110 protein-coding genes, 1 tRNA gene and 1 riboswitch (2 of these 112 running past the window's edge) are annotated in these 113,628 nt (G+C 55.0%); of the genes, 70 read left to right on the forward strand and 41 right to left on the reverse strand.

Going from position 1 to position 113,628, the window contains the following annotated elements; all coding sequences use genetic code 11:
• The 9 genes from ACFX4U_RS10830 to ACFX4U_RS10870 all read left to right on the forward strand — a co-directional run.
• A protein-coding gene (locus ACFX4U_RS10830) for an alanine--glyoxylate aminotransferase family protein (protein ID WP_313506363.1) crosses the window boundary here: on the forward strand, positions 1-96 show its 3' portion. The gene continues 1,143 nt to the left of window position 1, outside the view; 96 of the gene's 1,239 nt are visible here — the last part of the coding sequence; its start codon lies off the left edge, out of view; the stop codon is at positions 94-96.
• Positions 96-1,346, forward strand: coding sequence for an allantoate amidohydrolase (hpxK, locus tag ACFX4U_RS10835; RefSeq protein WP_313506364.1), 1,251 nt, complete (start codon positions 96-98; stop codon positions 1,344-1,346). The genes ACFX4U_RS10830 and hpxK overlap by 1 nt, the downstream gene beginning before the upstream one ends.
• A 503-nt stretch (positions 1,347-1,849) precedes the next feature.
• Positions 1,850-2,566: a FadR/GntR family transcriptional regulator gene (locus ACFX4U_RS10840; protein WP_305737019.1), complete on the forward strand. Its 717-nt coding sequence runs from the start codon at positions 1,850-1,852 to the stop codon at positions 2,564-2,566.
• On the forward strand, positions 2,563-3,576 hold the full coding sequence (locus tag ACFX4U_RS10845; RefSeq protein WP_313506365.1) for an ABC transporter ATP-binding protein: 1,014 nt from the start codon (positions 2,563-2,565) through the stop codon (positions 3,574-3,576). Before ACFX4U_RS10840 ends, ACFX4U_RS10845 begins: the two co-directional genes overlap by 4 nt.
• Complete coding sequence (locus ACFX4U_RS10850; RefSeq protein ID WP_313506366.1) at positions 3,573-4,640, forward strand: oligopeptide/dipeptide ABC transporter ATP-binding protein; 1,068 nt, start codon at positions 3,573-3,575, stop codon at positions 4,638-4,640. The genes ACFX4U_RS10845 and ACFX4U_RS10850 overlap by 4 nt, the downstream gene beginning before the upstream one ends.
• An 11-nt stretch (positions 4,641-4,651) precedes the next feature.
• The gene (locus tag ACFX4U_RS10855; protein WP_313506367.1) at positions 4,652-6,166 is read left to right on the forward strand and encodes an ABC transporter substrate-binding protein; all 1,515 of its coding nucleotides are present in this window, start codon (positions 4,652-4,654) and stop codon (positions 6,164-6,166) included.
• A 21-nt stretch (positions 6,167-6,187) separates the two neighbouring features.
• A complete protein-coding gene (locus tag ACFX4U_RS10860) occupies positions 6,188-7,132 on the forward strand; it encodes an ABC transporter permease (RefSeq protein WP_305737015.1) in 945 nt (314 codons plus the stop codon).
• The gene (locus ACFX4U_RS10865; RefSeq protein WP_020456681.1) at positions 7,132-8,007 is read left to right on the forward strand and encodes an ABC transporter permease; all 876 of its coding nucleotides are present in this window, start codon (positions 7,132-7,134) and stop codon (positions 8,005-8,007) included. The genes ACFX4U_RS10860 and ACFX4U_RS10865 overlap by 1 nt, the downstream gene beginning before the upstream one ends.
• A 9-nt stretch (positions 8,008-8,016) precedes the next feature.
• Complete coding sequence (locus ACFX4U_RS10870) at positions 8,017-9,618, forward strand: gamma-glutamyltransferase family protein (RefSeq protein WP_313506370.1); 1,602 nt, start codon at positions 8,017-8,019, stop codon at positions 9,616-9,618.
• Between the two features lie 35 nt (positions 9,619-9,653).
• Here the strand turns inward: ACFX4U_RS10870 and ACFX4U_RS10875 are convergent, their stop codons facing one another.
• Both ACFX4U_RS10875 and fadE read right to left on the reverse strand, forming a co-directional pair.
• The gene (locus tag ACFX4U_RS10875) at positions 9,654-10,424 is read right to left on the reverse strand and encodes an amidohydrolase (protein WP_313506371.1); all 771 of its coding nucleotides are present in this window, start codon (positions 10,422-10,424) and stop codon (positions 9,654-9,656) included.
• 113 nt (positions 10,425-10,537) lie between these two features.
• Positions 10,538-12,985: an acyl-CoA dehydrogenase FadE gene (gene fadE / locus ACFX4U_RS10880; protein ID WP_313506372.1), complete on the reverse strand. Its 2,448-nt coding sequence runs from the start codon at positions 12,983-12,985 to the stop codon at positions 10,538-10,540.
• A gap of 236 nt (positions 12,986-13,221) precedes the next feature.
• Between fadE and lpcA the strand changes: the two genes are divergently transcribed.
• Together lpcA and ACFX4U_RS10890 are read left to right on the forward strand one after the other, a co-directional pair.
• Complete coding sequence (gene lpcA, locus ACFX4U_RS10885; protein WP_017458774.1) at positions 13,222-13,803, forward strand: D-sedoheptulose 7-phosphate isomerase; 582 nt, start codon at positions 13,222-13,224, stop codon at positions 13,801-13,803.
• Positions 13,804-13,940: 137 nt separating this feature from the next.
• Positions 13,941-14,708, forward strand: coding sequence for a class II glutamine amidotransferase (locus ACFX4U_RS10890; RefSeq protein WP_045513248.1), 768 nt, complete (start codon positions 13,941-13,943; stop codon positions 14,706-14,708).
• On the opposite strand, the gene dpaA is transcribed toward ACFX4U_RS10890, so the two are convergent.
• Positions 14,679-15,416 carry a peptidoglycan meso-diaminopimelic acid protein amidase gene (gene dpaA, locus ACFX4U_RS10895; protein WP_313506373.1) on the reverse strand — a complete coding sequence of 246 codons (738 nt, stop codon included), beginning with the start codon at positions 15,414-15,416 and terminating at the stop codon, positions 14,679-14,681. The two genes, ACFX4U_RS10890 and dpaA, sit on opposite strands and share 30 nt — an antisense overlap.
• 349 nt (positions 15,417-15,765) lie before the next feature.
• Here dpaA and dinB point away from each other — a divergent pair, with 349 nt between their 5' ends.
• The gene (gene dinB / locus ACFX4U_RS10900; protein ID WP_313506374.1) at positions 15,766-16,821 is read left to right on the forward strand and encodes a DNA polymerase IV; all 1,056 of its coding nucleotides are present in this window, start codon (positions 15,766-15,768) and stop codon (positions 16,819-16,821) included.
• Positions 16,822-17,224: 403 nt separating this feature from the next.
• Here the strand turns inward: dinB and pepD are convergent, their stop codons facing one another.
• Positions 17,225-18,682: a cytosol nonspecific dipeptidase gene (gene pepD, locus ACFX4U_RS10905; RefSeq protein WP_313506375.1), complete on the reverse strand. Its 1,458-nt coding sequence runs from the start codon at positions 18,680-18,682 to the stop codon at positions 17,225-17,227.
• 262 nt (positions 18,683-18,944) lie between these two features.
• On the opposite strand from pepD, the gene gpt reads away from it, so the two are divergent.
• The 3 genes from gpt to crl all read left to right on the forward strand — a co-directional run bounded on the left by gpt (position 18,945) and on the right by crl (position 21,212).
• Positions 18,945-19,403: a xanthine phosphoribosyltransferase gene (gene gpt / locus ACFX4U_RS10910; RefSeq protein WP_010427903.1), complete on the forward strand. Its 459-nt coding sequence runs from the start codon at positions 18,945-18,947 to the stop codon at positions 19,401-19,403.
• A gap of 108 nt (positions 19,404-19,511) precedes the next feature.
• A complete protein-coding gene (gene frsA / locus ACFX4U_RS10915) occupies positions 19,512-20,756 on the forward strand; it encodes an esterase FrsA (protein ID WP_313506376.1) in 1,245 nt (414 codons plus the stop codon).
• Between the two features lie 57 nt (positions 20,757-20,813).
• A complete protein-coding gene (crl, locus tag ACFX4U_RS10920) occupies positions 20,814-21,212 on the forward strand; it encodes a sigma factor-binding protein Crl (RefSeq protein WP_380218057.1) in 399 nt (132 codons plus the stop codon).
• Positions 21,213-21,352: 140 nt separating this feature from the next.
• Here the strand turns inward: crl and phoE are convergent, their stop codons facing one another.
• Positions 21,353-22,453 carry a phosphoporin PhoE gene (gene phoE, locus ACFX4U_RS10925; protein WP_305737008.1) on the reverse strand — a complete coding sequence of 367 codons (1,101 nt, stop codon included), beginning with the start codon at positions 22,451-22,453 and terminating at the stop codon, positions 21,353-21,355.
• Between the two features lie 296 nt (positions 22,454-22,749).
• On the opposite strand from phoE, the gene proB reads away from it, so the two are divergent.
• From proB to ACFX4U_RS10940, 3 genes are all read left to right on the forward strand, one after another.
• Positions 22,750-23,853 (forward strand): glutamate 5-kinase, encoded by a 1,104-nt coding sequence (gene proB, locus ACFX4U_RS10930; protein WP_313506377.1) that lies wholly within the window; start codon positions 22,750-22,752, stop codon positions 23,851-23,853.
• 11 nt (positions 23,854-23,864) lie between these two features.
• Complete coding sequence (gene proA / locus ACFX4U_RS10935; RefSeq protein WP_313506378.1) at positions 23,865-25,118, forward strand: glutamate-5-semialdehyde dehydrogenase; 1,254 nt, start codon at positions 23,865-23,867, stop codon at positions 25,116-25,118.
• Between the two features lie 111 nt (positions 25,119-25,229).
• Positions 25,230-25,305: transfer RNA gene (locus ACFX4U_RS10940), tRNA-Thr, on the forward strand.
• A 312-nt stretch (positions 25,306-25,617) separates the two neighbouring features.
• On the opposite strand, the gene ACFX4U_RS10945 is transcribed toward ACFX4U_RS10940, so the two are convergent.
• Both ACFX4U_RS10945 and bhsA read right to left on the reverse strand, forming a co-directional pair.
• A complete protein-coding gene (locus ACFX4U_RS10945) occupies positions 25,618-25,827 on the reverse strand; it encodes a DUF1471 domain-containing protein (protein WP_017458785.1) in 210 nt (69 codons plus the stop codon).
• 86 nt (positions 25,828-25,913) lie between these two features.
• Positions 25,914-26,171, reverse strand: coding sequence for a multiple stress resistance protein BhsA (gene bhsA, locus ACFX4U_RS10950; protein WP_017458786.1), 258 nt, complete (start codon positions 26,169-26,171; stop codon positions 25,914-25,916).
• Positions 26,172-26,421: 250 nt separating this feature from the next.
• On the opposite strand from bhsA, the gene ACFX4U_RS10955 reads away from it, so the two are divergent.
• Positions 26,422-27,075: a TetR/AcrR family transcriptional regulator gene (locus tag ACFX4U_RS10955; protein WP_305736994.1), complete on the forward strand. Its 654-nt coding sequence runs from the start codon at positions 26,422-26,424 to the stop codon at positions 27,073-27,075.
• A gap of 72 nt (positions 27,076-27,147) precedes the next feature.
• On the opposite strand, the gene zinT is transcribed toward ACFX4U_RS10955, so the two are convergent.
• Positions 27,148-27,792 (reverse strand): metal-binding protein ZinT, encoded by a 645-nt coding sequence (gene zinT, locus ACFX4U_RS10960; protein WP_313506380.1) that lies wholly within the window; start codon positions 27,790-27,792, stop codon positions 27,148-27,150.
• A 257-nt stretch (positions 27,793-28,049) separates the two neighbouring features.
• Here zinT and mntP point away from each other — a divergent pair, with 257 nt between their 5' ends.
• A complete protein-coding gene (mntP, locus tag ACFX4U_RS10965; protein ID WP_313506381.1) occupies positions 28,050-28,619 on the forward strand; it encodes a manganese efflux pump MntP in 570 nt (189 codons plus the stop codon).
• Between the two features lie 30 nt (positions 28,620-28,649).
• Positions 28,650-28,719, forward strand: a riboswitch (Fluoride riboswitch).
• A 73-nt stretch (positions 28,720-28,792) separates the two neighbouring features.
• A complete protein-coding gene (gene crcB / locus ACFX4U_RS10970; protein WP_305736991.1) occupies positions 28,793-29,170 on the forward strand; it encodes a fluoride efflux transporter CrcB in 378 nt (125 codons plus the stop codon).
• Positions 29,171-29,216: 46 nt separating this feature from the next.
• On the opposite strand, the gene ACFX4U_RS10975 is transcribed toward crcB, so the two are convergent.
• On the reverse strand, positions 29,217-29,543 hold the full coding sequence (locus ACFX4U_RS10975) for a four-helix bundle copper-binding protein (RefSeq protein WP_305736990.1): 327 nt from the start codon (positions 29,541-29,543) through the stop codon (positions 29,217-29,219).
• 322 nt (positions 29,544-29,865) lie between these two features.
• On the opposite strand from ACFX4U_RS10975, the gene ACFX4U_RS10980 reads away from it, so the two are divergent.
• Complete coding sequence (locus ACFX4U_RS10980; protein WP_200553044.1) at positions 29,866-30,039, forward strand: general stress protein; 174 nt, start codon at positions 29,866-29,868, stop codon at positions 30,037-30,039.
• A gap of 820 nt (positions 30,040-30,859) precedes the next feature.
• A complete protein-coding gene (locus ACFX4U_RS10985) occupies positions 30,860-30,937 on the forward strand; it encodes a hypothetical protein (RefSeq protein ID WP_249882697.1) in 78 nt (25 codons plus the stop codon).
• Positions 30,938-31,139: 202 nt separating this feature from the next.
• Here ACFX4U_RS10985 and ACFX4U_RS10990 read toward each other — a convergent pair whose 3' ends face one another.
• Entirely contained in the window at positions 31,140-31,424 is a 285-nt protein-coding gene (locus ACFX4U_RS10990; protein WP_305736989.1) for a SelT/SelW/SelH family protein, read from the reverse strand.
• A 227-nt stretch (positions 31,425-31,651) separates the two neighbouring features.
• Between ACFX4U_RS10990 and ACFX4U_RS10995 the strand changes: the two genes are divergently transcribed.
• From ACFX4U_RS10995 to ACFX4U_RS11020, 6 genes are all read left to right on the forward strand, one after another.
• Positions 31,652-34,024, forward strand: a complete 2,373-nt coding sequence (locus ACFX4U_RS10995; RefSeq protein ID WP_313506382.1) for a TonB-dependent receptor domain-containing protein — start codon at positions 31,652-31,654, stop codon at positions 34,022-34,024.
• A gap of 137 nt (positions 34,025-34,161) precedes the next feature.
• Positions 34,162-35,214, forward strand: coding sequence for a ChuX/HutX family heme-like substrate-binding protein (locus ACFX4U_RS11000; RefSeq protein WP_313506383.1), 1,053 nt, complete (start codon positions 34,162-34,164; stop codon positions 35,212-35,214).
• A complete protein-coding gene (locus ACFX4U_RS11005) occupies positions 35,211-36,029 on the forward strand; it encodes a hemin ABC transporter substrate-binding protein (RefSeq protein WP_305736986.1) in 819 nt (272 codons plus the stop codon). The genes ACFX4U_RS11000 and ACFX4U_RS11005 overlap by 4 nt, the downstream gene beginning before the upstream one ends.
• Positions 36,029-37,021 carry an iron ABC transporter permease gene (locus ACFX4U_RS11010; RefSeq protein ID WP_305736985.1) on the forward strand — a complete coding sequence of 331 codons (993 nt, stop codon included), beginning with the start codon at positions 36,029-36,031 and terminating at the stop codon, positions 37,019-37,021. Before ACFX4U_RS11005 ends, ACFX4U_RS11010 begins: the two co-directional genes overlap by 1 nt.
• A complete protein-coding gene (locus ACFX4U_RS11015; protein WP_313506384.1) occupies positions 37,018-37,797 on the forward strand; it encodes a heme ABC transporter ATP-binding protein in 780 nt (259 codons plus the stop codon). The genes ACFX4U_RS11010 and ACFX4U_RS11015 overlap by 4 nt, the downstream gene beginning before the upstream one ends.
• 75 nt (positions 37,798-37,872) lie before the next feature.
• Complete coding sequence (locus tag ACFX4U_RS11020) at positions 37,873-38,466, forward strand: LysR family transcriptional regulator (protein ID WP_313506385.1); 594 nt, start codon at positions 37,873-37,875, stop codon at positions 38,464-38,466.
• Positions 38,467-38,518: 52 nt separating this feature from the next.
• On the opposite strand, the gene ACFX4U_RS11025 is transcribed toward ACFX4U_RS11020, so the two are convergent.
• The 8 genes from ACFX4U_RS11025 to eat form a co-directional block, all read right to left on the reverse strand.
• Positions 38,519-39,346, reverse strand: a complete 828-nt coding sequence (locus ACFX4U_RS11025) for a glycosyltransferase family 8 protein (RefSeq protein ID WP_313506386.1) — start codon at positions 39,344-39,346, stop codon at positions 38,519-38,521.
• Positions 39,343-40,725, reverse strand: a complete 1,383-nt coding sequence (locus ACFX4U_RS11030; protein WP_313506387.1) for a D-arabinono-1,4-lactone oxidase — start codon at positions 40,723-40,725, stop codon at positions 39,343-39,345. Before ACFX4U_RS11030 ends, ACFX4U_RS11025 begins: the two co-directional genes overlap by 4 nt.
• A 295-nt stretch (positions 40,726-41,020) precedes the next feature.
• Complete coding sequence (locus ACFX4U_RS11035; RefSeq protein WP_380218049.1) at positions 41,021-41,551, reverse strand: 2-oxo-tetronate isomerase; 531 nt, start codon at positions 41,549-41,551, stop codon at positions 41,021-41,023.
• Positions 41,552-41,609: 58 nt separating this feature from the next.
• On the reverse strand, positions 41,610-42,059 hold the full coding sequence (locus tag ACFX4U_RS11040; protein WP_017458803.1) for a DUF421 domain-containing protein: 450 nt from the start codon (positions 42,057-42,059) through the stop codon (positions 41,610-41,612).
• A gap of 10 nt (positions 42,060-42,069) precedes the next feature.
• Positions 42,070-42,585, reverse strand: coding sequence for a hypothetical protein (locus ACFX4U_RS11045; protein WP_305736980.1), 516 nt, complete (start codon positions 42,583-42,585; stop codon positions 42,070-42,072).
• A gap of 92 nt (positions 42,586-42,677) precedes the next feature.
• Entirely contained in the window at positions 42,678-43,451 is a 774-nt protein-coding gene (gene eutC, locus ACFX4U_RS11050; RefSeq protein ID WP_313506388.1) for an ethanolamine ammonia-lyase subunit EutC, read from the reverse strand.
• Positions 43,448-44,836, reverse strand: coding sequence for an ethanolamine ammonia-lyase subunit EutB (locus ACFX4U_RS11055; RefSeq protein WP_313506389.1), 1,389 nt, complete (start codon positions 44,834-44,836; stop codon positions 43,448-43,450). The genes eutC and ACFX4U_RS11055 overlap by 4 nt, the downstream gene beginning before the upstream one ends.
• A gap of 9 nt (positions 44,837-44,845) precedes the next feature.
• The gene (eat, locus tag ACFX4U_RS11060; protein WP_020456708.1) at positions 44,846-46,222 is read right to left on the reverse strand and encodes an ethanolamine permease; all 1,377 of its coding nucleotides are present in this window, start codon (positions 46,220-46,222) and stop codon (positions 44,846-44,848) included.
• Positions 46,223-46,328: 106 nt separating this feature from the next.
• Between eat and ACFX4U_RS11065 the strand changes: the two genes are divergently transcribed.
• Positions 46,329-46,538 carry a hypothetical protein gene (locus ACFX4U_RS11065; protein WP_305736977.1) on the forward strand — a complete coding sequence of 70 codons (210 nt, stop codon included), beginning with the start codon at positions 46,329-46,331 and terminating at the stop codon, positions 46,536-46,538.
• Between the two features lie 382 nt (positions 46,539-46,920).
• On the opposite strand, the gene ACFX4U_RS11070 is transcribed toward ACFX4U_RS11065, so the two are convergent.
• The 3 genes from ACFX4U_RS11070 to ampH all read right to left on the reverse strand — a co-directional run bounded on the left by ACFX4U_RS11070 (position 46,921) and on the right by ampH (position 51,036).
• Entirely contained in the window at positions 46,921-48,645 is a 1,725-nt protein-coding gene (locus tag ACFX4U_RS11070; protein ID WP_313506390.1) for a GNAT family N-acyltransferase, read from the reverse strand.
• A 141-nt stretch (positions 48,646-48,786) separates the two neighbouring features.
• On the reverse strand, positions 48,787-49,758 hold the full coding sequence (gene hemB / locus ACFX4U_RS11075; protein ID WP_313506391.1) for a porphobilinogen synthase: 972 nt from the start codon (positions 49,756-49,758) through the stop codon (positions 48,787-48,789).
• A 120-nt stretch (positions 49,759-49,878) separates the two neighbouring features.
• On the reverse strand, positions 49,879-51,036 hold the full coding sequence (ampH, locus tag ACFX4U_RS11080) for a D-alanyl-D-alanine-carboxypeptidase/endopeptidase AmpH (RefSeq protein WP_313506392.1): 1,158 nt from the start codon (positions 51,034-51,036) through the stop codon (positions 49,879-49,881).
• Between the two features lie 192 nt (positions 51,037-51,228).
• On the opposite strand from ampH, the gene ACFX4U_RS11085 reads away from it, so the two are divergent.
• The 3 genes from ACFX4U_RS11085 to ACFX4U_RS11095 all read left to right on the forward strand — a co-directional run bounded on the left by ACFX4U_RS11085 (position 51,229) and on the right by ACFX4U_RS11095 (position 54,261).
• On the forward strand, positions 51,229-51,762 hold the full coding sequence (locus tag ACFX4U_RS11085; protein WP_313506393.1) for an isochorismatase family protein: 534 nt from the start codon (positions 51,229-51,231) through the stop codon (positions 51,760-51,762).
• A gap of 137 nt (positions 51,763-51,899) precedes the next feature.
• Positions 51,900-53,120 (forward strand): peptide antibiotic transporter SbmA, encoded by a 1,221-nt coding sequence (gene sbmA / locus ACFX4U_RS11090; protein WP_313506394.1) that lies wholly within the window; start codon positions 51,900-51,902, stop codon positions 53,118-53,120.
• A gap of 13 nt (positions 53,121-53,133) precedes the next feature.
• Positions 53,134-54,261 carry a DUF1615 domain-containing protein gene (locus tag ACFX4U_RS11095; protein WP_313506395.1) on the forward strand — a complete coding sequence of 376 codons (1,128 nt, stop codon included), beginning with the start codon at positions 53,134-53,136 and terminating at the stop codon, positions 54,259-54,261.
• On the opposite strand, the gene ACFX4U_RS11100 is transcribed toward ACFX4U_RS11095, so the two are convergent.
• Positions 54,258-54,566: a DUF2755 family protein gene (locus ACFX4U_RS11100; protein WP_017458815.1), complete on the reverse strand. Its 309-nt coding sequence runs from the start codon at positions 54,564-54,566 to the stop codon at positions 54,258-54,260. The two genes, ACFX4U_RS11095 and ACFX4U_RS11100, sit on opposite strands and share 4 nt — an antisense overlap.
• A 266-nt stretch (positions 54,567-54,832) precedes the next feature.
• Between ACFX4U_RS11100 and ACFX4U_RS11105 the strand changes: the two genes are divergently transcribed.
• Entirely contained in the window at positions 54,833-55,054 is a 222-nt protein-coding gene (locus tag ACFX4U_RS11105; protein WP_017458816.1) for a DUF2754 domain-containing protein, read from the forward strand.
• On the opposite strand, the gene ddlA is transcribed toward ACFX4U_RS11105, so the two are convergent.
• The gene (gene ddlA, locus ACFX4U_RS11110; protein WP_313506396.1) at positions 55,055-56,155 is read right to left on the reverse strand and encodes a D-alanine--D-alanine ligase; all 1,101 of its coding nucleotides are present in this window, start codon (positions 56,153-56,155) and stop codon (positions 55,055-55,057) included.
• Positions 56,156-56,263: 108 nt separating this feature from the next.
• On the opposite strand from ddlA, the gene ACFX4U_RS11115 reads away from it, so the two are divergent.
• From ACFX4U_RS11115 to ACFX4U_RS11140, 6 genes are all read left to right on the forward strand, one after another.
• Positions 56,264-56,947: an extensin family protein gene (locus tag ACFX4U_RS11115; protein ID WP_313506397.1), complete on the forward strand. Its 684-nt coding sequence runs from the start codon at positions 56,264-56,266 to the stop codon at positions 56,945-56,947.
• 169 nt (positions 56,948-57,116) lie between these two features.
• On the forward strand, positions 57,117-58,307 hold the full coding sequence (locus tag ACFX4U_RS11120; protein WP_045509319.1) for a multidrug efflux MFS transporter: 1,191 nt from the start codon (positions 57,117-57,119) through the stop codon (positions 58,305-58,307).
• Between the two features lie 261 nt (positions 58,308-58,568).
• Complete coding sequence (gene iraP / locus ACFX4U_RS11125; protein ID WP_313506398.1) at positions 58,569-58,829, forward strand: anti-adapter protein IraP; 261 nt, start codon at positions 58,569-58,571, stop codon at positions 58,827-58,829.
• A gap of 87 nt (positions 58,830-58,916) precedes the next feature.
• Positions 58,917-60,347 carry an alkaline phosphatase gene (gene phoA, locus ACFX4U_RS11130; RefSeq protein ID WP_313506399.1) on the forward strand — a complete coding sequence of 477 codons (1,431 nt, stop codon included), beginning with the start codon at positions 58,917-58,919 and terminating at the stop codon, positions 60,345-60,347.
• 90 nt (positions 60,348-60,437) lie between these two features.
• Positions 60,438-60,758, forward strand: coding sequence for a phosphate starvation-inducible protein PsiF (gene psiF, locus ACFX4U_RS11135; RefSeq protein WP_020456720.1), 321 nt, complete (start codon positions 60,438-60,440; stop codon positions 60,756-60,758).
• 180 nt (positions 60,759-60,938) lie between these two features.
• Positions 60,939-62,462: an FAD-dependent oxidoreductase gene (locus tag ACFX4U_RS11140; protein ID WP_305736971.1), complete on the forward strand. Its 1,524-nt coding sequence runs from the start codon at positions 60,939-60,941 to the stop codon at positions 62,460-62,462.
• A gap of 36 nt (positions 62,463-62,498) precedes the next feature.
• Here ACFX4U_RS11140 and proC read toward each other — a convergent pair whose 3' ends face one another.
• The gene (proC, locus tag ACFX4U_RS11145) at positions 62,499-63,305 is read right to left on the reverse strand and encodes a pyrroline-5-carboxylate reductase (protein ID WP_313506400.1); all 807 of its coding nucleotides are present in this window, start codon (positions 63,303-63,305) and stop codon (positions 62,499-62,501) included.
• Between the two features lie 133 nt (positions 63,306-63,438).
• Here proC and ACFX4U_RS11150 point away from each other — a divergent pair, with 133 nt between their 5' ends.
• From ACFX4U_RS11150 to ppnP, 5 genes are all read left to right on the forward strand, one after another.
• The gene (locus ACFX4U_RS11150) at positions 63,439-63,900 is read left to right on the forward strand and encodes a YaiI/YqxD family protein (RefSeq protein WP_305736970.1); all 462 of its coding nucleotides are present in this window, start codon (positions 63,439-63,441) and stop codon (positions 63,898-63,900) included.
• A 270-nt stretch (positions 63,901-64,170) separates the two neighbouring features.
• Positions 64,171-64,695: a shikimate kinase AroL gene (aroL, locus tag ACFX4U_RS11155; RefSeq protein WP_313506401.1), complete on the forward strand. Its 525-nt coding sequence runs from the start codon at positions 64,171-64,173 to the stop codon at positions 64,693-64,695.
• Positions 64,696-64,745: 50 nt separating this feature from the next.
• On the forward strand, positions 64,746-64,937 hold the full coding sequence (locus ACFX4U_RS11160; protein ID WP_313506402.1) for a YaiA family protein: 192 nt from the start codon (positions 64,746-64,748) through the stop codon (positions 64,935-64,937).
• Between the two features lie 217 nt (positions 64,938-65,154).
• Positions 65,155-65,832, forward strand: a complete 678-nt coding sequence (locus ACFX4U_RS11165) for an AroM family protein (RefSeq protein ID WP_313506403.1) — start codon at positions 65,155-65,157, stop codon at positions 65,830-65,832.
• Between the two features lie 89 nt (positions 65,833-65,921).
• A complete protein-coding gene (gene ppnP, locus ACFX4U_RS11170) occupies positions 65,922-66,206 on the forward strand; it encodes a pyrimidine/purine nucleoside phosphorylase (protein WP_017458829.1) in 285 nt (94 codons plus the stop codon).
• 45 nt (positions 66,207-66,251) lie between these two features.
• On the opposite strand, the gene rdgC is transcribed toward ppnP, so the two are convergent.
• Positions 66,252-67,163 carry a recombination-associated protein RdgC gene (rdgC, locus tag ACFX4U_RS11175; protein ID WP_044489799.1) on the reverse strand — a complete coding sequence of 304 codons (912 nt, stop codon included), beginning with the start codon at positions 67,161-67,163 and terminating at the stop codon, positions 66,252-66,254.
• A 99-nt stretch (positions 67,164-67,262) separates the two neighbouring features.
• Between rdgC and mak the strand changes: the two genes are divergently transcribed.
• Complete coding sequence (gene mak / locus ACFX4U_RS11180) at positions 67,263-68,171, forward strand: fructokinase (protein WP_313506404.1); 909 nt, start codon at positions 67,263-67,265, stop codon at positions 68,169-68,171.
• 33 nt (positions 68,172-68,204) lie between these two features.
• Here mak and sbcC read toward each other — a convergent pair whose 3' ends face one another.
• Positions 68,205-71,345, reverse strand: a complete 3,141-nt coding sequence (gene sbcC, locus ACFX4U_RS11185) for an exonuclease subunit SbcC (RefSeq protein WP_313506405.1) — start codon at positions 71,343-71,345, stop codon at positions 68,205-68,207.
• Entirely contained in the window at positions 71,342-72,544 is a 1,203-nt protein-coding gene (sbcD, locus tag ACFX4U_RS11190) for an exonuclease subunit SbcD (protein WP_313506406.1), read from the reverse strand. Before sbcD ends, sbcC begins: the two co-directional genes overlap by 4 nt.
• Positions 72,545-72,742: 198 nt before the next feature.
• Between sbcD and phoB the strand changes: the two genes are divergently transcribed.
• The 4 genes from phoB (at position 72,743) to proY (ending at position 77,914) form a co-directional block, all read left to right on the forward strand.
• Entirely contained in the window at positions 72,743-73,432 is a 690-nt protein-coding gene (phoB, locus tag ACFX4U_RS11195) for a phosphate response regulator transcription factor PhoB (protein ID WP_007373472.1), read from the forward strand.
• Between the two features lie 21 nt (positions 73,433-73,453).
• Positions 73,454-74,752, forward strand: a complete 1,299-nt coding sequence (phoR, locus tag ACFX4U_RS11200) for a phosphate regulon sensor histidine kinase PhoR (RefSeq protein WP_065369195.1) — start codon at positions 73,454-73,456, stop codon at positions 74,750-74,752.
• A 406-nt stretch (positions 74,753-75,158) separates the two neighbouring features.
• On the forward strand, positions 75,159-76,478 hold the full coding sequence (gene brnQ, locus ACFX4U_RS11205; protein WP_065369194.1) for a branched-chain amino acid transporter carrier protein BrnQ: 1,320 nt from the start codon (positions 75,159-75,161) through the stop codon (positions 76,476-76,478).
• 83 nt (positions 76,479-76,561) lie between these two features.
• Complete coding sequence (gene proY, locus ACFX4U_RS11210; protein WP_020456732.1) at positions 76,562-77,914, forward strand: proline-specific permease ProY; 1,353 nt, start codon at positions 76,562-76,564, stop codon at positions 77,912-77,914.
• A 54-nt stretch (positions 77,915-77,968) separates the two neighbouring features.
• On the opposite strand, the gene ACFX4U_RS11215 is transcribed toward proY, so the two are convergent.
• Positions 77,969-78,910, reverse strand: a complete 942-nt coding sequence (locus ACFX4U_RS11215; RefSeq protein WP_313506407.1) for a 2-hydroxyacid dehydrogenase — start codon at positions 78,908-78,910, stop codon at positions 77,969-77,971.
• Positions 78,911-79,142: 232 nt separating this feature from the next.
• On the opposite strand from ACFX4U_RS11215, the gene malZ reads away from it, so the two are divergent.
• From malZ to ACFX4U_RS11230, 3 genes are read left to right on the forward strand one after another with little or no spacing between them, the layout of a single operon-like run.
• Entirely contained in the window at positions 79,143-80,960 is a 1,818-nt protein-coding gene (gene malZ / locus ACFX4U_RS11220) for a maltodextrin glucosidase (RefSeq protein WP_313506408.1), read from the forward strand.
• Between the two features lie 57 nt (positions 80,961-81,017).
• Entirely contained in the window at positions 81,018-83,726 is a 2,709-nt protein-coding gene (locus tag ACFX4U_RS11225; protein WP_313506409.1) for a DUF2339 domain-containing protein, read from the forward strand.
• Positions 83,723-85,102, forward strand: a complete 1,380-nt coding sequence (locus ACFX4U_RS11230) for a DUF3999 family protein (RefSeq protein ID WP_313506410.1) — start codon at positions 83,723-83,725, stop codon at positions 85,100-85,102. The genes ACFX4U_RS11225 and ACFX4U_RS11230 overlap by 4 nt, the downstream gene beginning before the upstream one ends.
• A 204-nt stretch (positions 85,103-85,306) precedes the next feature.
• Here the strand turns inward: ACFX4U_RS11230 and ACFX4U_RS11235 are convergent, their stop codons facing one another.
• Positions 85,307-85,909 (reverse strand): peroxiredoxin C, encoded by a 603-nt coding sequence (locus ACFX4U_RS11235; RefSeq protein WP_017458841.1) that lies wholly within the window; start codon positions 85,907-85,909, stop codon positions 85,307-85,309.
• A 168-nt stretch (positions 85,910-86,077) separates the two neighbouring features.
• Positions 86,078-86,659 carry an ACP phosphodiesterase gene (acpH, locus tag ACFX4U_RS11240; protein WP_305736960.1) on the reverse strand — a complete coding sequence of 194 codons (582 nt, stop codon included), beginning with the start codon at positions 86,657-86,659 and terminating at the stop codon, positions 86,078-86,080.
• Between the two features lie 92 nt (positions 86,660-86,751).
• Between acpH and queA the strand changes: the two genes are divergently transcribed.
• From queA to ACFX4U_RS11280, 8 genes are all read left to right on the forward strand, one after another.
• On the forward strand, positions 86,752-87,822 hold the full coding sequence (queA, locus tag ACFX4U_RS11245; protein WP_313506411.1) for a tRNA preQ1(34) S-adenosylmethionine ribosyltransferase-isomerase QueA: 1,071 nt from the start codon (positions 86,752-86,754) through the stop codon (positions 87,820-87,822).
• 51 nt (positions 87,823-87,873) lie between these two features.
• Positions 87,874-89,001, forward strand: coding sequence for a tRNA guanosine(34) transglycosylase Tgt (tgt, locus tag ACFX4U_RS11250; RefSeq protein WP_020456739.1), 1,128 nt, complete (start codon positions 87,874-87,876; stop codon positions 88,999-89,001).
• Between the two features lie 21 nt (positions 89,002-89,022).
• The gene (yajC, locus tag ACFX4U_RS11255) at positions 89,023-89,355 is read left to right on the forward strand and encodes a preprotein translocase subunit YajC (protein WP_313506412.1); all 333 of its coding nucleotides are present in this window, start codon (positions 89,023-89,025) and stop codon (positions 89,353-89,355) included.
• A 27-nt stretch (positions 89,356-89,382) separates the two neighbouring features.
• Positions 89,383-91,230, forward strand: coding sequence for a protein translocase subunit SecD (secD, locus tag ACFX4U_RS11260; protein ID WP_200553003.1), 1,848 nt, complete (start codon positions 89,383-89,385; stop codon positions 91,228-91,230).
• Positions 91,231-91,240: 10 nt separating this feature from the next.
• Complete coding sequence (gene secF / locus ACFX4U_RS11265; protein ID WP_305736959.1) at positions 91,241-92,212, forward strand: protein translocase subunit SecF; 972 nt, start codon at positions 91,241-91,243, stop codon at positions 92,210-92,212.
• 232 nt (positions 92,213-92,444) lie between these two features.
• Positions 92,445-93,077, forward strand: coding sequence for a response regulator transcription factor (locus tag ACFX4U_RS11270; protein WP_313506413.1), 633 nt, complete (start codon positions 92,445-92,447; stop codon positions 93,075-93,077).
• 16 nt (positions 93,078-93,093) lie between these two features.
• Positions 93,094-93,819: an Hpt domain-containing protein gene (locus ACFX4U_RS11275; protein ID WP_313506414.1), complete on the forward strand. Its 726-nt coding sequence runs from the start codon at positions 93,094-93,096 to the stop codon at positions 93,817-93,819.
• An 84-nt stretch (positions 93,820-93,903) separates the two neighbouring features.
• Positions 93,904-95,799, forward strand: coding sequence for an ATP-binding protein (locus ACFX4U_RS11280; RefSeq protein ID WP_313506415.1), 1,896 nt, complete (start codon positions 93,904-93,906; stop codon positions 95,797-95,799).
• 97 nt (positions 95,800-95,896) lie between these two features.
• Here ACFX4U_RS11280 and ACFX4U_RS11285 read toward each other — a convergent pair whose 3' ends face one another.
• From ACFX4U_RS11285 to ACFX4U_RS11305, 5 genes are all read right to left on the reverse strand, one after another.
• Positions 95,897-96,580, reverse strand: coding sequence for a response regulator transcription factor (locus ACFX4U_RS11285; RefSeq protein WP_200552999.1), 684 nt, complete (start codon positions 96,578-96,580; stop codon positions 95,897-95,899).
• A 279-nt stretch (positions 96,581-96,859) separates the two neighbouring features.
• Positions 96,860-98,134: a hypothetical protein gene (locus ACFX4U_RS11290; RefSeq protein WP_380218033.1), complete on the reverse strand. Its 1,275-nt coding sequence runs from the start codon at positions 98,132-98,134 to the stop codon at positions 96,860-96,862.
• Complete coding sequence (locus ACFX4U_RS11295; protein ID WP_249879664.1) at positions 98,131-98,922, reverse strand: outer membrane lipoprotein-sorting protein; 792 nt, start codon at positions 98,920-98,922, stop codon at positions 98,131-98,133. The genes ACFX4U_RS11290 and ACFX4U_RS11295 overlap by 4 nt, the downstream gene beginning before the upstream one ends.
• Positions 98,923-98,956: 34 nt before the next feature.
• Positions 98,957-100,354, reverse strand: coding sequence for an FtsX-like permease family protein (locus ACFX4U_RS11300; RefSeq protein WP_313506417.1), 1,398 nt, complete (start codon positions 100,352-100,354; stop codon positions 98,957-98,959).
• Between the two features lie 9 nt (positions 100,355-100,363).
• Entirely contained in the window at positions 100,364-101,047 is a 684-nt protein-coding gene (locus ACFX4U_RS11305) for an ABC transporter ATP-binding protein (RefSeq protein WP_305736952.1), read from the reverse strand.
• A gap of 247 nt (positions 101,048-101,294) precedes the next feature.
• Here ACFX4U_RS11305 and ACFX4U_RS11310 point away from each other — a divergent pair, with 247 nt between their 5' ends.
• Together ACFX4U_RS11310 and ACFX4U_RS11315 are read left to right on the forward strand one after the other, a co-directional pair.
• Positions 101,295-101,660 carry a VOC family protein gene (locus ACFX4U_RS11310; protein WP_131410064.1) on the forward strand — a complete coding sequence of 122 codons (366 nt, stop codon included), beginning with the start codon at positions 101,295-101,297 and terminating at the stop codon, positions 101,658-101,660.
• Positions 101,661-101,710: 50 nt separating this feature from the next.
• Positions 101,711-102,400 carry a YafY family protein gene (locus tag ACFX4U_RS11315; RefSeq protein ID WP_175274088.1) on the forward strand — a complete coding sequence of 230 codons (690 nt, stop codon included), beginning with the start codon at positions 101,711-101,713 and terminating at the stop codon, positions 102,398-102,400.
• Positions 102,401-102,442: 42 nt separating this feature from the next.
• Here the strand turns inward: ACFX4U_RS11315 and ACFX4U_RS11320 are convergent, their stop codons facing one another.
• On the reverse strand, positions 102,443-103,324 hold the full coding sequence (locus tag ACFX4U_RS11320) for a nucleoside-specific channel-forming protein Tsx (RefSeq protein WP_313506418.1): 882 nt from the start codon (positions 103,322-103,324) through the stop codon (positions 102,443-102,445).
• A gap of 294 nt (positions 103,325-103,618) precedes the next feature.
• Positions 103,619-104,161, reverse strand: coding sequence for a DUF3251 domain-containing protein (locus tag ACFX4U_RS11325; RefSeq protein ID WP_017458859.1), 543 nt, complete (start codon positions 104,159-104,161; stop codon positions 103,619-103,621).
• Positions 104,162-104,314: 153 nt separating this feature from the next.
• Here ACFX4U_RS11325 and nrdR point away from each other — a divergent pair, with 153 nt between their 5' ends.
• From nrdR to pgpA, 6 genes are all read left to right on the forward strand, one after another.
• The gene (gene nrdR / locus ACFX4U_RS11330; protein WP_017458860.1) at positions 104,315-104,764 is read left to right on the forward strand and encodes a transcriptional regulator NrdR; all 450 of its coding nucleotides are present in this window, start codon (positions 104,315-104,317) and stop codon (positions 104,762-104,764) included.
• Positions 104,765-104,766: 2 nt separating this feature from the next.
• Entirely contained in the window at positions 104,767-105,870 is a 1,104-nt protein-coding gene (gene ribD / locus ACFX4U_RS11335) for a bifunctional diaminohydroxyphosphoribosylaminopyrimidine deaminase/5-amino-6-(5-phosphoribosylamino)uracil reductase RibD (RefSeq protein WP_313506419.1), read from the forward strand.
• 89 nt (positions 105,871-105,959) lie between these two features.
• On the forward strand, positions 105,960-106,430 hold the full coding sequence (ribE, locus tag ACFX4U_RS11340) for a 6,7-dimethyl-8-ribityllumazine synthase (RefSeq protein ID WP_065369181.1): 471 nt from the start codon (positions 105,960-105,962) through the stop codon (positions 106,428-106,430).
• A 19-nt stretch (positions 106,431-106,449) separates the two neighbouring features.
• Positions 106,450-106,869, forward strand: a complete 420-nt coding sequence (gene nusB / locus ACFX4U_RS11345; RefSeq protein WP_017458863.1) for a transcription antitermination factor NusB — start codon at positions 106,450-106,452, stop codon at positions 106,867-106,869.
• 75 nt (positions 106,870-106,944) lie between these two features.
• A complete protein-coding gene (gene thiL / locus ACFX4U_RS11350) occupies positions 106,945-107,922 on the forward strand; it encodes a thiamine-phosphate kinase (RefSeq protein ID WP_249879659.1) in 978 nt (325 codons plus the stop codon).
• A complete protein-coding gene (gene pgpA, locus ACFX4U_RS11355) occupies positions 107,900-108,415 on the forward strand; it encodes a phosphatidylglycerophosphatase A (protein WP_305736948.1) in 516 nt (171 codons plus the stop codon). Before thiL ends, pgpA begins: the two co-directional genes overlap by 23 nt.
• 37 nt (positions 108,416-108,452) lie before the next feature.
• Here pgpA and ACFX4U_RS11360 read toward each other — a convergent pair whose 3' ends face one another.
• The 4 genes from ACFX4U_RS11360 to xseB are packed head-to-tail and all read right to left on the reverse strand — an operon-like array spanning position 108,453 to position 112,516.
• Positions 108,453-109,427 carry an aldo/keto reductase gene (locus ACFX4U_RS11360; protein WP_313506421.1) on the reverse strand — a complete coding sequence of 325 codons (975 nt, stop codon included), beginning with the start codon at positions 109,425-109,427 and terminating at the stop codon, positions 108,453-108,455.
• Between the two features lie 59 nt (positions 109,428-109,486).
• Complete coding sequence (gene dxs, locus ACFX4U_RS11365; RefSeq protein WP_313506422.1) at positions 109,487-111,349, reverse strand: 1-deoxy-D-xylulose-5-phosphate synthase; 1,863 nt, start codon at positions 111,347-111,349, stop codon at positions 109,487-109,489.
• Positions 111,350-111,373: 24 nt separating this feature from the next.
• Positions 111,374-112,273, reverse strand: coding sequence for a (2E,6E)-farnesyl diphosphate synthase (gene ispA, locus ACFX4U_RS11370; RefSeq protein ID WP_313506423.1), 900 nt, complete (start codon positions 112,271-112,273; stop codon positions 111,374-111,376).
• Positions 112,274-112,516 carry an exodeoxyribonuclease VII small subunit gene (gene xseB, locus ACFX4U_RS11375; RefSeq protein ID WP_305736944.1) on the reverse strand — a complete coding sequence of 81 codons (243 nt, stop codon included), beginning with the start codon at positions 112,514-112,516 and terminating at the stop codon, positions 112,274-112,276.
• A gap of 213 nt (positions 112,517-112,729) precedes the next feature.
• On the opposite strand from xseB, the gene thiI reads away from it, so the two are divergent.
• Positions 112,730-113,628, forward strand: partial view of a tRNA uracil 4-sulfurtransferase ThiI gene (gene thiI, locus ACFX4U_RS11380; protein WP_313506424.1) — the 5' portion only. The gene runs 550 nt beyond the window's last position; the window shows 899 of its 1,449 coding nt (coding positions 1-899); its start codon is at positions 112,730-112,732; the stop codon falls past the right edge of the window.

Genomic DNA, 113,628 nt, shown 5'->3' on the forward strand with positions numbered 1-113,628 from the left:
ACCGCGCTGGAAGCGGTGTTGAACCGACTGGGTTTTCGCACCGTTCAGGGCGCGGGCATGCAGGCGGCATGGGACATTTACGAAGGAGTCAGTTAATGATGACGTCTTTCGATGCCGCGCAAGCCGCCAGCCGGGTTATGCAGCGCTGTGATGCGCTGGCGCAAATCAGCGAAACGCCGGGCCAACTCACCCGTGTTTATCTCTCGCCCCAGCATTTGCAGGCAAATGCGCTGGTTGCCGGGTGGATGCAGCAGGCGGGGATGCGCACCTGGCAGGATGCGGTCGGCAATATTTTTGGCCGTTACGAAGGTATCGAAGCGGGAGGCCAGGCGCTGCTGCTCGGTTCGCATCTTGATACCGTGCGCGATGCCGGGCGCTACGACGGTATGCTTGGTGTGCTGGCGGCGATTGAAGTTGTTGATGGCCTGAATCGGGCCAACCTGCGCGGCAGGCAGGCGATCGAGATTGTCGGTTTTGCTGACGAAGAGGGCACAAGATTTAACATCGCGCTGCTGGGTAGCCGTGGGCTAACCGGCAGCTGGCCGCAAGCGTGGCTGGCCTGTGAAGATGCGCAGGGCGTTAGCGTAGCACAGGCGCTGGAACAGGCCGGGTTGGATCCCACGCAGATTGCCACTGCGCAGCGCCCGGTCGGGGATTTTTCCGCCTATCTGGAGCTGCATATTGAACAGGGGCCGGTGCTGGAAGACGCGGATCTGGCGCTCGGCGTGGTCACGGCAATCAATGGTGCGCGGCGGCTTAGTTGCCGTTTTACCGGTGAGGCCGGGCACGCCGGTACGGTGCCGATGCCTCATCGCCGTGATGCGCTGACCGCTGCCGCCGAATGGATACAGATTATCGAACAGGCAACGATCGATGCCGGCCCGGAGATGGTTGCCACCGTTGGCACATTGCAATGCGAACCCGGTGCGGTGAATGTGATCCCCGGCGCGGTTGGGCTTACGCTCGATATCCGTAGCCCGCACGATGATAAGCGCGAAGCGTTGCTCAACCACTTGCTGGACGAAGCCAACCGCATCGCCCGGCAACGCAGGCTTGAGTTCCGCCACGACATTTTTTACACCATTGCCGCCACGCCGTGCGATATGCCACTGCGTGAAGAGCTGGCTGATGCGGTACACACCGTGCAGGGGAAGGTTTTATCTCTGCCGAGTGGCGCAGGGCATGATGCTATCGCCATTGCTGAACGCTGGCCTTCCGCCATGCTGTTTGTGCGTTGTTATAAAGGCATCAGCCATCATCCGGCGGAAAGCGTGTCCTGTAGCGATGTCGCCCATGCGCTGCGCGCTCTGAGCCTTGCGGTAGGAAGGCTTATTCACGCGGCGTAGCGTCAAGCTGTTACCACCGTGTCAGCGTGCGGTTATCGAGGATCACGGTAAAAATATCAGCCTGCCATTCTGTTCGGGCACACCTGAACCGTGGCTGCTTTGATAGTGAATTCGCCATGCTGAGAACAGGCCGGGTTTGCAGGCGCGGCAGGTTGTGTTGGTTTCTGTCTTCGACGTAGTGATTGAGAACGGGTCATTTCGCCTCCTCATCACTACGTCCCTGTCGTGTTCAGGTCGTTCCCTCTTAGGTTCCTTTCTTCCCTTTTAGTGCATTGTTTGCACGCTAACTGTGCATTTCATCGCCAGCATTCGCAGGTATCTGTGACGTCCTCTGTATTAGCCAAAAAATAAACATTAATAAATCAAAGTATTAACAAAAATTTATCGAACCAATGCCGTATTGGTTCGCGAATTGCTTTGTAAACAACGAGGCATACAGACGGCATAAGCATTAACTGTCTGTAATTAAATAGAAAGATAACGCGAAATGCGGATGAACCAATATGGAAAAACCGTCACGCTATCTGGCAAATTCCAGTACGGCGCTTGAACAACTTCGTGGGCTGATCCACCAGCATGAGTCAACACCAGGGACTCCTCTGCCCACGGAACGTGAACTGGCGGAAAGCTTAGGCGTCGGGCGACGAGAAGTGCGTCGCGCGCTGGACGTGCTGGAAGAGGAGGGGCGGATCTGGCGCAAACAGGGCAAAGGCACCTTTATTGGCCCTGCGGCACCGGTTGCTTCTCTTGCACTACAGGGACTGGTGCAACAAACCAATATGCTGGAAGTGATGGAAGCCCGTCTGCAAATTGAGCCCGGTCTTGCGCGGCTGGCGGCACTTCGCGCCAGCCCGGAAAATCTGGCGCTGATGCAGCGCATGCTGGAACGCATCGACAACGTTAACCCGGATGATCCGGATCTGAATGAGCTGTGGGACAGCGCTTTTCACCGGGCTATCGCCGAGGCGGCAGGAAACCGTCTGATGCTCGGTCTTTTTGACACGCTTGACGCGGTGCGGCGCGAACCGGCCTGGCACCATCTGCGTGAACTGGCGCGAACGCCAGCGAAAGTGGATCGCTACAACGATCACCATCACCGCATCATGATCGCTATTCGCCAGCGCCAGCCGCATGAGGCGGCGACGGCGATGCGCGAACACTTGCTCGACCTGCAACATGCGCTGATCCAGGCCATTCATCTTGAGGACGATACCCCATGACGACGATCCCGTTTAAAGAGGCTGTGCCGGTGCTGCGTCTGCATAACCTGGAAGTGCAGTTTGCTGGCAGCCCGGTGAGCGTACTGGACAGGATTTCGCTCTCTGTCAAAAGCGGAGAAACGCTGGCGCTGGTCGGTGAATCCGGCTGCGGTAAAAGCATCACCTCGCTGGCGTTGATGGGGCTGCTGCCCACCAGCGCGCAGATCCTTAGCGGCGAAATGCAGTTTCGCGAGCGTAACTTACGCCAACTCTCCCCACGCGAATATGCCGACCTGCGCGGCAATGAACTGGCAATGATTTTTCAGGAACCGATGACCTCGCTCAACCCGGCATTTACGCTCGGCGACCAGCTCAGTGAAGCGGTGATTCGCCACCAAAATGTGTCGGCGAACGCAGCGCGTGAGGCGGCGCTCCACATCCTGGAAAAAGTGCAGATCCCGGCAGCGGAGATGCGCCTGAAAGCGTATCCGCACCAGCTTTCCGGCGGTATGCGCCAGCGGGTGATGATCGCGATGGCACTCATCAACAAGCCGCGCCTGTTAATTGCCGACGAACCGACAACCGCACTGGATGTAACAATTCAGGCGCAGATCCTCACGCTGCTCAATACCCTGAAAGCCGAAACCGGCACCGCCGTATTGATGATCACCCACGATCTCGGTGTGGTGGCGGAAGTGGCGCAGCAGGTGGCGGTGATGTACGCCGGACAAGTGGTGGAGCAGGGCAGTGTGGAGGTGATTTTTGCCGATCCGCAGCACCCGTACACCATTGGTCTTATGGGATCTATCCCTTCGCTGGGGGCGCGCAAAGGGCAACTGTCGACCATTCCCGGCGCGGTGCCGTTGCCGGAAGCGATGCCGCAAGGCTGCCGTTTCGCCACCCGTTGCCCGTTTGCGCAGACGCGCTGCCGGGAGCAAAAACCCCCACTGACACCGCAAGGGAAGGGCCATCTGGTGGCCTGTTTCCGTGTGCCACTTGAACAGCACATCGCGCTGGGAGAAACTGCATGAGCACGCCGATCCTCGAAGCTTTTGATCTGAGCAAACGCTTTGCCGGGCCAACCCGCTTGTTCGCGCCAAAACGTTATGTCACCGCCGTAGATCGTATTTCTCTGGCGGTTTACCCCGGCGAAACGCTGGCGATTGTGGGAGAGTCTGGTTCAGGAAAATCGACGCTTGGTCGCCTGCTATTGCGGTTGCTGGCGGCGTCCGAAGGGCGCGTTTACTACCAGGGGGAAGAGATCACCCATGCCAGCGGTGCGCGATTAAACCAGCTTCGGCGCGAACTGCAAATTATCTTTCAGGATCCGTTTGCTTCGCTCAACCCGCGTATGACCGTGGAGCAAATTGTCGGCGAGCCGCTGTGGTTGCACCAGAAAATGGGCAAAGCGGAGCGCCAGGCACGCGTTTCGGAACTGCTTGGCACCGTGGGCCTGCCTGCGGCGTGGGCCAGACGCTACCCGCATGAGTTTTCCGGCGGCCAGCGCCAGCGTATTGGCATTGCCCGCGCGCTGGCTTCCGGGCCGAAATTGCTGCTTGGCGATGAACCGGTTTCCGCACTGGATGTGTCGGTGCAAGCGCAGGTAGTCAACCTGCTGGAGACGCTGAAACAGCAGCTTGGTTTAACCATGATCATTGTCGCGCACGGGCTGGCGGTGATCCGCCATATGAGCGACCGCGTGGCGGTGATGTACCTTGGGCAAATCGTGGAAATGGCAACGGTGGATGAGATCTTCGATGCGCCGCTGCACCCTTACACCCAGGCGCTGATTGCGTCCGCACCGCAGCCGCAACCCGGCATTGTGCGCGAAACGCCGCTATTGCAGGGCGATTTACCTAATCCCGCAAGCCCGCCGCAGGGCTGTCGTTTTCATACCCGCTGCCCGTTTGCGACAGACGAGTGCCAGCAACGTGAGCCCATCACACAGGTACTCGAAGGCGGTCGCCAGGTCTCTTGTCATCGCTGGCAAGAGATTAACCGCGACCGCAGCGTGATTCAGATTGCTCCCCCCTCAGCCGCGTTCTTGCGCCGTCGTGCGCTGTTTGAACACGCGGCCTCTCACTCCTCCCTTTAAAGGAAACAATAATGATGATGCGAAATTCGCTTTTGACCGTTCTGGGAAGTGTCATGTTGCTGGGTGCGGCACTGCCTGCCCAGGCGGAAAGTGTGCTGCGCGTGGGTCTTGGCGCGGATCCGGATATGCTCGATCCGCACCTGGCGCGTACTTACTATGGCCGCTTTGTCTTCGCTTCACTGTGCGACAGGCTGGTGGACGTCGATGAAAACCTGAAAGTGGTGCCAGGGCTGGCGAAGGCCTGGTCGTGGAGCGAGGATGGCAAAACCCTGACCGTGGATCTGCGTGAGGGCGTGACCTTCCATGATGGCGAGAAGTTTGACGCCACAGCGGCGAAATTCAGTCTCGATCGTGCGCTGACGCTGCCGGGTTCGCTGCGTAAAAGTGAAATCTCCTCTATCGAGTCCGTGGAGGTCAGCGGACCGCTGCAAATCAAGCTGCATTTGAAAACGCCGGACTCGGCGTTGCTGATGCAATTAACCGATCGCGCTGGCGCGATGCTGGCGCCGAATGCGGCGAAGAAAGCGGATTTCGCCGCCCACCCGGTGTGTTCCGGCCCGTATAAATTCGACAGCCGTGTTTCACAAGACCGTATTGTGTTGTCGCGTTTTGATAACTACTGGAACAAAGGTGCGTACCACTTCGACAAAGTTATCTACCTGCCAATCCCGGATGCCTCCGTGCGACTGGCGAACCTGCGTGCGGGCGATCTCGATCTGACCGAAGGGATTGCCGCCAGCGATGTGAAAACCGTAGAGGCCGATAGCAAACTGCAACTGGCGAAAGTAACAGGGCTGGGGTATCAGGGCATCACGTTTAATATCAATAACGGCAAGGTCCCCGCCAACGATCCGTTCAAAGATGCGCGCGTGCGCGAGGCGTTCTCGCTGGCGATTGATCGCGAGGCGCTCAACCAGGTGGTCTTCGAAGGGTTATACGCCCCGGCGAACCAGGCGTTCTCTCCGGTCAGCCCGTATCACGTCAAACTGCCGGTGCCCGCGCGCGATGTGGAAAAAGCCAAAGCGCTGCTGCAAGCGGTGGGGGTGAAGACGCCGCTCACCGTCTCACTGCTGGTGCCGAACAACCCGACGTCACAGCAGGTGGGCCAGGTGTTGCAGGCGATGACCGCCGAAGCCGGTTTCAATGTCAATCTGCAAATGACCGAATTCGCTACCCTGCTGGACAGGCAGCAAAGCGGCGATTTTCAACTGAGCTACTCCGGCTGGTCTGGTCGTCCCGATCCTGATGGCAGCATCTTCGGCTTCATTAATAGCAAAGGGACGCTCAACGATGGTCGCTACAGCAACCCGCAGGTGGATGAGTGGCTGACGCAGGCGCGTTTGCACAACGATCCGGCAACCCGCCAGGCGTTGTATGAAAAGGTGGTGAAGCAGTTGCAAACGGATATGCCGATTGCCTACCTCTACTTTGAACCGCGCCTGTTTGGGCTGAACAAAAAAGTGCAGGGCTTTAAACCTTACCCGGACGGCATTGTGCGTCTGGCGGGTCTGTCGCTCGCCAACTAAACGGCATCGCCTGGAGAAACCATGCTGGAATTGATTTGCAAACGCCTGCTGCTCGCCGTTCCGACCTTGCTGCTGGTCAGCATGATGGTGTTCGGTTTGCAAAAGTTGCTACCCGGCGATCCGCTCACTGCGATGCTGGGCGAGGAGCGCGATCCGGCGGTCATCGCCCAGTTGCGTGCGGAGTTGAACCTGGATGCGCCGATTCCGGTGCAATATTTTCACTGGCTGACCCGCGCACTGCAGGGCGATCTTGGCGTCTCGTTGCGCACGCAGGAGCCGGTAACGCACCTGATTGCCACCAAGCTGCCGGTGACGCTTGAGATGTCGCTGCTCGCGATGGTTATTGCGCTGCTGTTCGGCATCAGCATGGGCATTCTGGCGGCGGTGAACAAGAATAGCTGGATTGATCACGGCGCTAATTTTGTGGCGATATCCGGCATTTCGGTGCCGCACTTCTGGCTGGGGATCCTGCTGATCCTCATCTTTTCCGTCAACCTGCAATGGCTGCCGGCGTCTGGTTTTGTGCCATTTAGTGAAGATCCATTGCAGAACTTGCGCACGCTGTTGTTGCCCGCGCTGGTGCTGGGAACGGGGCTGGCGGCAACGTTAATGCGCCATACTCGCGCGTCGATGATTGCGGTGCTGAAAGCGGATTATATTCGCACTGCGCGCGCCAAGGGGTTGCTGCCAAAAGCGGTGATCATGAAGCATGCGTTCCGTAATGCGCTGGTGCCGGTGATCACCCTGACCACGCTGCTATTCGGCGAACTGCTGGGTGGCGCGGTGCTGACTGAGCAGGTGTTTACCATTCCCGGTTTCGGCAAGATGATTGTCGATTCGGTGTTCAACCGTGACTATGCGGTGGTGCAGGGTGTCGTGCTGGTGGTGGCAATGGGTTTTCTTGCGCTGAACCTGCTGGCGGATGTGCTGTATGTGTTAATCAACCCGAAAATGCGGAGCGAATAATGGCCGAACTGTCCACCACCGGCGTGGCGGCATCGCTGCCGCGTACGGAAAACCGGGTGCTGAAGAAGTTCCTCGCTAACCGTAGTGCGGTGATTGGCGCGGTGATTGTCGGTGTGTTTGTGCTGATTGCGCTGTTCGCGCCATGGATCGCGCCGTTTGATCCGGTCAAAGCGAACTTCCTGGCAGTACGCAAACCCCCGTCGGAGCTTTACTGGTTCGGCACTGATGAGTTGGGGCGCGATATTCTCTCGCGCATGATTTGGGGGGCGCGCACGTCGCTGCTGGCGGGGTGCGTGTCGGTGGTGATCGCCGTGGTGATTGGCGTACCACTCGGTTTGCTGGCGGGTTACTTCCAGGGCGTCTGGGACGGGGTGATTTCCCGCGTTATCGAAGCGCTGCTCGCCTGTCCGTTTCTGATTATGGCCATCGCACTGGGGGCGTTTCTTGGCCCCAGCCTGACCAATGCGATGATCGCTATTGGCTTGTCGGCGATGCCCATCTTTGCCCGCCTGACGCGCGGCCAGGTGATCGCGATTCGTAACGAAGAGTATATCGACGGCGCGCGGGCGATTGGTCTGCCGGATCGCTGGATCATCCTGCGTTATGTGCTGCCGAATGTGATGTCGCCGATCCTCGTGCAGGCCACGCTGGCGATTGCTTCGGCGATCATTACCGAAGCGAGCCTGTCGTTTCTCGGCCTTGGCCAGCAGCCGCCCTATCCGTCTTGGGGCGCAATGCTGAACACCGCGAAGGGCTTTCTGGAACAGGCTCCCTGGATGTCTATTTTCCCCGGCGTAACCATCTTTCTGACCGTGCAGGGATTTAATTTACTCGGTGACGGGCTGCGCGATGCGCTCGATCCGCGCCACGACTAAGGAGTTCTGATGACAAAAGCGATTGATTTCAATGTAAATTACGCCTCACATCGCGCACCGATGATTGGCCGTAACGCGGTAGCCACCTCACAGCCGCTGGCGGCACAGGCCGGGATGCGTATGCTTGCACTCGGTGGTAACGCGGTGGATGCGGCGATTGCGACCGCGATGGCGCTCACCGTTGTCGAACCGACCGGCTGCGGGATTGGCAGCGATGCCTTCGCCATTGTCTGGGATGGCTCACAATTACATGGATTGAATGCTTCCGGGCGTTCGCCCGCGAGCTGGCATGCGGATATGTTCGCCGGGAAAACGGCAGTGCCGGAACTGGGCTGGGATGCCGTCACTGTGCCGGGCGCGGTATCCGGTTGGGTGGCGCTGGCGGAACGTTTTGCCACACTGCCGCTGACCACGCTGGCGCAGCCGGCCATTGAGTATGCGCGCCACGGTTTTCCCGTCTCGCCGTTGATTGGTCATTTGTGGCAGCGCGGCTATAACAAACTCAAAGATCAGCCGGGCTTTAGCGCCTGCTTCGCACCCGAAGGGCGCGCACCGAAGATCGGTGAAATTTTCCGTAATCCGGCGCAGGCACGCACGCTGGAGTTGATTGCTCAAACCAATGGCGAGGCGTTTTATCGCGGCGAACTGGCGCAGAAGATTGCCGCATTCGCCAAAGCACACGGTGCGCACCTGAGCGAGGCTGACCTGGCGAATCACAAAGCCGATTGGGTCACGTTGCTGTCGCGTGAGTTTGCCGGTGGCTCCGTGCAGGAGTTACCGCCGAATGGGCAGGGGATCGCCACGCTGATTGCGCTCGGCATTCTTGAGCAGTGCGATATGGGTCGTTATCACCCGGACTCGGTGCAGTCGCTGCATCTTGCCATTGAAGCGATGAAGCTGGCACTGGCCGACCTTGACCGTTATGTTGCCGATGACGCACACCTGGAGTTTGCTGCAGAACTGCTCCTCAGTGACGATTATCTGAAGTCGCGTGCGGCGCTAATAGATCCCGATAACGCATCTGATTTTGTCTATGGCGCACCGACGCAAAGCGGCACGGTTTATCTCTCTACCGCTGATGCCAGCGGCATGATGGTGTCGTTTATTCAGTCCAACTTTATGGGGTTTGGCTCCGGCGTTGTGGTGCCGGACACCGGTATCAGCCTGCAAAATCGGGGCTGCGGTTTTGTGCTTGATCCAAAACACCCGAATGCGCTGGCGGGCAGCAAGCGCCCGTTTCACACCATTATTCCCGGTTTTGCGATGGGAGCCGACGGTAAACCGCTCATGTCGTTTGGCGTGATGGGCGGGCCGATGCAGGCGCAGGGACATTTGCAGATGGCGTTGCGCATTATGTTGCATGGGCAAAATCCGCAAGCGGCGATAGATGCGCCGCGCTGGCGAGTGATTCAGGGACGCGAAGTGGCGCTGGAATCAAGCTTCGATCGCAACGTGATTGCGGCGCTGCGCGAGCGCGGGCATGTGATAACGGTGGAAGATCCGCTGGCTGGCTATAACTTTGGTGGTGCGCAGGTCATTTACCGGATGCCGGAAGGTCACTATGTCGCGGCGACAGAGAGCCGCAAAGACGGGCAGGCGTTAGTGAGTTGATTAGCCCCCTCTCCCGGCAGGGAGAGGGGATCGCCTTACTCCAGCGTAAAGGGATCGGCATCCTGCCAGGCCGGAAACTTCTCGCGATACTCCTGTAACGCACTGAGTGACAACTCGGCGTCAATGCGCGTCGCCTGGTGCGGTTCGGCGGTGGCGATGATTTCGCCCTGCGGGCTGATAACCCGGCTGTCACCACGATAGTGGTGGCCGTTGCCATCGGTGCCGACGCGGTTGCAGCCCGCCACCCAGGCGAGATTTTCAATGGCGCGGGCAACCAGCAGCGATTGCCAGTGCAGCGAGCGCGGCGCTGGCCAGTTGGCAACATAAAGCAGCAGATCGTAATCATTGCGGTTGCGCGACCACACCGGAAAACGCAGGTCGTAACAGACCAGCGGCAGAATGCGCCAGCCGCGCCACTCAAACACCACGCGCTCATTACCCGCTTCGTAGTGATGGTGCTCATCGGCCATGCGGAACAGATGGCGTTTATCGTAGAAGTGCACCTTGCCTTGCGGTTCGACCAGCAAAAAGCGGTTCACCGGGCCGCGTTCGGTTTGCAGCGCGGCGCTACCGGCGACCAGCGCATCGGTCTGGCGCGCTTTGTTCTGCATCCAGGCAATGACCTCATCTTGCGGCATGGATTGTTTCGCCGCCTCCATGGCAAAACCGGTGGTGAACATTTCCGGCAGCACAATCACATCACGCCCGGTGACGTCTTCTAACTGGATATCGAAATGGCGCAGGTTTGCGGGGCCATCCATCCAGACTAACGGTTGTTGTAACAGCGTAATTTTTAAACCAGGCACAATAGCAACTCCCCCGTAAGACAGCATTTGCACACTGTAGCATGAGGATAAATAAAAAAACCCGCGTGATGCGGGTTTCGATAAGAGGAGAGCGTTTTCAGCCGCTTACTTCGTCAGGCAGCTTCCGGTTTACGCACTTTCTCCGGTGTTTTTACCACCGGCTGAGTCGCCAGTGCCTCCGGTTCAAAGTCGTCAACGTTAATACTGCGCAGGCGGCTGACTTCGGCTTTGTTCAACAGCGCGGCCTCTTCCTGATTAATCAGCCCGCTTGCCAGCGCCTGCTGAGCCAGCACGTCCAGACGGGTAAAGGGCAGGTTTTTGCCTAACTCTTTGCAGATGCGCTGATGGATCGGATCCGCTGCCATCACATCAACCAGCGCCTCTTCCAGCAGACCGACCGGGTTATGCTCGCTTGGCGTCAGGTACTGACCGCGGCCAATACGTGAACGCGTTGCGCTCGGGGTTTGCAGGATCTTCGCGACTTTGTGATCCAGTTTGTCGGACGGTGCGCGGTAATGACGACCGGTCGGGAAAATCACCAGGTTCAGGGCGCCTGCCACAAAGCGGTTCGGGAAGTTCTCCAGCAAATCATGCATCGCCTGTTCCGCCTGGTAGAGCGCATCCTGCACGCCCCAGTGTACCAGCGGCAGATCCGCTTCCTGACGGCCTTCATCGTCATAGCGTTTCAGCACCGCCGAAGCGAGATAGAGCTGGCTTAACACATCGCCGAGACGTGCCGAGATGCGTTCGCGGCGTTTCAGGCTGCCGCCAAGTACCGCCATGGACACATCCGAGAGCAGCGCCAGGTTGGCACTCACACGGTTCAGATGCTGGTAGTAACGTTTAGTCGCGTCACGGGTCGGCGTGGCGCTGGTTAAGCCGCGCGTCAGGCCGAGCCAGAGGCTGCGCATTTCGTTGCTGCCGACGTGGCCGATATGTTTGAACAACAGTTTATCGAAGGCGTCCACGTCGTTATTCTGCGCGGCAGCCATCTCTTCCAGCACATACGGATGACAGCGGATGGCACCCTGGCCGAAGATCATCATGGTACGGGTGAGGATATTCGCGCCTTCTACGGTAATGGCGATCGGCGCGCCCTGGTAGCTACGCGCCAGGAAGTTACCCTCGCCGAGCATGATGCCTTTACCACCGGCAATATCCATCGCATCAATAATTGACTGCTGACCGCGGTGGGTACAGTGATACTTAACGATTGCCGAAAGCACCGCCGGTTTTTCACCCAGCATAATGCCGTAGGTCACCAGTGAGGCGGCTGCATCCATGGCGTAGGCATTACCGCCAATACGCGCCAGCGGCTCTTCGATGCCTTCCATTTTACCAATCGATACTTTGAACTGGCGGCGGATATGAGCGTAGGCACCAATTCCCATCGCGACAGATTTGACGCCGCCGGTGGAGTTGGACGGCAGCGTAATACCGCGACCTACCGACAGACATTCCACCAGCATACGCCAGCCCTGACCGGCCATTTTCGGCCCGCCAATAATGTAATCGATCGGTACAAAGATATCGTCGCCGCGGGTCGGGCCGTTCTGGAACGGCACGTTCAGCGGGAAGTGACGGCGGCCAATTTCCACGCCCGGCGTAGAGGTGGGGATCAACGCACAGGTAATGCCTAATTCTTCGTCGCCACCCAGCAGCTTATCCGGGTCAGAGAGTTTGAACGCCAGGCCCAGCACGGTAGCGATTGGTGCCAGCGTAATGTAGCGTTTGTTCCAGGTCAGGCGCATACCGAGCACCTGCTCGCCCTGCCAGTCACCCATGCAGACGATACCGGTATCCGGAATGGCGCCCGCATCGGAGCCAGCTTCCGGGCTGGTCAGCGCGAAGCAGGGGATTTCTACACCGCGCGCCAGACGCGGCAGATAGTGATCTTTTTGTTCCTCGGTGCCGTAGTGTTGCAGCAGTTCACCAGGGCCTAAGGAGTTCGGTACGCCGACGGTGATCGCCAGAATACCGGAGACACCCGCGAGTTTTTGCAGCACACGAGACTGGGCATAAGCCGAGAATTCCAGCCCGCCGTACTCTTTTTTGATGATCATTGCAAAGAAGCGGTGCTCTTTTAAGAACGCCCACAGTTCCGGCGGCAGATCGGCCATTTCGTGGGTGATCTGGAAGTCATTCGCCATGCGACAGGCTTCTTCCACCGGGCCGTCGATAAACGCCTGCTCTTCAGCGGTCAGGCGCGGCTGCGGGTAGTTATGCAGTTTTTTCCAGTCCGGGTTACCGCGAAACAGATCGCCTTCCCACCAGGTTGTCCCGGCGTCGATGGCCTCTTTTTCGGTGCGCGACATTGGCGGCATCACTTTACGGAAACCACGGAATGCCGGTGCGGAAATCAACGCTTTACGCATCGGCGGCAAGTTAAACGGCACCAGAATAATCGCGAGCGGCAGCAGCACCCAGATAGACCACAGGCCAGCAACGCCCAGCGCGGCGGTCCACGCCAGCAGGATCACGCTGCTGAGCAGCAGATTAACGCGGTGGTAAAACAGCGCGCCGAGCAGAACAACCGTTGCGATAATGCTCAAAATCATCATAAAGAAAAGCTCCCTTGCTTGTAGGAGGTCTGACCACTTGTGATGTATTGGTTGTAGTGGATGTGATTTCTTTTAGCAATGTGTTTACAAAATAATTACAACCTGGTTCACATTGTTGAGGGCTTTTTGCGCACGGAAAATGAAAACCACAGGGCGCTACGGCTTTGACTTCTCGCCTGGAATAGTATCCGGTACACTGCGCAATGTTATTTACATTTATGCTGAAGGATATCCTCATGTACCAGGATCTTATTCGTAACGAACTGAACGAAGCGGCCGAAACGCTGGCGAACTTCTTGAAAGACGATGCCAATATTCACGCGATTCAGCGCGCGGCGGTATTGCTGGCCGACAGCTTTAAAGCCGGCGGCAAAGTGTTGTCCTGTGGTAACGGCGGCTCGCATTGTGATGCGATGCATTTCGCAGAAGAGTTAACCGGGCGCTACCGCGAAAACCGTCCGGGTTACCCGGCGATCGCCATCTCTGACGTGAGCCATCTCTCCTGCGTCAGCAACGACTTCGGTTACGACTATGTTTTCTCCCGTTATGTGGAAGCCGTTGGTCGCGAAGGCGACGTGCTGCTGGGTATCTCCACTTCCGGTAACTCCGGCAACGTGATCAAAGCGGTTGCGGCGGCGCGTGAGAAGGGAATGAAAGTGATCACCCTGACCGGTAAAGACGGCGGCAAAATGGCAGGCAGCGCAGATGTTGAAATTCGTGTGCCGCATTTTGGTTATGCTGACCGTATTCAGGAAATTCACATTAAGGTGATTCATATCCTGATTCAGTTGATTGAAAAAGAGATGGTTAAGGCTTAAGGAAGGCTATTTTTGCCTTTTTGACTCCGGCAGTGCGCGAAACCCTGTTTAGGTACAGTTAATCGACGCACTGTCCGTATGCCAACTGGCTGCACCAATTACGCCTTCTCTGATAAGGGCGCTGTGTGGGGGTGTGTATGTGCGAACTGCTCGGTATGAGCGCAAATGTGCCAACCGATATCTGCTTTAGTTTTACCGGTCTCGTCCAGCGTGGCGGCGGAACCGGGCCGCATAAAGATGGCTGGGGCATTACCTTTTACGAAGGCAAAGGCTGTCGCACGTTCAAAGATCCGCAACCGAGTTTTAATTCCCCCATTGCGAAATTAGTGCAGGACTATCCGATCAAATCCCGTTCGGTGATTGCCCATATTCGTCAGGCTAACCGTGGCGAAGTGGCGCTGGAAAATACCCATCCGTTTACCCGCGAACTGTGGGGACGTAACTGGACCTATGCGCACAACGGGCAGCTTACGGGTTATAAATCGCTTGAGACCGGTAATTTCCGCCCAATTGGCGAAACCGACAGCGAGAAAGCCTTTTGCTGGCTGTTGCACAAGCTGACCGAACGCTACCCGCGCACACCCGGCAATATGGCAGCGGTGTTTAAATACATTGCGGCGCTGGCAACGGAACTGCGCGAGAAGGGCGTTTTTAATATGCTGTTGTCGGACGGGCGTTATGTGATGGCGTTTTGTTCGACCAATCTGTTCTGGATCACCCGCCGTGCGCCGTTTGGCGTGGCGAAGCTGCTGGATCAGGATGTGGAAATTGATTTTCAGCGGGAAACCACACCAAACGATGTGGTTACCGTGATTGCCACCCAGCCGTTAACCGGCAATGAAACCTGGCAAAAGATTATGCCAGGCGAATGGGCATTATTTTGCCTGGGGGAGCGTGTAGTTTGACGCCAGTTGCGGCTGAACAGCGGTGTTCAGCGGCTTGCTAACCACATAGCGGCCATCCACTACCGAGACAACCGGCGGCTGGTGGGTGGTGGCGAAGTAGTCATAACCCGGCTTCAATTGCTTCCAGAAATCCGCATAGGTTGAATATTTATGGCGCTGCATATTGGCGTCGGTCATGCGGAACGGATAGATACTCACCTGCACGTTCGGCTGTCCGAAAACCAGCGCCGCGGTAACAAACTGGAAGATCTCATCAATACCGGAATCCGTCATCGCATAGCAGCCAATCGACACGCAAGCGCCGTGGATCATCAGGTATTTGCCTTCATAGCCGTGGGCGCGATCGTAGTTATTCGGAAACCCAATATTAATGGCTTTATAGAAACGGCTATCCGGCTTCAACTGACTGCGCTGCACGGAGTAGAAACCCTCCGGGCTTTTAAAATCACCCTGGCGCTGCTTGGGGCCTAACCCGCCGGAGTAATTACAAATCTTGTAGCTGTCGAGCAACTGATACTGCTCGCCCATCTTGACGTAAAGATCAAGGGTGCGCTCTTCTTTGAAGATCTGGATATAAATCGGCGACCCCATCAACTGCTGCTTATATTCTTTGCTGACCGGCGTTGCTGAACCGTTGCTGCTCACCAGGCCAGCAAAAGAGACGCACGGAAGCAGAAGCATCGCAATAAATAATGCGATTTTGCGCATACTACTTGTTTCCTTGATAAAGCTAATACCACATTGCCAGGACGGCAAAAGAAGCCCAAAATTCAGACTATTCTGTTTTGGAGCGCCCACATTAGCATTACGGCATTTTTTCGCAAGCCCCAATCTACATCGTCTTTCACGCTGCCTTATCATTGGCTTCGCTTTTGTCTCGCGTGAATAAGTTTGAGGATTACGTATCAAACGCTTGGCCGAAAGCTGGCGACTATTATGCGAGTAAAAAGCCTGAATTGCCGCTTATATTCCTCTCTTTTCGCCGGATTTACGTGCTGGCTTCTCAATTGCTGCAAGTGTGCTGTATACTTATCCAGTGTTCTGTGAGGGCGTACGCATGCGCAAAATCATACATGTTGATATGGACTGCTTTTTCGCGGCGGTAGAAATGCGCGATAACCCGGCCCTGCGCGATATTCCCATCGCTATCGGCGGTAGCCGGGTACAACGCGGCGTGATCAGCACAGCGAACTATCCGGCGCGCAAGTTTGGCGTACGCAGCGCAATGCCAACAGCGATGGCGCTTAAACTCTGCCCGCACCTCACGCTTTTGCCCGGCCGCTTTGACGCTTATAAAGAAGCCTCCAACCAGATCCGCGACATCTTCTCCCGCTACACCTCGCTTATTGAACCGCTCTCGCTGGATGAAGCCTACCTTGATGTTACCGAAAGCCCGTACTGCCACGGTTCGGCGACGCTGATGGCGCAGGAAATTCGCCAGACCATTTTTAATGAAACCCAACTGACTGCTTCGGCGGGCGTTGCGCCGGTGAAGTTTCTCGCCAAAATCGCCTCCGATCTCAACAAACCCAACGGGCAATATGTGATTACACCGGCTGATGTACCGGCATTTTTGCGCACGCTGCCGCTCGGCAAAATCCCCGGTGTGGGGAAGGTGTCAGCGGCAAAGCTGGAAACGCTCGGGCTGCGCACTTGTGAAGATGTGCAAAAGAGCGACCTGGCCATGCTGCTTAAACGCTTTGGTAAATTTGGCCGTGTTTTATGGGAGCGCAGCCAGGGCATTGACGAGCGGGAAATTAACAGCGAACGGCTGCGTAAATCCGTGGGCGTGGAGCGGACGCTGGCGGAAGATATTCACAGCTGGGAAGAGTGCGAAGCGATTATTGAACATCTCTACCCTGAGCTTGAGCGGCGGCTGGCAAAAGTGAAACCGGATCTGTTAATTGCTCGCCAGGGAGTGAAACTGAAATTTAATGATTTCCAGCTCACGACTCAGGAGCATGTCTGGCCGCGTTTAAATAAAGAGGATTTACTGGCAACGGCGCAAAAAACCTGGAACGACCGCCGTAGCGGGCGCGGTGTCCGGCTGGTCGGGCTGCATGTCACGCTGCTTGATCCTCAACTGGAACGGCAACTAGTGTTAGGGCTATAAAAATTACGCTACGGATCTATTTCAAACTTCTTTATCCCCGACGTTTATTTCTCGTTACTGCAAAAGCATTTCACCATCCCCTGAAGTCTCTTTGTATTTCATATAGCCCCGGATTTCGTCTGACGATCCCTTTTATTTGCTCAGATATAAAAGGAGATTCGAGCAATTCTCTTTGCCATCTCGCTTCGGAAAACATTTCTGATAAACGGCTGGCAACCTTGCTGATTGCTCATCGTCTGGAACAAATCAAAGAAGATGAACGCGCGACGTTGAAACCGGAACGTCGATTGTTTCACCAGCAGATTGAACGGGGAGCAACCCGCTGCGCGCGTTTAAAGGGATGGCATTTAAGGCAGTGTAGAGTCGGGGAAAATGTCCGCGCCGGGCGGCGCGGACTACAGGCTTATTTCGCCGGAATGGCTTTCAGCAGCTCGGTCAGCAGAGTCCAGTAATGGCCCACGCTTTCGATATGCACTTGCTCATCCGGTGAGTGCGGGCCGGTGATGGTCGGCCCAATTGATACCATGTCCATATCCGGGTACGGTTTTTTGAACAGACCGCACTCCAGACCTGCGTGGATCACCTGAATGTTCGGGGTTTTGTTGAACAGACGCTGGTAAGTTTCACGCACCAGCGCCATCACCGGAGAATGCGCGTCCGGCTGCCAGCCAGGGTAGCCGCCTTTCGGTGCGGTTTTCGCTCCCGCCAGCGCACCCAGTGACTCCAGCATGCTCACGACATAATCTTTGCCGCTATCTACCAGTGAGCGGATCAGGCAGATAATCTCGGCGTTGTCGTCTTGCAGCGTTACCACGCCCACGTTCAGCGAGGTTTCCACCACGCCTTTAGCGACGTCAGAGTTGCGAATAACCCCGTTCGGCGTCGCGTTCAGCAGGCGCACAAACGTATCGCGCGAGGCGGTGGTCAGCGCGGCTTTATCGCTGCTTGCGCTGTCCAGCAGCACCACCAGATTCTTCTCTTTGGCTTCCAGCTCGTTTTTCAGGATTGCCTGATATTCGCTGGCCAGCGTTTTCAGCTGTGCGGCTTTATCTGCCGGAACGGCGATAACAGCAATCGCTTCGCGCGGAATCGCGTTACGCAGCGTACCGCCGGTGAAATCGAGCAGACACAGATCCAGCTCCGCCGCGTGGCCGGCCAGGAAGCGCGCCAGCAGTTTGTTGGCGTTACCTAAACCGACATGAATTTCGGCACCAGAGTGACCGCCTTTCAACCCTTTCAGCGTCAGCTTAAAGGTTTCATACCCGGCGGGTACGGCTTCGCGGGAGAGCGGCAGGGTGGTGATAAAATCGATACCGCCTGCGCAACCCATGTAGATTTCACCCTCTTCTTCAGAGTCGGTGTTAATCAGAATGTCCGCCTGCAGCCAGTTCGCTTGCAGACCAAACGCGCCGTCCATACCAGCTTCTTCGGTCATGGTCAGCAGCACTTCCAGCGGGCCGTGTTCAACGCTGTCATCTGCCAGCACCGCCAGCGCGGAAGCCATGCCAATGCCGTTATCCGCGCCGAGCGTGGTACCGCGCGCTTTAACCCATTCTCCGTCTACATACGGGCGAATCGGATCGGTGGTGAAATCGTGTACTGTGTCGTTATTTTTCTGCGGCACCATATCAAGGTGTGCTTGCAGAACTACCGGCTTGCGGTTTTCCATGCCAGCGGTGGCTGGTTTACGGATCAGAATGTTGCCAACCTGGTCGCGCTCCGCATGCAACCCCTTTTCTTTCGCCCAGCTCATAATGTGCCCGGCGAGTTGTTCTTCATGGTAGGACGGGTGCGGAATAGAACAAATTTTGGCAAAAATATCCCACAGCGGCTGTGGTGATAGGTGAGACAGTTCAGACACGATGAGTCTCCTTACGAAGAGCCTGCGCAACGTACCTTGCAGGTCACAGGGTTAAATAAACGAACATCGCAAGCAGTCAGCTTGCGAGATGGCGTTGAGAATACCACTTTATTGCCGCGCTGCGAGCACCAGTGCGCGGAAAAAGCGCCGGTAATGCCGGGTAATACTGGTTTTTAGCGCTTCAGATCTCTATAATCTCGCGCAACCTATTTCCCCCTCGAATAATTTTTAAGCCGTTAAAACACAGGCTGGGACACTTCACATGAGCGAAAAATACGTCGTCACCTGGGACATGTTGCAGATTCACGCACGCAAACTGGCCGCCCGATTGATGCCTTCAGAACAATGGAAAGGCATTATTGCCGTAAGCCGTGGTGGTCTGGTGCCAGGCGCACTGTTGGCGCGTGAGCTGGGCATTCGTCATGTTGATACCGTATGTATCTCCAGCTACGACCACGACAACCAGCGTGAGCTGACCGTGCTGAAACGCGCAGAAGGTGACGGTGAAGGTTTTATCGTGATCGACGATCTGGTGGACACCGGCGGCACCGCTGTCGCGATTCGTGAAATGTATCCCAAAGCGCATTTCGTCACTATTTTCGCCAAACCGGCAGGTCGCCCGCTGGTGGACGATTACGTGATTGATATCCCGCAGGACACCTGGATTGAGCAGCCGTGGGATATGGGCGTGGTGTTTGTGCCGCCAATCAGCGGCCGTTAATTCTGCTTTGAAACATTTGCTCACGCCCGGTTTTGCCGGGCGTTGTTCTTTTTAGCGCGCAACAGGTTACAATAACCGCCGGTGATAGATACATGGAGCCTGCGCGCAATGTCACAGCCCAATCTTAGCGAAACGTTATTCAAACCCCGCTTCAAGCACCCTGAAACTTCCACGCTGGTACGCCGGTTTAATCGTGGCGCGCAATCGCCGATCCTGTCGACTCTTGATGGCAAAAATGTGCCGCACTGGTATCGCATGCTCAACCGGCTGATGTGGGTCTGGCGCGGCGTGGATCCGCGAGAGATCCTCGAAGTGCAGGCGCGCATTGTGATGTGTCAGGCCGAACGCACCGACCCGGAGCTGTATGACACGGTGGTGGGTTACCGTAACGGCAACTGGATCTATGAATGGTCCGTGCAGGCTATGTCGTGGCAGCAAAAAGCGATGCAGGAACCCGCGCCACAGATCAGTGGCAAACACTGGTTGCATGCGTCCAGTTTGTTCAGCATTGCCGCTTATCCTCATATTAAAGGTGATTCGCTCGCTGAGCAGGCGCAAGCGCTGGCGAACCGCGCGTATGAAGAGGCGGTGCAGCGTCTGCCGGGTGAGATCAAAGAGCTGCAGTTCGCCATTCCCGGCGGCACGCCGGTCACCGGATTTCTGCACATGCCGCCTGGCAATGGCCCTTTCCCGACGGTATTAATGTGCGGCGGGTTGGATAGCCTGCAAAGCGACTATTACACCCTGTTTGAACGTTATTTCGCGCCGCAAGGCATAGCGATGCTGACGCTGGATATGCCGTCGGTTGGCTTCTCTTCGAAGTGGAAACTGACACAGGACTCCAGCTTGCTGCACCAGCACGCACTGCAAGCGCTGCCGAACATTCCCTGGGTCGATCACACGCGGGTGGCGGCGTTTGGCTTTCGCTTTGGCGCGAATGTGGCGGTGCGCCTGGCGTACCTTGAATCTTCGCGCCTGAAAGCAGTGGCTTGCCTTGGGCCAGTGGTGCATGCATTGCTGAGCGACCCGCAACGCCAGGGACGCGTGCCGGAGATGTATCTGGATGTGCTCGCCAGTCGCCTGGGGATGCACGACGCTTCCGACGAGGCGCTGCGCGTGGAGCTGAATCGCTACTCGCTGAAAACGCAAGGTTTACTCGGCAGACGTTGCCCCACGCCGATGCTTTCTGGTTTCTGGCAAAACGATCCCTTCAGCCCGGAGGAGGAGTCGCGTTTAATCACCTCGTCATCTGGCAACGGCAAACTGCTGGAGATCCCGTTTAACCCGGTTTATCGAAATTTTGATAAGGCGTTGCAACAAATAACCGGATGGATCAACCATCATTTCCGTTAATAGATTGATAAATTCTATCGGTTTGGTAAAACAGTTGCTTCACAAAAGGAGATCGCAATGACGTTACCGAGTGGACATCCGAGAAGCAGGTTGATTAAAAAGTTTACTGCGCTGGGGCCTTATATCCGCGAAGAGCAATGCGAAGAGAACCGTTTTTTCTTTGATTGCCTGGCAGTTTGCGTGAATGTTAAGCCCGCGCCGGAAAAACGAGAGTTCTGGGGCTGGTGGATGGAAATGGAAGCGCAGGAGACGCGTTTTACCTACCGTTATCAGTTCGGCCTTTTTGATAAAGAAGGGCAATGGAAACCCACGGCGATAAAAGATCAGGAAGTTACCGATCGATTAGAGCACACGCTGCGCGATTTTCACGAACGTGTGAAAACCCTGCTGGCTTCACTTGAGCTGAAGCTGGAACCTGCCGAAAACTTCAAAGAACAATTGAAGCTCACCGCGTAACTCCCCGCATAAAAAACGCCCGATAGCTTGCGCTTATCGGGCCTGGCCGCAGTTTCCCGGCCTTTCACCTGAATCAGGTTAAATAAATGCCCTCTTGCGAGGGCATTCGATATAACGAGGGGTATTACAGTTACTGCAACTTAGAACTGGTAAGTCACGCCAACGGCAACAACGTCGTCGTCAGCCAGACCCAGTTTGTTGTCGTCTTTGAGCTGGTTGATTTTGTAGTCAACCATCGCAGAGAAGTTCTTGTTGAAGTAGTAAGTTGCGCCAACGTCGATGTAGTTAACCAGATCTTCGTCGCCAACGCCTTTTTCCAGGTCTTTGCCTTTAGTCAGGACATAGCCCAGAGACGGACGCAGACCGAAGTCGAACTGGTACTGGACAACTGCTTCAAAGTTCTCGGTTTTGTTAGCAAAGCCTGAACCCAGCCCGGTGCTCGCTGCGGCAGATACAGGTGTCATGTTGTAAGCGACGCCGTACATGGTGGCGATGTACAGGTTGTTAGCGTCGTATTTCGCGCCGGTTGCCCAGGCTTCGGCTTTCTCGCCGCGACCAAACGCTGCGGTGTTCTGCGCGTTGGTGCGGTCAGAGTTCGCATATGCGCCAATCAGGCTGAATGCGCTACCGCCGAAGTTATAGGAGAGAGAAGTACCCCAGCCGTCACCGTTCTGTTTGCTAACCGCACGGTTGCTTTCGTTTTTACCCTGGTACTGCAGGGTCATATTCAGTCCGTCGATCATGCCAAAGAAGTCGGTATTGCGATAAGTTGCAACGCCAGTAGTACGTTTGGTCATGAAGTCATCGGTACGGGTCATGCCGTCGCCGCCGAATTCCGGGAACATATCCGTTACGGAAGCCACGTCGTACAGCACGCCCAGGTTACGACCGTAGTCGATAGAACCAAAATCTTTGATTTTCAAACCAGCAAACGCCAGACGGGTTTTCTGGCTGGTCGCTGAGTTGTTGTTGTTGGTTTCGTCGTTGTTACCAGCAAATTCAGCTTCCCAACGGCCGAAACCGGTCAGCTGATCGTTAATCTGTGTTTCGCCTTTGAAGCCGAAACGCACGTAAGTTTTGTCACCGTCGTTGGTGGTATCGTCACTGAAGTAGTGCATGGCTTTCACTTTGCCGTACACATCCAGTTTGTTGCCGTTCTTGTTATAAACTTCCGCTGCGTGAACAGAAGAAGCAGAAGCGACAACGCTCATCACCATTAATGCCAGAGTGCTCTTTTTCATTTTGATTCCTGATTTGACTAACGCGCTAATATTCGCTGGGCATACGCCCCGTGAAAAACAGGAAGGGTTTTAACGCTGCGAAATTAAAGATTTATGACAAATTAAGAATATTTTTAAAAAGTTGTGTTTTTTTGTTTTTGCCATAAAAGTGTCAAATCCTGCCGCTACGCTTGCTGATCCTGCGCAACAAAAAAGTGAGCTGACAGCTCTGGCAGTTGGCAATCGCTCTGACTCCTGTTACAACGTCTGACGACGATTTACTTTCCTTATATTTCCTTAAAAAACGGCAGAGAATCATGAGTGACAGCCAGACGCTGGTGGTAAAACTCGGTACCAGTGTTTTAACGGGCGGTTCCCGTCGCCTGAACCGCGCCCATATTGTTGAACTGGTGCGCCAGTGCGCGCAGCAACACGCCGCCGGGCACCGAATTGTAATTGTGACGTCTGGCGCGATTGCCGCCGGGCGCGAGCATCTGGGCTACCCGGAACTGCCCGCGACTATCGCGTCAAAACAATTGCTGGCGGCAGTAGGGCAGAGCCGTTTGATTCAACTGTGGGAACAACTGTTTTCCATTTACGGGATTCATATTGGGCAGATGCTGCTGACGCGCGCCGATATGGAAGATCGTGAGCGTTTCCTCAATGCGCGCGATACGCTGCGTGCGCTGCTCGATAACAATATCGTGCCGGTAATTAACGAAAACGACGCCGTTGCCACCGCGGAAATCAAAGTCGGCGATAACGATAACCTCTCGGCGCTGGCGGCGATCCTTGCCGGCGCCGACAAACTGCTGCTGCTGACCGATCAGCAGGGTCTGTTTACCGCCGATCCGCGTAGCAACCCGGATGCGGAACTGATTAAAGACGTTTACGACATTGACGATGCGCTGCGCGCAGTAGCCGGAGACAGCGTTTCCGGCCTCGGTACGGGCGGTATGGGCACCAAGCTGCAAGCCGCCGATGTTGCCTGCCGTGCGGGGATCGACACCATTATCGCCGCTGGCAGCAAGCCAGGCGTGATTGGCGATGTCGTGGAAGGTATTTCCGTCGGCACGCGCTTTCACGCCCAGGAGTCGCCGCTGGAGAGCCGTAAACGCTGGATCTTTGGCGCGCCGCCTGCCGGTGAAATCACCGTTGATGAAGGCGCAACTGCCGCCATTCTGGAACGCGGCAGCTCCTTGTTGCCCAAAGGGATTAAAAGCGTGACAGGCAACTTTTCCCGTGGTGAAGTGGTCCGCATTCGCAATCTGCAAGGCCGCGATATCGCCCACGGCGTAAGCCGTTATAACAGCGATGCGCTGCGTCGCATTGCCGGGCAACATTCACAGCAGATTGACGCCATTCTGGGCTACGAATATGGCCCTGTCGCGGTGCACCGCGACGATATGATTACCCGTTAAGGAGCAGAAGTATGCTGGAACAAATGGGCATCGCTGCCAAAGCAGCGTCATACAAACTGGCATTGCTCTCCAGTCGCGAGAAAAACCGCGTGCTGGAAAAAATCGCTGATTATCTCGAAGCGCAGGCGGAAGCGATCCTGCTCGCGAACGAACAAGATCTGCTGGAAGCTCGCCGCAACGGGTTGAGCGATGCGATGCTTGACCGTCTGGCGCTCAATCCGGCGCGCTTAACCGCGATCGCCAACGATGTGCGCCAGGTTTGCAAACTGGCGGATCCGGTAGGCCAGGTGATTGACGGTGGGCTGCTTGACAGTGGCCTGCGCATTGAGCGCCGTCGCGTGCCGCTGGGCGTGATTGGTGTGATTTATGAAGCGCGTCCTAACGTCACGGTGGATGTCGCCTCTTTGTGCCTGAAAACCGGTAACGCCGCGATCCTGCGCGGTGGCAAAGAGACCTGGCGCACCAATGCCGCCACGGTAAAAGTTATTCAGCAGGCGCTGGAAGAGTGCGGCTTACCGGCCGGTGCGGTGCAGGCTATCGAAAGCCCGGATCGCGCGCTGGTGAATGAAATGCTGCGCATGGATAAATACATCGACATGCTGATCCCGCGCGGCGGCGCTGGTTTACATAAGTTGTGCCGCGAGCAGTCGACCATCCCGGTGATCACTGGTGGTATCGGCGTGTGTCACATTCTGGTTGATGATTCTGCGGAAATCGATCCGGCGTTAAAAATCATCGTTAACGCGAAAACCCAACGACCCAGTACCTGCAACACGGTGGAAACACTGCTGGTGCATCAAGGTATTGCGCAGCAATTCCTGCCCGCGCTAAGTAAGCAGATGGCGGAAAGTGGCGTGACATTGCATGCGGATGAGCAGGCGATGGCGCTGCTGCAAAATGGCCCGGCGAAAGTGGAAGCAGTGAAAGCGGAGCAGTATGACGACGAGTTTTTATCGCTGGATCTGAATGTGAAAATCGTGGCGGGTCTGGATGACGCCATCGATCATATTCGCCAGCATGGCACTCAGCACTCTGATGCCATCCTCACGCGTACGCTGCGCAATGCAGACCGCTTTATCAACGAAGTGGATTCCTCTGCGGTGTATGTAAATGCGTCTACGCGTTTTACCGATGGTGGGCAGTTTGGCCTGGGGGCGGAGGTTGCCGTTAGCACGCAGAAGCTGCACGCGCGTGGCCCGATGGGGCTGGAAGCGTTGACGACTTACAAGTGGATTGGTTTCGGCGACGACACGATTCGTGCTTAATTGAAAAAGGGTGATGCAAAAGTAGCCGTTTGATTCCCAAGGGCATTGACGCATCACCCGCTTAGTTTTAACCTTCTACTCCGTGATTCACGCCCGTGAACATATCGCAGGGCCGATATAGCTCAGTTGGTAGAGCAGCGCATTCGTAATGCGAAGGTCGTAGGTTCGACTCCTATTATCGGCACCACCTCAACTTCCTCAAACGTCCGTAACCATCCATAACATCTCTGATTTATAAAGTTTTTACTGCTTCTTTAATCCGTGTTAGTCCATAACCATCCAGTAGAATCCGGTACTGAATGTGTATAGGGTTGTGTATATGTTCCTGTTCGGTCCTGGATCTCTGTACCCATGCCTTAATGCCTTCCCATGTTTTATTTCCACAATATTTATTCGCGCCAGTATTCCCTTCCTGATATTCCCGCTACGGGAAATAGCGTTTTCCCCATAAAAAAAGCGCCCGCAGGCGCTTAGAGAGTGTTGTTCGACAACGGCATACTTATTTGGTCAGTTCAGCCGTCATATGAACATTATTATTGGTGTTGGCTTCAATGATTTTATATGAAGCGCCAGCCTGCTGTGCTTTGGCGGCAATTAATGATTCCGCTTCGTCAAGCGTAGAAGCAGTGGCGGTTACGCTCTGAGCGAAAGCACCAAATGACAGGACAGAAAGCACAGTAGCGACAGCAAGTGAATTGATGGTTTTCATAATGGTATTCCTTAAATTTTTATTTGTGCTGGGCGATAACGCCCGATTCAACATCTGTTATGGATGCCGGTTTTATACGGCAGAGCTTATTTGTAAATCACCGCGGTGCCGTGCAGGGTGTTCGGGCCGGTCACGGAAGTAATGCGGAATGATTTCGCACCCATTTCATCGGCTTTCTGCGCCAGTTCGCTTTGCAATGAGGAGAGATTGGTGCCGGCATTGGCAGAAATCACGCCCACTTTTTGTTGGTCAGCCGGAGTGGACTGCACTTCAACGGCGGCTACGCTTGCGAAAGAGAGGGAACTAAGTACAGCGACTGCGATCAGGGATTTGATGGTTTTCATAATTTTTGCCTTCTGAATCTGGATTTGTATGAGGTCGTAAGTATTAACTTAACGATCGATAGGTAAATGATAAATGTGATCTGTGTCACTCGTCAATACTATTTTTATAATGATCATTTAAATAATTAAAAATCGCTTTTTATTCATGAGGATAAAGCGTGTATTTTTTCGAAAAATTTCCGCTGGTCAGCCGCTTTGTAATGTTTTTATAATGATTATTAACTAAATTGACGTGAACGAGGGAGGAACAATGGCAACCGACGTCACATGCTGTACGCGGAAAGGTCGCGGACGGCCAAAAGTTTTTGACCGGGACGCAATGCTGGATAAAGCGATGATGCTGTTCTGGCAACATGGCTATGAAGCCACATCGCTGGCAGACCTGGTTGAAGCCACCGGCGCAAAAGCACCGACGCTGTATGCGGAATTTAACAATAAAGAAGGGTTATTCAGAGCCGCGCTTGATCGTTATATGGCACGGTTTTCCGCCAAACACCGGGCAGCGCTTTTCTGTGAAGAGAAAACCGTTGAGCAGGCGCTGCGCGATTATCTGCAAGCGTTAGCCAGCTGCTTTGCCGGGAGCGATACCCCGGCAGGCTGCTTTTTGATCAATACCTCTGCCACGGTTTCTGCTTCGTCGGAGCCGATAGCCGATACCATCCGGGAGCGGCAAACGGCGCAGGAGCAAACGCTGCTGACCTTTTTATTGCAACGTCAGTTACGTGGTGAGATCCCGGCGCAAACAGATGTGCAAACCAGCGCGCTTTTTTTAAGCTGCATTATCCATGGAATGTCGGTCAGCGCGCGAGAAGGCGCCAGTTTGGATAAACTGCAGCAGATTATCGACACGACGATGCAGTTGTGGCCGGTGTTAATCAGCCAGAGCGAACGGATTGGCGGTTAAGAGAATGGCATAAAAATGCGCGTGATGATTGCTACCCGCGGGCGAGAGGGTAGTTCGCCCGCGGTGAAACCATCAGTGATGCAGCATCTCGTCGACAATCTGCGCTTTGGTCATATTGTACGGATAATATGTCGGCCAGTTATCCATCTCTTTTAGCAGCGCTTCTTGCGATTCGTTGCCCATAAAAATATGGAAATGTTTTGACTGGCGCGGGCCGATAATATGGTCGCTGAACTGCACATATTTCGGCGCTTTTGATTGCGCGTCTTTGCATTCAAACAGATAACGCACGCCTTTTTTCCCCGAGGTATAAGTCAGGATTTTATAGCCCGCATAATCATAACGGCAGGAATTGACCGTTTTGCCAACGTGAAACTCCATCACATTGTTTTCTATGCCAATCATTTCTACATCCGTGGCGTAACCTTTTTGGTAATAAGCGCGGTACTCTTCAACGCTTTTACCTCCCTGTTTTGCTTTTTTTTCCAGCACCGGATCAAGCGCGCCGCTGAGCAGATAAGGGTTCACGGATTGCCAGATCCCGTCCCAATCGGACAATGCCCGGTCATTCACATCCTTATCGTCAAAAATGCCTTCGCTGGCTTTACGCTCCACTTCTGTAAGCGGTTTACCGTGGTGGTGGTCATGCGCTAACGTCTGCGCGCTCATTAGCAGCACACCCATGCCAAGTACAAAGGCCGATTTCTTCATGATCATATTGCGCTCCCTGGTTATCATTTGTTACGAAATGAAATGTTATAATATAACAATTACAAATACCACATCGCTTCCAATTCGCCAGCCAAATGAGAGGAGCGCCGTCTGACATAGCCAGCGCTATAAAACATAGCATTATCTATATGCTTATGATTAATAACTGATTTTTGCATTTTTGATTTGGCTGTGGCATCCTTGCCGCTCTTTTCGCAGCGTCTGCGTTTTTGCCCTCCTGTCAGGGCATTTAAGGGTCAGCAATGAGTTTTTACGCAATTACGATTCTTGCCTTCGGCATGTCGATGGATGCTTTTGCCGCCGCTATTGGTAAAGGGGCGATGTTAAAACGCCCACCGATAAGCGAAGCGCTACGCACCGGGTTGATTTTTGGTGTTGTTGAAGCCATCACCCCGATTATCGGTTGGGCCGCAGGCTTAGCCGCCAGCCAGTACATTATGCAGTGGGATCACTGGATAGCCTTTGTACTGCTGTTTGTGCTTGGCGTGCGCATGATGAAAGAAGGCCTGAGTAAAACCACGGATGAAGAAGTCGAAGCGCCGCGTCGCCACGGTTTCTGGTTGCTGGTCACCACCGCTATCGCAACCAGCCTTGATGCGATGGCCGTTGGTGTCGGTCTGGCATTTCTCAACGTGAACATTGTGGCGACGGCGCTGATGATTGGCCTTGCGACCACCATCATGGCCACCAGCGGTATGCTGCTGGGGCGTTTTCTTGGCGCGGCGATAGGTAAATGGGCGGAAGTGCTCGGCGGTGTTGTGCTTATCTGTATTAGCAGCTCAATTCTGGTGGAACACTTAGGCTTACTGTAACTTGCCCGAAGGTGCGAAATCGTCAACAATGCGTGCTCAGGTGATGGCGTTCCACCTGACCCAACCGCTTCCCTGAGAAGCTGATGACGCCTGGTATGTCTCTGTCATGAGGCATGTCGGGCGTTTTTCTTTTGTTCCCTGCATGCCTCGCACATTTGTTGATGAGGAAAAACATGCTGAAGTCTTTATTTGCCGTAATCATCGGGGGTTCTGCAGGCTGCGTGATCCGCTGGCTACTCGCGATTCGTTTAAATACCCTGTTTCCCAATCTGCCACCCGGCACGCTGCTGGTAAATTTACTCGGTGGGCTGATTATTGGCGGCGCGCTGGCATTTTTTACCCGCCAGCCGCATCTGGATCCCACATGGCGGCTGCTGATCACCACCGGGTTATGCGGCGGTATGACCACCTTTTCCACTTTCTCTCTGGAGATTTTTGCCCAGTTGCAAACGGGCAACTACGCGTGGGCGCTGGCTTCCGTGCTGGTGCATGTGGTGGGAGCAATTTTAATGACGGCGCTGGGGTTTGCGCTGATAAACGCCTGGTATTGATAAAACCGGAAGGGGAGCAATGCTGCTCCCCTTTTCTCAGCGTATTTCACGCTGCCATTTGCAGGCAGGCTTGTGCGCACGCCCGGCAACGTTTAGCGCACTGCTGACAGTGTTGATGTTGATGCCTGCTGCACTCTTCCGCGCAGGCTTTGCACACATCGACGCAAATCCGGCACAGCGAGGGTAAATGTTTGCTTTCCAGCGCCATAAATTGGCCGGCAAGCCGACACAGGGCGGCGCATTGTACGTCCAGTTTGATGCATTCACGCATCATGTCGATATTCTCTTCCTGCAGGCAAGAAAGTGCGCAGTGTTCGCAAGCCGCAGCGCATTGATAACAGGCTTCTGCGCATCGTTGGTGTTCTGTATGCATGATTTATCTCCACAATATTTATGTGTCATGAGATAAGTGTGCACAGAATATTTATCCCGACCATTTTATTTACACATTTCATCACACCAGAATTTTTTGAGATGAGCGGGTTTTTAGTAACTCGCTTATAACTATCAAGATTTATTTTTAATGCAACATGTGTGTTTAAATATTTCTTTCGGAGTTTTTATTTTTAGAGTGATATATTTTTGGATGATTAATTGACTAATTGAGATAAATAGCCAGACTTAAGGTTCCAACGCGATCGATATGGATTATTAACCGTATCGATTATATCGAAAACGAGATGTGGAGATATAACATGGCCGAACATAGAGGCGGTTCCGGTAATTTCGCAGAAGATCGTGAGAAAGCTTCAGAAGCGGGGCGTAAAGGTGGTCAGCACAGCGGCGGTAATTTTAAAAATGACCCTGAACGTGCATCCGAAGCCGGTAAGAAAGGCGGTGAAAATAGCCACAGCGGTGGAAAAAAATAACCACTTTTTATGGTCATTATTTTCTGAACGCTAGCGAGCCGGGGACGGCTCGTTTATTTTTTAATTAACAATGTTTTAAAGATAAAAATGCAGAGGTATTAATGGAATCAAAAAATAATGATGAGGGTGAGAGGATATGCACATTACCTGAAGGTTTACCCACCTGCTTATCTACTCATTTAATTGAACATTCTCACCATCCTGCCGAGATAATTGCTATTAATTTTACTGATATAGTCGATTTACGTCTCCCGCCTTATAAGAAACGTCTCGTGCACAAAATGGCCAATCGCAAACAACCCCCAAAAGAAAATAATCAGTAAACCCTTTTCACTTCTCTATCGACGCTGTGCTTCTTAAATGGTGTTAATTCCCCGTTTAATGTTGTTCCGCTAAAAGCCGCGTGGAGTCTTCAGCCATTCGTCATTACGAATACGAGTAGAACACTCTTTAGCGCATTGAAAATGCATAAAAAATAACCTTCAGGCCCAGTAAATCCGCGTTGCGCCTGAAGGCATGCAATTGCATCTTTGTTACTAACAATAAGCGTGCTAATTATTAGCAAATTTCAACCAGAAAAGCGCTATAAAACAGCGAGTTATGATGAAATAAACCGATCTTTTAGAATAATTTTTTTTATCGTTAACGCATTGATGTTATTGATGATTTGTCTAAATTTCATCCATCCTGACGTTTTTAACAAAACCGTTGTCGCAGCGGCAACCGCATTTGATGGGCTGTTTTTTTTCGCCTGCCGCTTGGCCTCTAAGGCTGCGGAGGATCTATAGTGAGTGAACTGAAGGCAACAAGAGGAGGTTTTGTGCTCTACATTGAAAAAGATGATCCTCGTGAAGCGCCGGAATCGGGTGATAAAAAACCCCAGCCGGTGAAGAAATAAATAAAAAGGTCGCTACGGCGGCCTTTTTATCGATTATTCAGTCCATTAACGGAAAAACCAGTAAGCAACTCGCGTCTATCTTCGCGGCCAGGTTGTTTTATCGAACGCAATTTGACGCCTGCCGGTTCGGCTTTGCTGCTTATCCATGCCTCTGAAGCGCGCATCTGTCGTTACGCACCGCAAGCCATGCGGGCGCAGAGATTTACTCCGCTTTCTTTTCCACATGCCCGAGCGGTTTTTCCGGGAAGCAGTAGTCGCGCACGCGGCGCTTTAACTCGGCCGCATCGGGGAAACCGCCGTCCAGCTTGCGATCCCAAATCACTTTGCCATCAACATCGATGACAAAAATCCCGCCAGTGCCCGGTATCAGCGTGACGGAACCGAGATCCGTACTAAACGTGTGCAGCAATTCTTGCGCCATCCAGGTGGCGCGCAACATCCAGTTGCATTGTGAGCAATAGTGCAAAGTGATGGCCGGTTTATTCATTTTTCGTTGACTCCTGGCGCGGATGGAAAAGGTTTGTATAAGCCTCATGCTGCTGAAAATCTGGCGGCATAACAAATTTATTGCAAATGATAACTGTTATCATTATCTTCGGTGTCGATAACATAACAATAACCTGCAACTCTTTTGCGCTGACTGCAATCTTGTGCGGTCTCCTGGAAGTCATACGTGAGCCTGATACTAATAAATTCTAAGGCTTACAAGACAATATGTGTAAATCGCACCTTTCCCTGCTGCGCTTTGACAAGCGTGTGCTGGTCACTTCATTACTCGCAGCGTTGTATCAAACCTCCGCATTTGCGGTAGATAACGGCACCTCATCGACAGCTTCCACCGGGGCTCAGCAAGATAACGCTGAGGAGATGCTCGTCACGGCACCCGCACCGGTATTAAAAGCCGGAAGCGCGCATTCCGTCAGCGCCCAGGATCTGCAAAACAAAGGCGCGAAAGACTTTGGCTCTATTATGCGTTATGAACCACTCATCAGCGCCACGGGCGCAAGCGGCGGTTCCGGCAACGGCAAAAGCGGTTTTGATCGCGGCGGTTATACTGGCTACAACATTCGCGGACTGGAAAGTAACCGCGTCGGCATCGATGTCGACGGCATCCCGCAACCGGACGCCACCGGGCGCAGCTACGTAAGTCGCGCAGGCCTTAACACTTTCGGCATTGGCCGCGATTATATCGATCCGTACATGTACGGCAGCGTTGATATTCAGTCCGGCGCTACCCGTACCGAGCAAGCTAACACCTCCATTGGCGGCAACGTCTCTTTCCGCCCGAAATCGGCAGATGATTATTTGCGCCCTGGCAAAGAGACCTACTTTGGTTACCAGAGCGATTATGACTCCGCGGATCGCAGCTGGCACAACGGCGTGACGGGAGCCGCAGGCGACGAAACCCTGCGCGGCATCATGGTTTACAGCCGTCGCGACGGTCAGCAAACCCGCAATAACAGCGGTACGGTTGACGCCTATCCGGCGAACTGGCACTCGGATGCGATGATGGCTTCCGGCATCTGGCAACCGAATGACGCGCACAAATTCACCGGTACGCTGGATTACTACCACAAAACCAACCATACCCATTACGATGCGTGGAACAATGCCGGCAGCGCCATTCTTGGCGACGCACAGCAAACCAGTCAGACGCGCCGCTGGGGCGTTAGCCTGAAAGATGACTGGACGCCGATGAACGACTGGCTGGACAGCATGTCCAGCAAAGTCTATTACCAGCACACCGAAGCGCATGACCGCACTTACATGCCGGACAGCGTCACGGCGACCATGGAAACGGTCTACTCCAATTACGACACCGATACCTGGGGCATTCAGAATGCGCTGGCGAAAACAGTGGGCCGTCACGATCTAAGCGCCGGTTTTAACGCCAGCACCAGTAAAACCGAGCGTCCGTTTAACCAGTCACCGGTGCCGAGCGCCTTTAGCGAGATCATGCAGCCGGAAGCCGACAGCCGCAGCTATACGTTAGGCGTATTCCTGCAGGATCAGATTAATTTCGCTGTCGATGGCCACCACTTCGCCATCATTCCCGGCATGCGCGTGGTTCATCAGTCGACAAAACCGGATAACCTCTCCAGCCTGACCGCCAATAGCAGCGTGCTGGACGAATCCGATGTGTCCTCCCTGTACGGTAAAAATTCCGACACCCAACTGCTGCCGTCACTGACCTTCCAGTACGACATCACGCCGCGTCTGATGACATACCTGCAATACAAACGCGGCGCGCAGTTCCCCAACGCCAGCCAGCTGTATGGCTCCTGGAACCTGGGTTCCAGCTATGCGGGGCGCGGGCAATATGCGCTTATCGGGAATACGGATTTGGACACCGAAACCAGCGATAACCTTGAATGGGGCATGAAAGGCGAGGTGACCGAGGGCGTAACGCTGCGCACGGCGTTGTTCTACAACAGTTATAAAAACTTTATCGCGTATACCCGTTACACCCGCTCCGGTAATCCGGATAAATTCACCAACGTGCCATCTAACATCTACACCACCTATCAGGCGGAAAACCGCGATAAAGCCTTTATCTACGGCGGCGAAATTAGCGCGAAATTCAACTTTGGCACCTGGTTTGAACAGGTCGATGGTCTGAGCGCAACGCTGGCGTATGGCTACAGCGAAGGGAAAGCGAAATCGCGCTATCTGGGCGACAAATACATCGATCTCGATAGCGTCGCGCCAATGAAAGCAATTGTCGGTGTCGCCTGGGATGATCCGGCCAAACGCTACGGTACGGCGCTGACCGCCACCTTCGTCAAAGGTAAGCAAGCTACCGCCACCAATCGTCAGACCTATACCAACACCGGCGGGTCGCTGGGCGATTCCGGCACGGAATATATGCGGGTGCCGGGCTATGGGCTGCTCGACTGGACGGCGTACTGGCAGGTGGCGAAAAACGTCAAAATTAACGGAGGCGTTTACAACATCACCGATCGTAAATATTGGGATTACCTGAACAGCCGTACGCAGGAAGAGACCACCAACCAGAATGCGTATGACAAAGCGCTGGCGGTAATGCCGGGGCGGACATGGCAACTGGGCGTCAATGTTGATTTCTAAGGCGATGTCATTTCACGTTGCCGGTACTACCGCTTTGCCGTCGCGATGCAGCGTGAATGATTTCTCTGCCAATCGGTAAGTTTTCTCCCTCCCCGGTATCGCTGTCGGGGATTAAAACAGTTAAGGAAGTGAACAATATGCCTGCAACATCACGTGATTTCACCGCAATCTGGCAGCACTATCAGGCCATTAAAGCGCAACAACCGGCGAAATACGCCCGCGACATCGCGACCGAGATGGCGATAAGCGAAGCCGAATTAACCTATGCCCGTGTCGGCCACGACGCCGTGCGCCTGCAAGGGGAAATGCGCGACATCCTCGCTGCGCTGGAAGCTGTCGGCGACACCAAATGCCTCTGTCGCAACGACTACGCGGTTCATGAACAGATTGGCCGTTTCACCAATCTGCATATCAGCGAGCGCGCCGGGCTGGTGCTTAACCCGCGTGCGCTCGATCTGCGTTTGTTTATCAACCAGTGGGCCAGCGCCTTTCATTTGCATGAACAGAGCCCGCGCGGCGAACGTCAGAGCATTCAATTTTTCGATCGGCAAGGCGATGCGATACTGAAGGTCTACCTGACGGAACACACCGATATTGCCGAGTGGAACGCCGTTATCGCCCGTTTCACCGCGCCGGAGAACCCGCCGTTAACACTCACTCAAGCTGCCAGCGAACAACACGCAGAACACGCAGACGGCGCTGCGCTGGACAGCGAATGGCGCGCCATGACGGATGTGCATCAATTCTTTGGTTTGCTGAAAAAGTACAACCTCTCGCGCCAGCAGGCGTTCCGGCTGGTGGGCGACGATCTTGCCTGCCTGGTCAGCAATGACGCGCTGCCAAACTTGCTGGAAACGGTGCAACAGAAGGGGAACGAAATCATGATTTTCGTCGGCAACCGTGGCTGTGTGCAGATCTTTACTGGCGTGTTGGAAAAACTGACGCCGATGAAAGGCTGGATAAACATCTTCAATGAAAACTTCACCCTGCATCTGCGTGATACCGGGATCGCCGAAAGTTGGGTCACGCGCAAACCTACCGCCGACGGCCATGTCACCAGCCTTGAGTTGTTCGCCAAAGACGGTACGCAAATCGCTCAACTTTACGGTCAGCGTAGCGAAGGCCAGCCGGAGCAAAGCCACTGGCGCGCGCAGATTGATGCATTAACCAACCCGGAAAAAGCCGCATGAAAAAATTATTGATGCTGCTGGCGGCGCTGCCGCTGATGGCAAGCGCCGCCGGGCAAAAAATTGTCTCCCTGGGCGGCGATGTCACCGAAATTGTCTACGGGTTAAATGCGCAGACGCAGCTGGTTGGGCGTGACAGTACCAGCACCTGGCCCGCCAGCGCACAAAAACTGCCGGATGTCGGTTATGTCCGCCAGCTCAACACCGAAGGCATCCTCTCTCTGCGTCCGACGCTGGTGCTGGCCAGCGACCAGGCGCAACCTTCGCAGGTGTTGCAAAAAGTGCAGGACAACCACGTCAGGGTGGTTGCGGTACCGGGCGGTTACACGCTGGCGGCGATTGATAAAAAAATCGCGGTCATTGCGGATGCGATCGGCAAAACAGATGCAGGCGCGCAGTTGCGTAAAACGCTGGCGAACGATATTGCCGCACTACCGAAACAGCCGCTGAACAAGCGCGTGCTGTTTATCCTCAGCCACGGCGGGATGGGGACAATGGTGGCCGGCCAGAAAACTGCTGCCGACGGCGCGTTGCGTGAAGCGGGGTTACAAAATGCGATGCAGGGCTTTGACCATTACCGTTCGATGTCGCAAGAAGGGGTGATCGCCAGCCAGCCGGATCTGGTGGTAATTTCCGCCGACGGCGTAAAAGCGATGGGTGGCGAACAGAACCTGTGGCGGTTGCCTGGTCTAGCGCAGACGCCCGCCGGGCGCAATAAACAGGTGTTGCTGGTAGATGATGTGGCGCTGCTCGGTTTTGGTTTGCGCACGCCGCAGGCGCTGCTGGCGCTGCGTAATAAAGCGGAACAACTGCCCTGATGAATCGCCACGCTTCCCGTACGCTCTGGGGGCTTGTGTTGCTGCTGCTTGGGTTGACGGGGCTGGCAAGCACGCAGGGCGCGATGCAATTGCCACTCGCCAGTTTATGGCAGGTCGGTGACGAGGCGCTGCGTCAAATCTGGCTGACGGTGCGTTTGCCGCGCGTGGTGTTGGCGCTGCTGGTTGGCGCGGCGCTGGCGCTTTCCGGCTGCGTGATGCAGGGGCTGTTTCGCAACCCGCTTGCCGATCCCGGATTGCTGGGCATCAGCGGCGGCGCGTCGTTAACGGTCGCCTGCTGGCTGGTGCTGCCGATTACCGTTTCACCGCTGGTGGCGTTGTATGCGCCGATGCTGGCGGCGTTTATCGGTAGCCTGGCGGTAATGATAGTGATTTATCTGCTCAGTAAAGCGGGCGAGGCCGGTTTATCCCGGTTGCTGCTGGTGGGGATCGCCATTAATGCGCTTTGCGGTGCGGGCGTTGGCGTCCTTTCGTGGATCAGCAACGACGCGCAATTGCGCCAGCTTTCACAGTGGGGAATGGGCAGCCTCGGGCAGATCGAATGGTCGACGTTAATGGTCGCCGCCAGCCTGATCCTGCCCGCATCGCTGGTGATTTGGCGCGTCGCCAGCGCGCTTAATCTGCTGCAACTGGGCGATGAAGAGGCGCACTATCTGGGCGTCAATGTGCCACGGCTGCAGCGCATATTGTTGGTGTGCAGTGCGCTGCTGGTGGCAACGGCAGTCGCGGTGAGCGGCATTATCAGCTTTGTTGGCCTGGTGGTGCCGCATTTGATGCGCATGTGGCTGGGGCCGGATCACCGTGCGCTGGTGCCCGGCGCGTTGCTGGCGGGGGCAATGTTGCTGCTGGCCGCGGATACCGTGGCGCGCACCGTTGTCGCGCCCGCCGAAATGCCGGTTGGCCTGCTGACCAGCATGGCTGGCGCACCGTGGTTTTTATGGCTGATCTTTCGCCAGTCGAAGGCGGTGACATGAACAGACTTTTAACCGCCGCGCATTTGCGGCTCAACGCCGGTTCACGGCGGCTGATTGACGATGTTTCCCTGACGCTGACCGGCGGCGAAAGGGTGGCGCTGATTGGCCCGAATGGCGCAGGGAAATCGACGTTACTGCGTCTGTTAACCGGTTTTCTGCCCGCGGCGGCAGGGGAGTGCCATCTGGAAGGCAAACCGCTACAGGCGTGGACGGCGCAAGCGCTTTCGCGCCGCCGGGCGGTAATGTTGCAACAGACCACACCTGGTTTTGACTGGTCGGTGGAGGCCATTATCGCCATGGGACGTGCGCCCTGGGGACCGCAACACGAACGCGAAATTGTGCAGCAGGTGGTGATGCTGACCGGCTGTGACGCACTGTCTGGGCGGCGCTACGTCACGTTATCAGGCGGCGAAAAGCAGCGGGTACAACTGGCGCGCTGCCTCGCGCAACTGTGGCATCATGACGGCCCGGAAGGCTGGCTGTTTCTGGATGAACCGACGTCGGCACTCGATCTCTATCATCAGCAGCAGGTGCTGCGCCTGCTAAAGCGGCTGACGCTGGGCGGCAAACTGCATGTCTGCGCGATACTTCACGATCTCAACCTTGCTGCGTTGTGGGCGGACAGGATTTTGCTGTTACACCAGGGAAAACTGGTGGCACAAGGCACGCCGGAACAGGTGATTCAGGCACCGCTTATCGCGCAGTGGTACGGTGCCGAAGTCGAGGTGAGCCAGCATCCGGGTGGGAATACGCCGCAGGTTTTTCTCTCGGTCTGATAAACGCCACGGTTGGCTGATGAAGCCGTATTTTTGCTAAAGTTTAGTGTGACTTAACTGATGCGGAGATCGGCAATGACCTTACCGCCTTTGCAGGCGCTCATCTGTTTTAATGCTGTCGCACAACACGGCAGTATGAAAGCGGCGGCAGCAGCGTTGTCTATCAGCGCCAGCGCAGTGAGCCAGCAGATTGCCAAACTGGAAGCCTGGGTGAATGTGCGGCTGTTTATGCGCGGCTCGCGCGTGCTCACGCTGACACCGGAAGGGAAAATTTACCTGCGGGCCATTCAGCCTGCCTTTCATCAGATTTCACAAGCCACCCACCGGTTAATTGACGCGGCGGCGCACCACCGCGTGAGCGTCAGTTGTTCAACGGAGTTTGCCATGCACTGGTTGCTGCCAAGGCTTGGCGGCTTTGAACGTTATTACCCGCATGCCGAGGTGCTTATCACTACCGCTACGCGGGACGTTGATTTGAAAACGGAAGGGATCGATTTTGCTTTTCGCCGCGCGGTGCAGGCCGGGAGTGAATACATTTTGCACCCGCTGGAGAACAGCGGCGGGATGCAGCTGATCTACGACAAGTCGGCGCTGTTAGAACCGCTTTGCCACGCCTTTCGTGACTGGCTGCTGGCTGTCGCACAGGAACATCACTGGCCGGAATGGTAAATGCAAAAGTGGCGGCATGTTCGCGTTCCGGTAATTGTATATTTATCGGCGGTTACGCATATTGCCACCACAATCGATGCAGTTCATCTCCATTGTCACCAGATTCGGGCCGCGTTTCCCACGGTTTATCGATAATAAAGTGCAGGTTTTTCACCTGCGCTAAATCCCACATTTGCGGATGCTGAAGCGGCAACGTTTTTAGAGCGTTATAGCCATAATGCAGCGGCAGCCAACGGTCGCGGAACACCTCGTTAAGAAAATCCTGCTCGGCAAAAACATAGCCCGAAATATCCGCTTTCTCCGCCAGCTTCGCCATCATCTGCTGATAAAGGGCGTTATCCGGCGTGAGCAGCAGAAAACCGCCGTTCAGGTAGTTATCCAGTGACGCCGGTGGGGTGGCATGCATTTGCGCGTCCGTACACCAGCTGTAATAGCAGTTTTCCGGCCGCCAGCTTACCGGGTAGCTTTCGATATGGTTAGGGTTACAGCGACAGGCATGGCAGGCGGCGATGGTGCCTGCGGCCAGCGGCAGTTCAAAGAGATGATCCATATTTTGCAGCACCAGCATGTCGGCATCGAGAAACGCCACCCGCTGATATTCGGTGAGCGTCCACACCGCCAGTTTGCTCCACACGTCGGCAAAGCGGGCGTTTGCATAGCGGCTTTCAAGCGCGGGATCGGGGCCGATAACCGGCACTTCCCGCACTTTGCAGCCCTGTGCGCCCAAGTGCTGACGCGTGCTGTCATCAATGGTGTCGGTCACCATCACCACCAGCGGCCACGGTGAGCCACTGGCGCGCAGCGAACGGTGTAGCGTTTCTACGCCCGGCAGGTAATCCGGCTGTGTCAGGAGGGTGACCCAGGCGAATGCGGCACTCATGACAACAGCTCCGTCATAAACGTATTGAGGAATTTGCCCTGCGGATCAAAACGCTGGCGTACGGCCTGAAACGCCGTCCATTGCGGGTAAAGCGCTGGCCAGTCGTATAAAGTCGGGTCGAAGTATTTCCCCCAGTGCGGCTTCCCGCCTTCTTCTGCCAGCAACTGTTCGGCGGCGCGCAGAAACGCCAGCCCCTCTTCAGAGAGCGAGCCGTCTTCGGCGTAATAGACCACAAAGCCAAAAAAACAGGTTGGTTGCTGCCAGGCCGGGCTCAGCCACGCCCCGGAAGGCCCGGTGCAGCGCAAAATTATCGGGTAGTGCATATGCGGGTGCGATTGCTGATGCCAGGCTTTAATACGTGCAATCACCGCCGGGGCGCGCGCCAACGGAATACCAATTTCTATATTGATTTGCGGCGTGGCGATACCGCGGCAGAACACCTGGTAGATATCGCCAGTCACATCTGAAAAGTCTTTAAAGCGCGTCACGGTGCGAAACGGCTTGCCGTTTTCATCAACAATGTTGGTGTCGTCATGCATCTGCTCCAGCGTTTTTTCCACCGTGTCGTTCATCTGCGTGTCGGTCTCTTCCCGCTCGACCAGATCGCCATGGTTATCGCGCCATAGCGCCATTTCATCGGCGGTAGATTCGCGTGCGTTCCAGGTATGAACTTTGTTTTCATCCGGGAACCACCACGTTTTGCTGAAGGCCCATTGCTGGTTCCAGCTAAGCAAGTCTTGCGCAAGATTCTCTGCGCTGCTGGCGCTTTTAAAGCAGGTATACAGCGTTGCCGGGCGCGTACGTAGGGTGACGGCGGTGATTGCCCCCAGCGTGCCGAGCGCCAGTTGCGCGGCGGCAAACGCCGGTTGCTGGCGGTCAATCTCGTGGATCTGCCCGGCGGCATCCACCAGCCGGATGCGCAGCGCTTCATCCGCCAGCGAGCTTTGCTGCATGCCCTGGCCGTGGGTTCCCGTTGAAATGGCGCCCGCCAGCGTTTGTGAGTCGATCACGCCCGGCGACGCGTACAGCATACGGTTCATGACGGTGAGGAGTTCAAACACTTCGTGCAACTGCGTCCCGGCGCCAAACGTTACGCTGTCGTCATCCACCGCCAGCACACCGCGCAGCGCAGAGATATCAATCAGCGTATCGCCCGGCTGGCTCAGTTTCAGCATGCGCCCAGGCGACATGCGGCTACCCATCACTCGCACGCGCCCGGTAGCGGCAGCAATAACCTGCTGTAACTGCGCTTCATTTTCCACGCGGATAACGGCGTTTTTGCAAGCCAGTACCGCGTTTTTCGCCCAGTTAAAAAGGTGCGGATCTTGCGGATCCGCATGTGGCTGACGGCGTGGAAAAAGGGTGTGCGTGTCGGTCATGGGCGGCTCCTCGCTCAGATTTTTATTTATTAACCAAGCGTAGCGCATCACAGAAACTGTGAGTTTTGACGCGTCTTTTCAGTACGTTGCATCGTGGCGTAACAGCGAATGAGTTACTGATAGTCTGGCGTAACAAAGCGCAGGCGGAACAGATAATTAAGCTCTCCACACGGCACGCTAGCGCGGGCGTAGTGCTGATAATCAGGCCATTTGCGGCCTGATTATTGAGGGCTTACAACGTGATGGTCGTGAAATGGGCCAGCGCGACATAGCGACACGTGGCGGAGTGAAAAGGTTAGCGGCTTAATAGTGTTATTAACGTTGCCAGCGCATATTTCACCGACTGCTCAATCACGCTTTCGCAATCCCCGGCAAAATGGCGCAGCGCCGTGATCGGCGTTTGCCCCGGCAGCGCCCAGGCAAACCACACGGTTCCGGCCGGCGTACCATCTTCGCCGCCATCCGGGCCGGCATAACCGGTGACCGCAATCCCGACCGGTTCATGGCTGACCGCGCAAGCGCCTTGCACCATCTCGCTGGCTGTCTGCTCGCTCACCGCTGTCCAGCGTGCCAGCGTTTCGCGCTTAACATGCAGCAGGGTACTTTTCGCTTCATCGGTAAACGAGACAAACCCGCAACCAAAGAAAGCGGGCGTATCACCAGCGGCGCACAGCGCGGTGGCGATTTGCCCGCCGGTGCAGGATTCCGCCGTGGTGACGCGTAGCTGTTTTTGGGTAAGCAGCTCGCCCAGTTGTGCTGCCAGCATCGGAATCGGCAGGCAGAGCAGGGCATTCATGTTGTTGGTTAAGGTAATGTCTTCATTCATAGGCTATTTTTCGTCAAGTTGGTTGTGACCCGGTAAGCAAAGTATAGCGAGCGAAAAGTCATGATGAGTTTTTGGGAATAATCGAGATATGGCCGTTGCGCTCAAGAATGGCGAATTTAATCTCCGCCAGATCGGCAATGCCCTGGTTATTTCGCGCTGACACCATAATGTCGTCGCGCGTGATATCGGCTTCGCGCATTTTGTTTTCCAGCATTTGTCCGTTCTCCACTAACACCACAGGCGTGCCGTCGATCAGGTTTTCCGCCCCTTTAACGTACTTCTTCAGCGTGCCGAATAAGATATCCACCACCACCAGCGTGATAATGGTCAGCGCCGCGCCGGTTACGGAGAAGTCATTGCCGAGCAGCGCTTGTTGCGTGGCCTCACTGATGATCAGCAGCAAAATCAGATCAAAAGAGGTCATCTGTAGCAGCGCCCGGCGTCCGGCGATTTTGAACACCACCATCAATACCAGATAGATAGCTATCGCGCGTAATACCATGTCCATCGCGTTCTCCTCAGGGCCAGATAAACTGCGTCAGGGTGACCGGGGTTGCGTTATTCACTGAAATCCGCTGCGTGCTGTTACCAACGCCAAGCGGCGTCAGACCCAGCCACACGGTCAGCGGTTTATCGGCGGCAGGACGGGCATATTCCAGCACCAGTTCGCCGCTACGGCTGTACATGTTTAGCGGTTGTGGTTGCAGGGTGCGGATCTCAAAATCGTGCATGAAATCGCCGCCTAAGGTGAAGGTGATGCGGTTATCGGCTGTGGCATTGGCGGTAATCTGCATATCCAGATCGCTTTGTAGCCGACCAAAGCGGTCGTACTCCACGGTGAGATGGTGATCGGCGCTGGTCGCCGTTTTTTTGCTTAGCCAGCCTTGTGAAAAGAGCCCGCACAGCGCGGCAATCACAATGATGATAAGCGCTATCGCTCCCCATTTCTGCACCTGCATTTCAACATGCAGCCAGAAAGGGTTGTCTTCCACGGGCCATGTTCGTTCTGCATCAGCGCTGCTTTTTTTCTCCATACGCCCTCCACGGGTTCGCCGTAAATAACGTAAAGAGTGTAGATGACGGGGGGAGAAAGAGCGCTTCGTCACGCCAGCGCTCTGTACTGAGATCAGCTCGTAATGCGGGGTGTCACGCGTCCATGCAGCGCCGGGTTGTCGCTTTCGTCTTTCAGCTGCACACCAGTGAGACGGCGCAGAAATGCCTGTTCCAGCAGCCAGGCGAGCTTAAACGCGGCGGCCTCATAATTGAGCCCTTCCGGGCGAATGTTAGAGATGCAGTTGCGCTCGGATTCAATGCGCTGGCGCGCGGGTTTCCAGGTGAGGTAGACGCCGAGGCTATCCGGCGAGGACAACCCCGGACGCTCGCCAATCAGTATCACCACCGCTTTACTGCCCAGCGTTTCGCCAATGTCATCGCCAAGCGCCACGCGCGACTGGTGCGCCAGCACGATGGGGCCGAGAGAACGTCCCAGCGTGTCCAGATAGGGCAGCAGGGCGGTGATAAGCCCGACGGACTGGCGATGCACGGCGTGGGAAGAGAGCCCGTCGCCAATCACCAGCAGCAGATCGTGCGCGGGCGGGCGATGAGTAGCAAGCGTTTCGCGGCTCTCATCACTGAGCTTGCGCCCCAGATCCGGGCGATTCAGGTAGATATGCCGGTCGGCAGCGGCACTGTGCGCCTCCAGCGTTTTTAAGCCAAGCGCATGGAGCTGCTGTGCCAGGCTTTCACTGTCAAAGGGCTGGTGGATGGCATCACGCGCCTGGGCGTGCGCGAGGCCAAAGTTAAGCACTTCCCGCGTTGGCAGGCTGGCGCCGCTGCGCCCCAGCGCAATGCGGGCATCGGTAAACTCACGCAGCAGTGTCCAGGCATCGGGTCCATTCATGCATGCGCTCCTTGTGGCATAACGGTCAGCAGCGGGTGGTTTGCACCGGTCAGGCGCAACTGGCCATGAGTGTCGATAATCTGCATCTTCGTTAGCCACTCGGCGAACTCCGGCGCATGTTTCAGCCCCAGCAGGCGGCGGGCGTAGAGCGCATCGTGAAACGAGGTGCTCTGGTAATTGAGCATGATGTCATCCGCGCCCGGTACGCTAATCAGGAAGGTCAGCCCGGCGGTACACAGCAGCGTCAGCAACGTGTCCATATCATCCTGATCCGCTTCGGCGTGGTTGGTGTAGCAGACGTCGCAGCCGATCGGCAGCCCCATCAGTTTGCCGCAGAAGTGATCCTCCAGCCCGGCGCGGATGATCTGCTTGCCGTCGTAGAGGTATTCCGGGCCGATAAAACCGACCACGGTGTTGACCAACAGCGGGTTAAAATGTCGTGCTACCGCGTAAGCGCGCGCTTCGCAGGTTTGCTGATCGACGCCGTGATGCGCATTGGCTGAAAGGCAACTGCCCTGACCGGTTTCAAAATACATTACGTTGTTGCCCAGCGTGCCACGCTTCAGGCTCAGCGCCGCTTCATGCGCCTCGTGCAACAGCGCCAGGTTGATGCCAAAACCGCTGTTAGCGGCTTCCGTCCCCGCCACCGACTGGAACACCAGATCAACCGGCGCACCGCGTTCAATCAACTGGATGGTATTGGTGACATGCGTCAGTACGCAGGACTGGGTAGGAATGGCAAAGCGCTCAATGATGTCTGCCATCATGTGGTTAAGCTTTTGTAGCACCGGCAGGCTGTCGCTGGCCGGGTTGATGCCGACCACCGCGTCGCCCGCACCATACAGCAGGCCATCGAGCATACTGGCGGCAATGCCTTTCAGATCGTCGGTCGGGTGATTGGGCTGCAAACGCACGCTAAGATGGCCGGGCAGGCCAATGGTGTTGCGAAACCGGGTGATCACGCTGCATTTGCTGGCGGCGAGGATCAAATCCTGGTTACGCATAAGTTTACTAACGGCGGCGGCCATTTCCGGGGTGATCGCCGGGGCAACATGGCTAAGTGTAGCGGTATCGGTGCTGTCGGCCAGCAGCCAGTCGCGGAATTCGCCCACTGTCAGGTGGGCAATCAGGGCAAACGCGCGGCTATCGTGGGTATCGATAATTAACCGCGTCACTTCATCGTCCTCATACGGGATAAGCGGCGAGGCGAGGATCTCGCGCAGCGGCACATCCGCAAGGGCGATTTTCGCCGCCATTCGCTCTTCCGCCGACTGCGCCGCCACTCCGGCCAGCACATCCCCGGATCGCGCCGGGGAGGCTTTCGCCATTAACGTTTTCAGGCTGTCGAACTGATAAGTACGGTGAGCCAGCGTGGTTTTATACATTCCGTCTCCTCAGGAGAGCGCCCGCAGTTGCGGGTCCATCTCGGCACGTTCACGCGCGTGCGCCGTTTTACGAAACCACATATAGCCGCCCAGCATCATCAGCGCGAAGATCAGTGCCAGCAGCGTGTTGTACCAGACCATCGCTACCAGGCAGAGTACCGCCATGCCCAGCGCAAACGCGGGTGCGTAAGGGAACAGTGGCGCTTTAAACGGGCGCTCAAGTTCCGGTTCGCTGCGGCGCAGCTTAAACAGCGCGGCCATTGAGGTGATATACATAACGATAGCCCCGAAAACGGACATCGTCACAATACAGGCGGTGAGCGGCATGCCGCTGATGGTGACCAGCGAGTCGGAGAAAATCGCCGCAATACCGACCACGCCACCGGCGAGGATCGCCAGGTGCGGAGTGCGGGTTTTGCGATTGAGGTTTGCCAGGCTTGCCGGCAGATAGCCCGCGCGCGCCAGCGAATAGATCTGGCGAGAGTAACCCATAATGATGCCGTGGAACGATGCCACCAGACCAAACAAACCGAGCCACACCAGCATATGCAGCCAGCCGCTGCTGTTGCCGACCACCACTTTCATCGCCTGCGGCAGCGGGTCGTTAATGTTCGACAGCGTGCGCCAGTCGCCGACGCCACCGGCAAAAATCATCACACCAACCGCCAACACGGTGAGGGTCAGAATACCGCCGCCGAGCGCACGCGGAATGGTGCGTTTCGGATCTTTGGCTTCCTCCGCTGCCATGGACGCGCCTTCAATGGCGAGGAAGAACCAGATGGCGAAGGGGATCGCGGCGAACATGCCCGGCAGCGCCAGGCTGCTGAAGCTCTCTGCACCAGCCCAGCCGTTGGCGGTGAAGTTGCCCCACGAGAAGCCCGGTGCCACCACGCCCATAAACACCAGCAGTTCGAAAATTGCCAGCAGGGTGACAATCAGCTCAAACGTGGCGGCAATGCCAACGCCGAGAATGTTCAGCGCCATAAAGATGAGGTACGCGCCGCAGGCCACCCATTTTGCATCCAGCGACGGGAACTGCACGTTCAGGTACGCGCCAATCGCCATTGCGATAGCCGGAGGCGCGAAAACGAACTCGATTAAGGTGGCAAAACCGGCAATAAATCCGCCCGTTGGCCCAAAAGCCCGGTACGCGTAAGCGAAAGGGCCTCCGGCATGAGGGATCGCGGTAGTCAGTTCGGTAAAACTAAAGATAAAGGCACAGTACATCGCGGCAATTAACAGCGCGACAATCAAAAAACCGAGCGTGCCGGCCTGTGACCAGCCATAGCTCCAGCCAAAATATTCCCCTGAAATTACCAGTCCGACGGCAATGCCCCACAGACGGAAGCTGCCCAGTGTTCTTTTTAGTGTTGTTTGTGTGCTCATGCTTTACTGCCTCGCCATTGAATACAGTTAGCAGTGAATGTGCAAAGGCGATGCCAGGAGATATATTCTTTGGTTAATTAAATAGTTAGATGATTGTGGTTTTGAAATGATGCAGGGTTTGCACCGTGGCAGATCGGATTCTGGTGCAGGTTGCCCTGCAATGGTGAAACTGGCGAAAATGCTGCTTAAGGTGAAATTAATTGCCGATGGGTTAATAAAAAAAGGCGATAGCCCGATTTCTGGAAATGTTATAGGGAATAACTGGAAATTTAAATCCGACTATTCTTACCCCTTTTTTTGTCATATCGGGCTTTAATTAGAGTAACGGTGTGTTATTTAAATGGCGTAATTCACAATAAGTTAACATGTTGATTTTACAGCGTGATTTATTTTGTTTTTTGTGAGGCGCAACACATATCATTATCGTAATAACCTGATGTTAAATCTAATCCGGAATAATGGGTTGACCTGAATTGTCTGGCACTTTAGTTTGACACAATAATTTTCAGCCAAACCCAGGATGATATTTAACAAAGGAGGATGTCATGGCCTGGCGACCCATTTTATATGTCATTTTTACCGACAACCCTCGTTTAAATAGCCGACGAGCACAGTTGCGGCTGGTGCATGGCTGACAGGATCCGTTAAAAAGCCGTCACGCATAACGCGACGGCTTTTGTATTTTGTGCCGGCATACTTTATGCCGTTTCTGTTTCCGGCTGGGGCAGATGTGCAGCAATATAACGCTCGTAGCGGTTCGCTTTCAGGTGCGTTAAATCCACCAGCACCAGGCCATCCACGCAGTTATTAAAATCCGGGTCGCAGCCGAAATCGATAAATTGCACGCCGCCAGGCTCACACAGTTCGGAATATTGTTTATATAGCGGCGGAATGCCGCAGCCCAGGTTTCCCAGCAGCGATTTCAGCCGCGTCAGATCTTCGGTGTAGTCATCGCCGGTAAATTGCGCCAGCACTTCCGGCATACTGGCTGGCCACGGGCGGCGCGATGACGCCAGCGGCCAGGTTGCCGGGAACCACAGGCGGTAGAACGCCACCAGCAGATCGCGCGCCGCAGGCGGCATGCCACCGGAAATAGAGACCGGGCCAAACAGGTAGCGATACTGCGGATAACGCGCCAGATAGGCACCAATGCCCGACCACAGATAATCCAGCCCGCGACGTCCCCAGTAGCGCGGCTGAATAAAGCTGCGCCCCAGTTCAATGCCGTGGCGCAGCACATCCGCCATGCGATCGTCGTAATGGAACAGGCTGTGGCTGTATAACCCTTCAACGCCGCGCGCCGCCATTTGCTGCGCGGTTGGCATAAAACGGTAAGCGCCGACAATTTCCAGATCCGCGTCATCCCACAAAATCAGATGCAGGTAATCGTCGTCATATTTATCCGTATCACGACGTTTACCGCTGCCTTCGCCCACCGCGCGGAAGGCGATTTCACGCAATCGCCCAAGCTCGCGTAGCAGCGGCGCATCTTCCTGCCCTTTACGCTGCCACAGATAGATGACCTTGCCATCAGCGGTGCGACCGAGGCATTCGGCGTTGTTAAGCTCCCGGCGCAGCGTAATGCGCTCTTCCGGACGTGCGATGGCACACTCGGTTTTGAAGGGGCCGGGCAATCCCTTGCCAAGACGCAGGACATGTTTGCGACACTTATCGGCCAGCTCGCGCGGCGCGAGCTGCGGCGTATGCCAGCTGTCCCAGGGAATACGTTCACCGATTTTGATCGGCAGCGCGCTGTCGCGCCGGCGAAACATCTGCTGCATCAGTAGTAAAAAGGGCAGGGTTTCAGAGACCATCGCGCTGGCGTAGAACAGGGCGCTGTTGCGCGCGTCAATCCACACCGGCAGCAACGGGGTGCGGAATTTGCTGGCCAGTTTAATAAACCCGGCGTGCCAGCCTTTGTCGCGAATGCCTTTGCGCGTCATGCGCGAGACTTCTCCGGCCGGGAAGAAGATCAACACGCCGCCGCCTTGCAGATGGTTTTCCATTTGCTGCAATGAGGATTTGCGCGTGCGACCGCCCATATTATCCACTGGAATAAACAGCGAACTGAGCGGCTCAAGGTGCGACAGCATGCGGTTGGTGACCACTTTCACATCTCGGCGTACGCGGGAAACGGCGTACATCAGCGCCAGCCCGTCGAGCGTGCCTGTCGGATGGTTAGAAATGATGACCAGCGGGCCATGTTCAGGGATTTGTTCGAGGCAGTGAGCGGGAATGGTGCAGCGGATTTGTAGATGTTCAAGTACTTGTTCCACCATATCCAGCCCTTTCAGGTGGGGGTGGTGTGCGGCGAACTGCTGAAACTCTTGCTCATAGAGCAGGCGTCTGAGCAGATTTTTTTGCCAGGGTGCTGGCCTGGCCTGTGGCCAGAGATCCTCAAGTACATTGTCGAGACTAAACATGGTGATTCCTCCTCCCGTCTTGCCGATGACAGTAAAGGGAGAAGATGACGCTTACATTTCATTACAATGAATAAATGACACTTTAAAGACGCGAGGAGAATCAGAAGCAAAGGCAAAAAAAGCGGGCCAGGCCCGCTTTGTTCAGAGGATGCCGCGTTCGGCGAGATCGAGGGCGAAATAGCTGAAAATTAAATCCGCGCCGGCGCGTTTAATCGCACCCAGGCTTTCCAGGACCACTTTGTCTTCATCAATCGCGCCTGCCTGAGCGGCAAACTTGATCATCGCGTATTCGCCGCTCACCTGATAAGCGCCCAGCGGCAGTTCGGTGCGCTCGCGAATATCACGCAGGATATCAAGATAAGCGCCTGCTGGTTTCACCATCAGGCAATCTGCGCCTTCAGCCTGATCGATAAGCGACTCGCGAATCGCTTCGCGGCGGTTCATCGGGTGCATCTGGTAGGTTTTACGATCGCCTTTCAGCGCCGTGCCCGCTGCTTCGCGGAACGGGCCGTAGAAGGACGAGGCGAACTTAGTCGAATAGGACATGATCGCGGTATCGGTAAAGCCCGCCGCATCCAGCGCACGGCGGATCGCCTGCACCTGGCCGTCCATCGCCGCTGATGGCGCAATGAAATCGGCGCCCGCCGCGGCGGCAATCACCGCTTGTTTACCGAGATTAATCAGGGTGGCGTCGTTATCCACGCCGTGATCGCACAGCACACCGCAGTGGCCGTGCGAGGTGTATTCACAAAAACAGGTGTCGGACATAACGATCATTTCCGGCACTGTCTCTTTGCAGATGCGCGACATCCGCGCCACCAGGCCGTTTTCCTGCCAGGTATCGCTGCCCGTGTCATCGGTGTGATGCGAAATGCCAAAGGTCATCACTGAGCGGATCCCGGCGTTGGCGATGCGTTCGATTTCGCGCGCCAGATACTTTTCCGGAATGCGCATCACGCCCGGCATAGCGGCGATGGCTTTGTAATCGTCGAGCTCTTCTTCAACAAAGATCGGCAACACCAGGTCGTTTTTGCTCAGTGTTGTCTCTTCAAACATGGCGCGCAGCGCAGGCGATTTGCGCAGACGGCGGGGACGAGTAATTAAATCGGTCATGGTATGCCTGATGTTTGTGGAACAGATGGCGGCATTGTAGCCGAAAAGGTGGCGGGCTGTTTTACCAAAATCGCTGTTAAAAGGGGAAGGCAGACGGCAAACCGCCTGCCTTTTGCCGCATCAGGAGGCCGGAACCACCAGCGGTTTATTGTTGCTCAGCTCGCTGACCAGGTCATTCGCGCCGTCGCTCATGCTGGTAAAGCGCGTCAGCGGTGAGCGGGTCATCACCACAAAGACGCCGACGTTATGCTGCGGCACCATCGCTATATAGGTGATGAAACCGCCGCCGCCGCCGGTTTTCTGGATGATGCCTGGGTGACCGTCTTTCGGTGCCATATAGACCCAGCCAAGACCCAGCGCGTCGGCTTTGCCGGGGACATCCATGCCGATCACTTTGGTGAGCTGATTACGCGGGTAGATCAGCGTTTGCATACGATCGGCCTGGCTGTTGCGGGTGTAGAAATCGGACGAGAGGAACTGCTGCATCCAGCGCATCATATCGCCTGGCGTGGAGTAAACGCCGCCGCTGCCAATCGCCGCCAGCGTGTTGTCGCATGGGCTGGTGCCTTTTTCCGCCACCATCAGTCGCTTGCACTGATCCGGCGACGGCGTAAAGGTGGTGTCTTTCATCCCCAGCGGACGGGTTATCTGCTCTTCAAACAGCTGCGGATAAGGTTTTCCGGCCGCCTGAGAAAGCGCATCGGCCAGCAGGTCAAAGGCCAGGTTGGAGTAAGACGCCTGCGCGCCCGGTGCGGTTTTTAACTTTGCGGTGGAAAGCCAGCTCCAGCGCTGCTCGCGCGTTGGCCAGACAAATACCGAACGGTGCGCCGCGCCGCCGGGCTGCTCACGCGGCAGCGCGCTGGTGTGGGTCGCGAGGTTCACCAGCTTGATTGGCGTGCCTTCGTAGGTCGGCACGCGTGCGCCAGGTGGCGCATATTTGCTTAATGGATCGTCGAGACGCACCCGGCCCTGATCGAGCAGTTTCACCAGCATTTCGCTGGTCATCAGCTTGGAGAGCGACGCAATACGGATAACCGAATCCAGCTGCGGGCGTACATTGTTGCCCGGACGGGTTTCACCAAAACTTCTGAACACGCGCTGGTTACCGTCGATGACCACCATTGCCATCCCGGTCGCACCGCTACCGTAATAGATGTGATTGGCGTAACGATCGACAATGTCAGAGGCAAATACCGGATCGGGAGATTGTTGCGCCGCACGGGCGCTGGTCATACTCAGCGCGCAGAGCAACGCGGAGAAAAGCAGACAACGTTTCAACGAAGGGGATCCATATAAGAATGGGAACGATAGAGGATATTTATACTACCCGGCGTTTCGATGCAAAGCACCAATAAGCGTGTTATTTCGCCCTAATACGTAACGATGGGTAAATATGAAATTTTTTCCCTATGACTTTGGCGTAAGGCGGCTGTGATAACCTCTTTCTTTCCCACACTCAGGAGTCAGGTAATGGCAAGTCAACGGGTAGTGATGGTGGTGGATATGCAAAACGGCGTGTTTGCCACAGAGCGTATTCAGCGTGAGCAATGCGTGGCGCGCATTAACCAACTCACCGCGGCAGCGGACACGGTAATTTTTATTCAACACGCCGAAGCGGGCGGGCTGGAAGAGGGGAGCGACGGGTTTGCTCTTTTGCCGGAGCTGACGCAGCCGGCGAACACGCTGTATGTCACCAAAACCGCCTGTGATGCGTTTTATCACACCACGCTCGAAAGTGTGTTGCGTGAGCATGACATCCGCGCTTTTGTGATGTGCGGGTGCGCCACCGATTACTGCGTGGATACCACGCTGAAAAACGGTGCCAGCCGTGGTTACGCCATTACCGTCGCGCAAGATGCGCACACCACGGCGAATCGCCCGGCGGCGCAGGCCACGGTGTTAATCGATCACTATAACGAGGTGTGGCGCACGTTAATGGTGCCTGGCAACCCGGTGTTAGTGAAACCCGTCGAAACAATTCTTCACGAATGGCAAACGAACTAAGGCGTTAACCTCAGGTCAGATTTAACCAGACGGCGCCGCGCTTCGCGGCGCTTTTTTTGTCGCGGCCCATTCAGGGGCTTACAGACAGTGATGCACAGCATTTGTCGTAAATAATAAGAAGTGAGCAGGAGAGCATTATGTTTAAGTCCTTCTTTCCAAAACCGGCGTTGTTCTTTTTGTCGGTGTTCATCTGGACCGCGATTACCGTGGTTTTCTGGCAGGCTGGTGGTGAAGCGTGGTTGATGCGCCTCACCGGCGCGTCTGCGGATGTGCCGATTAGCGCCGCGCGTTTCTGGAGCCCAGGCTATCTGCTGTTTTATGCCTACTATCTGCTTTGTGTCGGCGTTTTTGCGCTGTTCTGGTTTACCCTCTCGCCGCATCGCTGGCAGCGCTGGTCGATTCTCGGCACCGCGTTAATTATCTTCGTGACCTGGTTTTTGGTGGAAGTGAACGTCGCCATTAACGCGTGGTATCAACCGTTTTACGATCTTATCCAGACTGCACTCAGTGCGCCGAATAAAGTCAGCATAAGCCAGTTGTATAGCGAGATTGGCGTGTTTTTGTGGATCGCGCTGATTGCCGTAACGGTGGCGGTGCTCAATAACTTTTTCGTCAGCCACTATGTGTTCCGCTGGCGCACGGCGATGAACGAATACTATATGGCGCGCTGGGATCGTTTGCGCCATATCGAAGGTGCAGCGCAGCGCGTGCAGGAAGACACCATGCGTTTCGCCTCGACGCTTGAAGATATGGGCACCAGTTTTATTAACGCCATCATGACGTTGATAGCTTTTTTGCCAGTGCTGGTGGCGTTATCGCCGCATGTACAAGAGATACCGGTGGTCGGACATATCGCTTATGGTTTGGTGATTGCCGCCGTGGGCTGGGCGTTGCTCGGCACCGTGCTGCTGGCGTTTGTGGGCATCAAACTGCCGGGGCTGGCGTTTAAAAATCAGCGCGTGGAAGCGGCTTACCGTAAAGAGCTGGTCTACGGTGAAGATGATGCCGAGCGCGCCAGACCGCATACCGTTGCGGAGCTGTTCGCCGCCGTGCGCCGTAACTATTTCCGGCTCTATTTTCACTATATGTATTTCAATATCGCCCGTATCCTGTACATGCAGGTTGATGTGGTGGTTGGCCTGATTGTGCTGTTCCCGACGATTGCCGCCGGGGCTATCACTTTCGGTCTGATGCGCCAGATAACCAACGTATTCGAGCAGGTGCGCAGTTCGTTCCAGTATTTGATCTCTTCCTGGACAACGCTGGTGGAGCTGATGTCTATCTATAAACGTTTACGCAGTTTTGAGCGTGAACTGGATGGGCAGGAGATCCAGCCTGTGCCTCCTATTTTTGGTTAACACAAGGAACGTTATGGTTTACGTCCCCCGTTTTGGCTGGTTGCTGGCGACGTTGATTCTCGCCGGATGTAGTACGCAGGGTACGCTTTCGCAAAAAGAAGCCGACGCTGAAAAAGAAAAAGCGCTGGAACAACAGCAGAACAAGCCGATGGATGTCGCAAGCGTGGTGCGGCGAACCATCCCCGCCAGCGTGAAAGATCGCGAAGGCTGGGCGCAGGATCTGGCGACGACCTTTAGCAGCCAGAAGTTGTCGCCGACGCTGGAGAACATTTGCTCGGTACTGGCTGTGGCGCAGCAGGAATCCAATTACCAGTCTGATCCGGTGGTGCCGGGGCTGAATAAAATCGCCTGGAAAGAGATCGATAAGCGCGCTGAGCGGATGCACATCCCAACGATGCTGGTGCATACCGCGCTGAAAATCCCGTCGCCGAATGGTAAAAGCTACAGCGAACGGTTAGACAAAGTGCGTACGGAAAAAGAGCTTAGCGCTATTTTTGATGACTTCATTGGCATGGTGCCGATGGGGCAGAAACTGTTTGGTTCGCTTAACCCGGTGCGCACCGGCGGGCCGATGCAGATTAGCGTCGCCTTTGCCGAGCAGCATACGGACGGTTATCCGTGGAAAATGGAAGGCACCGTGCGCCAGGAGGTCTTTAGCCGCCGCGGTGGACTATGGTTTGGCACCTATCATCTGCTCAATTACCCGGCCAAGTACACCGCACCCATTTACCGTTTCGCCGATTTTAACGCCGGGCTGTACGCCAGCCGTAACGCGGCATTTCAGAATGCCATCAGCAAAGCGACCGGCGTGAAACTGGCGCTCGACGGCGATCTGATTTTGTACGGCAGCAGCGATGCCGGTACGACGGAATTAGCCGCGCGCAAACTGGGCGCTTCGCTTGGCATGAGCGATCGGGATATCCGTCGGCAGCTGGAACGTGGAGACAGCGACAGGCTGGAAGAGACCAAACTGTATCGCGAAGTTTATCGACTGGCCGAGAAGAAAAGCGGCAAAACACTGCCAAGAGAAGTACTGCCGGGGATCAAGCTGGAAAGCCCGAAGATCACGCGCAACCTGACAACAGCATGGTTTGCGAAGCGCGTCGACGATCGTCGGGCCGCCTGCATGGTGCAGAACTAGCGCGAATGGTGGTGCCGCCAGCGTAAGATAAGGAAGATGACACCGAGCAGGGCGCTTCCCGCGAGGAAAGGCACAAGACCGAAAATCGTGCCTACGCCCATTCCCATTTCTACGTGCGGGCGGGTGGTGTCCTGCACTTGCATCAGATGCTCGAACACGCCTGGTGCATGCACCAGCAGGTTCAGCAGCTGCGCACCCGCCCAGAAGCAGAGTAGTACGAATACGGCGTAAGCAATATTACCCGGTCTGGAGGTGTCACGTTGTTTTGCGCCCTTAAAGGGTTTTGACATAGTAAAGTCAGCCATAAGACCTCCGGTACTTTTTACTTTTTAACGCTCGATTTAGTTGGCGCGTGGCCTCAACTGACGGTAATTTTGGCAGTTGTACCGCTTTGTCAACATCAGAATGGTGATAATTTCGCCCCGGGAATGATTCCAGTTGGATGATTTTTGCCGGCGCTCACATTTCTGTAACGTTTTAATTACTTTGGTAACATTTAAGAATTTCCGCATACGCCACAGACGGTAAACGGCGGTTGTGCGATGATGCCGTTTTGACTGCCGGAGTTGTCATGAAGCTGCCTGTAAAAATCCGCCGTGACTGGCACTATTACGCGTTTGCGATTGGGTTGATATTTATTCTGAATGGCGTGGTCGGGCTGCTGGGGTTTGAAGCCAAAGGCTGGCAAACCTACGCGGTGGGGCTGGTGACCTGGGTGATTGGTTTCTGGCTGGCTGGTTTGATTATCCGCCGCCGTCCGGAAGACGAGGAGACGGCGGATAAACCGCAGTGATTAGCTGTTAACGGTAATTTTCAGCGCGCTGTTGACCTGATGGCGCGCAACGGCCAGCTCAATCAGGCGCGTGATTAACTCGCTATAACCAATGCCGCTCGCCTGCCACAGTTTCGGGTACATGCTGATATTGGTGAACCCTGGCAGCGTGTTGATCTCGTTGATGATCACGTCGTTTTCCGGCGTCAGGAACACATCTACGCGCGCCATGCCTTCACAACCCAGCGTCTGATAAGCCTGCACGGCAATGCCGCGGATTTTATCGTTGATTGCCGGATCAATGTTGGCGGGCACAACTACCTTGGCGCCGTTTTCATCGATGTATTTGGTGTCGTACGCGTAAAACTCGCTGTTAAGCACGATTTCGCCACAGGTACTGGCTTGCGGCTCGTCATTGCCCAACACCGCGCATTCGATCTCGCGGCCTTTGATGCCGGTTTCAACAACCACTTTTTTATCGAATTCAAACGCCAGGTTGACCGCAGCGTGGTACTGCGTTTCATTTGTTACTTTACTGACGCCCACGGAGGAACCCTGGTTGGCGGGTTTAACAAACAGCGGCAAACCGAGTTGGGCTTGCACATCGCTGAAGCTAATCTGCTCGCGATTGGCGCGGGTGAGCGTGATAAATGGGGCGATGGAAAGCCCGGCGTCGCGCAACAGGCGCTTGGTGACATCTTTATCCATGCAGGCCGCAGAGGCGAGTACGTCGGAGCCGACAAACGGCAAGTTCGCCAGACGCAGCATGCCCTGCAATGAACCATCCTCGCCCAGCGTGCCGTGAACAATCGGGAAGATCACATCGACATTCGGAAGCGGTGTGCTGTTTTCTGCCTGGATCAGTTGCTGCTGTTGGATCCCTGGCACCAGCGCCACGCTATTTTCCGAGGGGTTTAAGGCGATACGCGCCGGATCGCTGGCGTTTAGCAGGTAATTATTCACATCGCTGACATGCCACTGCCCCTGTTTATCGATCCCCAGCAGCACCACGTCAAAGCGTGATTTATCCATGGCGTCGACGATATTTTTCGCCGACTGTAACGACACTTCATGTTCCGCTGATTTGCCGCCAAAGACGACCCCTACCCGCAGTTTTGCCATTTCTCCGTTCACTCACACTGAATTCACAAAGCACATACCATAGCACGTCAAAACGCACGATTCGCGGCCTTCTGCCATAATGTTTTCTGGAAACCAGAAGGAGGTGACGTGAGCGGGAAAGGGCTGATTGTTTTGTGCATTCTTCTGGCAGTGATTTGGGTTGGCTACCGCGCGTTGCCGTCTTACTACAACCCGTTTGCACCATTACAGCTTAGTGACCCGCCCGGGCGCATCACGCAGTTCAAACTGCGCCGTTTGCCACCGCAAGCCTGTGCGGAATTATTGTCGCAGGCGAATCAGCAGCGGTTAATCTCCTCCATCGCGGTTGCCGACAGCGCCGGAGATTGCCCATTAACCCATGTCGTGCGGGTACGCGACTTTGGGGCGGTTAAACTGAGCAGCAGTTTTCTCGCCAGTTGCCCGCTGGCGCTCAGTTCCGCGCTGTTTGTTGAGCAACAAGCGCGGCCACTCACTGAGCGCTTTATGGGCAGCCAGCTTACGCGTATCGATCATCTTGGCAGCTATGCGTGTCGCAATATCTACAACCGCGCTGATGCCAGGCGTAGCGAGCACGCCAGTGCAGAAGCGCTGGATCTCAGTGGTTTTCGCCTGGCGAATGGTCAGTCGGTGACGGTGCTGAAAGGCTGGCGGCAGGCGCGAACACAGCCGTGGCTGCGGGCAATGTTAAGCGCCAGTTGCGGCTATTACGGTAACGGCCTTGGGCCGGAGTACAACGCGGCTCACGCCAACCATTTTCATCTTGGCATGCGCGGCTTTGGCCTCTGTCGCTAAGCATAATCCACTGTGAATAATGGGGTTTTTCTTCCCGGCGGCGGCGTGAAACGCAAGCTGACAGATAAAATACCGAAATTGTCATAACCGCATCTCTGGTGACCCATCGCTGGCGCATTCTTGTTAACCTGTGCGCTGTTTGTCGAAACCTCAATAATTACGCGTACTTATGGAATCCTGGAAGGTCAATCTTATTTCGGTCTGGTTCGGTTGCTTTTTCACCGGTCTGGCCATTAGCCAAATTCTGCCGTTCTTGCCGTTATATGTTGCGCAACTGGGCGTGACGTCCCATGAAGCGCTGTCGATGTGGTCAGGCTTAACGTTCAGTATCACCTTTCTGGTTTCGGCGATTGTTTCGCCCATGTGGGGCAGCCTGGCGGACAGGAAAGGGCGCAAACTGATGCTGTTGCGCGCCTCGTTAGGGATGGCGATCGCGATTCTGTTACAGGCGTTTGCCACCAATGTGTGGCAACTGTTGATTCTGCGCGGGGTGATGGGGCTGACGTCTGGTTATATTCCGAATGCGATGGCACTGGTGGCCTCGCAGGTGCCGCGCGAGCGCAGCGGCTGGGCGCTAAGTACGCTCTCCACGGCACAGATAAGCGGCGTAATTGGCGGGCCGCTGATGGGCGGTTTTCTTGCCGACCATGTGGGGCTGCGCATGGTGTTCCTCATTACGGCGATATTGCTGATCGTGAGTTTCCTCGTCACGCTGTTTTTAATTAAAGAGGGCGTCAGGCCGACCGTGAAAAAGGGCGATCGTCTGAGCGGCAAAGCGGTGTTCTCTACCTTGCCGTACCCGGCGCTGGTCATCAGTTTGTTTATCACCACCATGGTGATTCAGTTGTGCAACGGCTCTATTGGCCCGATTCTGGCGCTGTTTATTCAATCTTTGTCGCCGCACACCACGAATATTGCTTTTCTCAGCGGGCTTATCGCCGCTGTGCCCGGTGTCTCGGCGCTGATTTCCGCGCCGCGCCTCGGCAAACTGGGCGATCGCATTGGTACATCGCGTATTTTAATGGCGACGATGGCGGTGGCCGTGGTGCTATTTTTCGCCATGTCGTTTGTCACGTCGCCGCTCCAGCTTGGGATCTTGCGCTTTATGTTGGGCTTCGCGGATGGCGCGATGCTGCCCGCCGTGCAGACGCTGTTGCTGAAATACTCCAGCGATCAGGTCACCGGGCGTATTTTCGGTTACAACCAATCGTTTATGTATCTTGGAAATGTTGCCGGGCCGCTGATGGGAGCCACCGTATCCGCGATGGCGGGTTTCCGTTGGGTATTTGCCGCCACGGCTGTGGTGGTGTTTATTAATCTCTGGCAATTACTGCTGGCGTTTCGCCGGGTAAAACGCTAACGCAACAGGGCCGAAATAATATAAGTCTGCTTCGGCCTTACTATTGTTTTTTCTTATGCAAATAAGCCAGGAGCTTCTTTTTATTTATCGCTAAGCCACTCAAAAGATTTGCCATCGAAGCGGGAGAAACGTTTCGTTAACCCTTTTTTTTAAATGGCTATTAAGTGTTGTGAGAAAATCCGCAAAAATAATACATGTATCCACTTTGCAACATCAAAACTCAATGCTAACGTCTTCGAAATCTCGTAAGGAAATAGCGCTATGAAAAATCTCATTGCAGAGTTATTGGTCAAGCTGGCAGAAAAAGAAGAAGAGTCGAAAGAACTGATCGCTCAGGTTGAAGCGCTGGAAATCGTGGTGACCGCGCTGCTGCGCCAGATGGCGACGACGGAACAACAGGCGTTAATTCAGAGTATCGAAGGCGCGCTGGAAGAAGCCCGGCCGGGGACTCACGTTACCCATCAGGACGCGGAGTTGCTGCAACAGTACGTAAAAAAGCTTTTAAGGCACCCGCGCAGCTAAACCTCTGACGCGCTGCCTGCACTGTCATATCACTGTCATCTACGCTACCTATAGTCGCTCTGTTTTATTTTCTTTAAGTATTTGTACATGGAGAATATTAAAGTGAAACAGAGCGCATTATTTCTTGCATTATTACCTCTGATGTTTACCCCTGCTATTTATGCCGAAACGACGTCGGCACCGGTTCTTGATAATCGTGCTGCTCAGGGGGATATTTCCACGCCTGGCGGAGCCCGCCGTTTAACTGGCGACCAAACCGCTGCGTTGCGTGATTCCCTCATTGATAAGCCCGCCAAAAATATTATTTTGCTGATTGGCGATGGTATGGGTGATTCCGAAATTACCGCCGCGCGAAATTATGCCGAAGGGGCAGGCGGATTTTTCAAAGGTATTGATGCATTGCCGCTTACCGGCCAGTACACGCACTATTCGCTGGACAAAAAAACCGGCAAACCGGATTACGTCACCGACTCCGCCGCATCGGCCACGGCCTGGAGCACCGGTGTGAAAACCTATAACGGCGCGCTCGGCGTCGACATTCACGATAAAGATCACACCACCATTCTGGAGATGGCCAAAGCCGCCGGACTGGCAACGGGCAACGTTTCCACTGCGGAACTGCAAGATGCTACGCCCGCCGCGCTGGTTTCTCACGTTATCTCACGCCGCTGCTACGGTCCGACGGTGACCAGTGAGAAGTGTGCGCTCAACGCGCTGGAAAAAGGCGGTAAAGGGTCGATTACCGAACAACTGCTGAACGCCCGCGCGGATGTTACGTTGGGCGGCGGCGCGAAAACCTTTAGCGAAACCGCTACCGCTGGTGAGTGGAAAGGGAAAACGCTGCGCGAACAAGCGCAGGCGCGCGGCTACCAACTGGTCGGTGATGCCTCCACGCTTGCTGCGATCACCGAAGCGAACCAGGATAAACCGCTGCTGGGGCTGTTCTCCGACGGCAATATGCCGGTGCGCTGGGAAGGGCCAAAAGCCTCGCTGCACGGTAACCTTGATAAACCTGCCGTGACTTGTACGCCAAACGCGAAACGCACCGACAGCGTACCAACACTGGCTGCGATGACGGAAAAAGCCATTGATTTGCTGAGCAAAAACGAGAAGGGCTTCTTCCTGCAGGTAGAAGGCGCATCGATCGATAAACAGGATCATGCGGCGAACCCGTGCGGTCAGATCGGCGAAACGGTTGATCTCGACGAAGCTGTGCAGAAAGCGCTGGAATTTGCCAAAAAAGATGGCAATACGCTGGTGATCGTGACGGCGGATCACGCCCACGCCAGCCAGATCATTCCGACAGATACCAAAGCGCCAGGCTTAAGCCAGGCACTGAATACCAAAGACGGTGCGGTAATGGCCATCACTTACGGCAACTCGGAAGAGGAGTCGATGGAACATACCGGAACGCAGGTTCGCATCGCGGCTTACGGCCCGCATGCGGGCAATGTGGTGGGGCTGACGGATCAGACCGATCTGTTCTACACCATGAAAGCAGCGCTGAATCTGAAGTAACAGCCTCCCGGCGGTAAATCTTTGCTGCCGGGTGGTTTTTTCACCAATTAGTACCATCCTTAAAAGGCACATTAAGAGAAGGATGGTGCTATGAAAATAACATTACTGGTTACCCTCGTTTTCGGTCTGCTGTTTGTCACGGCGCTGAGCGCCGCCGAAAAAACGCTGACTCCGCAACAACAACGTATGACCCTCTGCAATCAACAGGCGACGGCGCAAACCCTGGCGGGAGATGCCCGTAAGAAATACATGAGTGACTGCCTGAAAAACACCAAAACTGAGCCCGGACAAAAAAGCCTGACGCCGCAGCAGCAGCGGATGCGTGAATGTAACGCCCAGGCGACGCAACAATCCCTGAAAGGCGAAGATCGCAGTAAATTTATGAGCGGTTGCCTGAAAAAACCGCAATAACGCAGCGGGTGAGCATTGCGTTTGCTCACCCTCTTTTCGGAATTTTCCCCGTCTTTTTGCCCGCCCGCTAATCTCTGCCAGGCTTACTTTGTAAGCTTCGTTTTATTTTTCCTTTTCCTCGTGGTTGTGCGCTGTCTGGCGTTACGCCCGTTTTCGCAACACTGACACGGGAGCAAAGTGATGAACTATCAATACGTTACTGAACTGAATGCCTTGCCGGAAAGCCAACCGGTTAAAGTGGATGTCGCGGGCACCTCAATGATCCTTATCCGCACCGGGGCAAAGGTCCGCGCCTTTCAGAGTAAATGCCCGCACGCAGGCGGGCCGCTGGAGAAGGGCGCCGTGTGCGATGGTAAATTGGTCTGCCCGTGGCATAAAGCCGCGTTTGATATCACCAATGGCGAATGGCGCGAACCGCTGGCGCTGCAAAACCTCAAGCAGTATCCGGTGATGCTTGAGCAAAACCGTGTGCTGGTGAACCCGCGCCCACTTTCTCCCGCCAGCCACTCGCTTATCCGTGGCGAGCGCCCACAAACCGCTGTGATCCTCGGGACTGGCGCGGCAGGCAGCGCGGCGGCGATAACACTGCGTGATGCCGGATTTAACGGTCACCTGGTATTGATCGATAAAGAAGATGATGCGCCTTATGATCGCACCGCGTTGAGCAAATTCGTTCCGGCGGGGAAAATGAAAATCAGTGAAGTCCCCCACTTGCTGGACAGCGCCTTTTACAGCCAGCCCGGCGTCGAAAGCCTGCGTGAAGAGGTGGCAAATATTGATTGCCAGGCTCACCAGCTTACGCTTGCCGGTGGCCGAGAGATCACCTTCGACAAACTACTGCTGGCCACCGGCGGGCAGCCAGTGTGGCCGGATATTCCCGGCAACCACCTGGCGGGTGTGCATGTGCTGCGTGGCATTCACCAGGCTGAGCGTTTGCTTAATGAAGTCGAACAGGAACAGCAACTGGTCGTGATCGGTAATAGTTTTATCGCCATGGAACTGGCGGCGGCGCTGCGTAATCAGGATATCGATGTGACAGTGCTGTCGCGCCATGCGCTGCCGTTTGTACCGCAGTTTGGTGAAGAGGTAGGTCGGTATTTTATGAATCTGCATAAACAGAATGGCGTGAAGTTTGTTACCGGCGAACCGGCGGCGCTGGAGGGGAACGGCCATGTGCAGAGCGTCACGTTAAAAGATGGTCGTTCAATGCCAGCTCATGTGGTGGTATTCGCCACGGGTGTCAAGCCAGTGACTGATATGGCACACGATCTGCCTCATGAAAAAGATGGCAGCCTGACGGTGGATGAAACCTTGAGCGCGGCACCGGATGTCTGGGCGGTAGGGGATATTGCCAGCTACCCGGCCCCGGAAGGGCGTCGTCGCATTGAACACTGGCGTGTGGCGCAGCAGCAAGGGCGGCTCGCCGCGCTGAATATGCTGGGCGAACAGCACACTTTTGATCGGGTGCCCTTTTTCTGGACGACTCACTTCGGTAACCGTTTTGAATACCTCGGTTATACCCGCGAGTGGGACAGCATGAAAATGCTGGGATCGTTTGATAATAAGCGTTTTGCCGTGCTCTACGGCGAAGAAGGCATACTGAAAGCGGTGCTGAGCTGCGGTGAGTATAGTGAAACGGCGGGTTTACTGCTGAAGATGCAGCAACCAATTAGCCTGCATGCCGCCAGCGAAATGCTGGCCTGAGAAATCGCGCCACGCGGTTGAGCGTGGCGCATTGCTTTAGCTGCTGAGTTTGTCGGACTTTGCCATACACGCGGCAATGGCTTCGATAACCGCCGAGCGGAAACCTTTCTCTTCCAGCACTTTTACCGCTTCAATGGTGGTGCCGCCAGGCGAGCAGACCATATCTTTAAGCTCGCCTGGATGCTTGCCGGTTTCCAGTACCATTTTCGCGGAGCCCATTACCGCCTGCGCGGCAAATTTATAGGCCTGCGCGCGCGGCATCCCGCCCAGTACGGCGGCATCGGCCATCGCTTCGATAAACATAAATACATACGCCGGTGCAGAGCCGCTGACGCCAACCACCGGGTGGATCATCGGTTCGGCAATCACTTCCGCTTCACCAAAGCAGCGGAAGATATTCAGCACATCGGCGGTATCTTCCGGGGTGACCAGCGCGTTAGGCGTCACAGAGGTCATACCCGCGTTCACCAGCGACGGGGTGTTGGGCATGGCGCGGACGATTTTGCGGTCATGGCCGAGTGCGCGAGCTAACTGATCAAGCGTAACGCCTGCGGCGATGGAGACCACCAGCGTCTCTTTGTTCAGGCTGGAGGCGATATCGTTAAGCACTTTCACCATAATGTTCGGTTTGACTGCGCCAAAGACGATATCGGCAATCTGCGCCACTTCCTGCGCGCTTTGCGCGGCGTTCACGCCAAACTGGTCATGCAGGGCAGCCACTTTATCCGGCGACGGGGTATACACCCATATTTGCCCCGGCAGCACCTGACCGCTGGCAATCAAGCCGCCAACAATCGCTTTTCCCATGTTACCGCAGCCGATAAAACCGATTTTCTTCCCCATCACATCCGCCTCTCTGCTTGTAAATGTTTGTGCGATATAGCTTAACGTGGATTGGTGGCGAGGGCGAAAGGATCTCTCCTTTCCCCGACAGGAAATTAAAGCGACAATGCGCCGCAAACAGAAAGGAGTAACGATGGCGATTTGGGTTGATGCGGACGCCTGTCCGAACGTAATTAAAGAGATTTTATTCCGTGCCGCCGAGCGCACACAGACGCCGTTAACGCTGGTGGCGAACCAAAACCTGCGCGTGCCGCCGTCGCGGGTGATCCGTTCCATCAGAGTGCCTGCGGGTTTTGACGTTGCCGACAATGAAATTGTCCGGCTGTGCGAAGCTGGTGATTTGGTGATCACGGCGGACATTCCGCTGGCGGCAGAAGTGCTGGCAAAAGGCGCGGCGGCGCTGAACCCGCGCGGTGAACGCTATAGCGAGGCCACCATTCGCGAAAAGCTGACGATGCGCGATTTTATGGATACCCTGCGCAGCAGCGGTATTCAGACCGGTGGCCCGGACAGCCTGTCACAACGGGATCGCCAGCAATTCGCTGCCGAGCTGGATAAATGGTTGCTGGCCGACAAGCGCCGTCAGGGCGAGTAAATTCTGCGCATCCCCGCATGATGTGTTACTGTTTGCCGCCTTGCGGGCTTGCCAGCCTGTGTTACATTCAGTAAGGTTGCCGCGACACGTACTGCCATAGAATCTTTACAGATGAAACCCAGATTAAATCGGGTTTCGTGTGAAATTTTATTGGCGCAGACATAAAAGTGTAACGTTAATTTTACGATGAATTTCGTACTAGTTTGGTGATATTATCGCTGTCTTATTTTCCGTCCTGCACTGTGCAGGACCCGGAGGGAACACCTGCTCATGACGCTCCCCATTTTTCTTATCGGCGCACGTGGTTGCGGTAAAACAACGGTAGGTCGGACGCTGGCGCTGGCGCAGGAATGCCAGTTTATCGATACCGATTACTGGTTGCAGGAAAACGCCCAACAGACCATCGCAGCGATTGTTGAACAAGAAGGGTGGGACGGTTTTCGTGCGCGGGAAACCGCCGCGCTGGAAGCGGTTAGCGCGCCATCACGCGTGGTGGCGACCGGCGGCGGAATTATCCTTCGCGAATACAACCGCCGCTTTATGCGCGAACACGGCGTGGTGATTTATCTTTGCGCGCCGGTCGATGTGCTGGCGGACCGGCTGGAGGCCTTTCCTCAGGAAGGGCAGCGCCCGACGTTAACCGGCAAGCCCATCAGCGAAGAAGTTAGCGAGGTGCTGGCGCAGCGCGATGCGTTGTACCGTGAAGCCGCGCATTATGTGGTGGATGCGGCGCAGTCGCCGGATAAGGTGGTGTCTGATATTGAGGCGGCATTGCAACTGGCGCGCGCCAGTTAGCGAAACGTTTGTCTATACTTATTGCTCGACCCGCAAAATGAGGAAGAGCTATGCCGACCAAACCGCCATATCCGCGTGAAGCCCGTGTTGTCGCCGTTGAAAAAGGTGCGAACGGTCCGACGGTGACCAGGTATGAACTGCGCGCCGACCATCCGAAACCGGATACCTTAATTAGCGAACACCCCACCGAGCAGGAAGCTCTGGACGCCAAACGGCGTTATGAAGATCCGGACAAAAGTTAAGCCGGATCTTGCAGGCTGGATGAGTTCCTGAACATCACAAAAATGGATCTACGTCACATATTTAAACTGGCTGAATACTAGCCAGCGGTTACTCTTTTATGGTTACTGGAATTTATATGAACACGAGAGTGGCATGTTCTCTTTACACAACAGCCATCATAACGGCGTGATTGAGAGCGAATAAGAACAAGCAGTGATGAAAGGCGGAAAGTAAAAAATGAGTGCGTCCCTGGCGATCCTCACTATTGGTGTGGTTCCGGTAAAAGAGATTTTTCCGCTCCTCGCGGAGCATGTTTCAGAAGAGCAGATCACCCATCTTAGCCTGCTGGGAAAAATGGATCCGGAAGAGGTGCGCCGTGAATACGCCGTAGACGCCGGGGAGCACGCCATTCCCACACGATTAAGCGATGACAGCCTCGGGATGGTTTCCCGCGAGAAAGTGGAGCGCGATCTCCAGGGCGTTATCGAAGTGCTGGATAACCAGGGCTACGATGTCATTTTGTTGATGAGCACGGCGGATATTCGTGGTTTCGTTGCACGTAACGCGATTTTGGTTGAGCCGCAGCGCATTATTCCGCCGCTGGTCGCTTCCATTGTCGACGGACATCAGGTAGGCGTGATTGTGCCCATTCCCGAACTCATGGCGCAGCAAAAGAAAAAATGGCAAGTGCTGGAAAATGAACCTTATTACGCGCTGGCTCATCCTTACCTGGCGACAGAACATGAATTAATTGAAGCGGGTAAAGGACTTATTGAGCGCGGTGCGGATGTGCTGATGCTGGATTGCCTTGGTTTCCACCAGTATCACCGCGATTTGCTGCAAAAAGCGCTGGATGTGCCCGTTTTACTGTCGAATGTGCTGGCCGCGCGGCTGGCATCTGAACTGCTGGTTTAGGCCTGCAATCGTGTGAATTTCTCGTGACAGAAGCAAAGCCCGGCCTCTATAGTGTTTTTCCATACATTTTCTTTATTAAGGGCCAGTTCATGCTTCAAAGTAACGAATACTTTTCCGGTAAAGTGAAATCCATTGGTTTTACCAGTAGCAGCACTGGCCGTGCCAGCGTTGGGGTTATGGCGGAAGGGGAATACACTTTCAGCACCGCGCAGCCGGAAGAGATGACGGTGGTAAGCGGCGCGCTGAATGTGCTGCTGCCGGGCGAAACCGAATGGAAAGCTTACGCCGCGGGTGAAGTGTTCAACGTACCTGGTCATAGCGAATTTCATTTACAGGTGGCGGAACCGAGTTCTTACCTCTGCCGTTACCTGTAATGCAAAACGCCCGGAAAGTCCGGGCGTTTGTCTGTGGAGAAAAGGTTAGCGCTGCGCTTCGCCGCCTAAGCCTTCCACCAGGTTTTGAATCAACGCCGCCAGTTCGCCGGTCATCAGAATAAAATCGGCATCGAAGCGCTGGGCAAAATCTTCGCGATCGATATCTTCGTTCTGATCGCGCAGCTCATCGCAGAATTTCAGGCGTTTTACGGAACCGTCATCGCACATCAGGAACTGGATACGCTGCTGCCAGTCGAGCGCCAGCTTAGTGACCACTTTGCCCGCCTCAATGTGTACGGCAATTTCATCGCTCACCAGATCCTGTTTTTTCGCACGGATCACGCCGCCATCTTCCAGCATCGCTTTCAGTTCTGCTTCGTCCAGTAACTGGAAACCCTGCGCCACCGTACCGGAACGCACCCATTCGGTCAGCGTCAGTTCGATAGGATTTTCCATCGCCAGCGGTACCACCGGCAGCGAGCCGAGGCTTTTTCGCAGCAGCGCCAGCGTGTCTTCCGCTTTTTTGGCGCTGGCGCAGTCGACCATAATCAGGCCATTCACGGTGTCGATCCACATCATGGTCTGGCTGAAGCGGCTGAACGCACGCGGCAGTAAGGAGTGCAGCACTTCGTCTTTCAGCGAGTCTTTTTCTGTTTTTTTCAGCTTACGACCCTGCTCGGCTTCAAGACGGGAAATTTTTGCTTCCAGCGCTTGTTTGACTACCGGCGTCGGCAGAATTTTTTCTTCTTTACGCGCGCAGATAATAATCTGGCCGTTGTTGCTATGGGTCAGCGCGTCGCTGTGTGAACCCATCGGTGGAACCCATCCGGTTTTCGCCATATCCTGACTACCGCATGGAGTAAACGATAGTGGGGCAAGCTGTTTTTCCATCTCTTCCGCACGCAGCGCAACATCGCGGCTGAGACGGTATACCATTAAATTTTTGAACCACAGCATGATTTTTTCCACGGCCTTGTCGTTAAATGCAGCGGGCATGATAGCGAATTGTCGCCGCCGTTGCATTGCTAATGCGTGGTCCACTATGAGGAGTTTGATGTGCGTATCGGTATCGACTTAGGTGGTACAAAAACAGAAATCATTGCGCTGGGTGAACAAGGCGAAGAGTTGTTTCGCCATCGCCAGGCCACGCCGCGTGACTATTGGCAGACCATTGAGCTAATCGCCTCGTTGGTGGATCTCACGGAAAAAGAGACCGGGCAGCGCGGCACGGTGGGCATGGGCATTCCCGGTTCAATTTCGCCCTACACCGGTGTGGTGAAAAATGCCAATTCAACCTGGTTGAACGGTAAACCGTTCGATAAGGATTTGAGCCAGCGGTTAAATCGCGAAGTGAGGCTGGCAAACGACGCCAACTGCCTGGCGGTTTCCGAGGCGGTGGACGGCGCGGCAGCCGGTGCGCAAACGGTGTTCGCGGTGATTATCGGCACCGGCTGCGGTTCCGGCGTCGCGCTTAACGGGCATGCGCACATCGGCGGTAACGGCACCGCAGGCGAGTGGGGACACAATCCGCTGCCGTGGATGGATGAGGACGAGCTGCGCTATCGCAACGAAGTCCCCTGTTATTGCGGCAAGCAGGGCTGTATCGAAACCTTTATTTCCGGCACCGGCTTTGCCACGGATTATCAGCGGCTTAGCGGCAAGGCGCTCAAGGGCAATGAGATCATGCGTCTGGTCGATGAACAGGATGCGGTGGCGGAACTGGCGATTAGCCGGTACGAGCTGCGGCTGGCGAAATCGCTGGCGCATGTGGTGAACATTCTTGACCCGGATGTGATTGTGCTGGGCGGCGGCATGAGTAACGTCGAGCGGCTTTACCAGACCGTACCGGTTCTGCTGCGCAACTGGGTGTTTGGCGGTGAGTGCGAAACGCCGATCCGCAAAGCGCTGCACGGCGATTCCAGCGGCGTACGCGGCGCGGCGCGGCTGTGGCCGCAGGGCGAATAAACAACGAGGGCGCGGTTGAACGCGCCCTTATTTTTAACGCACCGCGAATTTCCCGTCGAGCTTGCTGTAGCCCAGCCCGTTAATTTTCTTCACTTTGATCTGCACCGGGATGCGTTCTTTCATCGCTTCCACATGGCTAATCACGCCGATGGTTTTTCCACTGGCGTTCAGCGCGTCAAGGGCATCCAGCGCCGTGTCCAGCGTTTCGCTGTCCAGCGTGCCGAAGCCTTCATCGAGGAACAGCGAGTCGATGCGGGTTTTATGACTCACCAGATCGGAGAGCGCCAGCGCCAGCGCCAGGCTGACCAGAAAACTCTCGCCGCCAGAAAGGGTGCGCGTATCACGAACCGCATCCGCCTGCCAGGTGTCGACGACCTCCAGTTCCAGGGCATCGCTCTCCTTGCGTTTCAGCAGATAACGTCCGTGCAGGCGATTAAGCTGGTTGTTCGCCAGCCAGACGAGGTTATCCAGCGTTAAACCCTGGGCGAATTTGCGGAATTTATCTCCCTCTCTGGAGCCGATAAGCGCATTCAGATGGCCCCAGTCGTCATACAGCACGCTGGCACGCGCCATCTCCTGCATGACATTTTGCTGGCGCTTGCGGTTGTCTTCATCCTGCTTCAGCTGTTGACGGAATTCACCCTGGCGGGTGGTATTTTCCCGAAGCTGGCGCGACATCGCGTCCAGCGCCAGGCCAATGCTTTCAACCGTGGCATCCGGGGCGAGTGCCACAGGCGGCTGTGCCTGGTGTGCGCTCAATGCCTGTTCAGCGCTGTTCGCTAATGCCTGTTTCTGCTGACATTCGCTGTCGAGTTTCTGGCGTAACTGCTCAAGGCGCTGGCGTTCAGGTTCGGTGAGCAGGGCGTCGAGAAAGGCCTGCTGATCAGCGAAAACGCTTTTTCCCAGCGCCTCGGTAAATTGTTGCTCCAGCGCGCCTGCGGTTTGCTCCTCTTGCGCCAGTTGCTGATGCAGGGTTTGCCACTGGCTTTGCAGTGCAAGACAGGCATCGTGTACTTTCCGCCAGCCTTCCAGCGCTGCTGTCTGCCCGTCGTTGGCACTGTCGCTTTCCGGTAGCGTGTCGAGGATTGGCATGAGTTGTGCCATCTTTTCGTGCAGCGCACTGAGCTGTTGCTGCTGATGTTGCCACTGTTCGGCTTCCTGCGTGCGTGCCGCCAGCCACGGCTCCTCTTCGCCTTCCGGCGGCAGGGCCAGATCCAGCTGTTGCAGGGTGGTCGCCAGTTTTTCACGGCGGGCAACCACAACGTGTTGATACTGTTCGCTTTGTTGATGAAGTTCGCTGATTTGCAACTGCAATGTCTGGCGCTGGTTCAGCAAATAAAGCTGATGTTCATAAGCATCCTGCGCGCTTTGCCAACTGGTGAGTTCGCGATGCGGCTCCAGCGTGACGCTGAGCGCGGCGCAGGCTTTCGCCCACTCCTGCAACCAGTTTTGCTCCTCCTGTTGCAGGTTTTTCACTTCGCGTTCGTCTTTTTCGTAGCGTTCAGCCAGCCCTTTCAGCCGCTCGCCAAGCGCGACGCCATCCTCTTTGACCTGACGCACTTCGAGATCCAGCGCGCTGCGCCGTGCCTGATTGACGCCTGGCTCAAGGGTTTGATAATGCGCAATCGCCGGATGTTCGGTTGCGCCACACAGCGGGCAAGGGTGACCCGGTTGCAGACGCGCGCGCTCGCTTTCCAGATCTTTGATGCGGTTTTCCAGCTCGCAAATGGTCGTGACTTCCGTCAGTAGCTGGTTTTTCTCTTTATACAACTCACGTTTACGCGCCAGTTCAACGCCGATCTTTTCCTGCTCGGCGCGTAAATCAAGCAAGCTCTGCTGGCGCTGCGTCAGCTGTTTGCGCAGCGGAGCAAAACGGGCATGCAGAGCGGTAAGTTGCTGGCGCAGCGGGCGGTTTTGCGCGCACAACGCCATTGCCGCAGCCGTCTCTTCCACGCTCATTGCAAGTGTCGACTCAGGCAAGGTGCGCAGTTTCGCCTCGTGGGTCTGCACACGTTGTTGCAGGCCGAGCCACTGTTTTTTCTCTTCTTCCAGCTGGTTGAACAACACACGCCAGCCGGTTAATTCGTTCTGCCAGCGCTCAAATCGCGCGTTCTCAACAAGCCAGCTTTCCAGTGTTTTCTGCGTTTTCCGCAATGTTGCATGCTGCTGCTGGGCACTAAAGCGAATGCGTGCGCGCTGTAACAGGCTGGCATGTAAGCGAGTATTTACTTCTTCGCTCTGTGCGCGGGTGCGAACCAGCGCTTTACGCTGCTCTTCAAGCCGGTCCCACAGCGGGCGCAATTGTAGCGCCGGTTGCGCACGTTCCAGCGCCGCTAACTGCGGCTGGGCACCGGCCAGCGCCTGCTGCGCCTGTACCAGTGCGGCCTGGGCGCGTCCGCGCGCGGCGCGTAACTCCGCGTCGCGGTTCAGCCAGTTGGCCTGCGCCTGTATGTCGCGCTGTCCTGCCAGCAAACGTTGCTCTTCGTCAGTAAGCGCCTGCAAACTTTGTGTAAGCTGCTGGTGCTGCTCATCGTTAAGCAGTTCCACGCCTTTTGCCTGCGCCTGCAACTGCTCCAGCCGGGTTTTCGCCGCTTTATGTTTTTCAAACACCATGGCGGAAATCTGGCCGTAAATCTCGGTGCCGGTCAGCTCTTCGAGCAGCTCGGCGCGTTCACGCGGTTTCGCATTGAGGAACGCGGCAAACTGCCCCTGCGATAGCAGCATAGAACGGGTAAAGCGGCCATAATCCAGCCCGGTCAGTGAGGCGGTAAGTTCAAGCTTGTCTTTCACTTTATCGGCAAGGATTTTGCCATCGGCGCAGAGCGCAAGCTCAACGCGCGGGGCTTGCAGGTTGCCATCCGGCAGCCCGCGGGCGCGGCTCTGGCTCCAGAACGCGCGATAGGCGACGCCTTTCACTTCAAACTCCACTTCGGCCAGGCAGTCGGCCGTATCGCGGGTCATTAAATCGTTTTGCGATTGCGAAAGGGTGCTCAGGCGCGGTGTTTCGTGGTACAGCGCCAGGCAGATGGCGTCGAGCAGGGTGGTTTTCCCCGCGCCGGTCGCGCCGGTAATGGCGAATAAACCGTTACTGGCGAACGGCTCTTCGGTGAAGTCTATTTTCCACTCGCCTTTAAGTGAGTTCAGGTTTTTTAGCCGCAGGCTCAGGATTTTCATGCCTCATTCTCCTCATCCAGCGCCTGGCGCGCTTCGCTAAACAGCGTGTGTAACCGCGCATTTTGGGTGTCGTCGAGTTCTGCCAGCGCAAGTCGACGGGCGAAGACCTCTTCCACCTTTAATTCGTTTAAGGTTTCGCGTAACTCGCCGGAAAGAATTCGTTCGCGCTGCTCGCGGCTGCGGCGCACCAGCAGCACTTCTACCGGCAAATCTTCTGTCACCAGCTGGATTTTGCGCTGCATATCCGCCAGATATTCATGACTTTCGATTTCGATATCCAGCCATACGGGTGGCTCTGCGGGCGTATTGCGCCACTGTTCTAACTGGCAGCAGATTTCAGCAAAATCACCTTTGATCACCGCTAACGGTTGGGTTGCCGGAACTTCCAGCGCCGTGACATCGGCGAGTTTACCTTCGGCGAATGTCACCAGATTGACGCTTTTGCTTTTCCCGGTTTCATCAAAACTCAACGCAATGGGCGAACCGCAGTAGCGGATATGCTCCTGGCCGCCAATCTTCTGCGCCCGATGAATATGGCCGAGCGCGAGGTAATCCACAGGGGGAAAATTTTGTGCAGGGAAGGCGTCTAACGTGCCGATATAAATATCACGCACCGCGTCACTTTTACTGGCACCCACCGTGGTTAAATGGCCGCTGGCGATAATCGGCAGTGGTTTGTCACCGCGTAGTTCGCAGGCTTTAGTAAATTGCTGTTGATAGTAATCGGTGATTGCTGCGAGTAAATGCTGCTGTTTTTGTTGTCCGGAAAGCCCCGCCTGGCTAACGGTAATGTCGCGTGGGCGTAAAAATGGCACCGGGCAAAAAACCGCACCGGGTTCGCCATCGCGGCGCTTTAGCAAGAACGGCTGGGTGCCTGCACTGGCTACCACGGTGGTTTTCAGGTAGGCGAGGATCTCTTTTGATTCATTCAGCGTAGCCACGGAATCGTGGTTTCCCGCCAGCACGATAAGCTGGCAGCCCGTTTGCTGGAGTTTGACCACAAAGCGGTTGTAAAGCTCGCGGGCGTAGCTTGGCGGGGAGCCGGTATCAAAAATATCGCCTGCGACAATAATGGCATCCACCTGATGCGTTTCGGCGGCGGCGAGCAGCCAGTCGAGAAAAGCGTCATGTTCGGCGGCGCGGTTTTTACTGTAGAAGTTTTGACCCAGATGCCAGTCTGAAGTGTGAATGATGCGCATAGCGGTTCCATGGCGAAAAAGCGTAAAGCAGATTATAAACATTAAGCAGATGAGGGACATAACCGAACGCAAATTTGCGTTGTCACACGGCCACCGCGCGGGTCATATAGCGGTCATCTTATTCATAAATCTGTCATAAAACTGACGCATAATGGCGCCGCTACCTATACTGACGACTTAATTAAAACAGGGCGAATTATGGCGAGACGAATTCTGGTCGTAGAAGATGAAGCACCAATCCGTGAAATGGTGTGCTTCGTGCTCGAGCAAAATGGTTTTCAACCGGTGGAAGCTGAAGATTATGACAGCGCGGTGAACCAACTTAACGAACCCTGGCCCGACCTGGTGTTACTGGACTGGATGTTGCCTGGCGGTTCTGGCATTCAGTTTATTAAACATCTTAAACGCGAAGCGATGACCCGTGATATTCCGGTGATGATGCTGACCGCGCGCGGGGAGGAAGAAGATCGCGTTCGCGGTCTGGAAACGGGTGCGGACGATTACATTACCAAGCCATTTTCTCCGAAAGAGCTGGTCGCGCGTATTAAAGCCGTGATGCGCCGTATTTCACCGATGGCGGTGGAAGAGGTGATTGAAATGCAGGGGCTGAGCCTCGATCCTTCCTCACACCGCGTAATGACCGGTGAAAATCCGCTGGATATGGGACCGACAGAGTTTAAACTCTTACACTTCTTTATGACTCACCCGGAACGGGTTTATAGCCGCGAACAGCTGCTGAACCACGTATGGGGAACCAACGTTTACGTTGAAGACAGAACCGTGGACGTGCATATTCGCCGTCTGCGCAAAGCGCTGGAACACAGCGGCCACGATCGTATGGTGCAAACAGTGCGCGGCACGGGATATCGTTTTTCGACCCGTTTCTGAAATTTGACAGGAGTGTGACGCGTGCTGGAACGGCTGTCATGGAAAAGGCTGGTGCTGGAGCTCCTCCTTTGTTGTATCCCCGCCTTTATTCTCGGCGCGATTTTCGGTTACCTGCCCTGGTTTTTGTTCGCCGCGGTAACCGGGTTGCTGATCTGGCATTTCTGGAATTTACTGCGTCTTTCCTGGTGGTTGTGGGTTGATAAAAGCATGACCCCGCCGCCGGGAACGGGAAGCTGGGAGCCGCTACTTTACGGGCTACACCAGATGCAGATGCGTAATAAAAAGCGCCGCCGTGAACTGGGAAATTTGATCAAACGCTTTCGCAGCGGTGCGGAATCGCTGCCGGATGCGGTGATCCTCACCACCGAAGAGGGGGCGATTTTCTGGTGTAACGGCCTTGCACAGCAGATGCTGGGGCTGCGCTGGCCGGACGATAATGGCCAGAATATCCTTAACTTGCTGCGCTACCCCGAATTTACGAAATACATCAGGAATCAGGAGTTTGGCCGACCTCTGCATCTGGTGCTCAATAATGGGCGGCATCTTGAGATCCGCGTTATGCCCTACAGCGAGCAACAACTGCTGATGGTGGCGCGCGATGTGACGCAAATGCACCAGTTGGAAGGTGCGCGGCGTAACTTTTTCGCTAACGTCAGCCATGAACTGCGCACGCCGTTAACGGTGTTGCAGGGCTACCTGGAAATGATGCAGGAGCAAACGCTGGAAGGGGCACCGCGCGAAAAAGCGCTGCACACTATGCGTGAACAAACGTCGCGGATGGAAGGGTTGGTGCGCCAGTTACTCACGCTGTCGAAAATTGAAGCTGCGCCGACGCTACCGCCTAACGAAACCATTGATGTGCCGATGATGTTGCGGGTTGTCGAACGGGAAGCGCAAACCCTCAGTCAGCAAAAGCACACTTTCAGTTTTGAAGTGGATAACGCGCTCAAAGTGCTCGGTAATGAGGAACAACTGCGTAGCGCAATCTCGAATCTGGTCTATAACGCCGTCAACCACACGCCAGCAGGCACGCACGTTATTGTGCGCTGGCAGCATGTACCGCAGGGCGCGGAATTTAGCGTGGAAGATAACGGACCGGGCATTGCCGCAGAACATATTCCGCGCCTGACCGAACGTTTCTACCGGGTGGATAAAGCCCGCTCACGGCAAACCGGCGGCAGCGGTCTTGGGTTGGCGATTGTCAAACACGCGGTGAATCACCACGAAAGCCGCCTTGATATCGTCAGCGAACCGGGCAAGGGCACCCGCTTTAGCTTTGTCCTGCCGGAACGTCTGGTTGCCAAAAAAGCCGCTTCCTGAAGGCTCTGTCAGCATATCTTTCCAGCGGCCTGCGAAAACAGGCCGCTTTCCCGCACCGTCTACCACAGCTGAAACGTATTTTGTACGTCTGCTGCTTTTTTGTTCGCATGATCAGCCATGTGTTTTTCTTATAAATGGAGTATTTGACTGCTTGTTTTTTGCAATGCAGCATAACCATCTGGTTTTACGATCCCTCCTTGCCTTTAAACGTTATAAGCGTTTAAATTGCGCCCCATACATTGTCAGACCGACTGTGTTTACGTGGTAAATCGAAAAACTATTCTTCGCCACGTTGTACATAAAGCATTTCCCGCTGATTTTTCACGCAATTGGCGTTTTATTGTTCGGTCGGGAAAGGCCAATAATTCATCACTTTACGACACCACATCCACAGGCAGTAAAACTTATGACCCATCACTTAAAACCACGAGACATTGTTGCTCTGGGCTTTATGACCTTTGCCCTCTTCGTCGGCGCAGGTAACATCATTTTTCCTCCAATGGTCGGCTTACAGGCGGGTGAACACGTCTGGACGGCGGCGTTTGGCTTTCTGATTACCGCTGTGGGTTTGCCGGTGCTCACCGTTGTTGCGCTGGCGAAAGTCGGCGGTGGCGTCGATAGCCTGAGCACACCGATTGGGAAAGTGGCGGGTGTTCTGCTGGCGACGGTTTGCTACCTGGCGGTTGGGCCGCTGTTTGCAACGCCGCGTACGGCAACCGTATCGTTTGAAGTCGGGATTGCACCGTTGACCGGCGAAGGCGCGATGCCGCTGCTGATTTACAGCGTGGTCTATTTCGCGCTGGTGATCCTGGTATCGCTCTATCCGGGCAAACTGCTTGATACTGTGGGTAATTTCCTTGCTCCGTTGAAAATCATCGCGCTGACTATCCTTTCTATCGCCGCGATTGTCTGGCCGGCGGGTTCCATCAGCCACGCGCTGGACGCCTACCAGAACGCCTCTTTCTCCAACGGTTTCGTCAACGGCTACCTGACGATGGACACGCTGGGCGCCATGGTCTTTGGCATTGTGATTGTCAACGCGGCGCGTTCGCGCGGCGTGACGGAAGCGCGCCTGCTGACCCGTTACACCGTTTGGGCTGGCCTGATGGCTGGCGTGGGTCTGACGCTGCTTTATCTGGCGCTGTTCCGCCTGGGTTCAGATAGCTCTTCGCTGGTTGATCAGTCTGCCAACGGTGCCGCCATTCTGCACGCTTACGTTCAGCACACTTTCGGCGGTGCGGGCAGCTTCTTGCTGGCGGCGCTGATTTTCATTGCTTGCCTGGTGACGGCAGTTGGCCTGACCTGCGCCTGTGCTGAGTTTTTCGCGCAGTATCTGCCGCTCTCTTACCGTGCGCTGGTGTTTATTCTGGGTATCTTCTCGATGGCGGTGTCCAACCTCGGGTTGAGCCACCTGATTCAGATTTCGATTCCGGTGCTGACGATGATCTACCCGCCCTGTATCGTACTGGTGGTGCTGAGTTTTACCCGCTCCTTCTGGAACAGTTCAACACGCGTTATCGCACCGGCCATGTTTATCAGCCTGCTTTTTGGTATCCTTGACGGCGTGAAAGCCTCCGCGTTTGCTGAACACCTTCCTGCCTGGACACAGCGCTTGCCGCTGGCGGAGCAGGGATTGGCCTGGTTGATGCCAAGCCTGGTGATGGTGATTCTGGCCGCAATCTGGGATCGCGCCGCAGGACGACAAGTGACTTCCAGCGCGCATTAACAGCAGCAAACACGGTTTGTTTAACCACGGGGTACGCGCTCCGTGGTTTTTTATTTTTGTGTTGAATAATGGCAGTGGAAACGATGGAAAGTACTAATAAGCTGAAGCGTGGGCTAAGCACCCGCCACATTCGCTTTATGGCGCTGGGTTCAGCGATTGGCACCGGGCTGTTTTACGGCTCCGCAGACGCCATCAAAATGGCCGGGCCAAGCGTGCTGCTGGCTTACATTATTGGCGGTGTCGCCGCGTATATCATTATGCGTGCGCTGGGCGAAATGTCCGTGCATAACCCTTCTGCCAGCTCCTTCTCTCGCTACGCGCAGGAAAACCTCGGCCCGCTGGCCGGTTATATCACCGGCTGGACGTACTGTTTTGAAATCCTGATTGTCGCCATTGCCGATGTGACCGCTTTCGGCATCTATATGGGCGTCTGGTTCCCGACGGTGCCGCACTGGATTTGGGTATTGAGCGTGGTGCTGATTATCTGCGCCATTAACCTGATGAGCGTGAAAGTGTTCGGTGAACTGGAGTTCTGGTTCTCGTTCTTTAAAGTCGCCACGATCATCATCATGATTGTCGCCGGGTTCGGCATCATCATCTGGGGGATTGGCAACGGTGGTGAGCCGACCGGCATCAGCAACTTGTGGAGCCACGGCGGCTTCTTTAGCAATGGCTGGCTTGGCACGGTGATGGCGCTGCAAATGGTGATGTTTGCCTACGGCGGTATTGAAATTATAGGTATTACCGCCGGTGAAGCGAAAGATCCGGAAAAGTCGATCCCACGCGCCATCAACTCAGTACCGTTGCGCATACTGGTGTTCTACGTCGGTACGCTGTTCGTGATTATGTCCATTTACCCGTGGAACCAGGTAGGAACAGACGGCAGCCCGTTTGTGCTTACCTTCCAGCATATGGGTATCACCTTTGCCGCCAGCATTCTTAACTTTGTGGTACTTACCGCCTCGCTTTCCGCCATCAACAGCGATGTCTTCGGTGTCGGACGTATGCTGCACGGTATGGCCGAGCAGGGAAGTGCGCCGAAGATGTTCGCCAAAACCTCGCGTCGCGGTATTCCGTGGGTCACGGTGATGGTGATGACGGTCGCGCTGCTGCTGGCGGTCTATCTGAACTACATCATGCCGGAAAATGTCTTCCTGGTGATTGCTTCGCTGGCGACCTTCGCTACGGTGTGGGTGTGGATCATGATCCTGCTCTCGCAGATTGGTTTCCGCCGCCGTCTCTCTGCTGATGAAGTGAAAGCGCTGAAATTCAAAGTGCCTGGCGGGGTAGCCACTACCGTTGCCGGGCTGATTTTCCTCGTGTTTATTATTGCGCTGATTGGCTGGCACCCGGACACCCGCATCTCGCTGTATGTCGGTTTCGCGTGGATTGTGCTGCTGCTGATTGGCTGGATGTTTAAACGCCGCAAAGCCTGATAACTGTGCCGGATAAGCGTCAGGCTTGTCCGGCATTTTCCCCTCTTTACCGGCTTATACCACCGGTGTCAGCAGTTTCCCTTGCGTAAAGTAGCTCAGCAGATTATTGATGGTCAGATCCGCCATCGCCTGGCGCGTTTCGGCGGTATTACTGGCGATATGCGGCAATAACACCACGTTTTGCAGGCTGCGCAGCACTGGCGGAATATGCGGTTCCTCTTCAAACACATCCAGCCCGGCACCGCGTAATTTCCCTTTCTGAAGCACATCGATTAACGCCTCCGTATCAACCACGCTGCCGCGCGCAATATTGATTAGAATGCCCTTCGGCCCCAGCGCTTCCAGCACGTCACGGTTGATAATGTGCTGCGTTTTCGCACCGCCTGGCAAGGTGAGCACCAGAAAATCGACCGCATTCGCAAGCTTGATAAGCGAGTCATGGCGCTGCCAGTGGTTGTTGCGCGCTTCTCGTGGGCTGAAATAATGAATCGGCATATTAAATGCCGCGGCGCGTTGGGCGATGTCATGACCAATATTGCCCATGCCGACAATGCCGCAGCGCTTGCCGCTCATTTTCCATGCGCCGGGAAAGGCGCCATGTTCCCATTCGCCGGCGCGGGCAAAGCGGTCGGCCTCGCAAATTTTCCGCGTGACGGCCAGCATTAACGCCAGCCCGGTATCGGCTACGCATTCGTTAAGCACGTTCGGCGTGTTGCTGACTTTTATTCCGCGCTGGCGACAGACATTGAGATCGGTGGCATCCACGCCGACGCCGAAACCGCTGATCACTTCCAGCGCCGGAAGCTGCTCTATCAGCGCGTTACTGATGCCTTTCGCGGCACGTGTCAGGGCGCCACGGATGGCAGGCGCGTGTTCGCGCAACAGGGCCTGTGCATCGGTCTGCCAGTAACGATGCACCACGAAATGGCGTTCGAGGGTGTCGATCATCGTCTGCGGAATTTCGCTAATGACGAGGATCTCGGGTTTGCTGCTCATACTAAGCCCTTTATTCATCTATAGTTTTTATCAGTATAAAAAGCACGTCTGCCTGCGGCTTCGGGCATCAGCACGAAGCGGGCGCGGAAAAACTCACACAAATGCCTGGTGAATATCTCGCCAGATCACATCTGCGCCCTCTCTCTCACCCCCTGAAAAAAGCGGAAAGAAGGAGGCAGGGTGAGAATCGCTGTGGAAGAGTGGCGTCATTTTGAGCAAAGGGGATTTTTTGATGTTGAATGCATGGCATTTGCCCGTCGCGCCGTTTGTGAAACAGAATCAGGATCAATTAGTTATTAGCCTTTGGCTAACCGGAACTTCGCTGCCGGAGCGGGTGACGCTGCGGACGGAAATCGATAACGAAGAGACGCCGGTGGTGATGCATTGCGCGCGTAAACCGACAGCCGATGGAGTGACTGTCTGGCGGGCGGCGATCGATGTGGCGAGCGGGCAGCCGCGTCGTCGCTATAGCTTTAAGCTGCTGTGGGAAAACCGCCAGCTCTGGTTTACCTCGCAGGGCTTTAGCCACTTTCCGCCCGCGCGGCTTGAGCAGTTCGCTATCGATGCGCCGGACAGCGGGCCGCACTGGGTGGCGGATCAGGTGTTCTACCAGATTTTCCCGGATCGTTTTGCCCGCAGCCAGCCGCGCGGCGAAGATCAAGACAAAATCTATCATCACCATGCGGCCGGGCAGCCGATTGTCATGCGTGAATGGGACGATCCACTGACTGGCGAAGCGGGCGGTTCGACCTTTTATGGCGGCGATCTTGACGGCATCAGCGAGAAGCTGCCGTACCTGAAAAAACTCGGCGTCACCGCGCTGTACCTTAACCCGGTATTTGTCGCTCCCAGCGTACATAAATATGACACCGAAGATTATCGGCATGTTGACCCGCAGTTCGGCGGCGATGAGGCGTTGCTGCGCCTGCGGCATAACACGCTTGACGCGGGCATGAAGCTGATTCTGGATGGTGTCTTTAATCACACCGGCGATTCCCACGCGTGGTTCGACCGGCATAACCGCGCAACGGGTGGTGCGTGCCACAACCCGGATTCACACTGGCGTAGCTGGTTCAGCTTTGATGAGAACGGCCACGCCCGCGACTGGCTGGGGTATGCGAGCCTGCCGAAACTCGATTACCAGTCGCCCGCGTTAGTTGATGAAATTTATCAGGGTGAAGAGAGCGTGGTGCGTCACTGGCTGAAAGCGCCATGGCACATGGATGGCTGGCGGCTGGATGTAGTGCATATGCTGGGTGAAGATGGCGGGGCGCGTAACAATTTGCGCCATGTCACGGGTATTACGCAGGCGGCGAAAGAGACTCAGCCACAGGCGTATGTCTTTGGCGAACATTTTGGCGATGCGCGCCAGTGGTTGCAGGCGGATGCCGAAGACGCGGCCATGAACTATCGCGGTTTTACCCTGCCGGTGTGGGCTTTTCTGGCGAAAACCGATCTCTCTTATGATCCGCAAAAAATCGATGCGCAAACCTGCGCGGCATGGATGGATAACTACCGCGCCGGGCTGTCGCATCAGCAGCAATTACGCATGTTTAACCAGCTTGACAGTCACGATACGCCACGCTTTAAGACGGTGCTCGGCAACGACATTGCGCGCTTACCGCTGGCGGTGGTCTGGCTGTTTAGCTGGCCGGGCACGCCGTGCATTTATTACGGCGACGAAGTAGGGCTGGATGGCGCTAACGATCCGTTTTGCCGCAAGCCGTTCCCGTGGGACAAAAAGCGCCAGGATGGCAAGCTGCTGGCGCTTTATCAGCGCATGGCGAAGTTGCGTTCACGTTCGCAAGCGTTGCGCTACGGCGGCTGTCTGGTGATTTATGCGCACGACAATGTGCTGGTATTTTTGCGTGTTTACCGTCAACAACGGGTTTTAGTCGCCATTAACCGGGGCGAGGCCTGTGAAGTTGTGCTGGAGGATTCACCGCTGTTACGGGGGAAAAGCTGGCGGCTTCAGGAAGGTACAGGTACGCTACAGGATGATGTGCTGACGCTTTCAGCCATTAGCGCATCTGTCTGGTCCGCCGCCTGAATCGCCACGCGAAAAGGGGCGGGCATTACGTCTCCCCTTTAGCGAAGGCGATAGTACATGGATGGTCTTTTACTCTTTGGCGTGGTGGTGCTGTTTCTGGCGCTGGTGGTGGTGCCCATTGTGGCCATCACCGCCTGGCGACGCAGTATTGCTACCCAGAATGAACTGCAACAACTGCGTCAGCGGCTGAGCATACTGGAACGGCAGTTTTCGGCGACGCCGGAAAGCCGCGAACCAACACCGGTGGCGGCGGCTGAAATTGCGCATTCCACCGAACCTGTTGAAATCCCTCAACCTGCCGCGCCGGTGGAAAACCCGTGGGGGCGAAAAGCCGAATCGCCTGTGGCGGCGGAAAACCCGTGGGGACGTAAAGCTGAAACACCTGCACCGGTTATGTCCGCACCTGCTATTGACGAACCTGCCGTAACGACAAAAACGCCGGAAACCGCATCGTGGGGAATGGTAACGTCGCTGGTGCGCTGGTTTATGCAGGGCAACCCGCTGGCAAAACTGGGTGTTATCCTGCTGTTTATCGGTCTCTCTTTCCTGCTGCGCTACACCGTGGAATATGCGTTGTTCCCGCTGGAACTGCGGCTGGCCGCCGTCGCGCTGGTGGCGATTGTGCTGCTAGGGCTTGGCTGGCGGCTGCGGCATAAACAGACGGTCTTTGCGCTGATACTGCAAGGCGGCGCGGTTGGCGCGCTCTATCTCACCGTTTTTGGCGCGTTTCGCTTATGGCAGATGCTGCCGATGACGCTGGCCTTTGTGCTGTTAATCGTTATCTGTGCGGCGAGCGTTGGCCTGGCGGTGCTGCAAAAAGCGCTGAGTCTGGCGTTGCTGGCAAGCCTTGGCGGCTATCTCGCGCCGATCCTGCTCTCTACCGGCGGCGGCAGCCATGTTGCGCTGTTCTCGTTTTACCTGCTGCTTTCGGTGGGGATCCTCGCCATCAGTATCTGGCAGCACTGGCGCGAATTGAACCTGCTTGGCATGGTCTTCACTTTCAGCGTTGCCGGGCTGTGGGGCATGGATAACTATCGCCCGGAATTTTATCTCAGTTGCCAGTTGTTCCTGATGGCTAACATTCTCATCTTCGGTGTACTGAGCGTGGCGCTTTCACTGCGTGCGCAGCGCCGGGGCGAGCGCATTATTGATGGTGTTTTACTCTTTGCGCCGCCGCTGGCGGGCTTTGGTATGCAGTACGCCATCACGCAACACTGGCATTATGGCCCGGCATTTAGCGCGCTGGGCTTTGGTCTCTTCTATCTGGCGCTGGCGATGCTGGCGCTCAAACGGTTCCCTGCAACCGCAAAACCGCTGGTGCTGGCAGCGCTGGCGCTCGGCGGCGCGTTTGCCACGCTCGCCATTCCGCTGGCGCTGTCGGCGCGCTGGACGGCGATGGCCTGGGCACTGGAAGGACTGGGCATTTTGTGGCTCGGCGTACAGCAAAATCTGCGCCGCATGAGCTACAGCGGTAGCGCATTACTTCTCCTGGCGTTGTGCAGCGCGCTGTGGGCAGCGGCGGACGGTATTAATGCCGTGTCGACATTGCTGATCTTTGCCGTGCTCAGCGCATGCTGGCTGGCGGCCTCCTGGCTGTGGCGTGGTTTGCGGCAAGAGGGAAGCTGGCTACTGCTGGTGGGCGGTATCGCGTTTTGGGTAGTGGCGCTCGGCGGCGCGTCTCAGGCTGTGCTGCCAGCCTACGTTGATAACGGGTTTGGCGTGTTGGCGTTGCTGGCGCTTTCCGTATGGTTATGGCGTGCGGGCAGCTTGCGCTGGTCGTGGCCGGAGCTGGGTTACGCCCGCTGGCTGTTATGGCCGGGAATGGCGGTGATGCTGGGCTGGCAAATTATGACTGAGGGGCACCTGCTGGCAGCGGGTTGGCCGAATCTGGCCTGGTGTATCGCGCTGCCTGCCGCTTTCCTGCTGCTTTACCGTGAAAATGAGACGATATCCGCGCGGGTGTCGCAAGGTTTGCATATTTCGTTGTTGTGGATGTTGCTGCTGGCGGCAGGCACTGAGCTGTGGTGGTTCATTGATGGGCTGGCGTGGGGGAATGAACCCTGGCAGGTCGGGCTGCCCATGGCGGCGGGTGGTGTGCTGATTGCGTTGGCGCTGGCGGCCATTCGCCGCCAGTTCTGGCCGTGGCGCATCTGGCCTGCGCTGTATGGCGCGCTGGGATTATTGCCGCTGGTTCCTGTGCTGCTGTGTTTGCTGGTGTATGCCAATCTGAGCGACGGGGTGGTGATGGGCATGCCGTATCTGCCGGTCATTAACCCGCTGGAAGAGGGCGCGGCGTTTGCGCTGCTCGGCGTCTGGCTGTACAGCCGTTTTGCCGAAGCGCACTACCCGCCCATTGCACCGCAACTCTGGCGTGCGCGCCCGTGGGTACTGGCGGCGCTCGGTTTCTGGTGGCTAAATGGCGTGTTACTGCGCCTGCTGGCTTATTACGGCGACGTGGCCTGGGAGAGTGAAAGCCTGTGGCAGTCGCGATTGATTCAGACCAGCTTTGCGCTGTTCTGGATGCTGATTGCGCTGGTGGTGATGATCCGCGCTACACGCCAGCATGCGCGCCAGCAGTGGTTGTGCGGCAGTGTGTTGCTGGGCGTGGTGCTGCTCAAATTAATGCTGGTAGACAGCGCTGGCGGCGGCGGGCTTTCGCGAGCCATTGCCTTTATTGGTGTGGCGGTGCTGGTGCTGATTGTGGGGTATTTTTCACCCCTGCCGCCAAAGGCCGTGCGGGAAGAGGACAAGGGAGAAGAGCAATGAAAAAGTGGCATGGATTACTACTGGCCGCACTGGTGACAACCGCAGGCGCGGCGATAAGCAGTGACGCTGTTCCGGATTCACCGCAGGATTACGCGTTTGGCGCGACGCTCGATCTACCACAACCGGCATCCTGGTATCGCGCCGATCTGCCGCAGGATACTTACGCGCAGAGCGCCTGGCCGGATCTGCGCGATGTGCGGGTGTTTAACCACGATGGCGAGCGAGTGCCGTTTACGCTGGAAACACAGCGTGTTACCGCACGTGCGCCAGAGCCCATTGCGCTGCGAGTGTTCCCGCTGGATACGTCGCCGGTTGACACCGGCACAGAGGGGCAAAATGTGGTGCGTTTGCACTCCTCGTCCGGCGTCGATATTCGTATTGAAGGCGAGCCTGACGAAGTGGTCGGGCAGAGCTATTTACTGGCGTTCCCGGAAAATACACCGGAAATCTTCAATCTCGCGCAACTGAAGCTGGCCTGGTCGGAGCCCGTAAAAAACTGGCGTGGCAAAGTGACGCTCTTTTTCAGCGGCGACATGCGCAACTGGACGACATTGCAGCAAGACATACCGGTTATGGAGCTGGCGAGCGGCAGCGATCGGCTGAAGCTCGATCAGATTACCCTCGACCAGCCGATGCCCGCCGATGGCGTACGTTATTTACTGATGGTGTTTGATACCCCGAACCTGCCAGTGGCGATTACGCAGGTCACCGCGCGGCCTGGTAGTGAGCCAACCCCGCTGGAACAGGTGGAGATGGCAGGCCACGAACAACGGATTTCTCCGACCGAAGCACAGTATCAATGGGCGCAACCGCAGCCATTAAGCGCACTGTCGATAAGGCTTGCGCAAGAGGGCGTGTTGCCGGTATCGATTGACTGGCGCAGTAGTGCCAGCGATGAGTGGAAACCGTTAAGTAAAACGGTGTTGTGGGCGCTTAATGGACGTGCTTCCGCGCCGCTCAGCCTGCCAGGAGATGTCGTGCAAGCGGTGCGCATCACCACGCTTGATGCCCGTTTACCCGAAGCATTGCCGCAGGTAACCGGCAGCCGCGACCGACAATCGCTGGTCTTTAATGCGCAGGGCAAGGGGCCGTTTATGCTGGCGTGGGGCAACCGGGCAGCGGCGTCTGCTGCGGTAACGATGGAAGGATTGATCCCGGAAGCGCTGCGTAAACAGCTCGATCTTACGGCGATACCGGAAGTGCAGGTGCAGGATCGTGTGGCGCTTGGCGGCGAGGAGCGGCTGACGGCGACATCTCCGGCAGAGCGCCAGCAGACGTGGAAAACGTTGCTGGTGTGGGGCGTCTTGTTGTTGGGAGTTGTGGTGCTGGTATGGATGGCACTGCGCATCTGGCGTGAAGTGAAAACACGCGAATAACGATCCGCTTGTTAAGCGGGCGGCATTGGCTTCGCCCCTGAACGGTGTGTCGGAACCTAACAAGCAGCGGCGGCCCGTTGTGTTAGCTTGCAGTCTAAAAAGGATGAGGCCTGTCCAGACGAGTTAATGACGACACACATCTGGCGTTGGTTTGAATTAGCCATAAAAAAGGCCCGCAGTGCGGGCCTTTATCAATGCAGCCAATTACAGGCTGGAGACGTTTTCGCTCAGGTATTTTGCCACGCCGTCCGGAGAGGCGTTCATCCCTTCTTTACCTTTTTCCCACTGTGCCGGGCACACTTCGCCGTGCTCTTCGTGGAACTGCAGCGCGTCAACCATGCGCAGCATTTCATCAATGTTACGGCCCAGCGGCAGGTCATTGACGACCTGGTGGCGCACGATGCCGTTTTTGTCGATCAGGAAAGAACCACGCAGGGCAACGCCCGCGTCCGGATGCTCAATACCGTAAGCCTGCTGAATTTCACGTTTGATGTCTGCGACCATCGCGTATTTCACCGCGCCGATGCCGCCTTTCTCAACCGGCGTGTTACGCCATGCGTTATGAACAAACTCGGAGTCGAAAGAGACGCCAACCACTTCTACACCGCGGCTTTTGAACTCTTCGTAACGTTTGTCAAAAGCGATCAGTTCAGACGGGCAAACGAAGGTGAAGTCCATCGGCCAGAAAAACAGCACGGTCGCTTTACCGTTGGTGTGCTGTTTGAAGTTGAAGTTTTCAACAATTTCACCGCTGCCCAGAACGGCTGCGGCAGTAAAATCCGGTGCCTGACGAGTAACCAGTACCATATGTACTCCTGTAATTTACAAGGTTAATAGAACGCAACGCGGGCCAGTATAGGGAGAGGGGTAGGGCAGCTCAAAGCGCCACTGACAATCGCTGGTATAGGTTTTGTCTATCGATTGCTTTTGTAATGACGCTTTCCAAAATAGCGTAATGCACACGCAGTGCAAGAATTAAAGCTGCTGATCTTTAGCCTGCGCCATCATGCGCGGATAGAACGCCCAGAATTGTGACTCCAGCGCGGCGTAGTTGGCGTCGAGATCCTGCCAGGAGTCGCGCAGTGCATCCAGGCGCGGGCGACGGTTCGCCATGCCGTTAAGCACATTCTGGATAAAGGCCATCTCGCGGTAGCGCTCCAGCCAGCGCTCTGACCAAAGGTAATTGTTCAAATTAACAAATCGCGGCGGAGAGTCGGGCAGGATTGTCGCCACCTGCGCACGGGCGTAGCGAACAAAATCATCCAGCGGGAAATCAGGCGAGATTTCCGCCCAGTGGCGGGAGAGAAAATGATCCCACATCACATCCAGCGTGATCGGCGCGACCCGCCGGGTTTCTGGGCGGAACCACTCGCGGGCGGTTTTGACTTCCGGCAGGTTGTCAGTCATGACGTCGATACGGCGATGCATCTGGATCCCGTCAACGATCTCCACCGGGTAGAGGTCTTGTGGGTTGCCGCGAACAAAATCCGCCAGCAGGTTGCCGGGCAGAGAACTGTCGGCAAGATGGGCTAAGTGCAGGTGTGCTAAAAAATTCATGCTTATTGTTTGTCCAAAAGCGGCTAACGGTTGCAGCGAAGGGGCGTGGGCACTAGACTACCCGCCTCTTAAATATGTATCGAGTTAGTGTCATGCGCGTTGCCGATTTTTCCTTTGAATTGCCCGAATCCCTGATTGCCCATTATCCGCAGCCTGAGCGCAGCAGTTGCCGCTTACTGTCGCTGGATGGCCCAACAGGCGCGCTGACGCACGGTACTTTCACCGATTTGCTCGACAAGCTCAACCCCGGCGATCTGCTGGTGTTCAATAACACCCGCGTAATTCCGGCGCGCCTGTTCGGCCGTAAAGCCAGCGGCGGCAAGATTGAAGTGCTGGTCGAACGCATGCTCGACGATAAACGTATTCTGGCACATATTCGCGCATCCAAAGCGCCGAAACCGGGCGCGGAACTGCTGCTGGGCGACGCGGAAGATATCCGGGCGACGATGGTGGCGCGCCACGACGCGCTTTTCGAAGTTGAGTTTCACGACGAACGTCCGGTGCTGGATATCCTTAACGCAATCGGCCATATGCCGCTGCCGCCCTATATTGACCGCCCTGATGAAGAGGCGGACCGTGAACTCTACCAGACCGTGTACAGCCAGAAGCCAGGCGCGGTTGCCGCACCGACGGCAGGGCTGCATTTTGATGAGCCATTGCTTGAGCGTTTGCGTAATAAAGGCATCGAGATGGCGTTTGTGACGCTGCATGTGGGGGCGGGAACTTTCCAGCCGGTGCGCGTAGACAGCATTGAAGATCACATTATGCATTCTGAATACGCCGAAGTGCCGCAGGAGGTTGTTGACGCGGTGCTGGCGGCAAAAGCGCGTGGCAACCGGGTTGTTGCCGTGGGAACCACATCCGTGCGTTCGCTGGAAAGCGCCGCGCAGGCAGCAAAAAAAGATCTGATCGAGCCGTTTTTCGGTGATACGCAGATTTTCATTTATCCGGGTTATCAGTACCGGGTGATTGATGCGCTGGTCACCAACTTCCACCTGCCGGAATCGACGCTGATTATGCTGGTTTCTGCCTTCGCCGGGTACCAACACACCATGAATGCGTACCACGCCGCAGTTGCAGAGAAATATCGCTTTTTTAGTTACGGGGATGCGATGTTTATCACGTACAATCCGCAAGCCATTTTTGAACGCGTCGGGGAATAGGTCCGCGGCGCTGGTTTTAAACGTCAGACTGTCTTTCTGGCTGGAGAAGAAATGAAATTTGAACTGGATACCACTGACGGACGCGCCCGCCGCGGTCGTCTGGTGTTTGATCGCGGCGTGGTTGAAACGCCAGCGTTTATGCCTGTGGGTACTTACGGCACCGTAAAAGGGATGACGCCGGAAGAAGTTGAAGCCACCGGCGCGCAGATTATCCTCGGCAACACTTTCCACCTGTGGCTGCGTCCGGGTCAGGAGATCATGAAGCTGCACGGCGATCTGCACGACTTTATGCAGTGGAAAGGCCCAATCCTTACCGATTCCGGCGGTTTCCAGGTGTTCAGCCTTGGTGACATCCGCAAGATCACCGAAGCGGGCGTACACTTCCGTAATCCGATCAACGGCGATCCTATTTTCCTCGATCCCGAAAAATCGATGGAGATTCAGTACGATCTCGGTTCCGATATCGTGATGATCTTCGACGAATGTACGCCCTATCCGGCGGATTGGGATTACGCAAAACGCTCCATGGAGATGTCTCTGCGCTGGGCGAAACGCAGCCGTGAGCGTTTTGATGGGCTGGGTAACAAAAACGCGCTGTTCGGTATTATTCAGGGCAGCGTTTACGAAGATTTACGCGATATCTCGGTCAAAGGTCTGGTAGAGATTGGCTTTGATGGCTACGCTGTCGGCGGTCTGGCTGTGGGCGAACCGAAAGAAGATATGCACCGTATTCTGGAGCATGTCTGCCCGCAAATCCCCGCAGACAAACCACGATACCTGATGGGCGTCGGTAAACCAGAAGATCTGGTTGAAGGCGTGCGACGCGGCATTGATATGTTTGACTGCGTGATGCCGACGCGCAACGCCCGTAACGGTCACCTGTTTGTGACCAATGGCGTGGTGAAAATCCGTAACGCGAAATATAAAAGCGATACCGGCCCGCTTGATAGCGAGTGTGATTGCTATACCTGTCGCAATTATTCTCTTGCTTACTTGCATCATCTCGACCGTTGCAACGAAATATTGGGCGCGCGTCTCAATACCATTCATAACCTGCGGTATTATCAGCGTTTAATGGCTGGTTTACGCAAGGCTATCGAAGAGGGTAAATTAGAGAGCTTCGTCGCGGATTTTTACCAGCGTCAGGGGCGGTCCGTACCACCTTTGAACGTTGATTAATTTAATAATGAGGGAATTTGAATGAGCTTTTTTATTTCTGATGCGGTAGCAGCAGCAGGCGCACCGGCAGGCCAAAGCCAGTGGACGTTGATTCCGATGCTGGTGGTGTTCGGTCTGATTTTTTACTTCATGATCCTACGCCCGCAGCAAAAACGCACGAAAGAGCATAAAAAGCTGATGGACTCCATCGCTAAAGGTGATGAAGTGCTGACCAACGGTGGTCTGATTGGCCGCGTGACCAAAGTAGCAGACACTGGCTACATTGCTATCGCACTGAACGACACCACCGAAGTGGTAATCAAACGTGACTTCGTAGCTGCCGTTCTGCCGAAAGGCACGATGAAGGCGCTGTAATCTATTGTTTTCCCAAAGGGAACTGCCGTGTTAAACCGTTATCCTTTGTGGAAGTACATTATGCTGGTCGTCGTCATTATCGTCGGCCTGCTTTACGCACTTCCCAACCTGTATGGTGAGGATCCGGCTGTTCAGATCACTGGCGCGCGCGGCGTCGCCGCCAGTGAGCAAACGCTGATCCAGGTCCAGAACGATCTACAAAAAGAAAAAATCAACGCGAAGTCTGTGGCTCTGGAAGAGGGCGCGATTCTTGCTCGCTTCGATTCTACTGATACGCAGTTGCGCGCCCGCGAAGTGCTGGTCAGCGCGTTAGGCGATCAGTACGTTGTCGCGCTTAACCTTGCTCCGGCTACACCACGCTGGTTGACCGCCATTAAAGCCGAACCGATGAAACTCGGTCTCGATCTGCGCGGCGGTGTGCACTTCCTGATGGAAGTGGATATGCAAACGGCGCTCAGTAAACTGCAGGAACAGAACATGGACAGCCTGCGCAGCGATCTGCGCGACAAAGGCATTCCTTACACCACCGTGCGTAAGGAAGATAACTATGGCCTGAGCATTCAGTTCCGCGACAGCGCGGCGCGCGATCAGGCGAACACTTACCTGACAGCCCGCCATCGCGATCTCGTTATCTCCAATCAGGGCGACAACGTACTGCGTGCCGTGATGAGCGATGCGCGTCTGAGCGAAGCCCGCGAATATGCTGTTCAGCAGAACATCAATATCCTGCGTAACCGTGTAAACCAACTGGGCGTGGCTGAGCCGCTGGTACAGCGCCAGGGCGCTGACCGCATCGTGGTTGAGCTGCCGGGGATTCAGGATACGGCACGTGCGAAGGAGATTCTGGGCGCTACTGCGACGCTGGAATTCCGCCTCGTTAACAGCAGTGTGGATGCTTCCGCCGCCGCCGCTGGCCGCGTACCGGGTGACTCCGAAGTGAAACAGACGCGTGAAGGCCAGCCCGTTGTGCTGTACAAACGCGTGATCCTGACCGGTGACCATATCACCGATTCCACCTCCAGCCAGGATGAGTACAACCAACCGCAGGTGAACATTTCGCTCGATAGCGCGGGTGGCAACATCATGTCTAACTTCACCAAGGACAATATCGGTAAACCGATGGCGACTTTGTTTGTGGAGTACAAAGACAGCGGTAAAAAAGATGCCAACGGACGTGCGGTGCTGGTGAAACAGGAAGAGGTGATTAACATCGCCAACATCCAGTCTCGCCTCGGCAACAGCTTCCGTATTACCGGTATCAGTAACCCGACCGAAGCGCGTCAATTGTCGCTGCTGCTGCGCGCCGGTGCGCTGATTGCGCCGATTCAGATTGTTGAAGAACGCACCATTGGCCCAACGCTCGGTTCGCAGAACATCACGCAGGGTCTGGAAGCGTGCCTGGCAGGTCTGGTGGTTTCCATTATCTTCATGATCTTCTTCTATAAGAAGTTTGGTCTGATCGCCACGTCTGCGCTGGTCGCCAACCTGGTGTTAATTGTCGGCATTATGTCGCTGTTGCCTGGCGCAACGCTGACGATGCCGGGGATTGCCGGGATTGTGCTTACCCTTGCGGTCGCGGTGGACGCCAACGTTCTGATAAACGAACGTATTAAAGAAGAGCTGAGCAACGGCCGTTCGGTACAGCAGGCGATTCACGAAGGTTATCAGGGTGCTTTTTCGTCCATTTTCGATGCGAACATCACCACGTTGATCAAAGTACTTATTCTTTACGCAGTAGGTACTGGTTCAATTAAAGGGTTTGCGATCACCACCGGTATCGGTGTGGCGACCTCTATGTTCACCGCCATTGTCGGCACCCGTGCCATCGTCAACCTGTTGTACGGCGGCAAACGCATTAACAAGCTGTCTATCTGAGGAGTGCGTTGTGGCACAGGATTATACTGTTGAACAATTGAACCACGGCCGTAAAGTCTGGGACTTTATGCGCTGGGACAACTGGGCTTTTATCATTTCCGGCGCGCTGCTGATCCTCTCCATTACTGTGATGGGCGTTCGCGGCTTTAACTGGGGCCTGGATTTTACCGGTGGTACGGTTATCGAAATCTCGCTGGAAAAACCAGCGGATATGGATTTGATGCGTGACGCGCTGGAGAAAGCGGGCTTCCAGGAGCCGCTGCTGCAAAACTTCGGTAGCAGCCGCGACATCATGGTTCGTATGCCGCCTGCTCAGGGCGAAACCGGTGGCCAGGTGCTGGGAAGTAAAGTCGTTAGCGTGATTAACGAAGCGACCAGCCAAAATGCAGCCGTGAAACGTATTGAGTTTGTCGGTCCGAGCGTGGGCGCAGATCTGGCGCAGACGGGTGGGATGGCGCTGCTGGTCGCGTTGATCAGCATTCTGGTTTATGTCGGTTTCCGCTTCGAGTGGCGCTTGGCGGCGGGCGTGGTTATCGCGCTGGCGCACGACGTCATTATCACGATGGGCGTACTCTCGCTGTTCCAGATTGAGGTTGACCTGACCATCGTGGCGTCGCTGATGTCGGTAATCGGTTACTCGCTTAACGACAGCATCGTGGTATCTGACCGTATTCGTGAGAACTTCCGCAAGATCCGCCGCGGCACGCCATACGAGATCTTTAACATCTCTCTGACGCAAACATTGCACCGTACGTTGATCACGTCCGGTACGACGTTAGTCGTGATTTTGATGCTTTATCTCTTTGGTGGCGCGATGCTGAAGGGCTTTTCGCTGACCATGCTTATCGGTGTTTCCATCGGTACGGCTTCGTCTATCTATGTCGCGTCTGCTCTGGCGCTGAAAATGGGAATGAAGCGCGAGCATTTACTGCAGCAGAAAGTGGAAAAAGAAGGGGCGGACCAGCCGTCTATTCTGCCGTAAGCATTCGTTGCACCGAACAAACCGCAGCCACGTGCTGCGGTTTTTTTATCTGTGGCATTTTTTCTATTTATAATAAAAGCGCATTTATTTATTAAATATATTAATTTCGCTTTTTTATTTTTATAAAATGCGAGCGCCTTTCCTTTATTAAATATTCATTCTGCATTGCCATTTTTTTTTGTTAAAGTGCGTGAATTCGTAATGATATGGCTGTGGCCAGAGATTTCTAAGCGTGTTGAAACCTAAAAAAGTGTTGATTGCAGATGATCACCCTATTTATTTAATGGGGATGCGAACGTTACTCGCACCACTTTCCGCGCAATACCTCATCATTGATGAAGCCATGACCGCCGATGAAGTCGTGGCAAAGCTGGAGCAGCACGCAACTGATATTCTGATAACCGATCTCAGCATGCCCGGAGAGCGATACAATGATGGTCTGGCGCTCATTCAATTATTAAAAAGACGCTGGCCAGATTTACTGATTATTGTGGTTTCTATGATCAATAACCCCGGTATTCAGCATTCATTACTCCGTCTCGGAGTGCACACGGTATTAAATAAGGCCAGCTTGTCGACAAAGCTGTTACAGACATTGCAAGCGCTCACCTCGCCTGCTATTTCCCCGAGAACGAATACGCCGCAAGAGGACGCTTCCGCGCAACTTGAGGTGAAGTTGACGCCAAAAGAGAATGAGGTGTTGCGCCTGTTACTGCGCGGCATGACGGTGAACGATATCAGTACCCGACTTAGCAGGACGAAACAAACCGTCAGCGCACAGAAAAAAAGTGCCATGCGCAAACTGGGTGTCACCTCCGAATACGAGCTCTATCAATACCTGCAGCAAATTGGATTAACAAGTTAACGACATGGAGTTTGTTATGCATGGAATGCAGACACTACTTGCGACGTACAGTGCTGAGCAGCAGTGCGCGCTCGCCCGACAACTGCGCTTTTGCAGTAATGTAAATATCGCTACTGTGAATATAAACGATGCGCAGAATGTGCTTTCCCGTCACCCCTGGCATGCGCTATTGGTCGATTTGAGCGAGAGTGCACACTCAGGTGTTGATTTAGTTGAGAAACTTCTCGCTGCGGAGTTGGCGGGAGAATTAACATTACCTTCGTTATTGCTGGCCTGCATAGACAATGAACAGCCAGAAACAGAATCAATGCTGCGTCTGAAGGGATTCGACCATATTTTGTCTCTTCCTTTATCTGCAGAGCGTTTACGCTGCTCTTTTCAGTCGAGGGATATAGCGCAACCGGAGCTGCGTGAATTACATCTGCTGGCGAATCATCAGCAGCCAATAATTGATGCCATGCTCCCGAAGCTCTTACAGGCGTTAGCGTCCGATATTCAACAACTCGATATCATCGCGCGCGCAGGAACACTCCTTCAAATTGCGAATCTTGCCCACCGAATGAAATCTTCCTGGTATCTTTTGGGAATGCGCCGGGCGATACGCTACTGCATTGTGATGGAACGATTGCCGAAGTTGATCGATGAGGGAACGATAAATCAAGAAAATATTTCTAAAATGCGTCAGCGTTTTATTTCACTCATGTTTAAAGATTATAACCAACTGGTGTTTTTGTTCGGTTGATTTGCCGTGAGTATACCCGGTCTGGAATATTAATTGTGTTTTTACACATTGTATTGGCCAGCAATTAAAAACCAGGAAAAGAGAATGTTTTCTTTTATTTTCCACCATATTAAATGGTGCGTTTTTTTATTATCGCTTCTCTTTACTTGCTGCTTCGCAGTAAATGCTCGTCCGACAAATATCGCTTTTTATACAGCCGATATTTCCGGCAGCGGAGCAGCAGAAAAGCAAATAGTTCAAGCAACTCCTCCTGTCGGATCTGCAGCCGTAAATACGTTTCCGGTGAATAATGGAGTTGCTGCGCAAAAGAGCGTGTTTTGGCAGGGTGGGCGCCGTCATATCAAGGTCATTAGCCTGGTGATGTCGGTGATTGTTATCATCTCGATGGTATGGATTATTTCGCTCAGACGCCAGGTCAACCAGCGCATACGTATGCAGCAGCGGCTTAAAGAGCAACTCGCCTGCATGAGCAATATGATGTTTTCCGTCCCCTGGCCGGTCGCGGTGCGTAATCTGCGCGGGGAGCTTGTCAGTTGTAATATCCGCTATCTGGAAGAGATGAACGTCACGCGCGAAGAGGTGTATGGGAAAACCGTCGATGTTTTGCCTCTGCCGGAATTCATGATCCGTGAGTTCCACCGCGACTATCAACGGGTGATTACCACGGGTGTCCCGCACATGCGTGACAGGTTGCTGACGTTTAACCACTCAGCCCAATCACGCACTGTTTTTTACTGGATCATTCCTTTTCACGGGAGCGATGGCCGAAACAATGGTGTTTTAAGTGGCTGGATAGACATGACGGAGCGGCAGGAATTCATTCAGCAATTGAATGAAGCGAGGGATGAAGCCGTAGCGGCAAATAGGGCGAAGACGAATTTTCTCTCGGTGATGAGCCATGAAATTCGCACGCCGTTAAACGCGATTCTTGGCATCCTCGAACTGCAAATCAAACAGAATGTGCTGGCGCAACAGCCACAGCCAATGCTGGAAGTTGCGCACGATGCCGCAAAAAATTTACTCGCTGTCGTGGGGGATATTCTGGATATTTCACGGATTGAATCGGGCCGTATGGCAATAGCGCCGCGAAAAGAGGAGCTGATTGCGTTGACTCGCTCGGTGGCGCTGTTATTCAAAGAGGCGACCGATCAAAAACAGCTAACGATTAATATGCATGTAGAAGGTGGCGATCGGTGTCTGCTAAAAATTGACCCTCATCGTTACAAACAGATCCTTTCTAACCTGTTAAGTAATGCGGTTAAATTTACCCGCGAAGGTTCAATAGACGTCATTTTAAAACATGAACCGGCTGTTGAGGGGATGATTGCGGTTTCGCTGACCGTTAAAGATACCGGTATCGGCATTACGCCCGAAGACCAAAAAAGGCTTTTTAAGCCCTTCACCCAGTTGAGTTCCGATAAATATGCCTCGCGGCTCGGCTCCGGGCTGGGGCTGTTTATCTGTCGTACCCTGTGCGAACTGATGAAAGGCGAATTAACGCTGGAAAGCACCCCAGGCGAAGGTACCGCTGTCCATGTGCGTTTGCGCTTGCCCGCGGTATCTGTCAATGCTGCTGAACATGAGTCGGCTGTGCCAGCAAGGCGCTCATCTTCCGGCGTAAGACGGGTGCTCATTGTTGATGATTACCCGCCAAACCTTATGTTGTTACGTCATCAACTTGAATTTCTTGGTCATCAGGTCAGCGAAGCAACGAATGGAGAAGAAGCGCTAACCCTTTGGCTGATGAGCCGCAACTACGATTACATTTTGATCGACTGCAACATGCCAGTGATGGATGGTTTTACCCTTGCAAAGCTGATTCGCGCGGAAGAGCTGCGTTCCGGAGAGACGCGTGCAACGCTATTGGGGTTCACCGCCATTGCGCAAGCCGAGGTTGTTGAACAATGCATCGCGGCAGGAATGGATGGCTGTTTGTTCAAGCCTTGCAGTCAGGAAGTTATCAATAAATGGATTAAATAACTGTTGATAATTTTTAAGTGATACATAAAGGCCTGAGCTGGAAAAATACAGAGGCCTTTTTATTTACCGGCTAATAAATTAAATGCAATGCAGCAATTTACATTGCGATATCAAACATCCGCGTCTGAAATAATAAACAATAAAGTTGACAATCCGTTCGCACATTGAGTTTTCCCATGGCGCGGAGTTTATGTGCGCTGACAGTTTTAATACTGATGTTCATGCGTTTGGAAATCGTTGTTAACGAAAGCCCACGGCATAATAAGCGTAAAACCTCACTTTCGCGCGTTGATAATTCCTGCGGCGTCAGCGCATCGCGGCGGAAAAGTGAATCCATTAACCCTCTTTCAATATAGACTTCGTCCATCAGCACGGTAGTAATGGCTCGCCAGAGCGTACGTTCGCTGGTATTACGACTTATATAGCCTTTCGCACCCGCCTCCAGCGCAATACGAATAAGATTCGTATTGTTATAAGGCGATAAAACGATGGTTTTTGTATTGGGGTAACGACTTGAAATCCATTTTACCAGTGCAACGCCATCCAGTTCCGACACAGGGTTACCCGTTTTAATGGTATGCAGGCCATAACCCAGAAAGAGTAGATCCACTTTTTTACTGGCGAGAATATCGAGAAGCTCTGTTTGCTCATTGGTATCACCGATAACATCGATATCAAGTTTATCAGTATTTAGATTGCTGTTTTTTAGTGAGTTAATCATCGAGGTCATTCCCCGACGTATAATTGCATGCTCATCCACAATTAAAATATTAATGGACATAGATTAACCTCCTAAACCTGCCTGAGGAATGTAAGCGGGATAGAGAAGATACGATGTTCTATTCCTGTTTTCTATCTGACCAGTAAGAAAAATGACCATGATATTTAAGCCCGGTTTGTAAGGTTTGATAGATAAAATGCCTGTGTCCATTTCAGGACTGCGCGTTATATTCCTGAAGCGGATGAATTTCCCTTCAACGCCTGTTGGGAGGGGGAGTCAGGTTATTCGCACTGCTATTGCGGGTAGGGGATTGATGATACCCCGGCAATATCAGGCAGTTTAAAAATAGTAATCCACGGAGAGTTGCCAGCGCCTGTCTGGCCGCACGCTATAGGTTTTTTTCACCTCAGGGCGGTAGATTTTTTGCCACTGAAGGGCGATATCCACCGAATTCAGGTGACGCCTCAGCTCCACAAATCCCATATTTTTCTGGCGCTGCAAATCCCGCTGCCAAATCAGGTTGAAGTCATACTGGTCGGCGATGTCTTTCCAGTACGCCTGCAATAGCGCACCACGCCGTGGCGTCAGCCCGTCTTGCGCTTGCTGCGCGGTGCTGTCTGCGGGAGAGGCTGCAATCTGCGCGACAATATAAGGGGGAGCGGCACGAAGTGTGGCGATGGCCTTTTTGCTGTCGGCACTGCCGTTATAGTGCCCCTCCAGACGCAGGGTTAAATGGTTCTCGCCGGTCCAGGTTAAACCAACTGCAGCACGGTTACGCCACGCCATATCCCACTGGCTTTCGGGCAACGCTTCCTGCCAGTTGAAGGGCTGGCGTCCTCCCGCCCATTCCGCATAGACCAGCGTGGAGCGCGACAGAACCCGCGAAAGGTTGGCGCCCAACTGAGGTGATCGGTGTTCTTCCTGTAGCAGCAATAACTGAGGATTAAGGTTTTCGGCAAAGCGATAGCTTCCCGCCAGTAAAACCCGTTCACGGGGATTACTGGCATTCCAGTCAAGGCTGGCGCTGTTCTGCCGCTGGCTGGCACTGATTTTTGGCGACCAGATTACCGTTGCAGCCGCTTTGTCCCAAAATTTTTGCAAACGGATCATGGCATTGCCCAGGCGGTTGCTGCGCAGGGATTCCGGATCGGCCGATATGGCTGAACGCACCGTACCGCGACCAAGAAAATCGGTAGGGTTATAGCCCAGCGCAACACCATAACGGGTGTTAATGCGTCCGACATCGATGGAGGCCTGAGATGTCAGCGCATAGCTAAGCCAGGCTTCACGCAAGGTATTGATATTGCGGTTTTGGTTTAGAGCGTGAGAGAAACGGCTATCGAAGCGGTTCGAAAGTACAGCCCGCCAGTTGCGTAACAGGGTTTTGTCCCAGCGCATATCCAGCGACGCACGTTGCTCTTTAGCGCTGTTTTCGTTCAGGCTGCTGGCTATTTCGAGTAGTCCACTCAGCGCCTTATTTTCCACAGCGGTAAACTCGGTCTTATCCGCCAGTTCAAGCGCCGCCAGGGTGCTATCCTGCTGTGCGCTGGCAGAAGCGTTGCACAGCGCGCCGAGTGCGATGAGCCAGCTTAAGCGCGTGCGCGTGGCCTTCATTGATCCGTATCCTTAAAGTGCGCCAGATAATCGCGTTGTAGCCACGCTTCCGGGACATCCCGCCAGGCAAAATTCTGCTGGCGCAGAACGGTAACAAGCTGGGCGTTGACGCCATCAATAATCACCGCCTCGGTGGGGCGCACGCCGCCCAGTGCGGGTTCGTAGCGACGATACCAGGTCGTTTTCAGCAGGTTGCCATTAACGGCGTAAAACTCCGCTTTACGGCTTTTGAAATCGTTTTTGTCGACCCAAAGATCCATCGAAGGGTAGGGCGCGTCCGGATTGGTTGCGACTAAATGCAAGTGGTAGCAGTCGCGCATTTGCTTTTCGCCGTCCTGGATCTGCTCTTCTGCCACCAGGCTTGCCTTGTAATCTTCGGCCCAGTTTGCCGTTACGACATCGCCGTTAGACGCTTGCCCCAACAGACGCTGTTGCGGGGAGATTGGCACGCTCGCCTGACTTGCCGGGTCATAAAGCCAGAGATCGCGGCCACTTTTCAGGGTCAATTTTCCCGCATCGCGCTGCGGACTGATAAAGCGCAGCAGGCTGCGGAATTGACCGCCATTCGGCGATGCGCGCGAGTAAAGCACCAGTTTGCTGGTGTCGTTCTGCTTGCCGTTTTTATAACTGATAAGCGTTGTGACCAGGCTAAAGGATCGATCCGGGTTACGCACCTCGTCGCTTTTTTTCAGGATTTGTTGCGCTTCAAGCGCGGCGCTTGCTGGCATCGCGGCCAACAAGAGCCACACCAGGCACAAGGGTGCCAGTGGTTTCTTTTGCAATTGCATTACGTTCTTCCTTGTTGATAGATGAAGGGCAGGATCAGATATGGCGCAGCGCCTCGACGATAGAGACATTCGCCGCGCGGCGTGCAGGCCACCACGATGAGATCACGGTTATCAGCAACAACACGCCGACTACGCTGCTAACCATTGCCCACTCTCCCCACACACTGATATGGATCCTGATTGGCACTGTCACGCCGGGAGGCTGCCAGGTAAGCCCGGCGTGATTGATCAGATACGCCAGCACTAAAGAGACGATTACCCCGGTAATCGAGCCGAACACACCCAGTAGCGAACCTTCGCTGAGAAACAAGCGCTGGATATCACGCCGTTTCTGCCCGACAGCACGCAGCGTGCCAATCTCCACCGTGCGCTCCATTACTGCCATTCCCATGGTGTTACTGACGGTAAATAGCGCGATGGCGAGGATGAGAACCAGCATGAAATTGAGCATGTTGTCGAACATTTTCAGTACCTGTTTATACAACGGCTGCAGCTCGGTGAAGTCGTATACTGTCAGCGGATAATCCGCGAGTTCGCTGGCAAAAAGCTGCTGGAGCCGCGCTCGCGCCGCCGCCAGTTGCGAGGTGCTGTGCAGTTGCAGAATGATAGCCGTCACGCCTGGCGTCTCCTGACCAAATAGCAGTTGTTGCGCCTGGTGCAGATGGATGCCAACAAAGCTATCATCCAGCTCGCGAGCGGGTTGCGGCTGAATGCCTTCCACTTTAACGCGCACAATATTTGGCGCGCCGTTACCGGAAGCCGCCAGCAGTTCAATGTAATTGTCGCTGTCTGTAGCGTGCGCCTGTCGCGCTTGCTGCGACAGTTGCAGAAGATCGGCCGGAAGATCGGCGGCGTGGTTCTCTTTGGCTCGAGGAGCATTGCAAGGCTGGTTTTTTGCGAGGTCGCACAATTGCAGCAAACGCGCCAGGCCGCCGCCAATAAATGCCGAATCCGCTGCGACACCAGAGTATATCTGGCGGTTTTGCAGGAAATCACCGAGGTGGTATTCGTCCCATTTGTTCAGTTGTACTTTCCCTGCGGCTTCACTGCCGTAAATAAGCGCCGGACGTGACGTCCCAACCGCATAATGCCCGGCGATGCCTGTCAGCATTAGCACCGGCGTGCTGACGGTGAGCATCGGTTGCAGTACCGGATCGCGGGCGATGATATCCATCACTTTCTGGTAATTGCGGATGCTGTATTGCGCCGGGTTTCCCGTACCGTGCAGTAAATAATCCTGATGCTGGATTTGCAGATGACCGGTACTACGCACGAATGTCGTTTGCAAACTGTATTTGATCGAGTGGTTATAACCGCCAAACAGCAGAATACCGACGGCACCCACCACGATTGCACAGAGTGTTGATAAGGTCCGCCGACGGTTGCGCAGCAGGTTGCGCAGCGCGTGTTTGAGCGTTTTTAGTTTCAGCATGTTCTCTCCTTAGCGATCGCTCGGTCCGTTCACACTGCCGTCGTGGACGACATACAAATCATCGGCCTCGGCAATCACCTGCGGATCGTGGGAAGAGAACACCACCGTAACGGCATGCTCCTGCTGCAAACGCCGTAACAGCTGTAAAATGGATTTGCCTGTTTTGCTGTCGAGGTTCGCAGTGGGTTCGTCGGCCACCACCAGCGTTGGGCGGTGAATGAGCGCCCGGGCGATGGCGACGCGCTGGCGCTGTCCGCCAGAGAGCTGGTTCGGCAACGAATCGGCTTTATCGCCAAGGCCGACGCTTTCAAGCATGTCGTTGACTGCCTGTTTGCGCCAGGCCGCCGTACGATGCTGTGCGAGAAGCGGAATTTCGACGTTTTCACGTGCGGTGAGCACCGGGATAAGATTGAAGTTCTGAAAGATAAATCCAAGGTTACGGGCGCGAAAAGCGCTGCACTGGTCGTCATTGAGGCTGTTCATTTCGCGATCGGCGATCACCAGACGGCCACTATCGGGAGTATCAATACCGCCGATTAAGTTCAGTAGTGTCGTTTTGCCACTGCCGGACTGACCGGATAATACGGTAAACCGTTTTGCTGCAATGTTGAGCGTCACCTCTTTTAATGCGTCAACACGAACCTGTCCTAATAAATAACTTTTACTGACGGCCTGCATTTCAACTGCCCACATCGTTCCCTGTTCCTTAGCGTGTAATTCCTGTTTGTATCGGCTACCCATTACGGCAGGGGGCGGAGTTTATAGATATCATTTCGCTTTGAATACATAGCCTGCTCATTAATGCTCTAGTTAATTATGTTTTTCGGATAATTATCGAGACGGGACGGAAAATAGTAAGACGATCCCTACTGACAATATGCTGTCAGGAGCCCTCTGGCAGACTCGCTGTGTTGATTTTTCTAACGCAGAGGAACAGAGCATGAACACATTAGTGAATTGGTTTGAATTGCCGGTACAGCAACTGGATCGTGCAGTCGCGTTTTATGAGCATGTATTAGGTGGTCAGTTTCGCCATGAGACCGTAGCTGGTATCGAAATGGCGGTATTTCCGCATGTAAAACCCGCGACCGGCGGTGCGCTGGTAAAAGGGCCAATGTTCCAGCCGGCAAGCGGTGGTACAGTAGTCTACCTGGCGACGGCAAACCTTGCGGCTGCGCTGGAGCGCGTGCGTGAAAAGGGCGGTGAATGTTGTTTTGGCCCGGAAGTATTGCCGCAGGGCATTGGTACTATTGCCCTGATTATTGACAGTGAGGGTAACCGGGTTGGATTGCATCAACCCGCCTGAACCACTGATGCCCGCGCTGATGCGCGGGCTTTTCTTCATCCGGATAAGTTATGAGTCGTCGTGCTGATCGATTGTTTCAGATAGTCCAGGTTCTGCGTACCCGACGTCGCGTGACGGCGGCGCTACTGGCCGAGCGGCTGGAGGTTTCTGAACGCACCATCTATCGCGACATTCGCGATTTGTCGCTTTCCGGCGTACCGATTCAGGGCGAGGCGGGCAGCGGTTACCGTTTACTGCCCGGTTTCGATTTGCCGCCGTTAATGTTTACCGGTCTTGAGGTTGAAGCACTCATTGCCGCTATCGGCATGTTGCAAACCTGGAGCGGTGATACGCTGGCACAGGCTGCCGGTTCGGCGCAGGAAAAACTTTTGGCGGTTCTGCCTTACGACAAACGCATTACGGCTGAACGCAACCGCATTGTTTCACCCAATTTTGATAAATACCCGCAGGTGCGCGTCTGGTTTGATGTTATGCACCAAGCGATGCGGCTGCATCAGGAGCTGCATTTGCATTATGAAGACGACAAAGGAAAAGCCTCGGAGCGGGTGATCCATCCGTTAGGGTTGTCGTTTATGGGAAGCGTGTGGGTATTGGTGTCGTGGTGTACGCTACGCGATGACTATCGTTGTTTTCGTCTCGATCGCTGCACATCGGTCGCTTTTACCGGCAAGACATTTACGGAACGCGCGGACAGATCGATGCAGGATTTCGTTAACCTGCAGAAAGCGCGCTGGCAATAAAAAAGCCGACCATCGGGTCGGCTCTTGTGCAATGCTGCGGGATTAGAAGTTGTAACCAACAACCAGGTAACCACCCCAACCGGTAGAACGCGCGCTGAAGTCGCCTGCGCCCCAGTTCAGCGTTGCATCGTCTTTGAACTGACCACCGTTATGCCAGTAACGTGCAACTACAGAGTAGTGCCAGTGATCGTAGCCCAGAGAAAGAATGTGGCTGGAAGCGATGGAGTTGTTGGTACGTTGCTGCTCGCCGTTAACATAGTAGCGGCTATCGCCCAGATCTGAACCCCAGTCAAAGTTGGTAAAGCCGATGTAGCTCAACTGGCCGCCCCACAGGCTGGTGATCGGCACGAAATATTTCACTTTGAAACGGTAACCGTCCCACTCGTTTTCGTTTGTAGCACCATAGTTCTGCCACTGGTATTTCGCATAGACGTTCAGGGAGAGGCTCATCGGCAGACCGGTGTCGATATCGGTACCCAGACCCATGTACCAGGTGCTCTGGCGGCCGGAGGCGTTGCGACCCATGTCGTAAATGTAGTTGTTGGCGAAGTACCACTCTTTGAACGGACCGAAACTCAGGTCGGTTCCGGTCAGTTTATCAATAGAGAAACGCGGCTCGATTTCCATAAACAGCGGCGAACCGTGGTTCCAGATCCCCTTCGCACCGGTGTTACCACCGAAGAAGACCGGCGCATCCAGGTAGCCGTAGAAATCAAACCAATCTTTCTTGGCGAACGCTTCATATTCCAGATAAGTATCGTTACGCGGAACAGGCGAGAAACGGGTGTGGTAGCTGCCCACCACGTTTACGCTCTGGTGCCACCAGTCGGAAACGTATTCAGGTTTGCTGTTATCCGCTGCGTTAGCAGTAAAAGAAGCGGAAAGCGCCAGAGCAGCACCGGCTGCGAGAATTGTTTTTTTCATCATTACGCCACTGATTGTGATCCCAGACGGGAGTGAAAGAAAGCACGCATGGAGTTTCTAAATGTTTCATATTTCTGCGCGCCTATTATAAGTATCCGCGTTCACAAAAATATGTGTTGTTTCACATTATTGACACACACGTAATCGATTGCGTTCACGTTTGCGTGCAATAAACGACGGCGATTGTACTGGCCTTTATCGATATTGCAAATTGGTAAATATGATGAAGAGATGACAAAAAAGAAGAAAATGCATGACAGAGGGTAAGAAAGGGCGACAGCGTCGCCCCGGATGTTACTGCAAATTGGCGGGCTGGATATCGTGAATGCGGACAAAACCTAACTGCTCCGGCGTGATGCCGTTAAGTTGCAGCGGAATATCAACGTCGCTCGGCGCCAGCGTGCTGGCCGGTGCGTTAATCAGCTGGTTTTGTACATTCACTTCCTGGTAGTTCTCGGTGGTGCCCTGGATCTGACCCCACTCAACGGTGCCGCTAAAAGCCGGTAACGGATCGTTCGATTCGCCCTGGATCCGCAACACGACGCGGGTACCCGCCGCATTCGGCGCGATATTTTGCAACGACATCCGCAGCATACCGATTTGGCTATTCAACCGGGCGGGCGTATTGGCGCCTGGCAGCAGGTAAACGCCGCTACCGGATTTGGCATTCAGCGTGTTCTGCTGGGTGATTTTCACCGTCTCTTTGTTCAGCTTGCTCATTTCATTATTTAGCGTGCTGACACTTTGATGAAGCTGGCGAACTTCGCTTTGCTGGGCGCAGGCACTGAGGGCAAAAAGGCTTCCCAGTAACAGGGTTCTTAGGTAACGTCTTGTCATTGTGTCTGTTTCCTTGGATAGGATCTTCTCTGTAATGGTAGATCGCAACGGCCTCGTTGCCATCGATCCATTGTCTCAAAAACGGTCTGCCTTTGTTGTCATGCCAGTTCAGGGTAAAATAGATTTCAGTTAACTCTAACGTCAGGACGCCGTATGCATTGCCCATTCTGTTTCGCCGTGGATACCAAAGTTATCGATTCTCGCCTGGTGGGTGAAGGTTCATCCGTTCGCCGTCGCCGGCAGTGCCTGGTCTGCAATGAACGTTTCACCACCTTTGAAGTGGCGGAGCTTGTGATGCCGCGCGTTGTGAAAAGCAATGATGTGCGTGAACCGTTCAATGAAGAGAAGCTGCGTCGTGGCATGTTAAAAGCGCTCGAAAAGCGCCCGGTGAGCGCGGATGACGTTGAAATGGCGCTGAATCACATTAAATCGCAACTTCGCGCAACCGGTGAACGGGAAGTGCCGAGTAAGATGATTGGCAATTTGGTGATGGAGCAGCTGAAAAAGCTCGACAAAGTGGCCTATGTCCGCTTTGCCTCCGTCTACCGTAGCTTTGAAGATATTCGCGAATTTGGCGAAGAGATCGCCCGTCTACAGGACTAATCATGCTCGACGAAATGTACATGGCGCGGGCGCTGAAACTGGCGCAGCGCGGGCGTTTTACCACTCACCCGAACCCGCGTGTCGGCTGCGTAATTGTCAACGATGGCGAAATTGTCGGCGAAGGTTTTCATTACCGCGCTGGCGAACCGCACGCGGAAGTGTATGCGTTGCGCATGGCAGGCGAACGGGCTCGCGGTGCGACGGCGTACGTCACGCTCGAACCGTGCAGCCATCATGGACGCACACCGCCATGTTGCGAAGCGCTGATTAATGCAGGCGTTGCGCGCGTGGTTGCCGCAATGCAGGATCCTAACCCGCAGGTGGCCGGACGTGGTTTGTATCGCTTGCAGCAGGAAGGCATTGAAGTCAGCCACGGGTTAATGATGAGTGAAGCCGAAGCGTTGAATAAAGGCTTCCTCAAACGTATGCGCACCGGGTTTCCTTACGTGCAACTTAAGCTCGGCGCGTCGCTTGATGGCCGTACCGCGATGGCCAGCGGCGAAAGCCAGTGGATCACTTCACCGCAGGCGCGACGCGACGTACAACTGCTACGCGCGCAGAGCCACGCGATCCTGACCAGCAGTGAAACGGTACTGGCGGACGATCCGGCGCTTACCGTACGCTGGGCAGAGTTAAATGCCGATACTCAGGCGCTCTACCCGCAGGAAAATTTGCGTCAACCGGTACGCATTGTTATCGACAGCCAGAACCGGGTGACACCCCAGCATCAGTTAGTCGGCCTGCCGGGAGAAACCTGGTTTGCCCGCACGCGAGCCGATGAGCGCCAGTGGCCTGAAAATGTGCGTGAAATTATCGTACCGGAACATAATGGCCACGCCGATCTGGTCACGCTGATGATGCTGCTCGGCAAACAGCAGATCAACAGTGTGTGGGTCGAAGCGGGTGCGCACCTTGCCGGCGCGTTACTGCAGGCAGGTCTGGTAGATGAGCTGATTGTCTATCTGGCACCTACACTGTTAGGCAGCGATGCGCGCGGTCTGTGCGTGCTGCCGGGGTTATCCGCCCTTGCTGACGCACCACACTTTAAATTCAATGAGATACGTCAGGTTGGCCCGGATGTCTGCCTGCATCTCACTCATGCGTGATGCTTCCTGTAAAAGGGAGGCAGTGCGTAAAATATTATGCTAAAATCCGCCCCCCTGCGGGGTCCGAACTGAACCTGTGAAGGAAGTGTATGAACATTATTGAAGCCAACGTTGCTGCTCCGGACGCTCGCGTCGCCATCACCATTGCGCGTTTCAACAACTTCATCAACGACAGCCTGCTGGAAGGCGCGATTGATGCGCTGAAACGCATCGGTCAGGTGAAAGATAACAACATCACCGTTGTGTGGGTGCCTGGCGCTTACGAACTGCCGCTGGCGGCAGGTGCGTTGGCGAAAACCGGTAAATATGACGCGGTGATTGCACTTGGCACCGTGATCCGCGGCGGCACCGCGCACTTCGAATATGTTGCCGGTGGTGCAAGCAATGGTCTGGCGCATGTTGCCCAGGACAGCGAGATCCCGGTAGCTTTCGGCGTGCTGACCACTGAAAGTATTGAACAAGCCATCGAACGCGCTGGCACCAAAGCCGGTAATAAAGGTGCGGAAGCCGCACTGACCGCGCTTGAAATGATTAATGTATTGAAAGCCATCAAGGCCTGATTTTTGTAAGGGGAATTCCGTGAAACCTGCTGCTCGTCGCCGCGCCCGTGAGTGTGCCGTCCAGGCGCTCTACTCCTGGCAGTTGTCCCAGAACGACATCTCTGATGTTGAATACCAGTTCCTGGCGGAGCAAGACGTTAAAGACGTTGACGTCCTGTACTTCCGTGAACTGTTGACCGGGGTGGCGACTAATAGCGCATATCTCGATGGCTTAATGAAGCCTTATCTGTCCCGTTTGCTTGAAGAGCTGGGCCAGGTCGAGAAAGCGGTATTGCGTATCGCGCTGTTCGAACTGTCCAAACGTGATGATGTGCCGTACAAAGTGGCGATCAACGAGGCTATCGAACTGGCAAAAACCTTCGGCGCTGAAGACAGTCACAAGTTTGTTAACGGCGTGCTGGATAAAGCCGCACCTGCGATCCGCCCCCACAAGAAGTGATCCGCAAGCCGGAAACTGGCGCTGCATGTTGCGCGTCGGTTCCGGCTTTTTCTTTTTTCTACAGAGGCATAACGTATGGCATGCGGCGAATTTTCCCTGATTGCCCGTTATTTTGACCGCGTACGAAATTCCCGTCGCGACGTAGAAACTGGCATCGGCGACGACTGCGCGCTACTCAATGTTCCCGAAAAACAGACGCTGGCGATAAGCGTCGATACGCTGGTGGCGGGCAACCATTTTCTGCCGGATATCGATCCGGCCGATCTGGCGTACAAAGCGATGGCATCGAATCTCAGCGATCTGGCGGCGATGGGGGCCGATCCGGCGTGGTTAACGCTGGCCCTGACACTCCCCGAGGCAGATGAAACCTGGCTGCAAGCGTTTAGCGACAGCCTGTTCGAACAGCTTAATTACTACGATATGCAACTGATTGGCGGCGACACTACGCGTGGCCCGCTGTCGATGACGATTGGCATTCATGGTTATGTGCCGGTTGGGCGGGCAATGAAACGTTCTGGTGCGAAGCCAGGTGACTGGATTTACGTCACCGGCACGCCGGGCGATAGCGCTGCCGGGCTGGCGATTTTGCAACAGCGTTTAGCCGTGAACGATAGCGCTGATGCACAGTATTTGCTCAAGCGCCACCTGCGACCAACGCCGCGCGTATTGCAGGGGCAGGCGCTGCGTAACCTCGCAAGCTCGGCGATTGATCTCTCCGATGGTCTGATTTCTGACCTGGCGCATGTCTTGAAAGCCAGCGGCTGCGGCGCGCGTATCGATCTGGATGCGTTGCCATTTTCCAACGCTGTTCGCCGCCACGTCATGCCGGATCAGGCGCTGCGCTGGGCGCTTTCCGGCGGGGAAGATTATGAATTGTGCTTTACCGTGCCGGAGCTGAACCGCGGTGCGCTGGATGTCGCGATTGGTCAGTTGGGTGCGCCTTTTACCTGTATCGGGCAGATCAGTGCGGATATTGAAGGGTTGCATTTCACCCGTGACGGCAAAGCCGTGACGCTTGACTGGAAAGGATATGACCACTTTGCCGCGCACTAAAGATGTGGCTAAAAGCCGTCTCAACTTACGCAACCCCTGGCATCTGCTGGCTACCGGTTTTGGTAGCGGTTTAAGCCCTATAGTTCCGGGAACGATGGGCTCGCTGGCGTCGATTCCTTTCTGGTGGGCAATGACCTTTTTGCCCTGGCAGCTTTACTCGCTGCTGGTGATGCTTGGGATCTCGCTTGGCGTTTACCTCTGCCACCAGACGGCAAAAGACATGGGTGTGCACGATCACGGCAGTATTGTCTGGGATGAGTTCATCGGCATGTGGATAACGCTCATGGCGCTCCCGACCAATGACTGGCAATGGGTCGCCGTGGGGTTTGTGTTGTTCCGTATCCTGGATATGTGGAAGCCGTGGCCGATCCGCTGGTTTGATCGCAACGTACACGGCGGTATGGGGATCATGGTCGATGATATTGTCGCCGGGATCATCGCCGCCGGGCTGCTCTATCTGATTGGCCATCACTGGCCGCTTGGGCTTATCTGAAGCTTCCCTCTCCCGGTGGGAGAGGGCGGTTTCGTGTTTACTTAAAGCCAACCACCGGATGCGGTTGATATGGTGTCTCCAGCTCGGCAATCTGCTCCGGTTTCAGCGTTAAATCCACCGCGCCCAGTAAATCGTCCAGTTGCTCTTCACGCGATGTACCAATAATCGGCGCGGCAACACCGGGTTTACTTAGCAGCCACGCCAGCGCGACCTGTGCGCGCGATGCACCAATCTCTTCTGCCACACCCGCCAGCCGCTCGGCGATCTGTGCGTCGTTGTCATCCGTTTCGCTGTACAGCGTTTTGCCGAATTCATCCGACACCAGACGCGCGGTGGTTTCTCCCCACGGACGCGTTAAACGCCCGCGCGCCAGCGGGCTCCACGGAATAATCGCCACGCCCTCTTTGTAGCACAGCGGCAGCATCTCGCGCTCTTCTTCGCGGTAGATCAGATTGTAGTGATCCTGCATGGTGACAAAGCGCGCCCAGCCGTTTTGCTCCTGCAACGTTAACGCCTGGGCAAACTGGCGGGCGTGCATTGACGATGCGCCGATATAGCGCGCCTTACCGGCTTTTACTACCTCGTCCAGCGCTTCAAGTGTCTCTTCGATAGGGGTGGTGTAATCCCAGCGATGGATTTGCAGTAAATCCACATATTCCATGCCAAGACGCCGCAGGCTGTCGTCAATGGAGCGCAAAATTTGCGCGCGCGACAGGCCTTCGGGCAAATCGCCGACCTGGTGATACACTTTTGTCGCCACCACAACATCTTCGCGGCGGGCGAAATCACGCAGCGCCCGGCCAACAATCTCTTCACTGCTGCCGTCTGAGTAGCTGTTTGCGGTATCGAAAAAGTTGATGCCGCCTTCCAGGGCGTGTTTGATGATGGGGCGGCTGCTCTCTTCGGGCAAAGTCCAGGCGTGTTTACCGCGATCCGGCTCGCCAAACGTCATGCAGCCCAGACAAAGGCGGGAAACCTTCAGGTCTGTTTTTCCTAATGTGTTGTATTGCATGGTTCCACTCCTGCTTGTCAAAACGTACGTTTAAGCATAGCAGGAGCGGAAAGGGGAGGTCAGGCAAGCCAGTTTCTGATGCGGGATTCAATACCTGCGGCATCCAGGCCTATTTCAGCGCGGGCTTCATCCTGCGTGCCTTGCGGGATAAAGAAATCCGGCAGTCCGAGATTCAGCACCGGCACCGGTTTGCGGTTAGCCATCAGCACCTCATTCACGCCGCTGCCTGCGCCACCGATAATGGCGTTTTCTTCCAGCGTTACCAGCGATTCATGGCGTGCGGCGGTTTCCAGAATCAGCGCCTCATCCAGCGGTTTGGCAAAACGCATATCGATAAGCGTGGCGTTCAGCACTTCGGCGGCCTTTTCCGCCTCCGGCAACAGCGTGCCAAAGTTCAGGATCGCCACTTTTTCGCCACGGCGTTTCACCACACCTTTGCCGATGGGCATTTTTTCCAGCGGTTGCAGCGGCACACCAACGGCATTGCCGCGCGGGTAGCGCACCGCGCTAGGGCCATCTGCATAGTGATAGCCGGTAAACAGCATCTGGCGACATTCGTTTTCGTCGCTCGGGGTCATCACCACCATGCCCGGGATGCAGCGCAGATAAGAGATATCAAACGCGCCCTGGTGGGTTTGACCGTCTGCGCCAACGATCCCGGCGCGGTCGATAGCGAACAGCACCGGCAGCTTTTGGATGGCCACATCATGAATAACCTGATCGTAGGCGCGTTGCAGGAAGGTGGAGTAAATCGCCACCACCGGCTTGTAGCCGCCAATCGCAAGACCTGCGGCAAACGTCACCGCGTGCTGTTCGGCAATTGCCACATCAAAGTATTGATCCGGGTATTTGCGCGAGAACTCGACCATGCCGGAACCTTCACGCATCGCCGGCGTGATCGCCATCAGCTTGTTATCTTTGGCGGCGGTTTCGCACAGCCAGTCGCCGAAAATCTTCGAATAGCTCGGCATGCCGCCGCTGCTTTTTGGCAGCGTTCCGCTGGTCGGATCGAATCTCGGTACCGCGTGGAAAGTGATCGGATCTTTTTCGGCCGGTTCATAACCGCGCCCTTTTTTGGTCATGATATGCAGGAACTGCGGGCCTTTCAGATCGCGCATATTCCGCAGCGTCTGCACCAAACCCAGCACATCGTGACCGTCGACCGGGCCGATATAGTTAAAGCCCAGCTCTTCAAATAGCGTACCCGGCACCACCATGCCTTTGATGTGCTCTTCGGTGCGCTTAATCAGCTCTTTAATCGGCGGTACGCCAGAAAGCACTTTCTTGCCGCCTTCGCGCAGCGTGGAGTAGAGCTTGCCGGAGAGCAACTGCGCCAGGTGATTATTCAGCGCACCGACATTCTCAGAAATCGACATTTCATTGTCGTTTAACACCACCAGCATATCCGGGCGGATATCACCCGCGTGGTTCATGGCTTCAAACGCCATGCCAGCGGTGATCGCGCCATCGCCAATCACGCAGACGGTGCGACGCTGTTTGCCCTCTTTCGCCGCCGCGACAGCCACGCCAATACCTGCGCTAATAGACGTTGATGAATGGCCGACGCTCAGCACGTCGTATTCGCTTTCGCCGCGCCAGGGAAATGGGTGCAACCCGTTTTTCTGCCGGATGGTGCCGATTTTGTCACGACGTCCGGTCAGAATTTTATGCGGATACGCCTGGTGGCCCACGTCCCAGATCAGCTGATCAAACGGCGTGTTGTAGACGTAATGTAGCGCGACGGTCAATTCAACCGTGCCAAGCCCGGAGGCGAAGTGCCCGCTGGAGCGGCTCACGCTGTCGAGCAGATAGCGGCGCAGTTCGTCGCATAGCTTCGGCAGGCTCTCTTTCGGCAGCAGGCGCAACTCTTGCGTGGTATCAACCAGCGCCAGCGTCGGGTATTTGGCTATATCAAAACTCATCAGAGACTCATCGTGGTGTTTTCGTTATTTATCACGCTGGATTATGTAATTCGCCAGTGCTTCCAGTGCCGTCGTATCCAGCGACTGTGCCGCAAGCAGGCTTAAAGCTTGCCGGGCGTCGTCAATCAGGTCGCGGGCTTTTGTCCGGGCTTGCTCAAGGCCCAGTAGTGCAGGATAGGTGCTTTTCCCCAGTTGCTGGTCAGCGCCCTGGCGTTTGCCAAGCGTTGCAGTATCGCCGACAACATCCAGGATGTCATCCTGAACCTGGAACGCCAGACCGACGCATTCGGCATAGCGATCGAGCAACGGCAGGGCTTCGCGACCCTTATCACCTGCGCTTAGCGCGCCCATTCGCACCGCTGCGCGAATCAGCGCGCCGGTTTTGTGGCGGTGGATCTGCTCAAGTTCCGCCAGCGAAACCCGCTTGCCTTCCGCAGCGAGATCCAGCGCCTGTCCGCCGCACATTCCGGCAACGCCGCTGGCGTGAGCCAGTTCAGAAACCATCGCCAGCCGGTCACGCGCATCGACTTCAACCATTGGCGCATCCGCAAGAATCGAGAAAGCCAGGGTTTGTAACGCATCACCCGCGAGGATGGCGCTGGCTTCACCAAACTTAATATGGCATGTCGGTAAACCCCGGCGGAGATCATCATCATCCATAGCGGGCAGATCGTCGTGGATCAGCGAGTAAGCGTGAATGCATTCCACCGCCGCAGCGGGCGCATCCAGTGTTTGCTGGCTAACGCCGAACATAGTGCCCGTGGCATAAACCAAAAAAGGGCGCAGGCGTTTACCGCCTAATAATGCGCCATAGGAAATGGCCTCAACCAGAGGAGTGTTCTGAAAGGGCAGTGGCGCGATAAATCGGCGCAGCGCTTCATTGGCCTGAGAGACACAGGCCTGTAGCTGTTGATCGAAATCCATTTATTCAGCGTCCGGAGCAAAAGGCGTTAGGGGAGCCTCTTGTGAATCAGAGAGCAGGATCTGCACGCGTTGTTCCGCTTGCTGGAGTTTAACCTGTCCCTGGCGCGCCAGTTGCACGCCGCGTTCGAATTCATTGAGTGCCTCTTCAAGCGGAAGATCGCCGCTTTCAAGACGAGTGACAATCTGTTCCAGTTCGTTTAGCGCTGTTTCAAAACTGGCCGGTGCGTCGTTTTTCTTTGGCATAGTGAATGTCTGACTCTTCTATTGTTCTGGCTCAACGTAGCTATGGTAGCGAAGTCACGGCGCTTAGCAAATAACGCGCAATGGTAATGCAATGTGCGCAGCTTTATTGCGATGGTGGTATACTCCTGCGCCTGGATGCAGCCGCGGGTATGGGGCTGCTGTACTATTTTCCTATACAGGCCCAGCCGGGCTTGCCAACGAACCATTGCCGCCATGAAGTTTATCATTAAATTGTTCCCGGAAATCACCATCAAAAGCCAATCTGTGCGTTTGCGCTTTATTAAAATTTTGACCGGGAACATTCGTAACGTTCTGAAGCAGTACGACGAGACCCTCGCCGTTGTCCGCCACTGGGATCATATCGAAGTGCGCGCCAAAGATGAAAATCAGCGCCTGGCTATCCGCGACGCGCTGACCCGAATTCCGGGCATCCACCATATTCTCGAAGTGGAAGATGTTCCTTTCACCTCGCTGCATGACATTTTTGAGAAAGCGCTGGTGCAGTACCGCGAGCAGATCGAAGGTAAAGCCTTCTGCGTGCGCGTTAAACGCCGCGGTAAGCATGAATTCAGCTCGATTGAAGTTGAACGTTATGTTGGCGGCGGTCTGAACCAGCATGTCGAATCGGCGCGCGTCAAACTGACTCACCCGGATGTAACGGTGAACCTGGAGATCGAAGACGATCGCCTGCTGTTAGTGAAAGGCCGCTATGAAGGTATCGGCGGTTTCCCGATCGGCACCCAGGAAGATGTGCTGTCGCTTATCTCCGGCGGTTTCGACTCCGGCGTTTCCAGCTATATGTTGATGCGCCGCGGTTGCCGCGTGCACTACTGCTTCTTTAACCTGGGCGGCGCAGCGCATGAAATTGGTGTTCGCCAGGTCGCGCACTATTTGTGGAACCGTTTTGGTAGCTCCCACCGCGTGCGTTTTGTGGCGATCAACTTTGAGCCAGTGGTCGGTGAAATCCTCGAAAAAGTGGATGACGGCCAGATGGGCGTAGTGCTGAAACGCATGATGGTGCGCGCAGCGTCAAAAGTGGCTGAACGCTACGGCGTGCAAGCGCTGGTGACCGGTGAAGCACTGGGCCAGGTTTCCAGCCAGACGCTGACTAA

This window comes from Kosakonia sp. YIM B13588 (assembly GCF_042788165.1).
GTDB lineage: Bacteria > Pseudomonadota > Gammaproteobacteria > Enterobacterales > Enterobacteriaceae > Kosakonia > Kosakonia sacchari.

Coding starts and splice junctions, on each gene's coding strand:
- hpxK (WP_313506364.1), top strand. CDS start 96: ATGATGACGTCTTTCGATGCCGCGCAAGCCGCCAGCCGGGTTATGCAG.
- ACFX4U_RS10840 (WP_305737019.1), top strand. CDS start 1,850: ATGGAAAAACCGTCACGCTATCTGGCAAATTCCAGTACGGCGCTTGAA.
- ACFX4U_RS10845 (WP_313506365.1), top strand. CDS start 2,563: ATGACGACGATCCCGTTTAAAGAGGCTGTGCCGGTGCTGCGTCTGCAT.
- ACFX4U_RS10850 (WP_313506366.1), top strand. CDS start 3,573: ATGAGCACGCCGATCCTCGAAGCTTTTGATCTGAGCAAACGCTTTGCC.
- ACFX4U_RS10855 (WP_313506367.1), top strand. CDS start 4,652: ATGATGATGCGAAATTCGCTTTTGACCGTTCTGGGAAGTGTCATGTTG.
- ACFX4U_RS10860 (WP_305737015.1), top strand. CDS start 6,188: ATGCTGGAATTGATTTGCAAACGCCTGCTGCTCGCCGTTCCGACCTTG.
- ACFX4U_RS10865 (WP_020456681.1), top strand. CDS start 7,132: ATGGCCGAACTGTCCACCACCGGCGTGGCGGCATCGCTGCCGCGTACG.
- ACFX4U_RS10870 (WP_313506370.1), top strand. CDS start 8,017: ATGACAAAAGCGATTGATTTCAATGTAAATTACGCCTCACATCGCGCA.
- fadE (WP_313506372.1), bottom strand. CDS start 12,985: ATGATGATTTTGAGCATTATCGCAACGGTTGTTCTGCTCGGCGCGCTG.
- lpcA (WP_017458774.1), top strand. CDS start 13,222: ATGTACCAGGATCTTATTCGTAACGAACTGAACGAAGCGGCCGAAACG.
- ACFX4U_RS10890 (WP_045513248.1), top strand. CDS start 13,941: ATGTGCGAACTGCTCGGTATGAGCGCAAATGTGCCAACCGATATCTGC.
- dpaA (WP_313506373.1), bottom strand. CDS start 15,416: ATGCGCAAAATCGCATTATTTATTGCGATGCTTCTGCTTCCGTGCGTC.
- dinB (WP_313506374.1), top strand. CDS start 15,766: ATGCGCAAAATCATACATGTTGATATGGACTGCTTTTTCGCGGCGGTA.
- gpt (WP_010427903.1), top strand. CDS start 18,945: ATGAGCGAAAAATACGTCGTCACCTGGGACATGTTGCAGATTCACGCA.
- frsA (WP_313506376.1), top strand. CDS start 19,512: ATGTCACAGCCCAATCTTAGCGAAACGTTATTCAAACCCCGCTTCAAG.
- crl (WP_380218057.1), top strand. CDS start 20,814: ATGACGTTACCGAGTGGACATCCGAGAAGCAGGTTGATTAAAAAGTTT.
- phoE (WP_305737008.1), bottom strand. CDS start 22,453: ATGAAAAAGAGCACTCTGGCATTAATGGTGATGAGCGTTGTCGCTTCT.
- proB (WP_313506377.1), top strand. CDS start 22,750: ATGAGTGACAGCCAGACGCTGGTGGTAAAACTCGGTACCAGTGTTTTA.
- proA (WP_313506378.1), top strand. CDS start 23,865: ATGCTGGAACAAATGGGCATCGCTGCCAAAGCAGCGTCATACAAACTG.
- ACFX4U_RS10945 (WP_017458785.1), bottom strand. CDS start 25,827: ATGAAAACCATCAATTCACTTGCTGTCGCTACTGTGCTTTCTGTCCTG.
- bhsA (WP_017458786.1), bottom strand. CDS start 26,171: ATGAAAACCATCAAATCCCTGATCGCAGTCGCTGTACTTAGTTCCCTC.
- ACFX4U_RS10955 (WP_305736994.1), top strand. CDS start 26,422: ATGGCAACCGACGTCACATGCTGTACGCGGAAAGGTCGCGGACGGCCA.
- zinT (WP_313506380.1), bottom strand. CDS start 27,792: ATGATCATGAAGAAATCGGCCTTTGTACTTGGCATGGGTGTGCTGCTA.
- mntP (WP_313506381.1), top strand. CDS start 28,050: ATGAGTTTTTACGCAATTACGATTCTTGCCTTCGGCATGTCGATGGAT.
- crcB (WP_305736991.1), top strand. CDS start 28,793: ATGCTGAAGTCTTTATTTGCCGTAATCATCGGGGGTTCTGCAGGCTGC.
- ACFX4U_RS10975 (WP_305736990.1), bottom strand. CDS start 29,543: ATGCATACAGAACACCAACGATGCGCAGAAGCCTGTTATCAATGCGCT.
- ACFX4U_RS10980 (WP_200553044.1), top strand. CDS start 29,866: ATGGCCGAACATAGAGGCGGTTCCGGTAATTTCGCAGAAGATCGTGAG.
- ACFX4U_RS10990 (WP_305736989.1), bottom strand. CDS start 31,424: ATGAATAAACCGGCCATCACTTTGCACTATTGCTCACAATGCAACTGG.
- ACFX4U_RS10995 (WP_313506382.1), top strand. CDS start 31,652: ATGTGTAAATCGCACCTTTCCCTGCTGCGCTTTGACAAGCGTGTGCTG.
- ACFX4U_RS11000 (WP_313506383.1), top strand. CDS start 34,162: ATGCCTGCAACATCACGTGATTTCACCGCAATCTGGCAGCACTATCAG.
- ACFX4U_RS11005 (WP_305736986.1), top strand. CDS start 35,211: ATGAAAAAATTATTGATGCTGCTGGCGGCGCTGCCGCTGATGGCAAGC.
- ACFX4U_RS11010 (WP_305736985.1), top strand. CDS start 36,029: ATGAATCGCCACGCTTCCCGTACGCTCTGGGGGCTTGTGTTGCTGCTG.
- ACFX4U_RS11015 (WP_313506384.1), top strand. CDS start 37,018: ATGAACAGACTTTTAACCGCCGCGCATTTGCGGCTCAACGCCGGTTCA.
- ACFX4U_RS11020 (WP_313506385.1), top strand. CDS start 37,873: ATGACCTTACCGCCTTTGCAGGCGCTCATCTGTTTTAATGCTGTCGCA.
- ACFX4U_RS11025 (WP_313506386.1), bottom strand. CDS start 39,346: ATGAGTGCCGCATTCGCCTGGGTCACCCTCCTGACACAGCCGGATTAC.
- ACFX4U_RS11030 (WP_313506387.1), bottom strand. CDS start 40,725: ATGACCGACACGCACACCCTTTTTCCACGCCGTCAGCCACATGCGGAT.
- ACFX4U_RS11035 (WP_380218049.1), bottom strand. CDS start 41,551: ATGAATGAAGACATTACCTTAACCAACAACATGAATGCCCTGCTCTGC.
- ACFX4U_RS11040 (WP_017458803.1), bottom strand. CDS start 42,059: ATGGACATGGTATTACGCGCGATAGCTATCTATCTGGTATTGATGGTG.
- ACFX4U_RS11045 (WP_305736980.1), bottom strand. CDS start 42,585: ATGGAGAAAAAAAGCAGCGCTGATGCAGAACGAACATGGCCCGTGGAA.
- eutC (WP_313506388.1), bottom strand. CDS start 43,451: ATGAATGGACCCGATGCCTGGACACTGCTGCGTGAGTTTACCGATGCC.
- ACFX4U_RS11055 (WP_313506389.1), bottom strand. CDS start 44,836: ATGTATAAAACCACGCTGGCTCACCGTACTTATCAGTTCGACAGCCTG.
- eat (WP_020456708.1), bottom strand. CDS start 46,222: ATGAGCACACAAACAACACTAAAAAGAACACTGGGCAGCTTCCGTCTG.
- ACFX4U_RS11065 (WP_305736977.1), top strand. CDS start 46,329: ATGATGCAGGGTTTGCACCGTGGCAGATCGGATTCTGGTGCAGGTTGC.
- ACFX4U_RS11070 (WP_313506390.1), bottom strand. CDS start 48,645: ATGTTTAGTCTCGACAATGTACTTGAGGATCTCTGGCCACAGGCCAGG.
- hemB (WP_313506391.1), bottom strand. CDS start 49,758: ATGACCGATTTAATTACTCGTCCCCGCCGTCTGCGCAAATCGCCTGCG.
- ACFX4U_RS11085 (WP_313506393.1), top strand. CDS start 51,229: ATGGCAAGTCAACGGGTAGTGATGGTGGTGGATATGCAAAACGGCGTG.
- sbmA (WP_313506394.1), top strand. CDS start 51,900: ATGTTTAAGTCCTTCTTTCCAAAACCGGCGTTGTTCTTTTTGTCGGTG.
- ACFX4U_RS11095 (WP_313506395.1), top strand. CDS start 53,134: ATGGTTTACGTCCCCCGTTTTGGCTGGTTGCTGGCGACGTTGATTCTC.
- ACFX4U_RS11100 (WP_017458815.1), bottom strand. CDS start 54,566: ATGGCTGACTTTACTATGTCAAAACCCTTTAAGGGCGCAAAACAACGT.
- ACFX4U_RS11105 (WP_017458816.1), top strand. CDS start 54,833: ATGAAGCTGCCTGTAAAAATCCGCCGTGACTGGCACTATTACGCGTTT.
- ddlA (WP_313506396.1), bottom strand. CDS start 56,155: ATGGCAAAACTGCGGGTAGGGGTCGTCTTTGGCGGCAAATCAGCGGAA.
- ACFX4U_RS11120 (WP_045509319.1), top strand. CDS start 57,117: ATGGAATCCTGGAAGGTCAATCTTATTTCGGTCTGGTTCGGTTGCTTT.
- iraP (WP_313506398.1), top strand. CDS start 58,569: ATGAAAAATCTCATTGCAGAGTTATTGGTCAAGCTGGCAGAAAAAGAA.
- phoA (WP_313506399.1), top strand. CDS start 58,917: ATGGAGAATATTAAAGTGAAACAGAGCGCATTATTTCTTGCATTATTA.
- psiF (WP_020456720.1), top strand. CDS start 60,438: ATGAAAATAACATTACTGGTTACCCTCGTTTTCGGTCTGCTGTTTGTC.
- ACFX4U_RS11140 (WP_305736971.1), top strand. CDS start 60,939: ATGAACTATCAATACGTTACTGAACTGAATGCCTTGCCGGAAAGCCAA.
- proC (WP_313506400.1), bottom strand. CDS start 63,305: ATGGGGAAGAAAATCGGTTTTATCGGCTGCGGTAACATGGGAAAAGCG.
- ACFX4U_RS11150 (WP_305736970.1), top strand. CDS start 63,439: ATGGCGATTTGGGTTGATGCGGACGCCTGTCCGAACGTAATTAAAGAG.
- aroL (WP_313506401.1), top strand. CDS start 64,171: ATGACGCTCCCCATTTTTCTTATCGGCGCACGTGGTTGCGGTAAAACA.
- ACFX4U_RS11160 (WP_313506402.1), top strand. CDS start 64,746: ATGCCGACCAAACCGCCATATCCGCGTGAAGCCCGTGTTGTCGCCGTT.
- ACFX4U_RS11165 (WP_313506403.1), top strand. CDS start 65,155: ATGAGTGCGTCCCTGGCGATCCTCACTATTGGTGTGGTTCCGGTAAAA.
- ppnP (WP_017458829.1), top strand. CDS start 65,922: ATGCTTCAAAGTAACGAATACTTTTCCGGTAAAGTGAAATCCATTGGT.
- rdgC (WP_044489799.1), bottom strand. CDS start 67,163: ATGCTGTGGTTCAAAAATTTAATGGTATACCGTCTCAGCCGCGATGTT.
- sbcC (WP_313506405.1), bottom strand. CDS start 71,345: ATGAAAATCCTGAGCCTGCGGCTAAAAAACCTGAACTCACTTAAAGGC.
- sbcD (WP_313506406.1), bottom strand. CDS start 72,544: ATGCGCATCATTCACACTTCAGACTGGCATCTGGGTCAAAACTTCTAC.
- phoB (WP_007373472.1), top strand. CDS start 72,743: ATGGCGAGACGAATTCTGGTCGTAGAAGATGAAGCACCAATCCGTGAA.
- brnQ (WP_065369194.1), top strand. CDS start 75,159: ATGACCCATCACTTAAAACCACGAGACATTGTTGCTCTGGGCTTTATG.
- proY (WP_020456732.1), top strand. CDS start 76,562: ATGGAAAGTACTAATAAGCTGAAGCGTGGGCTAAGCACCCGCCACATT.
- ACFX4U_RS11215 (WP_313506407.1), bottom strand. CDS start 78,910: ATGAGCAGCAAACCCGAGATCCTCGTCATTAGCGAAATTCCGCAGACG.
- malZ (WP_313506408.1), top strand. CDS start 79,143: ATGTTGAATGCATGGCATTTGCCCGTCGCGCCGTTTGTGAAACAGAAT.
- ACFX4U_RS11225 (WP_313506409.1), top strand. CDS start 81,018: ATGGATGGTCTTTTACTCTTTGGCGTGGTGGTGCTGTTTCTGGCGCTG.
- ACFX4U_RS11230 (WP_313506410.1), top strand. CDS start 83,723: ATGAAAAAGTGGCATGGATTACTACTGGCCGCACTGGTGACAACCGCA.
- ACFX4U_RS11235 (WP_017458841.1), bottom strand. CDS start 85,909: ATGGTACTGGTTACTCGTCAGGCACCGGATTTTACTGCCGCAGCCGTT.
- acpH (WP_305736960.1), bottom strand. CDS start 86,659: ATGAATTTTTTAGCACACCTGCACTTAGCCCATCTTGCCGACAGTTCT.
- queA (WP_313506411.1), top strand. CDS start 86,752: ATGCGCGTTGCCGATTTTTCCTTTGAATTGCCCGAATCCCTGATTGCC.
- tgt (WP_020456739.1), top strand. CDS start 87,874: ATGAAATTTGAACTGGATACCACTGACGGACGCGCCCGCCGCGGTCGT.
- yajC (WP_313506412.1), top strand. CDS start 89,023: ATGAGCTTTTTTATTTCTGATGCGGTAGCAGCAGCAGGCGCACCGGCA.
- ACFX4U_RS11275 (WP_313506414.1), top strand. CDS start 93,094: ATGCATGGAATGCAGACACTACTTGCGACGTACAGTGCTGAGCAGCAG.
- ACFX4U_RS11280 (WP_313506415.1), top strand. CDS start 93,904: ATGTTTTCTTTTATTTTCCACCATATTAAATGGTGCGTTTTTTTATTA.
- ACFX4U_RS11285 (WP_200552999.1), bottom strand. CDS start 96,580: ATGTCCATTAATATTTTAATTGTGGATGAGCATGCAATTATACGTCGG.
- ACFX4U_RS11290 (WP_380218033.1), bottom strand. CDS start 98,134: ATGAAGGCCACGCGCACGCGCTTAAGCTGGCTCATCGCACTCGGCGCG.
- ACFX4U_RS11295 (WP_249879664.1), bottom strand. CDS start 98,922: ATGCAATTGCAAAAGAAACCACTGGCACCCTTGTGCCTGGTGTGGCTC.
- ACFX4U_RS11300 (WP_313506417.1), bottom strand. CDS start 100,354: ATGCTGAAACTAAAAACGCTCAAACACGCGCTGCGCAACCTGCTGCGC.
- ACFX4U_RS11305 (WP_305736952.1), bottom strand. CDS start 101,047: ATGTGGGCAGTTGAAATGCAGGCCGTCAGTAAAAGTTATTTATTAGGA.
- ACFX4U_RS11310 (WP_131410064.1), top strand. CDS start 101,295: ATGAACACATTAGTGAATTGGTTTGAATTGCCGGTACAGCAACTGGAT.
- ACFX4U_RS11315 (WP_175274088.1), top strand. CDS start 101,711: ATGAGTCGTCGTGCTGATCGATTGTTTCAGATAGTCCAGGTTCTGCGT.
- ACFX4U_RS11320 (WP_313506418.1), bottom strand. CDS start 103,324: ATGAAAAAAACAATTCTCGCAGCCGGTGCTGCTCTGGCGCTTTCCGCT.
- ACFX4U_RS11325 (WP_017458859.1), bottom strand. CDS start 104,161: ATGACAAGACGTTACCTAAGAACCCTGTTACTGGGAAGCCTTTTTGCC.
- nrdR (WP_017458860.1), top strand. CDS start 104,315: ATGCATTGCCCATTCTGTTTCGCCGTGGATACCAAAGTTATCGATTCT.
- ribD (WP_313506419.1), top strand. CDS start 104,767: ATGCTCGACGAAATGTACATGGCGCGGGCGCTGAAACTGGCGCAGCGC.
- ribE (WP_065369181.1), top strand. CDS start 105,960: ATGAACATTATTGAAGCCAACGTTGCTGCTCCGGACGCTCGCGTCGCC.
- thiL (WP_249879659.1), top strand. CDS start 106,945: ATGGCATGCGGCGAATTTTCCCTGATTGCCCGTTATTTTGACCGCGTA.
- pgpA (WP_305736948.1), top strand. CDS start 107,900: ATGACCACTTTGCCGCGCACTAAAGATGTGGCTAAAAGCCGTCTCAAC.
- ACFX4U_RS11360 (WP_313506421.1), bottom strand. CDS start 109,427: ATGCAATACAACACATTAGGAAAAACAGACCTGAAGGTTTCCCGCCTT.
- dxs (WP_313506422.1), bottom strand. CDS start 111,349: ATGAGTTTTGATATAGCCAAATACCCGACGCTGGCGCTGGTTGATACC.
- ispA (WP_313506423.1), bottom strand. CDS start 112,273: ATGGATTTCGATCAACAGCTACAGGCCTGTGTCTCTCAGGCCAATGAA.
- xseB (WP_305736944.1), bottom strand. CDS start 112,516: ATGCCAAAGAAAAACGACGCACCGGCCAGTTTTGAAACAGCGCTAAAC.